The organism is Fibrella aquatilis, assembly GCF_017353255.1.
Taxonomy (GTDB): Bacteria; Bacteroidota; Bacteroidia; order Cytophagales; family Spirosomataceae; genus Fibrella; species Fibrella aquatilis.
Map to the genome: position 1 here is coordinate 1 of NZ_JAFMYU010000026.1, position 88,399 is coordinate 88,399.

Below are 88,399 nucleotides of genomic sequence, written 5' to 3' on the forward strand. Positions count from 1 at the left end.
GCGCGAAGCCACTACAACAGAGAGCGGCCCGGCGGCATACCAATCTGGTATGCCGCCGGGCCGCTCTCTGTTGTATCCTATTTCTACAAAATACCCTTCGCGAAGTTAAGTACGCCGCCCAGCTGATTGCGCACGGCGGGCTCGGCGGCGGCACCAGCGCCACCGCTTAGGCTACTTACCCCCGACAGCGCACCGCTGATGAGCGAACCGCCCGTGCTGGCGGCATCACCACCAAGGCTGGGCAGACCACCCTTCAGCAGGTTCAGGCCACCCGTGAGCGCCCCCGCCGAGCTAAGCAGGCTACCCCCGCCACCCAGCAGGTTGCTGATCTGGTTGGCACCGAGAGCCATTTTCACCAGCGAAACAGCTTTGCTGATCACCGCTCCTTTCACCAGGCCGCTTTGCACACCAGGAATCAGTTTACGCAAATTACCGGCCTGGTTCATGAGTTTCCCCTTGAAATCGCCTTTACTGGTGGCGGCCTGCGCTTCGGCGGCATCGGCACCAGCTTTCAGCGCACTGGCAGCGGCACTTTTGTCGCCCTTATCGCTGGCAGCCACGGCCTGATCAAGCGTGGTGGCGGCCGAATCGGCGGGGGTGGCCACAGTAGTCATGGCTATAGTGGTCGATATTGGGGCCGTGGCGCTGGCGGGCATGGTGGCAGTCGGTGCAGGCACCGGGGCGGTTGTAGCAGCTGGGGCCGGCATAGACGCTGGTTTAGGAGGCACAGTGGTGGGTGCTTTGGGCACCGAACCGGGCAATTGAGCATAAGCCGTACCTGTAAGGAGCAATGCCAGCACGGTTACGGGATGAATAAACTGATTGTAGGTCATAGACAAGATGGTTTGTGCAACGATATTGCCGAAAGGTTTTGGCAATACCTACCGCGTAGAGACAATTTAACCGCGTTTTAGTAACGCAACCTACATGAATATACCCACCTTACTTAGTGCACTTTTAGTTATCGGTACTACGGCTATGGCCCAATCCACTCCCCCCACCGACCGACTGTATGTTGGCACTTACTCCACCCGGGGCAGCGAGGGCATTTATGTGGTGGAGCTGAACCGACAAACGGGCGAACTGCGGCAGACGGGGTCAGCGAAAAATGACCTGAATCCGTCGTTTCTGGCCCTGCACCCCACCAAGCGGTTTTTGTATGCAGGCAACGAAGGCAGCAAGGGCCTTAACGCCGTGGCAGCCTACGCAATCAATGCCAAAACGGGCAACCTAACCCTACTGAACCAGCAACCCGCCCAAGGCGGCGGTCCGTGCTACATCAGCCTCGACAAAACGGGCAAGCTCGCCTTCACAGCGGCCTATGGGGGCGGGGCATTTAACGCCTTTGCCGTAGAAGCCGACGGCAAGATTGGCCCTTCGGTAAAAGCCGAGATGTACCACGGCAGCAACGCGGCCAATCCCCGTCAGGATGCCCCCCATGCCCATTCGGCTACGGTTTCGCCCGACGGCAAGACGGTCTACGTTTGCGATCTAGGCAATGACCGGGTATATCAGTACGCGATTGATGCCTCCTCGAAAACACCCGTAACGCCGCTTAATCCTGCTTTTGTGACGGTCAAAGCCGAGTCTGGCCCGCGCCACATGGCTATCAGCGCCAACGGCAAGTTTGCGTACCTGGTTGAAGAGCTTAGCTCGTCGGTGGCCACCTTTAGCCGCAACACCAAAACGGGCAATCTGACGCTGCTTCAGGACGGTGTGCAGACCCTGCCAGTTAGCTTTACGGGCAGGAGTAAAAACACCTCCGCCGACATTCACCTCGACCCGTCGGGCCGTTTTCTATACCAGTCGAACCGGGGGCTGGATGCGCTTTCGGTGCTGCAAGTGGAAGCCGACGGTAAGCTGACCTTGCTGGGCCACACACCCACGGGCGGCAAAACGCCCCGCAACTTCTGGATGGATCCCCGCGGCGAATTCATCATTGTGGCCAACCAAATGACCGACAACCTGGTTTCGTTCCGCCGCGATGCCAAAACGGGCCTGCTCACCCCCACCGGCCACGAACTTAAAATTCCTTCCCCTGTCTGTGTTATTTCAGGGCAGTAAACTCAACCCCCTCATGTTCAAATTACTCCCCCTTATTGCCCTTACCGGCCTGCTCATCAGCGCCGCACCTACTAAGAAAGTAACCCTGTTCAACGGCAAAGACCTGACGGGCTGGAAGATCTACGGCACCGAGAAATGGTACGTCGACGGTGGCGAGCTGGTGTGCGAAAGTGGCCCCGACAAACAGTACGGCTACCTGGCTACGGAGGCTCCTTACAAAAACTTCGACCTGTCGCTGCAATTCAAGCAGGAAGCCAACGGCAACAGCGGCGTGTTTTTCCGGTCGAGTATAGAAGGCACCAAAATCAGCGGCTGGCAGGTGGAAGTGGCCCCCAAAGACCATGACACGGGCGGCATCTACGAATCGTATGGCCGGGGCTGGCTGGAGCAGATTCCGCCCGAAAAAGAGACCATCCTGAAACCCGGCGAGTGGAACACGCTCCGCATCCGGGTAGAAGGCGACCACGTGCAGACGTTCCTCAACAAGCAGCCGATGGTGGATATGCACGACGCCAAAATCGGGGCCGCCAACGGCTCCATCGCCCTGCAAATCCACGACGGCGGCGGTATCAAAGTCCGCTGGCGCAAGCTGGTACTGAAGGAGTTATAGCCAAGAGCAGAGAGCCAAGAGGTAAGAGTCAAGAAGCAAGAAAGGGGCTGACGCGAGCATACTTGTGCGTCAGCCCCTTTCTTGCTTCTTGACTCTTACCTCTTGGCTCTCTGCTCTTGGCTATTTCAAATCAACATACGACATCGTGTGGACCTCGTCGGCTTTGGTGTTGACGAAGTGTTTTTCGGGCTTGTCGAAGTTGGAGATGTAAAGGCGCTTGCCTTTGAGGAGTACCTCAGCGGGTTGGTCGAGGCGACCGTCGTGGCCATCGGTGTCCCCATTTTGGGCCAGGGTGGCCACAGTGCCGTTAGTCAGGTTGACCGTCATGATCGCGTTTTCGCGTGAGTTGCAGAGATACATGGTGTTGGTGGTCCGGTCAATGATAAGGCCATCCACGCAGGGCACGGGCTTGCTCACGGTCAATTTCTCATTGCTAGCCAACGAGCCGTCGGGCTTCAGGGTCAACTTGTAGAGTGTGCCATCGCCGAACGAGCCGGTGTAGAAATTTCCTTTTTCGTCGTAATCCAACCCGTCGGCTCCATTGGTGACACCCGTTTCGTTGACGGTTGTTTTAAACGTAGCCAACACGTGCGGGTCCATGCTGTTGGGCTTCAGTTTGATCTCACCCTTATTGAGATCGGCCAGTTTGAAGTGAAATACGGCGCTACCCAGGTCGTCGCCGGGGCTGCTGTTCCACTTACTGTCGGTAACGTAGATCGTGTTGCCGCGCCACACCACCGCGTTCGACAAACCGAAGCCCGTAACGACCGGCGTGACAGCCCCCACTTTGCCATTTTTCATCTCGATCCGCATCAGCCGTGACTTGAAGTCCTTGCTGTTTTCGTACTGATTGTCTGCATAGTACAGATTGCCGTCGGGGCCAAAGGCCAGGTCCATGGGGCAGGCGTGTTTGGTGTCGGGGTGGGCGGGCAGGCTGCTCACAAACTGCGCCGAGTCGCCCACGATCTTGGCCAGTACACCCGGATAGGTGTTGTTGGCCAGATTGGGTATCGACAGATAGACGGTGCCATCGGGAGCCAGGACCAGGCCGTCGGGGGTGTTATACTTGGCGGGCAGCGTAGTCATCAGCACCGGCGACCCCACTGTGGGCACAGTGCTGTCTGTAGCCGAGGCGGCCGAATCGGCGGTTTGCGCGGTCCCGTTAGTGGCCGTATCGGTTTTTTGGGTTTGCTGGCAAGCCGCCAGTCCGCCGGCGAGCAGGCCGAGCGAGATCAGATAACGAATCATGTTGTACGTTGAGGTTTGTTTACCACCACCTAAACCGCGTCGTTGCCGCTTTGTTGAAAAGGCTTTTCGGCGGCTTTTTTGTGACATCAGGTCTGGTATGCTGGTCAATAATAAGGTGGCTGACCAGCAACCGGCTGATAACTAGTTAAACTACTTAGTCTTTTTGGCTGCATTTTTGCCCTACCATTACTGTTGGTAGTGGTTACCACGCTGTCATTGTTCATACCCTATACACGCTTATATGAGTACCCCCTTACAACGTTTTTTTGCGAGTCTGCTTTATTTAGTTGTCGTTGCCTGTAAGCCCATAGATCCACAACCAGATACTATTTTGAGTAGCGCCACCAAAGTTGGCTTTTATACAAATGCGGCCCTCAAAAGCCTTAAATCTTCTAACGACTCGCTGATCTACAGACCGGGTGATTACGAGATAACCGTATATCGACTGGTTTACAAAACAACCCTTGAAGACGGTATTCAGGTAACGGCATCGGGCATCGTATGTGTGCCTAAACAGCTCAGCGTCACGGCAAAGGCCTATCCTCTATTGAGCTTTCAGCACGGAACTGCATTTACCAGTGGCGACGCACTGGCCAACAGTAATCTGGCTGTTGCGGCTTTTTCGTACCCCCTCCTCTACGCCACCTACGGCTATATTGTGGCTTGCCCCGACTACATCGGCTACGGCGAAGCCCGGCGGCAATTACCACACCGGTATGAGCACCGCCAAACGCTGGCGCAAGCTACGGTAGACATGCTCCTAGCTACGCAGGAATTTATGGCGAATGAAGGCATTAAGTCTACACCACAGACATTCCTGACGGGCTATTCGGAAGGAGGCTATGCCAGCCTGGCAGCGCAGAAACTGATCGAAGAAAAGTATGCCGACAAGATTAACCTGGCCGGGTCGAGTTGCGGGGCGGGGCCTTATGCTATGTCGGCATTTTTTGACTACGTCACCCACAAGCCAACCGTGGGCGGGGTAGCTAACCAGATTTACGCCTGGCAAACGCTGTCGTACAACAGCATCTACAACGTCAACAAGCCGATCAGCTATTATTTCAAATCGCCCTACGCTGAGCAAATTGGCGTCTCGCTGGACAACGCCCGCAGGATTACCGTCAGCTTCGACAAAATCTGCACTGACGAGTTCCGCGCTGACGTGCAAAATAATTCCTCAGTCTTTGGTAAGGCGCTGGCCGACAATGACCTTCTAAGCTGGAGCACACAGACACCTACGCGCCTGATTCACAGCCAGCAAGACGAGATTATTCCGTACCTGACCACGCAGCAGGTCTACAACGCCCTCACCAAAAATGGCTCGAAAAAGCTGAACCTGGTCTCCTTCAAAACCGGCTACCACATCCCCATCGACGTTATCGCCCTCCGCCGGTCGCTGGAGTGGTTTCAAAGCCTGAGGGAGTGAAGGGATTTACGAATGACGATGTACGATGTACGATTTATTGCTGACGCGAGAGTATGCTGGCGTCAGCAATAAATCGTACATCGTACATCGTCATTCGTAAATCCTTTCATCCCGAAATAACCGTTCCCAGCAGGCGGGCGATTTCTACGTCCACCCGCTTGAAATGCATATAGTCGGCCATGAGGCGGTCCGATTCGTCGGCATCGGTGGTGATGCGGATTTGCTGGAGCAGGTCGTGCATTCGGGCTTCGGCCAAGAGCTTTTTCAGGCGCAGGATATTCCCATAGGCGGCTTCGGCCAATACGCCCGTGTCTTCTTCCGATGGTACGAAGATCTTGTGCTTTTCTTCCCAGTTTTCGCTGATTTCGTAGCGCTGCGTAGTGAGACTAATAGCCTCATACTGAAACGAATTGGCTTGTTCGGTAGGCAGGTCTACCCGCTGATGCATGAAATCGTCGGCCATCAGAACCCGGCCCTGACTAAACGAGTCGCGGAATAGGGTTAGCAGTTGGCCATATGGTTCGTGCTGAAAATCGATGTCGTTCAGTTCGCTCAGGATATAGTGGCACAGCGACACGCCCGGTTCCAGTTCGCGGGCACCATAGTTCATCAATAACCGAATACATTCTTCTTCCTGGTAAGCTAGCGGAGGTCGATTTTCGCTACCTGCTGGACGTTGGACGTTGGACGCTGGACGTTGGACTTCGCCTGGGGCAGGGTCAATGCCGGCTTCGTCAAGAAGGTCGTTGAAGAAGTCGTCGGGCGGACCGTCGGAAAAATCGGGGGGGCCAAAGCTGGAGGAGGCCGACGAGCCTGATTGGGGGGCCGGGCGGTTGCGGGCGTCACGCTCCTGCTGGCGGTCGTGTTCTTTTATCTGCTGATCGCGCTGTTTGCGGATGAGGCGGTTGCTTTCCGAAATCAGCGTTTGCTCATCTACCTTCAGTTGGCGGGCTGTGGTTTGGAAAAACACCTGCCGCTTAATGGGGTCGGGAATGCGCGAAATACTGCCCACGATCTCGCTGATGACCTCGGCGCGTTTGAACGGATTGTCGCCCGCGTCTTTGAGCAGGTTGTCGGTTTTAAACGTGATGAAGTCATGTGCGTTTTGCTTGATAAACGCTTTGAAGGCCTCGGCACCCACTTTTCGCACGAAACTGTCGGGGTCGTCGCCGTCGGGGAACATCACCACGCTCACGTTCAGGCCCTCTTCCAGCACCATGTCAAGTCCGCGCAGAGCCGCTTTCACGCCCGCCGCGTCGCCGTCATACAGGATCGTGACGTTGGGCGTAAACCGGCTGATGAGCCGAATCTGCTCTATCGTGAGCGACGTACCCGACGAGGCCACCACGTTTTTGATACCCGCCTGATGCAGCGAAATCACGTCGGTATACCCTTCCGTTAAATAACAGACGTCTTCCTGCCGAATGGTTTGCTTTGCCTGGAAGATGCCGTATAGCACCTGACTTTTGTGATAAACGTCCGTTTCCGGCGAGTTGAGGTACTTGGGTGCCTTGGGGTCGGCTTTCAGAATCCGCGCCCCGAAGGCAATCACCCGCCCCGACACGTTGTGGATCGGGAACATGACCCGCCCCCGAAACCGGTCGAAGGTTTTTCCCGACTCTTCGCGCACAATGGTTAGCCCGGCCTTGCTCAGCACGGTGGGGTTGTAGCCTTTTTTGGTGGCATCGGTGAGCAGGGCATCCCATTGGTCGGGGCTGTAGCCCAGTTCAAACGCGGCGAGGGTGGGGTCTGAAAAGCCCCGCTCGCGGAAATAGCTCAGGCCAATACCACGCCCTTCGTCGGTTTGGAGCAGGTTTTCCTGGAAAAACGTTTTAGCGTAGTTGAGGGCAATGTAAAGGCTCTCGCGCTCGGTTTGGCGGTTTTGCTCTTCGGGCGTGACCTCCTGTTCGGCAATTTCGATGTTGTACTTCTTGGCCAGGTACCGCAATGCCTCGCCATAGCCGAGGTTCTCGACGTCCATCACAAACCGCACGGGGTCGCCCGCCTTGCCGCAGCCAAAGCACTTATAAATCTGCCGGGCGGGGTTGACGTTGAAGGAGGGCGTTTTCTCGTTGTGAAACGGGCAACAGGCAATGTAATTGGACCCCCGCCGCTTCAACGACACAAAATCGCCCACCACCTCCAAAATATCGGCTGCCTGCCGAATCCGCTCTACAGTGTCCTCTGGAATACGCATAGACAAAGATAAAGAAGGAGTGGCAGTGGGCAGGTTATACCAACTCCCCCTTCAAATACAACTGCACCTGCCCGGAGATGTCGACACGGTGGCCGGTGGGGGTATCGTGGAGTTTGCAGCGTAGGTAACCGCCGCGTCTGGACAGCTGACGGGCGGTCAACTCTGTTTTGCTCAGCCGCTCGCCCCAGTAGGGTGCTAGGGTGGTGTGGGCCGAACCCGTTACGGGGTCTTCGTCGATGCCCGACTGCGGCCCGAAAAACCGCGATACAAAATCGACGTCGGTGCCGGGGGCGGTCACGATGACGCCCCGTGCCGGTACGTTGGCCAACTCCCGGAAATCGGGGGTAAGGGCCTCCACATCGGCCTGGGTGGCATAAACAACCATAAAATCGGTTTTGCCGCGGTGTACTTCCAGCGGTTTGGGGCCACCTAGCCCGGCCATCAGCGCGGGGGGTTGGACAGAGGCTTTCAGCAGCACGTCGGCGGGGAAATCGAGTGTCAGCCAGCCGGCCTCGCCCCGACATACCCGCAGTGGCCCACTCCTTGAGTCGAGGGTGATATGGTCGGCTGACGGCTTGTCTTCCAGGAAAAAGATCACGTAGCCCGTGGCCAGGGTAGCATGGCCGCAAAGGTCTACTTCTACCGTGGGCGTAAACCAGCGGATGTGGTAACCGGCCTCGGTGCGGCGGTAGAAGGCTGTTTCGGCCAGGTTATTTTCGGTGGCAATAGCCTGCATCTGCGCGTCGGGGAGCCAGGCGTCCAGGTGGGTGAGGGGCACCACGGCGGCGGGATTGCCCGCGTAAAGCTGGTCAGTAAAGGCGTCGAGCTGGTAGATTGTCAAGGGAGTAGAAGCAGTCATCGGAAGGAAACAGAAAGGGTTTGAACCGTAGGATTAAGTTGTTGCATGGCCGGGTTGTTCGACAAAAATTCGCTGTCGCCCATGACAGTGTCGTATAACTTATTCTCTGCCTCATAAAAAGCGGCATCGAACCCGAATATGAGCGAGAGATACGACTTTTTGTCGGCAGCCTGAAGTTTGCCGCCTTCCCAACCCGCCGTGGTGCCGCCGTAGTCCCAGCCGAACCCATAGAGCTTAAAGGGCTTGCCGTTGGCTTTTTCTACGTCGCGCAGGGTGGTGCCAATTTTTATAAAGTCAGGGGTGCTGTCGGTAGGGCTATCAGACGACCTGATTGTCCATTGTATTTCCTTACCCGCCGTGCCGGGCCGAAGTTGGTTATTGTCGTCGTAGGCAGGCCGGATAAACACAATTTCAGGGCGGGCGAAGGCCTGTTTATCTTTCCACAGAATCTGGATCTGGTCGGCTGTGTTCTTAAATACGGTGGTGCCAATTTCGAATTCGCCCTCGCCCATATAGACCGTGTCGCGCACCACCAGCTTCGCCCCATATAGGCTTTTCAGGCTGGCCTCGGTCGAGTTGGCGCGCACGGGTCCGGCCTGCTGACCGGGAATAATGACAAAGTTATCGGGCGATTCCTGAGGCTTGTCGACGGGGGCATCGGGCACGCTGGCGGGTATTTTGGGCTTTTGGGCCTCCTGAGGACTATTCTTCCGGGATTGACAAGCCCAAAGCACCACCGACAAGGTAAAAAGGGTAAAGGTTGGTTTCATTTTGAGAGAAGCAAGAGGTGAGAAACAAGACACGAGAGACAAGAAACGAGAATGGGAAGCTACTCAAACGTCTTGTTTCTTGTTTCTTTCTTCTCGCTTCTTGCCTCTCACCTCTTGCTTCTACCTGTCTACAAAACAGCCTCGCGGAAGGGTTTAATGTCGATTTTATCCCAGACGCCGCGCTGAATGTAGGGTTCATTGGCCTGCCAGTTGCGGAGTTGCTCGTCGGTCTCGAAATTGAAGAGCATCATTGAGCCAATCATCTGATTGTCAGTGTTTAGTAGTGCGCCAGCCAGAATAAGCTGACCACCGGCTTTCAGGCGGGCAGCCCCGGCAAGGTGGTCGGCACGGACGGCCATGCGGCGGCTAAGAGCGTCAGAATCGGTATGGTCGTAGGCATGAACGAGGTACTGCATAGGGCGTTAAGGCATGGGTTGGCTGGCAAGATACTATTTTGGCCGGATGAAGTATCGCGGGTAGCCGTAAATGGCGCTACTTGTGATAAAGCTGTATCACATAGCTTTGTAGCCTATGAAACACCTCTTCGTTAGTTTGTTGTTGCTGACCGCAGCGCCTGTCCTGAGTCAAACCACCACATCGCCCGCGCTCACCATCGAGACCATCATGCAGGACCCCAAAGGCTGGGTCGGCACGGCACCGTCGGGCGTGTTTTGGGGCGACGACTCAAAGACGATCTATTTCAACTGGAATCCGGCCAGTGCCAGTGCGGCTGCTTCGGGCGAAAAAGCGCTGGGTGATTCACTCTACAAAATCAGCCTGACGGGCAACCGTACGCCCGTGAAAGTATCCATTGCCGAACGGCGCCTGCTGCCCACCGGCGATCAGGGCAACCCCCTTTACAACCGCGCCCGGTCCCTTCGGCTTTACGAAAAATACGGCGATCTCTACCTGCTCGACCGGCCGACGGGGCGCATTCGGACCCTCACCAACACCGTTGAGCGCGAAAGCAACCCCATTTTTTCGGGCGACGAAACGGCCGTGCTCTACACCCGCGCCAGTAACCTCTACCGCCTCGACCTGACCACGGGCCTGGTTGATCAGCTTACCAACTTCGATCCCGCTGCCAAAAAGCCAGACCCCAAAGCGAATGACCAGGAATCGTGGCTGCGCAAAGACCAGCTGGCCCTGTTTGATGTGCTCCGGCTGCGGAAAGCCAAACGCGAACAGGCCGAACGTAGCACCAAATCGGAAGCCCCGCGCCGCCCCAAAACCATCTACACCGACGGGCGCACCGTAACCAACGCCAGCCTCAGCCCCGACGGCCGCGTGGTGACATACGCCCTGATGAAGGCCCCCACGGGTGCCAAAACCACCATTGTGCCCAACTACATGGCCGAATCGGGTTATACGGAAGATCTGCCCGCCCGCACCAAAGTAGGCGCACCGCTGGCCGCTATGGAACTGATGGTGTATGATATTGCCCGCGATACCGCCTTGACCGTGAGCCTGGCCAATCTGCCCGGCATCACCGACAAACCCGATTTTCTGATGCCCGCCGCCGTTACCAGCGCCTCGGCCACGGTGGCGGGGCAAGTGTCGGCAGCCACCAGCGAAAAGGTCGCCGGAGCTATTAACGCGAAAGACACCACGCAGCGGGTTTCGGTCAAAAAAGCCCCTGTGGCGGCCAACCGGGCTGTTTTTGTGAGTGCGCCGGTCTGGGCTGAAGGTGCCAGTGCCCATTACGCCGTGCTGGTGGTGCGGGCCGTCGACAACAAAGACCGCTGGATCATGCTGCTCGATACCGAAAAACCCACCGCGCTCAAACTCCTGGACCGGCAGCGCGACGAGGCCTGGGTGGGTGGTCCGGGTATTGGTGGGGGTGGGGGCGCAGGTACGCTCGGCTGGCTCGACGCGCAAACGATCTATTTCCAGTCGGAGGCCGACGGCTATTCGCATCTGTATACGATGAACGTGCTGACGGGTGAGAAGAAGCAGCTAACAAAGGGCAAATTTGAAGTGCAGCAGGTGGTGCTGTCGGTCAATAAGCAAACGTTTTACCTCACCACCAACGAAACCCACCCCGGCGAACAGCACCTCTACCGCATGGCCGTAACTGGAGGGGAGCGCACCAAAATCACGACAATGACCGGGGCTAACGAGGCCACCCTTTCGCCCGACGAAACCCAGATTGCCTTCCGCTATTCGGCCAGCAACAAGCCGTGGGAGCTGTTTTTAATTAAGAATGAAGAATTAAGAATGAAGAATCCGGCTGGTAAGAGAGGTCGGATACAAGCCTCACTTGCTGGCGGGGGAACGGGGCCTGTTCAGCTCACGATCAGTACGACGGAGGCGTTTCGGGCGTATAGGTGGCGGGAGCCGGAGGTGCTGACCATACCCGCCCGCGACGGCGAACTGATCTACGCCCGGCTCTATAAACCAGCGGCCGATGCGCCTGTGACGGGTGGGAACCGAGTAACGGGCAAGGCCGTCATTTTTGTGCATGGGGCGGGGTATTTGCAGAACGCGCACAAGTGGTGGAGCCAGTACTACCGCGAATATATGTTTCATAACCTACTGGTAGACAAGGGCTACACTGTGCTTGATATCGATTATCGGGCGTCGGCGGGGTACGGGCGCAACTGGCGCACGGGCATCTACCGGTACATGGGAGGCAAAGACCTCACCGACCACGTCGACGCCGCCGACTGGCTGGTGAAAACGCAGGGTGTGGATGCCAAACGGATAGGCATATACGGCGGGTCGTATGGCGGGTTTATCACGCTCATGGCCATGTTCACTACGCCCGACGTATTCAAGGTCGGTGCCGCCCTCCGCCCCGTAACGGATTGGGCCGCCTACAACCACGGCTATACCAGCAACATCCTCAACGAACCCTTCGCCGACACGCTTGCCTACCGCCGGTCGTCGCCGATTTACCACGCCGCCGGGTTGAAAAATCACCTGCTCATCTGCCACGGCATGGTCGACGTGAACGTTCATTTTCAGGATGCCGTGCGCCTCACGCAGCGCCTTATCGAACTGAAAAAAGAAAATTGGGAGCTAGCTCCTTACCCCGTCGAAGACCACGGTTTTATAGAACCCACCAGCTGGATGGACGAGTACAAACGCATCCTGAAGCTATTCGAAGAGCGATTATAACTCTGTATATTTACGAGCTATGCCAACCGTTTTGCTAATTAATGGGTATCGGTTTTTCTTCTACATGAACGAGCACGAGCCTATTCATATCCATGTTAGTAAAGCTGGTAATGAAGCCCGTTTCGACTTGCTACCAGTCATTGATATGACTCATTGCCGTGGCTTTAAGCGAAATGAAATTCGAGAAATCGTCAACATCATCATAGACCGTTATGAGCATTTCATCGATGCCTGGAAGCAAACCTTTGGTTAGTAATCGTCTTCAAGATCTGCTGGAAGCAGAGGAAAGCGAACCTGTTTCGATAATGAAAGATGAGTTTGACCAGCTCATTGACCGTGAGCAACTGCGCATTATCAAAGTGTTGTGGGTACGTGAGTTGGATCTGTTTCTATTTGTGCTGTCAAACCGGCGTATTATAACGCAGCCCCTGTCATTGTTTCCTACGCTGCAACTAGCTTCTGATGAGCAGTTAAGTGACTACATAATAACAGCAACTGGTGTTCATTGGCCTGGCCTGGACGCTGACCTGAGCCTTCGTGGGTTGCTTATGCAGGAAGTAGTAAAGCCTACTGCTATTATATTTTGAGTATGGTTTTGTGGAACCCACCAGTTGGATAAACAAGTACAAACGCGTTCTGAAGCTACTTGAGGATCGATTGTGATTGTGCAATATTGTGCATATTTCATATATTGTACGCAAATCTGTACAAATGACATAAAATCTGTACAAATGACATCAAGTCTGTGCAAATGCGCGCAAATCTGTGCAAATGGCACCAAATTTATGTCCGATAATATGCACTATATTGCACATTGGTAGATATATCTGCAAAAACACTTGGATAGCAAATTCTTGACTACTCTTGATCTTGGTACCGTAATAATTAGTCGGCGAAGAAGGGTCGGTATTCGTCAGGCTGACCTTGCTGTTTTGGCAGACGTCAGCCTCCGTACGCTGATTGCCATTGAGCGGGGAACGGCAAACCCGTCTTTTGAGACCTTGTCAAAAATCGCTGACGTATTGGGCATGGAACTAACCCTTGTCATGAAATCATGAGAAGCGCAACGGTTCTATTATATAATACCGCTGTTGGGCAACTCCGCGAAGAAGCAACTGGCTACTCATTTTGTTACAGTGCGCAGTTTCTGACAACGCCCGGTGTACGCCCAATCAGCCTCACACTCCCACTAGCTACGGCAGTTTATTTGTCACCCTATTTATTTCCGTTTTTTGTCGGTTTGCTACCCGAAGGCTATAACCGGTCGGTGCAATGTCGCTTGTTGAAGATTGACGAAAACGACGATTTTAGTCTCCTATTAGCCGTTGCCCATACCGATACTATCGGAGCGGTTCGGGTGGTGGCCAATGATCCACCTGAGTTATGAACCTAACGGTATGTCCTTCTCTATTGCTGCCCAACCTCCGCACCTACAGCCCGAAGGCGCGGAAGCTGCTTTTTGATGGCGTAAACGTAAGTCATACGCTCCCCTTGCTACGCAGGGAGATCCGACGAGGTATACTTCTGTCAACCGGGCAACGTGTGCCGCGACTGTCTATTTCGGGCGTTCAGGAGAAATATGGTTTGGTCCGTCAGGAAACCGTATTACGCTTGCCGACCGGCAACGAACAGACCCAATACATCCTGAAACCCGTTCCGATTGATTTAGATAATCCAACCGATGTGCCCGCCAATGAGCACCTGACCATGCAACTGGCGAGTCAGGTGTATGGTATAGTAACGGCAGCGAATGGCCTGATTTTCTTTGCTGATGGCGAAGTAGCCTTACTGGTCCGGCGATTCGACATCACTGCTGACGGCAGCAAACGGCGGCAGGAAGACTTTGCGTCATTATCGGGCCGGACGAGACAGTTGGCGGGGCCTGATTTTAAGTATGAGGGTAGTTATGAACAGATAGCGCGATTGATTCATCAATACCTGCCCGCTGCCCGCGTCGAGATTGAAAAACTCTTCCGGCTGGTGTTGTTCAACTACCTATTCTCTAACGGCGACGCACATCTAAAAAACTTTTCCATCCTCGAAACCACCGATGGTGATTTCCTGCTCAGTCCCGCCTACGACCTCATCAACACCAGCCTGCACGTACATGACTCAGACATGGCCCTGAAAGACGGCCTCTTTGCTGACGACTATACGATGCCGGGCAGCGAAGTTTATGGCTATCATATCTTCGATGATTTTCTGGATTTTGGCCTGCGCATTGGCATGATGGAAAAGCGCATCCGGCAGCAGATGGCTCCGTTTCAGCAGGATCAGCCACTTGTACGTGCCCTGATTGGGCGGTCATTTCTGAGCGAAGACGGTAAAACAACTTATTTAGCCAGCTATGAATCGCGATTGAAGCGGCTGAGTTATTCGTTTGACAAACGGCTTTAATAGCATTTAACGGTCTTATAATTCCATTTTGCCAACAATCTTGGCGGGCGTCAGTTTATAGCCTACAGTTGACTTATCCCGTCGGCTACACAACGACTATGAAAAAGACCCTTTTGATGCTGGCCGTAGTGACCGCTACCTTCACGGCTGCCCAGGCGCAGGACGTGAAAGAAAATGCCAAAGCAACGGGCCGTTCGGCGAAGAAAACGATGAACGCGGCCGGTGATAAAGTTGACCGCGAGGCCACTGAAGCCAAGCAGGACGTGAAACAGGAAACCCGCGAGGCAAAACAGGACGTAAAACGCGCCGCCCGCAAAACTAAGCGCACCGTGAAACGCACGGCCCGCAAGGTGACCAACTAATGTTGGGGCGAGCGAAATACGCATAGTGTAGAAAGGCCAGATGCTGCGGTATCTGGCCTTTTTTCGTGAAAAACCGAACACACGCCAACCAACCCGATGGCCTGTGCGTTGACCGGTAACGAGTTCGCCCGTTTATTTGTACCCATGACGCAACCACATACCATCCTGCTCTTCGGCATCACCCGCGACCTGGTGGGGCAAAATCGGGTGGCCGTGCAGCTGCCCGCCAATAGCCGCGTGGCCGATCTGATGACTACCCTCCATGAGCAATACCCCGCTTTGGCTGGCATTCAGTCTATCCTGGTGGCTGTCAACAGCGAATACGCCGACACCGATCAGCTACTCAACCCATCCGACGAAATCGCCCTCATTCCCCCCGTCAGCGGAGGGTAATTACAGTATGCAGCTTTATGATTTTTCTGACCCAAGACCCTATCGATTTCAACGCGGCTTACCAGCATATTCAGGCGGGGGAGGCCGGGGCTATCAATTTTTTCTTTGGCGTGGTACGCAACAACACCCAGGAAAAATCGGTCGAACTGCTTGACTATGAGGCGTATGGGCCAATGGCTGTACGCGAAATGCAGAAGATTGCCGACGAGGCCTGCCGCCGCTGGCCGGTGCTAAAGTACATCATCATTCACCGCACCGGCACGCTCTACATCGGCGACATGGCCGTGCTCATTGGTGTCTCGACTCCCCACCGGGGCGACTCGTTCGAGGCCACGCGCTACATCATCGACACGATTAAACAGACTGTGCCCATCTGGAAAAAAGAACGCTTCAACGACGGCGACGTTTGGGTGAATGCAACACCGTGATAGTGTGCAGTTAAGATCACTATACGGTGGACACTGAAGGATAGGGGTTGGGGTACGTACTGTTTTTGACAAACGACTTTATCAATATGGCTAAGAACGTACTTGGTGGCAATCTGGGGTGTTGCTGCACGCAGCCCATGACGGGCTTTTATCGCGACGGGTTTTGCCGTACTGACGAACAGGACCAGGGGCGGCACGTAGTCTGCGCTATCATGACCGAACCGTTTCTTCAGTTTACGCGGTCGCAGGGCAACGACCTCTCTACCCCCCGGCCCGAATACCAGTTTCCCGGCCTGAAACCCGGCGACCGCTGGTGCCTCTGTGCCCTCCGCTGGCAGGAAGCCCACGATGCCGGAGTAGCACCACCTGTACTGCTGGCCAGCACCCACGAACGGGCACTCCACTACATCGCCCTGGATGACCTCCGCAAGCTGGCGTTTGAAGAATAACCTTAATAGACCAGCATAAGCCGGTTTTGCGTTGTTTTCGGCACACTTGCCTTGCCGGGCTGTTGCCGGATGTAGTCGATCTGCCAATGATACACCGCAGCGGGGCAGGGTTGGTGCCGGTAGGTGCCATCCCAGCTGAACGGCAGGCTGTTGGTGCGAAAAATAAGCTCGCCCCAGCGATTGTAGACCCGAAGTGCTGTCATCGTGATGTCGCCGCACGCCACGGGCGCAAAAACATCATTCAGCCCGTCGGCGTTGGGCGAGAAGGCGTCGGGGGCGTAGATCGTGCACGAGCAGCCACTGTAATCTACGGTTACTGAATCGACTAAGGTGGCGCAGTCATTCGTAACCGCCGCCCGGAACACCCCCGATGTGCTTACGGTCCGCTGGTTATCTGTGAAGGCGTCGAGCCACCGGAACACGCCGGCCGCGTAGGTGGGCTGTATGGTGTAGGTTTCGGCACCGCAGAGTTGTTTATCAGGCCCCAGGCTTAGTTGGGGCGGCGCCACGTAGCGGACCTGTATGGTGTCCTTAACGGTGCAACTGCCCTGGCTAACCTGCACAGTATAACGGCCGCTTTGGCCTACCTCGTAATTTTTCTGCTGGCTACCGTCCTGCCACCGGCCAACGGTGGGCAGGCGTAAGGTCAGCGTGGCACCCGTACAGAGGGTGGTGTCGGGGCCAAGGCTGAAATCGAGTTGGTATTTCACCGTAATTGTATCGCGCAGCACCTTGCAGGGGGTCACCACCTCTACCCAGTAGGTGCCGGGTTTAGCCACCAGCAGGGTAGGGGCGGTGCTGCCCGTGTTCCATTTGTAGGTGGTGGCACCCGGCGTTTTGGCGTTTAGCAAGTAAGTACTTCTTCGGCCACAGAGGGTGGTGTCGCGGCCCAGGTCGAGTCGGACGGGCAAGAGCGATACATCGTCGATAAACAGGTAATAGTAGCCCAGCGTAACGGGCAATTCCACAAAGTTGCCGATGGTCAGGTAGCTTTCGCCGCCTTTGGCCGTGTAGCAGCCGCCTACCTTTTCCCAGCTGTAGCGCTTTGTAAGCCGTTGCGGGCTGTTGTCGATCACCTGCGGTTTTTCGCCCGTGAGGAGCAGGTCTTTTTGAGTGGCGGTAATGAGGGATTGCGGCGACAAATAGGCCCCAAACGAGCCAACCGGGTACCGATTGGGCGTTGGCGAGCTTACGTACATATCGAGTTGGTAGGTCTCGCCTGCGTCGAGAGGTTGTTTGAGGGGCGTGGCCAGGTATTCGGCCCAGCCGGCGTCCATAAACAGGCGGGCCAACCCCTGCCCGGAGTGGGGCGGCAGCTCAATCTGATCGGTTGGAAAACAGGTATGATAAAAGTCGGGTGTGGCCTTATTGGGGTTGTACCAGGGGCGGGCTTCCGACAGCAGGTTGTCCTGGCGGGGGCAATGGTCAAACAGCTCGAATCCGCCGTTGGGAATCAGCTCCTGACCATGTGCAGCCACGGGCAGCAGAAAGGCGAAAAACGTGATGCCACAAAGCGCGTAGTTGATCATGATTACTGACGGGTAAGTAAGCAGCTGACTAAGTCTATCTACCTATGCAGGCTGGTAGCCTCGAAACCAACCGTTGACAGGTTTATGGGGTCATCGTACGGTCGGAAGCTGTATCTTTACTTACCGTCGTAACTGAAAACATACATGTCTGCTTTGTCTGCTACCGCCCCACCACCGCTCTCTGTGTCTACTACCGACGTTCCCGCTGACCTGCTTCGTGCCATTGTTGAACATACAGCGTCGGCCAATTCGCTCTGGCAACCGGTGTTTGATGAGGCTGGTGAACTGGTCGATTTCAGGTATGTGTTTATCAACCCTGCCGCCGCCAATTACCTCAAGCGCGACAACGACAGCCTGGCGGGGCAACTGGTGAGCGAAATTGTTTCTCAGTTTAAGGAGTCAGGGCAGTTTGCCATCTTCGCCAACGTCTTCACCAGCCATACCCCCTTCCGGCGCGAGATGATGCACCCGGTGATGCATCGCTGGCTCGATATTTCGGCCTCGCGGGTGGGCAATCACCTGCTGATGTCGTTCTATGATATTCACGACATTCACCTGGCTGCCGAACGCACCAAGGCTCAAACCGAACTGCTGCAACTGGTGGTCGATCATGCACCGTCGGGTATGATGCTGCTCGAAGCAATTCGGGATGCTGAAGGTGAAATCAAGGATTTTAAGTACTTGATCACCAACGAATTAAACGCAAAGGTTACGGGTTTTACCGTCGAACAGATGACGGGGCGGCCCATTTCGTCGTTGTTTCCCGGCTATCAATCTCTCGACTTGTTTTCGGTGTTGGTGCAGGTGACCAACACTGGCGAGACCGTACAGAACACGTTTACATATGACCGTTACGGGGTAAAAGGCACTTTCGATGGCTACTACCTGAAACAGGGCGACGGTGTCTTGTTTACGTTTGTGAACGTGACGCGCCTGGCCGAGCAGCAAAAGCAACTCGAAACCATGAACCGCGACTTGGCCCGCAGCAATGAAAGCCTGCAACAGTTTGCCTATGTGGCCAGCCACGATTTGCAGGAGCCACTACGCAAGGTGCAGTCGTTCGGGAAAATGCTGGCCGATCAGTTTACCGAGCCGCTTGGCCCCGTGGGTACCGACCTCGTGAACCGGATGCAGTCGTCGGCCCAACGCATGTCGGCGCTAATTCATGACCTGCTCAACTACGCCCGCCTGTCGACCGATAAAGAGGCTTTGCGGACTGTGAAGCTGGATTTGGTTATGCAGGAGGCCCTGGCCGACCTCGACCTGCGCATTCAGGAAACCCGCCCCACTATTCAGATAGATCCCATGCCCGTGGTGACAGGGTCGGCTACGCAGTTGCGGCAGTTATTTCAGAACCTGCTCAGCAACGCCCTTAAGTTTCAGGCACCCAACAACCCGCCTATGGTGGCTGTGCGCTGCCAGCCCGCCAACCCCGATCACTTACCTGACGATCTGCCCCGCGACAAAGCATATTGGCAGATTGAGGTGCAGGACAATGGCATTGGCTTCAGCCAGCAATATGCTGACCGTATTTTCGAGGTCTTCCAGCGCCTGCATGGCAAAAACAAATACACTGGCACCGGTGTAGGCCTGGCCATTTGTCGACGCGTAACGGAAACCCACGGGGGTGGTATCTCGGTCATGAGCGAACCCGGCAAAGGCTCGACGTTTTCGGTCTACCTGCCGAAAGGGTGAACAAGTGACTGGTGAAAGAGCGAAAGAGTGGCTGTTTGGTAGCTACCCTCCCAACCAATTATGACGCTGACCTACCGACTGGCCACCGAAGCCGACTTACCCGCCATAATCCAACTCCTGGCCGACGATGCGCTGGGTACTACCCGCGAAGCCTTCCAACTACCCCTACCAGAGAGTTATCAACAGGCGTTCCGGGTTATCCACACCGATCCCCAACAGGAACTGACGGTAGTGGAACAGGAGGGCGAGATTGTGGGCACGTTTCAACTCACGTTCATTCAATACCTCACCTACCAGGGCGGCATCCGGGCGCAGATGGAGGCCGTGCGCGTGAAGGCAACCGCGCGGGGGCAGGGCCTGGGTACGGCCATTTTCCGGTATGCCATCAACCGGGCCAAAGAGCGCGGAGCACACCTGATACAACTCACCACCGACAAAAAACGCCCCGACGCCCTCCGCTTCTACGAGTCGCTGGGGTTTGTTGCCTCACACGAAGGCATGAAGCTGCATTTGACATAAAAAAACCGGAAGCAAGGCCCCCGGTCTTTTTTGCGACACCAATATGAATTGAACTATTTAAGACCTAAAGAGAAGGAGATTGAATAGCACGACGAAAGTACGGTGGCAGTGTTACCCCCGTGTTATGGTCAGATTACGGCTTGGTTACGATCTGCCGTTATATGCTCAGCGCACCGGCGCACCCTGCTCTTGGCGGGGCTTTTGGTAGGGCAGGGCCGCGTACTTTTTGTTAATGGCACTGAGCCTGATCTGTTGCGCCATGAGTACCTGCTTAGCGGGTACAAACGGGGCGAATGTGGCGTGTTCGATTACAGGGGGCTTGGCGGCTGTGCCCTCCGTGGTGCGTTGCAGTGCCTTAGCCAGTGTGTCGTAGGCGAAGTAATATTTGGCCTCAGTCATGCATTGTTTCTGCCCACCACCACACGCTTTATCATAAACGTAGTCGTGGATTTCGGCCAGTTTGTTATTGATGAAGTGGTATTGCATCACCTCCATCTTGGTGGTGCCGGTGATAATCTCTTCCCGGAGCTTCACCAGCAGGGTGGTGTCGCCATGTTCAAACCATTTTTGTAACGTGACGAGGTTGCCCGGCTTTGGTTCGTACACTTTCCGCTTCATCTTGATGTCGAGTCGCCGGTCAAACTGGCCAATAACCTGATCAATTGAATCGGAAAGTGGGCGTGGCGCGGCCACCTGCGGCTGTTCGGGCGTTTGGGGGGCTTTTTTGCCTGTGCAGGCGGCTAGCGTAGTGGCCATGCAGAGGCCGTAAAGGAAGTACTTCATAAGGGCAAAATTACGCTGGAATACAAAAAAGCCTGAACACAAGGCCCAGGCTTTGATGCTACTAGAATCAGGTTGTGTTACTGGTAAACCACCGACTGTGGGTCGAAATTAACCCAGGCTTCAGTCGTGTAGTTCTTCTCAGCCGAAACCGCTCCTACAAACGTGGGCGTTTTGTCGATGAAGGCAGCGCCTAACTTGGCATTGGTATACGCAGCACCCGTTAAGGCCGGTGAGCCCGTGGCCGGTACGGCGTTGGTTTTCAGGGCGAAAGCGTCTGTCAAACCAAAGGCATCGGTGTTTAGCAACCGGCGGTTGTTGTTGGTGCGGAAGTAAGTGATAGGGCCAACGGCTGCGCCAAACGCCGTTGAATCTGGCCCTAGGGCGTTGACCGGTGTAAGGCTACCAGCACCAGCACCGCTGATGTACAGAATATCGCGGTTAAAGTTGGCCACATTGTTAACCGTCCCCGTCAGGTTGCCACCGATGATGTTGTTGGCGAATACGGCTTTGCCCGAAGCAAAATTGGCCGCTGTACCGCTGTAGTCAATCAGGATACCGGCGGGCCAGCCCATCACAATAGAGTTGAACAGGCTCAGGGCCGAGCTACGACGGGTATGGACACCCGCTACATAGTTGGCACTTGGAGCAGAGGCACCTGGGTTGGCCGCATTAGCTTTCACCACATAGGCCCCAGCAACTGTTGCACTCAGCGTAGTGGAGGTTGGCCCGATTAAGGTCATGTTCGAGAACACAACCGACGTTTGGGGTAGCTTCAGCGTGGTAGAAGCACCATTGGCTTCGTTGTCTGACTCAAAACCTTTTGAACCCGATTGGTCAGCAATGGTTAAGTCGCGTACACCCATACCGAACTGTACGTTGCCTGAATAACCGTTATCGGTGTCGAAGTCGTCATCAATACCCCGATAAGCAATCAAGTAGTTCAGGTTTACGTTGCCACCAAACCACTCGAATGAGTCGTCGTTGGCGTATGACACCTGAATGTGGTCTATTTTAGTGCCTGAACCAACGGCGTACAGTGATAAACCGTTGACTTCGTTGTTTGGCGACAGGGCTACACCAGCCCACTCGATCCGTACATAGCTTAGCACACCTGAATTATCGGCTGGGTCAGGTGCCAGTGCAGAAACGGCCGTAGTAGGCCCACCTTCTACCTTAGGAAGATCAGCTGCGTTGGTCAAGCCAGTGGCCAGGTTATGCGGCGCTTTTCCGCAGATAACCACCCCACCCCAGTCGCCAAGGTTCCGAAGGCCAGGGGCCAAGTTCGAGGTGAAAATGATGGGCTGGGCGGCTGTACCCTGCGCGTTGATTTTAGCACCTGGCTCAATAATCAGCGTACCTTTTGAGAGTTTGTCGCCCTTAATAACTGTGCCTGGTTCAATAGTGAGCGTAGCCCCGCTACGTACGTAGACAAAGCCGTTTAACAAATAGATCTTGCTGGCCGTCCAATTGGTGTTGGCGGTAATTTCGCCCGTCACGTTCACGTTGTCTTTCGTCACTATGGTCGTCACGTTAAACTGCGTTGTAGACGTTACGTTGCCTTTAGCATTCGTAATTGTGATTGGAAAGTTGCCTGTGATACCCGCTGGTACCTTTACCGTCAGTGCGGTGGTAGAGCCGCCGATCACATCGGCAGCTGTTGTGCCAAAAGTCACTTTATTGTTTGCAGGCGTGGCATCGAAGGCAGTACCGTTGATGACCACGGCATCGCCTGCTTTACCGGCACCCGGCGAAATGCTGGTAATGGCCAACACAGGATCGGGAACAGGGTCGGGATCTTTTTTGCAGGATGCCATAAACAGGCTGCCCAGCATCAGGAGGCTCACCACAAACCGAGCGTGGCGAAAAGACGTTTGAATACGGATCATTTGGTGAAATGAATTGGTTAATTCTCCCGCAAAGTTGACTAAGTAGTGGCGAACAAGAGGGATGCAATCGGTTATGAAATTGTTAAACAAAAAGACTTTGTCACCAGTGATACTACATATAAAATGGGCCATTTTCCCTTTCTGTTGGCCCATGCATGGCCTATTGGCCGGTTTCAATATTACCGAATTGTGAAAGCTCGTGGGTAGCTTATAGCATAGGCTGACCCGACTACGGCTCACCAAAAAGCCGCTCCTGAATGGGGGCGGCTTTTTGGTGCTGTACGAGATCAGCAGTAAGCTCAAATCTGTCTAAAATAACCGGTAGCGCAGACCCAGCGTGAAATAGCTACCCCGGCGGTAGTTCATAAACTTAGGGTCGGTGGCGCGGTCGAACTTGAGGTCTTTTTTATTGGGGTCGTCCTGTAGGTAGAGCACCGCCTGATTGAGCAGATCCGATACACCTCCGTTGACTGACAGCCGTTCTGTAATGTCGCGGCTAATGGTGAGGTCGATGGTGTGGCGGGGCATTTCCACCACTTCTGAATAAGGCGGGTTGGTGCCACTGCCCACAAACACGATGCGCGGGCCAAACACGTTATATAAGGCCGACACCTGCCAGCCTTTAGTGTTGTAGTACAGTCCGGTGTTCACTACATAGGGTGACTGTCCCTGCAACTGCCTGTTGGGCGTCCACGACGCTTTGCCGTCTACGGCTACTTCACTCTTAATCAGCGAGCCGTTGAAGAGCAGGGTGGCGTTAGAGAAAAACCGTCCTCCCAGGAAGTTCAACTTCTTGCGTATGTCGAGTTCCACGCCAGCTGCGTAGGCACTGGGCGCATTGATAAACGTAAACGCCAGGTTAGTGGTGTTAGCAATGCTCGACTCGATAGGGTTCGCGAAATGCTTATAGAATACACCAAAATGGACGTTCTCGCCATCAGACGGATAGTATTCATACCGCAGGTCGAAGTTGTCAATGTCGGCTACCTCGAGCAAATTGCCTGGCGTACCATTGCCACTAGCCGGGTTGTATAAAGAGCCGTAGGTCAGCGCGTTCAAGTCAAAATCGTAATAGACAAACGGTGCCCATTCCCTAAATTCGGGCCGGTTCAGTGTGCGGCCGTAGGCTGCCCGGATCAGGGCTTTTTCGGTCAGATTATAGCTTAAGTTGGCTGACGGTAGTAGCTTATCGGTTGTAATAGACCGGTTGATGGGTTCGCCATTTAAACCAGCCACGATAGACTGCACGTTGTGCTCGAAACGGGCACCTAGTAAGAGTTTTACTTTGTCGGTGGTGTAGTTAGCAGAGAGGTAACCGGCAGCCAGTTTATTGGCCGCGTCGTACGAATAGTTGGGTTTCACGCCTGGTCGGAGCGAGATACTGGCACCATCTTCTTCAAAGCCAAACCCAGAGCCGCGCTCTACGTTGGCGGTGTTGAAAATATCGCTGATGGGCTTGGCCAGCAGCGTATTGTAGTTGGGGTTAAGGTTCGACAGCGAGTAGCCGAACAACCGCGCCACAAACTGCCGGTCTTTGTTTTCTATGTACGTACCCGCCGCCAGTTCAAACTTGTCACTGAACTTCTGTTTCAGGTTCAGGTTCAGGCTGTAGATGTTCTCGTTCAGGTCCTGGTACAGCCGCGACCCAGAGAACAGGTTCACGCCGCTGGTAAACAAAATAGCCTGTTTGCTGGTGGCGTTGTACTCCTGCCGCCGCAGGTCAGGCTCCTTTTTGTTTGAAATTGCGTAGCCCAGTACCCAGTCGATAGAGAGGCCACTTTTATAGTTGATGTTGTGATTACCTGCCAGCTGCCCATTATACACCAGGCGGCTTTGGTAGCCCATCGAATAGCTGTATTTGGTCAGGTTTACGCCCTCTTCGTCAAACTGGTCACGTAGCGTAACCTGGTTGCGCGAGAGTTGGTTGAGCATGTTGCGGAACTCTAGTTTCGAGCCGTTGCCCAGCGAGAAGACAAAGTTTTGCAACAAACCCAGACGCACATTATTGCCAAACTGCCGGTCGCGGTTGAACACGTTGTTCTGAAACACGTCAAGCCGGTCAATGTTGAACGACGTGTTTGTATTCGAATAGCTAATGGCTGATAGACTCCCCAACGACCGGTTGCCCAGTTTCAGGCCCGTGAGGTAGCTGAGGTTAAACCGCAAATCGGGCATGGCCGGGCTGGTAGTGAGCGGATAGGTGTTCGGGAATGCTTTGGCCTGTGCCGTGGGGATTACACCGTTGGCATCGGGCGTTACTGCGGGCAACTGTCGGTCGGCGGCACCGAAGCCAAGCCAATCTTTGCTATACTTTACATCCTGCGTAAAATCGCTAAATGTGGTACCGGCCCGGTAGCCACCCGTAAACGAGATGTTAAGTGACCGTTCGGTAGAACTGGGCTGGCGGGTGTATACTTTCACCATACCCCCTGCGAAATCGCCGGGTAGTTCGGGAGCCGGTGTTTTGAAGATCAGCACCCGGTCGAGCAGGTTCGAAGGAATGATATCAAATGAAAACGCCTTCCGGTCGGTCTCTGACGAAGGGGCCACGGCATCGTTCAGCCATACCGTATTGTAACGGTCATTCAGGCCCCGGATGTTGATGAACCGATTGTCGACGATGGTTACACCCGGAATTCGGCGGACTACTTCGGCAGCATCGCGGTCCTGCGACTTAATGATCTGTTCGGCCGATACGCCGCTGACTACCTGTTGCGCCTGTCGGATCTGCGAGATAACGGCCACTTCGGTGTTGCTGGTGCGCGAGGCCCGTACTACCACTTCAATCAGGTTTTGCTGGTCGGTGGCCAGGGTAGTGTTGAGCAGGGTAATTTTGTCAGGCTCGACGGTGATGTTGGCCACTTCGCCCGTTTTGTAGCCCACAGCCGAGATGACGATAGTGTAGGTGCCCGCCGGTACCCGGTTGATGACAAAGTTGCCCTCAATGTCGGTGGCAGCCCCCTGGGTAGTGCCCTTCATCAGGACAGTAGCACCAATCAGTGCTTCTTTGGTCAGCAGGTCTGTTATCTGCCCTTTCACAATACCCGGCGTCTGCGCCTGAGAAACTAGTGAAAATAAAAGACAGCTGACATTTAGAAAGAAGCAGCAGATGTATTTTTTCATAGTAAAAATAGTTGATTATCAACTAATTCTGGTGTCAATTACTGGTTAGGCAAGCAAAGTCGAGAGTATGACTTTTTTTAGATTACCGTAATTTGCTGCAAAGGTATTGGCTCTCTCTCAGATGTAGATTAAGCCAATGTTATGTATTGCACATGGGTAGTCTATAGCTAGTTTGGCAGAAGGCGTATCCACATTATTACAAATGAAAATGGTTGCCTTTGTCTTCTTTCTACGTCATAACTAACTGAAGCCAGCGAGGCTCATCCCGGGCCTGTTCAATACCCATTTATGTTGTTTATGAAACACCGTATACCTTGTCTACTAACCTTTTTTCTGCTGATCTTTTGTCAGTCGATCCAGGCACAAACCACCCTCACTACGCTTCCGTTGCCCGTTACCAGTGTCTGCGCGGGGGCATCGCTTAGTATTGCCTTCACTCAAAGCGGCACCCTAACTGCTGGCAACATCTACACAGCGCAACTCAGCAGCGGCGGTGACTACACTAACCTGAGCAGCCTTGCCGCGCCCACGCTGGATGCCGCCACGGGGCAATATACCCTGGTGGCCACCGTGCCCGCGTCGGCCACGGCGGGGGGGGGCTATCGGGTGCGGGTAGTGGCCAGTAGCCCCATTGTGGTGGGGTCGGTGAGTAGCACCACACTTACGGTGCGTGCCCAGCCCGGTGCGCCCACGCTGGCCCTGCAACTGGTATCGCCCAACACCTACCAGTATACCTTCTGCCAGAACGACAAGGCCGTGCTGTTGTCAGACCTGGTTAATGCCGCTCCTGACAATTACCGGGTGCAGTATGACGTAGGCACCGGGCTGGCCCCCACGGCTCAGAAGTCGTTTACGGCCCCCACCCTGAACCCCACGCAGCCTGGCAAAGCCGTTTACAATGTCCGGTATGTGGTGATGGACGATAAAAAAGGCTGTAATCCGCCCGAACAAATCAGTTCAGTAGCCTATGTAGTGGTGGAGGTAAAACCCCGCCCTGCGCTGCCGTCGGTGGCTACCACGGCGGTGACGTATTGCCAGAGCCAATCGCCTAACCCCCTGACGGCCAGCCTTACCACGCCTGGTGCTGAGTTGACCTGGTACGATGCCAACGGCACGGCCCTCAGCGGCATCAGCCCCCTGCCCGCTACCAACCAGCCCGGCACGTTTGTATACCAGGCCGTGCAATCGCTCGACCGCTGCGAGGGGCCACGGGCCTCGGTCACGGTGACGGTAGCACCCGCCGCCGCCACGCCTACCACGTCGGCCACCCGCATAGACCTGTGCCGGGGTGCTACGGCCACGTCGTTGACGGCCACGGGCGCCAACCTGATCTGGACCGACCCCAACGGCGTCACGTCTACCGCCGCCCCCACACCACCCACCGTCAACGTGTCGAAAACTGCCGACGGCGATGTGTACTATGTGGTGCAACCCAATGCCAACGGCTGTACTAGTCAGCGGCTGGCCATTCGGGTGGTGGTGCAGGCGGCTCCTACGCTGGCTCTTACGGGTAGTGCCACGGCCAATTTGGGGCAGGAGGTACCCCTCAAGCTCGCCTTCACGGGGGCAGGACCGTACCGTTTCAAGCTCTCGAACGGCCTCAGCAGCACCGCCCAGCGCGACACTACCATTTCGGTGTTGCCCGAAAAAACCACCACCTACCAGGTAACCGAGGTAAGCAACACCTGCGGTACGGGACTGCCCGTCAGTGCCGTCACGATCACCGTGCTGGTGCCTACCATTCGTACGCAGGGTCTCAGTAGCAACAGCCTGTGTGCGGGAGCTTCGTTGCTGACCACTTTCCAGACCACCGGCTCATTCAACGCGGGCAGTACGTTCCGCCTGCAAATGGCCCGCCCCGTGACGGATACGGCCAGTGCCAGCTATGTCGACCTAAGTAATCTGTTGGCGGGCAACGGCCAGATTTCGGGCACCATTCCGGCCACGGCTACGGCGGGGACCTACTGGGTGCGGGTGGTAGCCACCAACCCTAAAATACCCATCAACGGCAGTATCAGCCCCACGCTGCTAAATGTGCAGGGCACGGCTACGGCCTCGCTCTCGGCCACACCCGCCACCATTTTGGCGGGTGAGTCTGCCAAGCTCGTGGTGACCCTAGGCGGCACTGGCCCCTGGACGTTTGCCTACCGCGACAGCACCGACATACCAGGCACCGGACAGACGATCACGACTAGCACCAGTTCCTACACCCTTGCCGTAACGCCCGCAAAGACAGTGGTTTATAAAATTTCGTCGGTGGGTAATGCCTGCGGTACCAGCACGGCTTCTCCGGCGCGGGCGCTGATTACGGTAAACCCTCTTTTGGCTACCGAACCGCTGATGGCTGGGGTGTCGGTGTTTCCGGTGCCCGCCACGGCCAGCCTCACGGTACACATCGACCCGGCGCTGCTCACCCGGCCCGCCACGCTTGAACTGGTCAACCTGGCCGGGCTGGTCACGCATCGGCAACCCACTAGCCAGCCCACCACATTGCTACCCCTCGACGGACAGGCGACGGGTTTGCTGCTGCTGCGGGTACAGGCGGGCGGACAAACAATGACCTATCGGGTGCTGAAACAATAGACTAAGCTTTACTGCCAATGACTACTGACCAACCACATAGCTCGCTTCCACAGAAAAGTGATCCGAGTAGGGTATTTCGTTGTGGGTGAGGAAGTTGGTGGCGCGGAGGCGGTCGGCGGTGTAGAACTGATTATCGATGCGGATGAAACGCGGTGCCCGGTTGAGCGACAGGCCAAAACCACGGCCGGCGTCTTCAAAGGCGTTGTGCAGCCGGTTGCGTAGCCGCTGGTAGACTACGCTGTAGGGTGTGTCGTTAAAGTCGCCGGTAACAATGGCAGGGTAGGGAGTAGTAGCTAGCAAGTCTTCAATCACCTGCACTTCACCCCGCCGCGACACAAAACCCGTTTTTAGCGCCCCCAACACCGACCGCGTTTCGGCCTTTACGCCCGCCATCTGATCTTCTTCAAACACCCGCCGCACCCGAATGCCCATCGATTGCAAATGCACGTTGATGATCCGGATTGTGTCGGTGCCTACCACAATGTCGGCCCAGACCAGGCCGTTGAACGAGTTGAATTGCTGGTGGCCCTGCCGCACGATAGGGTAGCGTGAAAACGTGGCCACGCCAATGTACTTGGCCGTAACAGGCTGTAAGAGAGCGGTGTACGTATAGCCCGCCTTAGCCAGTCGCCCGGCCATGTCGAAGGCCGGGGCTTCGGTGCCGGTATAAAATTCCTGGAAGCACTTGATGGGAGCCGGGTGCCTGATTATCCAGTCGGTCAGCAGGCGCGAGTTGCGGGGTTCGCGTTTGAGCTTGTCCTTGTAGAGGTCTTCCAGCCCAAACACCGACACGTTGTAACTCAACAGCGAAAAGGTCGTTTGGCCGGGGGCGGCAGGGTCGGGGTGGTCGAAGGAGAACGTGCGGGGCCAGAGCCAATAGCCTGCCAACAGAGCCACCACACTAAGTAAGCTGCGCCAGGGCCTCGAAAACAGCCACATCAGGCCCAGCACAATGAGCGCTACCCAGGCCACCGGCAACGAGATCATAAGCATACTCGCCGACCAGTGTTCGAGCGGAAGCCGGGCCAGCAGGTAGTAGACCAGTAGCGTATAGAAAAACACGCCGATGTGCACCGACCAAGCCAGCGACCTGGCTATAAACCCAAAAAAGCGGCCAATACGAGTGATGATAGACATGTAGTGATTTACGATGTATGATTTACGAATTACGATTGTTGCTTACGCGTCAGCTTGCTGTGGCGTAAATAGACGCGTAAGCAACAATCGTAATTCGTAAATCGTACATCGTAAATCAAAACCTTGCCTGCAAAGCTACAACACGCCCCCCGCCCCGCCGCCGTCCGGAGGTTGCTTTTCGCGGAATAAGGTGCTATCTTTGCGGCACTTAGCAACATCAGAACTGGTATAGCAAAGGGAGGGCACCTCCCTTTTTTAGTTGGTAGTAAGCATGAACGACGTAACCCATATTGCCGCCCTACTGCAACCGTTTTTGAACGATGGCGAATTCTACATCGTTGATATTCAGGTGGCTGGTCGGCAGGGGGGGACGCTGAAAGTAACGGTACTGCTGGATTCAGATGCAGGCATCACCATTGAAGAGTGCGCCCGCATCGGTCGGCAGTTGGGCAACCAGATGGACGAACAAAACTTCTTTGGGGAAGCTCCCTTCAACCTCGAAGTGTCGTCGCCCGGTGTCGATTTTCCGCTCACGCAGGTCCGGCAGTTTGCCAAAAACGTGGGCCGGACCCTGAAGGTGCAGTTCAAGGACGGGCCAACGCTGGTTGGCAAGCTCGAATCTGTCGATGATAACAGCCTGGTGCTCGACGTGCCCCCGGCTAAGATTAGTAAAACAAAACGCAAAACGATGACGGAATTGCCACCTGAAGGACCACAATCTGTTCAGTTGGACCAGATTCAGAAAGCGACCGTAGAAATTATATTTTAAGCCTGTGTTGGTCAACCCTAAACCCGTTGGCCGCCCGTTGAACCCCCACTAACTAACGTGAAAACCCAGACTAAAACGCCCCAGCCGTCGAGCAGTAGCCTGCTCATCGAATCGTTTGCTGAGTTTGCCCGGTCGAAGAACATTGACCGGCCTACCATGATCGCCATTCTGGAAGAAGTATTCCGCACCATGATTCGTAAGAAATATGGTACCGACGAAAACTTCGACGTGATCATCAACGCCGAAAGCGGGGATCTGGAGATGTGGCGCACCCGTGAAATCGTAGACGACAACTCAGAAGACATCTGGGATTATGACAAAATACCCCTCGCCGAAGCCCGCCTCATCCAGGCTGACTTTGAAGTGGGCGAACAAGTGGCCGAAGAGGTCAAACTAGACGATTTTGGGCGTCGGGTGGTGCAAACGGCCCGCCAAACGCTCATTCAGCGTATTAAAGATTTAGAAAAAGAACTGCTGTATCAGAAATACATTGATCAGGTTGGCGACCTGGTTTCGGCGGAAGTATACCAACTTCTGAAGGCCGAAATCATTCTGGTAGATGGAGAAAATAATGAGCTGAGTTTGCCCCGCAACGAGCAGATTCCGAAAGACCGTTACCGCAAAGGCGATCCGGTAAAAGCGGTCATCCACCGCGTCGACATGAACAACGGGACACCTAAAATTGTCCTGTCGCGTACCTCACCCGTATTTCTGGAGCGGTTGTTCGAATCAGAAATTCCTGAAATCTACGACGGCCTTATCTCCATCCGCAAGGTGGTGCGAGAGCCGGGCGAACGCGCCAAAGTAGCCGTAGAATCATATGACGAGCGTATTGACCCGGTGGGGGCTTGCGTGGGCATGAAAGGATCACGGATTCACTCCATCGTGCGGGAATTGGGTAACGAGAATATCGACGTGATCAACTACACCGAAAACCTCGAACTGCTCATCAGCCGCGCCCTCAGCCCGGCCAAAGTCAGCTCGATGAACATCGACCGGGAGGCGGGCCGCGTGGCAGTTTTCCTCAAGCCCGACCAGGTGTCGCTGGCTATTGGTAAAGGTGGTCAGAACATTAAGCTGGCGGGCCGGTTAGTGAATCTGGAACTCGACGTGTACCGCGAAAACGAAGGCCCCGAAGATGACGAAGACGTGGACCTTGGTGAGTTCCGCGATGAAATCGACGAGTGGATCATCGACGAGTTCCGCCGCGTGGGTCTCGACACCGCCAAGAGCGTGTTGGCCTTGAGCCGCGAAGAACTCGTACGCCGCACCGACCTCGAAGATGACACCATCGGCGAGGTAGTAGGCATCCTGAGCCAGGAATTTGAATAACAGTCTTCTGTTTACCGTCTTCTGTCTTCTGTTGGCTGACGCGAGTATTGCTGACGCGTCAGCCAACAGAAGACAGAAGACGGTAAACAGAAGACAGAAAAGAGGAATTTATAATCCGTTAACTGTTGTTATCACTGTATAAACAACCATTAATTTTGTCGGGTCTAAACCGAACGTATGGCAGAAGATAAGTCAATGCGCCTGAGCCAAGTGGCAAAAATTCTCAACAAAGGGCTAACCTCTGTTGCGAGTACGCTTACTGCCAAAGGTTTCAAGGTGGAAATTAACCCTAACACCAAAATCAACCTGGAACAGTTGGAGGTGTTAGCGAAAGAGTTCAAATCAACCGATCTCCTGAACGGGGCACGCAAACCGGCCGAGGCTCCTTCGGCCGATTCGCACCGTGAGGCACCTGCCCGTCGGGAACAAGACGACCTGCCGCTGTACTCGCGGGATGACAGAGGTCGGGCCAGCACCCCTGCTGCCGAGCGCCCCGCTGAGGCGCCAAAACCTACCCCCACTATTGAGCGGGCACCAACAACTATTTTGTCTGGTCCCAAGGTGGTGGGCAAAATTGACTTAGACGCTCCCCGCCCGGCTGCTCCACAGCCGCAGGCAAAAGCGCCCGAACCACCTCGCCCCGTAGCGGTACCAACGCCAACTCCGGCTCCCGTGGCAGCGCAGCCCATTGCGACACAACCCGCTGCTCCTGTTGCTCAGCCCGAACCTAAAGCGGTGCAACCCGCTCCGGCACCCGCACCGCCTGTGGCACCGAAACCAGTTGCCCCGGCTCCGGCCCCGGTTGCTGAAACGCCCAGGACTGCGGCTGCACCAGCAACAGCTCCGACAGCCGCGACCCAGCCTGCTGCTCCCAAACCAGCCGCACCCGTTGTGCCTGAAGCAAAGGCGGCGCAACCTACACCTGCCCCCGCGGTGGCACCCGCTGCTGCCCCTGAAACACCAACAGAGCCAACTGGTCCTGTAGAAACGATTCGGGCAGAGGGTAGTGTGCAACTAAAAGGCCTGACCGTAAAGGGCACCATCGACCTGACGCAGTTTAACCGACCGCAGGGTGGTGGCGCAGCTGGTCGTGACAAAAAAGGTAAACGCAAGCGCCTGCCAAGCCCTAATGACCGCCGTGGCCCTGCACCACAGGGTGGTGCGCCGGGACAACAGCAGTCTGGCACCGGCCAACCCCAAGCAGGTGGGCAGAACAACGGGCCGCGTAACGACCGCAACCAACAGGGTCAGGGAGATCGTCGCCCACAGGGAGACCGTCCGCCTTATCAGGGTGGTGACCGGAATAACAACAACGCTGGCAACAATCAAAACCGGCCTGCAACGGCTGGCGGCGACAACCAGAACCGGCCTGCTACCACGGGTGGAACTGGCAACACCGGCAACAACCAAAACCGTACAGGTGGTGGCGCTGGCGGCAACAACCAAAACCGCAACAGCAATGGTCCACGGCCAGGTGGTGGCAACGACAAGAACCGCCGTACACCTGACCGCCGCGAGGCACCCACCACACGCGAGGTGCAGGACAGCATCCGGGCCACCAACGCCCGTATTGCCGGTGGTAATACGCGTACCAACCGTGGCGCCGACCGTCGTCGTGATCGCCGCGCTGACCGCGCCGAGCGCGAACGCGAACGGGTGGACCAGGAGAACGAAGAAGCCAAAATTCTGAAGGTAACCGAGTTCGTGTCGGCCAACGATCTGTCATCGCTGATGGACGTGTCGATCAACGAAGTTATTTCGGTTTGTCTCAGCGCCGGTATGTTCGTGTCGATCAACCAGCGGCTTGATGCAGAAGCAATTACGTTTATCGCTGACGAATTTGGTTATGACGTACAGTTCGTATCTGCGGAAGAGGAGGTAGAAGCCAGCCTGGTCGACTCACCCGATACCGAAGAACAACTGCAACTCCGTGCCCCCATCGTGACGATCATGGGTCACGTTGACCACGGTAAAACATCGCTCCTTGACTATATCCGGCGCACGAAAGTGGCCGCAGGTGAGGCCGGGGGTATCACTCAGCACATTGGTGCCTACAGTGTGAAAACGCAGGACGACCGGATGGTTACGTTCTTAGATACGCCCGGTCACGAAGCCTTTACGGCCATGCGTGCCCGTGGTGCCAAAGCGACTGACGTGGTTATCATCGTGATTGCCGCCGACGACAGCATCATGCCCCAAACGCGCGAGGCCATCAACCACGCACAGGTGGCGGGTGTACCTATCGTGTTCGCTTTCTCGAAGGTGGATAAGGCCGGTGCCGATGCGGAGAAGATCCGCAACGAACTGTCGCAGATGAACATGCTTGTGGAAGATTGGGGTGGTAAATACCAGTCGCAGGAGATCTCATCGAAGTCAGGTTTGGGTATCGACGATCTGCTGGAGAAGGTGTTGCTGGAAGCCGAAGTGCTGGAGCTAAAAGCCAATCCGGACCGCCGCGCTACGGGTACGGTAGTAGAAGCCACGCTCGACAAGGGCCGGGGTTACGTAACCACCGTACTGGTGCAAAATGGTACGCTGAAACAAGGCGACATCATGCTGGTGGGTGCGCACTATGGCCGTATTCGCGCCATGACCAACGACCGCGGCGAACGCATTAAAGAAGCTGGTCCGTCGATGCCGGTGCAGATTCTGGGCTTGCCTGGTGCGCCACAGGCGGGTGATAAGTTTAACGTAATGGAAACGGACCGCGAGGCCCGCGAAATTGCCAACAAGCGGGAGCAACTCCTGCGTGAGCAGACCCTGCGGACCCGCAAGCACATTACGCTGGAAGAGATTGGTCGGCGGAAAGCGATTGGGTCATTTAAAGAACTGAACGTGATCGTGAAAGGTGACGTAGACGGTTCGGTAGAAGCCCTGTCCGATTCGCTGCTGCAACTCTCGACGGCGGAAGTGCAAGTAAACATCATCCACAAAGCAGTAGGTCAGATCTCTGAATCGGACGTGCTGTTGGCTTCGACTGCCGACGCTATCATCATCGGTTTCCAGGTGCGGCCCTCGGCCAACGCCCGGCGACTGGCTGAGCAGGAGCAGATCGAGATCAGGATGTATTCGATCATCTACGATGCCATCAACGAGATCAAAGACGCGATGGAAGGCCTGTTGGCCCCCACGCAGGAAGAGGTCATCACCGGCAATATCGAGGTGCGCGAGGTGTTCAAGATCAGCAAGATTGGTACGGTGGCCGGTTGTTACGTCACCGACGGTACGGTGAAACGGAGCCACAAAATTCGGATCATCCGCGACTTCATTGTGATCCACACCGGCGAGATCAGTGCCCTGAAACGCTTCAAAGACGACGTCAGCGAGGTACGTACCGGCTACGAATGTGGTTTGAGCATCAAGAACTTCAACGACATTGAAGTAGGCGACGTGATCGAAGGGTTCGAAGTAAAAGAAGTAAAACGCACACTGGCCTAGTCACTATCGTTTTCGACATAAAAAAAGCCTGCCTCTTTTCAGAGGCAGGCTTTTTTGCATTTGGGAATAGCTGAAAAACTATTGTTATCAACTATTCCTTTGCTAACTCCTGCACGGCCAGCCACGCCATGAGGCCAGGGCCAATGGCCAGGGCCGACTCGTCGATGTCGAAGGTGGGGGTGTGGACACCGGCGGTGATACCCCGTGTTTCGTTGCGGGTGCCGAGGCGATAGAAGCATGAATCGACCACCTGCGAGTAGAACGCGAAATCTTCGCCCGCCATCCAGAGGTCGAGGTCAACCACGTTGTCGCGGCCCATATAGGCTTCGGTTTGGGTGCGTAGGCGGCGGGTGAGTTCGGGGTGGTTTTTCAGGAACGGGTAGCCTTTCACGCGGGTAAATTCGCAGCGGCCACCCATCGCTTCGGCCATGGTTTCGGCCATTTTCTGGGCCAGGACAATGCCTTTTTCGCGCCATTCTTCATTCATGCACCGGAACGTGCCTTCAATCGTGACCTCGTTGGGAATGACGTTGGTGACGCCATTGGCAATGAACCGCCCAAACGATAGCACCGATGGGCTGGCGGGCGGGCGGTTGCGGCTGATGATCTGTTGCAGGGCGACAATGATGTGCGAGGCAATCAGGACCGGGTCAACGAGGTTGTCGGGCATGGCGGCGTGGCCTCCTTTGCCCCGGATGGTCATGTAGATCTCGTCGGTGCTGGCCATGTACATGCCTTCGCGGAAACCGATTTTGCCCACCGGCACATTGGGCGCTACGTGCTGCCCGATCATACCCGCCGGACGAGGGTTTTCCAGCACGCCGTCTTTGATCATGAGCGACGCCCCACCCGGTGCTTTTTCTTCGGCAGGCTGAAAAACGAGCTTCACCGTTCCCGAAAACTGGTCGCGCAACTGGTTCAAAATTCGAGCCGTACCGAGTAAACTGGCCGTGTGTACGTCGTGTCCGCAGGCGTGCATCACCCCATCGACGGTCGATTTGTAGGGCACGTCGTTAGCTTCGGTAATGGGCAGGGCGTCCATGTCGGCGCGGAGGCCAACCACCCGCGACGAGGGCGTGAGGGTGCCTTCAATAAGCGCTACGACGCCCGTGTTAGCTATGCCCGTTTGCGGCGAGAGGCCCAGGGCGGTGAGCTGTTCGGCCACAAACCGGGCCGTGTTTTCTTCGTGAAAGGATAATTCAGGGTGTGCGTGCAGGTGGCGACGGGCGGCAACAGCATCGGCGGCATACTGGCGCGACAGGGATTGGATTTGCTCCAACATAACGGAAAAGAGACGGTAACGGCCCCAAAGATACCGCTTATTGCACCGGCGTGACCAGTTGCTGATGGTCGTGGATGACCTGTTGCAGTAGCTCACGCGAAGGCAGCGCCGTTTGTAGGTCGAGGATTTGGCGAAGCTGGTCGGCCGTTTTCACGATCAGCATGGTACTGTTAAGGGCCAGCACGTCGCGGATGGTGGCCATGTCGCGGTCGGTGAGTTGAGCTACTTCGGGCAGGAGTATGGGTTGGTCATCGTCCAGGTTGCTGTAATTCAGGTCGTTGAAGGTGAGTTTCTGGCGTACCACCACCACCGTAGTGCCCGCCGCCACGTCGCCCAGGCGCTGCCCCCGGTGGCTGATGGCCATGGTAATGAGGCCAATGGCGGGCAGGGCGCTTATTTCGAGCAGCCGCAACACCCACCGCAGCAGGTAGGCCCCCAGGGTGGGTTGTGAGCCGTCGAGCATAACCACCCTGATTTTCATGGCAATCTTGCCCACGCTTTGCCCGTTAAGCAGCCATTCGCACGCGAGGTCGTAGAAGGCAACGGGCATGGTAACCACGAAAATATAGTAGTAGTTGCTCAACGAAAAGCCTAACCGGCTGGGTAACAGGGCCGTCAGCAGAAACCATCCGAGAAAAATAACGTAGTCGATAAGCAGGGCCACCATGCGGTCGCCGATGCTGGCGGTTTCGTACTGAAGGCTAACGTTCTGGGCAGTCTGGATACTGACATTCATGGTGCAACTCGTTGGCGATAATAGCCTTAAAAATGAAAAAATAAGGTCATAAAACCGCGCTTGTAGCCTGTTTTATGTAATTTGGACCATAGGAACCGGGCCTGTCAACCACACCCCACTGGCCCGTTCCTGATCTTCTTTTTCTATGCGCGAAGTAACGTTTGTGAAACAGCACGAAGCCCGGTGGAAGCTCATTGAGGAGCAAAGCACCGAACCCCGCGACCGTGTAGACCCCGACGAGCTGGTGGAGCAGTTTATTGAACTAACCGACGACCTGTCGTACGCCCGCACGTTCTACCCCGGCTCGAACCTGACGCGCTACCTCAACGACCTCACCGCCACGCGCTACCGGGGCCTGATGCGCAACCGTCGCGAAGAACTAAGCCGGTTTGTGACGTTCTGGACCCACGAACTGCCCACGCTGTTTTACCAGTCGCACCGGTTGCTGCTGGTGTCGTCCCTGATCTTCCTGGCGGCCTGCATCACGGGCTGGGTGTCGGCCCGGCACGACCCCACGTTTGTGCGGCTGATCCTGGGCGACGGGTACGTGAACATGACCCTCGAAAACATCAAGAAAGGTAACCCCCTGGGCGTATACGGCTCCGGCGACAGTTCGGAGATGTTTTTGCATATCACGCTCAACAACATCCGGGTGTCGTTTATGGCGTTTGTGGCGGGCATTATGGCGTCGGTAGGTACCATTTTGCTCCTGTTTTCCAACGGCGTGATGCTGGGCGCTTTCCAGGAATTTTTCCACGAACAAGACTTATTGCTGACCTCGGTACTGAAGATCTGGATTCACGGCACACTCGAAATTTCGGCCATCATGATTGCGGGCTGTGCCGGGCTGACCATCGGCAACAGCATCCTGTTTCCGGGCACCTTTGGTCGGCTGGAGTCGTTCAAACGGGGGGCCAAACAGGGCATGAAAATCGTGATCGGGCTGGTGCCGGTGTTTGTGGTGGCGGGCTTCCTGGAAAGTTTCGTGACGCGCCAAACCCTGCCCCCGGCGGTCAGTATGCTCATTATTGGCGTATCGGCAGCGTTTATCGGCTGGTATTTTGTGTTTTATCCTATTCAGTTGAATAAAGCGAAATGACCCATGCCCAAACTATGATTGACTTACAGCGTGAGCGAACGTTCAGCGAAAAAATCAACGCTACGTTCCAATACATCACTGCCAACCTGGGCAGCCTGCTCCGGTGCCTGCTGTACATCAGCGGCCCACTGCTGCTGTTGGGGGCCATCAGTGTAGGCATGATCAGGGGCGGCGTTGGCGGCGGGTCGTGGGTAGGCGTGTCGATGGCGAGTGTACTGTCGTTTTTTGCATACTTCTTTGCTTTTATGGTGGTCCCGTTGGTGCTCAGTGCGCACATGAAAGTTTACGAGCGCGAAAACGGTGGTCTCGTTGAAACAAGCGCCGTGCTGGCCGAAGTGTGGGCGTCGGCGGGTACTACGTTGCTGGTGAACATTGTCCTGTTTATCATGATGGTGCTGGTAATGCTGCTGAGCACCATGCTGGTTGGCTTTGCGGTGGCGGCTTTCCGGCTTATAAATCCCTACGTAGCCTCGGTGCTGAGCCTGCTTTTTTTGCTACCCGTTTATGCCACGGCGGCTATTTTGTCGCTAACTACGCCCATCATTGTGTTTGAGCGGGGCGACGTAGGCCACACCATTGGCCGTTGTTTTAGTCTGGTGGGTGGCAAGGTGCTATCTACCATCGGGCTGGTGGCGGTGATGCTGGGTGTGGTGTACAATCTGCTCATGCTGCTGTTTATTCCCTACATCGCGGTAATGGTCATCCGGCCATTGGTGGGCTTTTTCGAGATACCAACGTTCGTGACTATTCTCTTTGCCTCATTCAGCGTGCTGGCGTTTTCCGTCATTGCGTCGATCATCATCATTGCCGTCAATTTTCAGTATTTCAGCCTGATCGAACGCCGTGAACACCCCGGCCTTATTGCCCGCATTGCCACCATCGGCATGAACACCCCCGTTACGCCCGATGCCGAAACGTACTAAGCTGCCGCCTTTTTTTCTGCTACCCGCCCCAACTCCAACCCGGTGGCTGGCCTGCCTGCTGACGGTGCTGTTGCTGCTGGCCGGGCCAACTTGGGCGCAACAGCCCGACTCGCTGGATGGCCGCCAACCCGACGATAAGAACGTAGTGGTGCCCCCCGATTCGACTGGCGACGATGAGGACTTTGATGAAGATGCCATCAACCCCAAAGACACCATCCACTACCCTGCCGCCGACGATAACGCCACGCTGACACCTCGCTCGTTCGACGCTAGTCAGCTTCACGATCTGCGCTTAAGCCGTGATTATCAGTATGGTACCGACCTGACCGACCCGTCGGAGAATGTGGTTGAGCGGTTTCTACGCTGGTTGTTTGACCACCTCCGCACCATTCTCTCGGTGCAGCGCTATGGCGCGGCGGGGCAGTACCTGGTGCTGCTGGTCATTGGCGGGCTGGCCGTCTGGCTGCTCTACAAAGCCGACATCCTGGCCGACGTGTTTACCTGGGCCAAACCGCGGGCCGTGGCTACGCCCTATGACGTGCTCGACGAAAATATTCACGTCATCGACTTCAGTCAGCGCATCAGCGATGCCGTGGCGCAGCGCAACTACCGCATGGCCGTGCGCCTGTTGTATCTGCAAACCCTGAAACGCCTCACCGACGCAGGCCGCATTGCCTGGCAGGCCGACAAAACCAACCGGCAGTATGTGTATGAACTGGCCACCAACGCACCCGCCAACAGCACCGCCCGCGCCGAATTCGAAGCCCTGACCACCCAGTTTGAGTACGTTTGGTACGGCGATTTCCCAGTCGATGATGTTCGGTACGAACGGATTCGAGAGCAGAGTCAGGCGTTCGACAGTAACTTTTCCCGCGCATGAAAAAGCCCAACAAGTACTTGCTGATCTTACTGGGCATGGTGGTGGTGTATACCCTGATGGAGTATTTCCGGCCAAAAACCATCAACTGGGATGCCACCTACCGCAACACCGACACGCAGCCGCTGGGGTCGAAAGCCATGTTTGAGCTATTGCCCGCCCTGGTGAAGCAGCCTGCGGTGACGAACGTACGGAAGCCGATATACAACCAACTCACCGAAGAAACCCTGCCCGCCAACAGCAACTACCTATTTGTGCAGGGTGATTTCGACATAGACGACCTTGACCAGACAAAATTGCTGGCCTGGGTGAAACGGGGTAATACGGCCTTTATTTCGGCCTATTCGTTTCCCGACACGCTGGAAAAGGTCCTGCATTTCCGAGCACCACTCAGCCCATTTAGCCTGGCCGACAGCACCCTGCGCACCAACTTCGTGAACCCGGCCCTGCGCACGCCCAACGGCTACAACGTCCGCCACGACGATGGCCGCAACTACCTACAGGTCACGCAGCCCAATAGTCCCATTAGGGTGCTGGCCCGTAACGCCCGGCAGCAGGCCATTTTTCTGCGCATCCCCTACGGCAAGGGCACGTTTTTCATTCATAACCTGCCCCTGGCGTTCACCAACTACTACGCCCTCGACAGTGCCACCACCACGCAGGCCACCGGGGCGCTGTCGTACCTGCCCGCCCGCCCTACCTACTGGGACGAGTACCAGAAGCAGGGCCGGTTTAGCGCCGAAGAGCAGTCGCTGTTGCGGTATGTGCTGAAACAACCGGCCCTAACGTGGGGCTATTACATCCTGGTCTGGAGCCTGTTGCTCTACGCCATCTTTGCCGGAAAGCGTACGCAGCGCATCATCCCCGTGGCCGAGCCGCTGAAAAACACCACCCTCGATTTTGTGCAGACGGTGGGGCGGGTGTACTTTCAGCAGGGAAACCACGACAACGTAGCGCGCAAGCAGATCCGGTATTTTCTGGCCCGCCTCCGCGAACGTTATGCTTTGGATACCAGTACCTTAGATAACGAATTGACGGATACGCTGACACGCAAAAGTGGCGTTGATGCCCAGGTGGTGGCGCAACTGGTGTTGATCCTGAATCAGGCCAACCGCGCCATCGGCCTCAACGAAGCCGACCTCATCACTATCAACGCCGCCATCGAAAAATTTCAGGCAGCAGCAGGCGGAGGAGCTACCGTCCGCCGCGCTTTAACAACCTACTATTGACCAAATTTCCACGCATGGAACAACCTTTTGAGACCCGCCTTGATTTACAGGCCCTGACCACTGCCGTAGATGCTATCCGTTCGGAGGTGGGGCGGGTGATTGTGGGGCAGCACCAAACGCTCGACTTGCTGCTCACGGCCCTTTTGGCCGACGGACACGTCCTTATTGAAGGTGTGCCGGGCGTAGCCAAAACGCTCACCGCCAAGCTGTTGGCTAAAACACTGGCCGTGCAGTTCAGCCGTATTCAGTTCACACCCGACATGATGCCCGCCGACGTGCTGGGGACGTCGGTGTTTAGCCAGAAGACGGGGGAGTTCGCTTACCGGCCCGGCCCTATTTTCGCCAACATCGTCCTCATTGACGAGATAAACCGCGCCCCGGCCAAGACGCAGGCGGCCCTGTTTGAGGTGATGGAAGAGCGGCAGGTCACCAACGACGGCATCACCTACCCGCTGCCGCCGCCGTTTATGGTGCTGGCCACACAAAACCCCATCGAGCAGGAGGGTACGTACCGCCTGCCCGAAGCCCAGCTAGACCGGTTTCTGTTTAAGGTGGTGGTGAATTACCCCGACGCCGACGAGGAAGTGGCCATTTTGCGCGGACATCACCAGCGCCGAAACCTGACCGACGCGCTGGGAGCCATCAACGCCGTGCTCGACGCCGCGCAACTGACCGAACTCCGCGAGAAGGTGAGTCAGGTGCACGTAGAAGAAAACCTGTTTACCTACATCGCCCAACTTGTGCGGGGTACGCGCGACAATAAATCGCTCTACCTGGGGGCTTCGCCCCGCGCAGCGGTGGCCCTGCTCAACAGCGCCAAAGCCCTCGCCACCCTCCGTGGACGTGATTTCGTGACGCCCGAAGACATTCAGGAACTGGCCGCGCCGGTATTGCGCCACCGTATTCAGCTCACCCCCGAACGCGAAATGGAAGGCATCACCCCCGACGGTGTCATTGCCCAACTGATTCAGAAAGTGGAGGTGCCAAGGTAATGTACAATGAATAATGTATAATGTACAATGATTAATCAGCCCGCTACGGTGGTACAATGTTGCTTACGCTGTCTGTGGCTCATTGTACATTGTACATTATACATTGTACATTCTTCTCATGGACAGTCGCTGGAGGGTGCCTGGGTGGGGGTGAGGATGGAACTCGACAGCGGGTTTGCCTGTCCGTTGCCGCTGTATCTGGATGTCCGCGCCGACAGTACGTATACGCTTAGCCTGATCGACAATGCGGCCCGCAACCCTCGCGCTACCTGGGCCATGAACGGGCAGGGGCTACGGCTCGACACGCTGCTGTTTGGCCCAAAACAAGTGCGCCTGACCGATACTGAACTGAGCCTGACGGGCAGCAGTCCCATGCTGTTTCGGCGCGTACCGGTGGTGCCCAATACGGACCTGACCGAAACCGCCGTGCAGGCGTGGCTCACTAACCGAATCTGGCAGAAAGGTATCGTCCGATACCATTTTCACGACGGCGGGCAGGCCTGCGTGGAAGCTGTGGGTAGCCGTGACCGGGCCATCCGCTGCTGGTCGGTGGTGAGGCGGGATGGGGCGATTTTCATTATCGTGAAAGGCAACCGAATCGACTGTTCACGGAACTACGACGCGCCCATGCTGGTGGAAAAAATGACTGCCAATACGTTGACCGTCAACGAGTTTTCTGATAAAGTAAGCAGGGTAAATCTAATGGCGCTGGGTACGTTGCCCGTCCATAAGTCGTGCGAACCGGTTGGTTTTCAGGTATGTAGTTCCTGCTTTTACGAAGTCAATGAGCGGGCCAATGAACTGGATAAGAAAGGCCCTGCCGGGCGTTTTTACGCTATCCGGCAACGGCTTCAAGCTGCCTATGTGCCAGGTGAAGAAGCAGGCCAAACCGGCGTGGTGCAGGTGCGTTGCGTGGTGAATTGCGAAGGAGAGGCGGGGCGTTTTTCGGTCAGAACCTACGGCCCCCACTACCAGCTACTGCCTCGCAACGGGCCAACGGCCAATCAGTTGTTGCGTATCCTGCAAACCCACTTCGCCACGGGCTGGCAACCCGGTAGGGTGCGCAACATAACCCGCCCGCTCGACTACGTGGCCATCATTAATATCCGCCTTGTTGAGGGGCGCATAACCGACGTTTTTCCATGATGCTCCGACTGCTTTGTTTGCTGCTGCTGCTTGCGAACCTGGCGCAGGCCCAAAACGAAAGTGCGCTGATGGAACAACTCACCCGTCGGCTTACTGAAACGGCCAAATACAGCCGCCCGTGGGGGTATGTGTACTACCACAACTGGCTCGACAGCACGATCCGGGCGGGGGGAAAAGACATTGGCGATCATACGTTTTACAAAGGTCTTTCGCTGCTGGAACAACGGGCCTACGACCAGGCAGTGCCACTGCTAGAAGAGGCCTGTCGGCAGCAACCCAAGCACCACGGCTACGTGGGCTGGGTGTACCTGGATATCCTCCGCGACTACCCCCGCGCGCTGACTCACTACGACGCCTACGATGCGCTAACTCCCGACGTGGACGACCGCGAAGGCGACCATGCCGTGAGCTACCTGCGGGCCGAAATCTACCGGTTTATGGGTCGCCCGGCCGAGGCTCTGCCGGGTTATGACAAAGCCATTGCACTCATTGAAGACAAGCACGGCCCCAGCTGGGTCAACTACCGCTACTACCTGGCGCGGGGACAGGCCCGGCTGGCGCTGGGTATGGTCGATGATGCCCTGGCTGACTTCAACAAAGCCATTCCCAACAACCCCAGCAGCGCCGCATCGAGCTACTGGAAAGGCCGGGCGTTGCAGGCCCAAAATCGCCCCGTCGAGGCTCGTATGGCCTATAACGATGCCCTGCTGTGGCTTCGAAACTCGACCGTGGAACAGGACCGCTATTATGAAGAACAGGACGCCGTTTATGAACAACAGGTAGACACGGCCCTGGCTAGTTTACCCAAATCACCCTGATACGCTGCCGTATGAAAGTTTTCCGTGCTCTGTTTGTCTCGTTGCGTCTGTGGCTGCTGCTGTTGGGGTTTGTGCTGGCATTTGTGGTAGCCTATGCGTTTCCGCTCCTGTTTCCGGTATTGCAGATCGCCTTTGTCGTATTGCTGTTGCTGTTGCTGATCGAAGGGTTTTTGTTGTTCCGGCAGAATACGGTGGGCAGTCAGCCGGTATTTTTTGCCCGCCGCGAACTGCCCGAACGGCTGTCGAACGGCGACGACAACCCCGTTACGCTCTACCTGGAAAGCCGCTATCCGTTTGCTACGCCGGTAGAGATCATCGACGAGATTCCGGTGCAGTTTCAGCGCCGCGACGTGCTGTTTACTGCCCAACTGACCCCCAATCAGGCCCGCGCCATCCGCTACGAACTGCGTCCCACGCGCCGGGGTGAATACAGCTTCGGGGCCATCAATGTGTTTGTGATGACTCCGCTACGGCTCCTGAAACGGCGTTTTCAGTTCGAAACGGGGCAAATGGTGCCGGTATATCCGTCGTTTCTGCAAATGCGGCAGTACGAGTTGCTGGCTGTGTCGAACCGGCTTACTGAATTGGGTATCAAGCGCATACGGCGTGTGGGCCACAGCATGGAATTTGAGCAGATCCGGCCCTATACCCAGGGCGACGACCTGCGGAGCATCAACTGGAAAGCCACCGCCCGCCGCGCCGACGTGGGGCAGGCGGGCCTGATCGTGAACGCCTACCAGGACGAACGGTCGCAGGGGGTGTATTGCCTCATAGACAAGGGGCGCGTGATGCAGTCGCCGTTTGGGGGGCTTACCCTGCTCGACTACGCCATCAACGCGTCGCTGGTGCTGAGCAACATTGCGCTTATGAAACAGGACCGCGCCGGGCTGATTACGTTTTCGGAAAGAATAGGGCAGGTGGTACCCGCCGAACGTCGGCCCGGCCACATGCAGAAGTTGCTGGAGGTGCTGTATCGGCAGAAAACGCGCTTCCTGGAAACCGATTTCGAGGCGCTTTACACAACCGTGCGTACGCAGGTGCGGCAACGGAGTTTGCTCTTGCTGTTCACCAATTTTGAAACCCTCAACGGCCTGCAACGTCAGTTGCCTTACCTCCGCCGCCTGGCCAAAGACCACCTGCTGCTGGTCATTTTCTTCGACAACACCGAACTCCGCAGCCTGCTCGACACCCCCGCCGCCAACACCGAGGGCGTCTACATGAAAACGATTGCCGAGAAATTCGCCTACGAAAAGCGTCAGATTGTCAAGGAGTTACAGCAATACGGCATCGCCAGTATCCTCACCGCCCCGCAAGACCTCACCGCCAATACAGTTAATAAGTATTTAGAGTTGAAAGCGCGCGGTATGATTTGAAGAGAGTGGTAAGTGATAAGTGGTGAGTTTGCCTTCGCCAGGGCATTGCTTTCGCGTGGCCCTTCGACAGGCTCAGGGTGACACGCCAGTAGAGCAATCTCAACAAGTTGATTCAAGGTCATTGTCACCCTGAGCCTGTCGAAGGGCTACGCGAAAGCAATACGCCTGCGGCAGCAAACTCACCACTCACCGTTCAGCACTCACCACTCCCTTCCCACTCATGCGCTAACTTGCGCCCTGAATTACGTCCGTTATGATTTGGTCTCGCATTGCCCGCTTTATCCTCTCCAATCGTTTGTTGCTGCTGCTGATCGTGCTGGTCGGTACGGTGTTTATGGGCTACCGGGCTTCGCGCGTGAAGTTCTCCTACGAATACGCCCAGATCCTACCCACCATCGACCCTGATTACATTCGGTATCAGGCGTTTAAGCAGCGCTTTGGCGAAGACGGCAACGTGATGGTAGTCGGTATCGAGACCGATTCGATGTACCGCCTGCCCTTCCTGACCGACTGGCAACAGCTCACCCGGCAGATCAAAGCCATCGACGGTATCCGCGACGTGGTGGCCAATACAGGCCTCTACACCATTGTGCTCAACGACAGCACCGACCAGTTTCAGTTCAAACCCATCAGCACACAACTACCTGTTAGTCAGGTCGAAGCAGACAGTTTGCAGCGCACCATCAGCCGGTTGCCGTTCTACCAGGGCCTCGTAACTGATTCGTCGGGGCGGGCGCACCTGATGGCTATTTCCTTCGACCAAAAAAAGCTGAACACCAAGGGGCGCATTGCTACCGTGCGGCAGATCGAAAAGCTGGCCCTGGCTTTCGGGGAGCGGCATAAACTCACGGCCCACATGTCGGGACTGCCGTTTATCCGCACCGAGTTTACGGCCAAAGTAAGCAACGAAATGTTCCTGTTTTTTGGGCTGGCATTCCTGGTTACGGCCCTCATTTTGCTGTTCTTTTTCCGGTCGTGGGTGGTGGTGGGCATCACCATGGTGGTCGTTACGGTGGGCGTGGTCTGGACGGTGGGCTACATGTCGCTGTTTGGGTATACGATCACCATTTTGTCGGGACTGATTCCGCCGCTGATCATCGTGATCGGGGTGCCCAACGCCATCTTTCTGCTCAACCGCTACCATAGCGAACTGGGCCGGGGGCTGTCGCAGCACGACGCCCTCACGGTGGCCATTACGAAGGTGGGTGAGACCACGTTTTTTGCCAACGTCACCACGTCCATCGGCTTCTTCGTGTTCTACTTCACCAGCAGCCCACTCCTGCTCGAATTCGGACTGGTAGCCTCGCTGGGGGTGATGAGCACATACTTGATTTCGCTCATACTCATCCCGCTGGCATTCAGCCGGTTAGCCGTACCGACGGAACAACAGCGCAGCCATTTGGATAAGCCATTGCTGACTCGTTTTCTGGTCTGGGTAGACCACCTCGTACACCACCGCCGCCCGGCCATTTATACCTTCGTGGGTACATTTGTGGTGCTGGGGCTGGTGGGTATGAGCCTGGTGAAAGCCGTTGGCTACGTAGTGGATGACCTGCCCAAAAACGACCCCATTTATACCGACCTGAAGTACTTCGAAAAGACCTACCACGGCGTGCTGCCACTGGAAGTAAGCATCGACGCGGGCCGGGCCGGGCGGGTGCTCACACCCCAGACGCTGACCAAAATCAAGCTGCTGCAACGCGAATTTGCCCGCCACCCGGAGTTTGCCCGGCCGCTGTCGGTGGTAGAGGCGGTGAAGTTTTTTTACCAGGCCTACCGGGGGGGCGACCCGCGCTACTACATCCTGCCGCCCGCGCTGGAGATGGCCAAGCTGCAACGCTACACAAGCCAAATGGGCACGGGCACCTCGCGGTCGGGCAGCGTAAGCCTGAAATCATACGTCGATTCGTCGCGGCGCTACACGCGGGTAAGTTTTCAGGTGGCCGACGTGGGCACCGCCCGCCTCCACACGCTCATTGATGAACTGCAACCCCGCGCCGATTCGATCTTCAATTACAACCGCGATACCGGTCAGTGGGTGGACGCTGCTGACCGGTATACCATCAACCTCACGGGCAACAGCGTGGTGTTTGAACGGGGTAACCAGTACCTGCTGCGCAACCTGGCCGAAAGCACCTTGCTGGCCATTTTCCTGGTCTCCATCGTGCTCGTGATCCTCCTCCGCGACGTGCGGCTGAGCCTGATTGCCATTTTGCCAAGCGTGGTGCCACTGATCGTGACGGCGGGGCTGATGGGTTATTTCGGCATTCATCTCAAGCCGTCTACCATCCTGATTTTCAGCATCGCCTTCGGCCTTTCCTCCGACGGTACGATCTATTTCATCACCAAATACCGCGACGAACTCACGCGGGGGCAGGCCACCGTAGCCGAGGCTATTTCGCGTACCATCCGCCAAACGGGCGTCAGTATGGTCTACACGGCCTTTATTCTCTTCGTGGGCTTCGCCATTTTCACCGCCTCTACTTTTCAGGGTACCGTGGCGCTGGGTATCCTGGTCTCCATCACCTTGCTCATGGGCATGACCGCCAACCTCGTCTTGCTCCCCGCTTTTTTATTGACGGTGTATGAACGGCGGCGGAAGAAAGAAGCAGTTGGTTAGTAGTCATTGGTCATTCAGTAGCTGGATACGACCAATGGCCAATGACCAATGACTACTTATTTCCGCTACGCTCCAATCTGAGCATGAGCATTTTACGTAAGTGGTAATTCTCACCCTTACCTACATTCCTACGTGCTCCGACCTACTCTACAGCGGCGTTGCCTCCTGATTCTGGTCGGGCTGTTTAGCAGCGTGGCGGGGTGGGCGCAGCCGGGGTCGTCGGTGTTGCAAACGGGGGTATGGGTAAAAATTGGCGTGACGGGTACGGGAATTATTCGGCTTGATCAGGCGCTGCTGACCAGGGTTAATGGGGCCTTCGCCACGGCCGACCCGCGCCTGTTTCGGCTTTATGGCAACGGCGGCGCGCCCCTGCCGCAACCCAACGCCACCCCCCGCCCGGTCGATCTGCTGGAAAACGCCATCCAAATCACGGGCGAAGCCGACGGCCGTTTCGATCCCTCCGACGCAGTCCTGTTTTTTGGCCAAAGCACCACCACTATTCTCGACAACGGCGCCGGCCAACCCCTCACGCATCAACTCAACCCCTACGCCGACACTACCTTCTATTTTCTAACCATCGGTACCTCTGCCGGGCTGCGGGTAGCCAACCGGGCAGTGGGTAGCACCATCGGCACCCCCATCTCTACCTACGACGACTACCTGTTTCACGAGGCTGAACGGGTGAAGCCGCTGCCGTCGGGGCGGTTCTGGCTGGGCGAAGCATTTCAGGGGGAACTGTCTCAGCGTCAGACTATTGATTTCGCTGCACCGGGCCGGGTACCCAATACGCCTGTGGTGGTGCGGTCGGCGGTGATGGCTTCCTCAACAGCGTCGACTACATATTTTTTGCAGCTTAATGGCGCCAACGTTGGCAGCCAAACGGTAGAGCCGGTAGCCGATGCCCTCACGCGTTACACTACGCGGGGGATGCTCAACACCAGCACGTTCACCACCACACCGACGGGTGCCGACCCGCAGCTTTCCGTCCTGCTCACGTCGAGCCGAAAGGGTGGGGCAGGGTCGTCGGGCTACCTCGATTTCGTGTCTGTTCAGTATCAGCGCGAACTTCGGCAGTATGAACAACCCACGGTGGTGCGGACTAGAGGAGGGCGATTTTTGGCGAAACAGGCCACGACCGCGCTGCGCATCTGGGACATAACCAACCCCCTGCGGCCTGTGCAGCAGGCCTACGCGCTGACGGGGTCAGCGGCCACCTGGTCGTCGGATAGTGCGGCGCGGCAGACGTACCTGCTTTTTACCGATGCCCAAACCGGCCTACCAGCATCGGTCAGGCCGCTGGCGAACCAGAACCTACGCGGCCAACCAACGCCTAACCTGCTGATTGTGACACCGTTGGCGTGGCGGGCCGAAGCCGAACGGCTGGCGCAATTTCGGCGAACCAACGATAGCCTGTCGGTGCTGGTGGTGACTACGCAACAGGTCTATAACGAGTTTGGCAGTGGTCAGCCCGACCCCACGGCTATCCGCGATATGTGCCGGTATTTTTATCGGAAAAACCCACCAACGGCCGTTGGGCAGGGCCTCAACTATTTGCTCCTGTTTGGCGATGCCACCTACGATTACCGCAACATCGAAGCGTATTTGTCGCCCGCCGAGCAGGCCAACACGGTGCCTGTCTATGAAAGCAGCGAGTCGCTGCACCCGCTGCTGAGCTTTTCGTCCGACGATTATTTTGGGTTTCTGAAAGATACCGACGGCGAGTGGGCCGAGAATTTCACCGGCGACCAACGGCTCGATATCGGCGTGGGTCGGTTGCCGGTTAAGTCGCCTGAAGAAGCTAAGGCACTGGTTGACAAGTTAATACGCTACGCCACGGACAAAACCACGCTCGGCAACTGGCGGTCGCAGCTGCTGCTCGTGGCCGACGATGGTGACGACAATATTCATCAGCGTGATGCCGACCAACTGGCCACTTACGTAGAAGCTCACGCCCCGGCCTATCACCCCGACCGCCTGTTTATCGACCAGTTTCCGCGCACCACCGACACCGTGGGGACGCAACTGGTGCCCAAATCACCGCGTGTGAACGCGCTGCTCCGGCAGGCCATGCAAGACGGGCGGCTCATCATCAACTACACTGGTCACGGGGGCATTCGGGAGTGGGCGCAGGAGCAGGTGCTGACCCTGAAAGACATCCTGACTACCCCCACCACGCGCCTGCCCCTGTTCGTGACGGCCACCTGCGAGTTTGGCCGCTACGACGACCCCACCAGCAATTCGGGAGCCGAAATTGCCCTCCTGAACTCTACGGGCGGGGGTATCGGGCTGCTGACCACCACCCGGCCCGTGTTTGCCGACAAAAACCTGCTGCTGAATCAGGCGTTTTACCGAACCGTGTTCCGCCCGAAAGCAGGCCGGATGCCCCGGCTCGGCGACGTGATCCGGGCCACCAAAGACAGTAGCCTGGCGGGGGTGCAAAACCGGAATTTCGCCCTCCTCGGCGACCCGTCTATGCGCCTGGCTTACCCCCGCGCCGACGTAGTGCTTACCCAACTGAACGGCCGCCCGCTGGCAACCCCCGCCACCGACACCCTGCGGGCACTTCAGCGCGTAACGCTCACGGGCGAAGTCCGCCAACCCGGTAGTGGGCAACCCCTGACCGATTTTTCGGGAACGGCGCAGATCATGCTCTACGACAAGCCCGCCAGCCTGACCACGCTGGGGGTTGAAGGCAATGCCAAAATGACGTTTCGGTCCTACACCAACCTGCTCTTTTCCGGGCAGGTGCGGGTGCTGAACGGACAATTTCAGGTGCAGTTGAGCCTGCCCAAAGACCTCGACCTCACCGTGGGGCCGGGCCGACTGTACGCCTATGCCCTCCGTAACGATGGCCTGCTTGATGCAGTTGGAGCCGCCGATTTGCCCATTGGTGGCGTGACCGCCCTACCTATTGCTGACGGGCAACCACCCTCCATCCGCCTGTCGCTGGCCGATACGCTGACCACCAAACCGCTGCCAACCGTGGCTGGCCCAGACGTTACGTTACTGATCGAACTAGCTGATAACGAGGGTGTTAATTTGTCACAGTCGGTGAAAAGTCACGCCATGAGCGGGCAACTCGACAGCCGCGAACCGGTACTACTGAGCCAATACTACACCGCCACCACCCCCGACGGGCGGCAGGGGCGCGTGCGATACGTGATCACTGGCCTGGACAATGGTACCCACACGATTCGCGTGACGGCCTATGATTTGAGCAACAACGCTGCCGATGCCACGCTGACCTTTGTCGTAACCGATAAACCACCGCTAACCCTGCAATCGCTGACGGCCTACCCCAACCCGTTTTCTGACAAAGCCACCATCAGCGCCACCCACAACCGCCCCGGTGAAAGCCTGGACTGGTCGTTGGTGGTGTTCGACGCGGCGGGTAAGCTTATCAGCGAAACCCAGGGGCCGTGCACCAACTGCCCAACGCCCTTTGTGCTTCCCGGCTGGGGACGCAGCAGCAGCGGCAGCACGCTCACCAATGGGCTGTACATCTACAAGTTACAGCTCCGTTCAGTGGGCGACGGGACCACGGCTACCGGTAGTGGGAAACTGATACTGGTTCGGTAGGTTATTTACCTCCTCGTTCACATTAAAATTGATGGCTGTGCGTATTGCCTAAAACAGCCTCAGTGCTGGTAGAAAGGGCATAAATGCCATTATTGGCAGAGGTCAATTTGTACTTAAGCAAATTTTAATGGCCGTTAGCGAATCTTTTTAAATCCAGCTGTCAGCAAAGAGCGTACGTACAAAATCTCAGATAAATTACTGAATTACAGCAAGTTAATTCGAGCGCCGTTTGTGGATACAGTCGACTGAACTGTATCTATACCTATAGGTAAAACTGAGTAAATACACTGGTAACGAACCCGTCTGATTTATACCGAGAAAGGGTCATTCCAGTTGATGAGGATAGTTTTTAACCAATACAAACCAATCTCCTTTTACGTATGAAAAAGAACGCTACTCTTGGGTGGGCGTTGCTATCGGCCTTGTTAGTGGGAACACTACTGGGCTGCACCGACCACCGAAACGCCTCACCATCGGTGCTGGCGCAAATCGCCCAGTCGTTCACGCTCCGATCCGCGGATGAGAACGGCGTGACCGTCTACACACGCGGCAGTACCAATAACATCAGGCCCGGCTACAGCAAATTTCTGCTCGACCTGAGTAAGCCACCTATGGCTACCTACCGCGAGTTCGACGCTAACACGTTTGTAGCCAGCAGCTGGCAGGTTATTGACGACAAGCGGCTGATCCTCAATGGACTTACGCCCCAGCCGTCGGGCACGAACGGGACCCTGGAATTTGCCATCGTCTCAATTTCGGCTACTGAACTGGTGCTTACAACGGCCACCGTCAGCCAGAAAACGGGTGGCCTCACCAACCGGTATACCCTGACCACACGGTAAACTGCTCTGTTCCGTTTTTCAACTCACTCTATTTCGTTTTACTCATGAACCGACTATACCCATTGCTACTGCGGGGACTGTTTGCGCTGTTCCTCCTGTTGCGCATCGTCAGCCTCAGTCTGGCGTCGAGCCACCGCGAGGCTCCCCTGATTTCTAACGACCCCCTGGCCGACAATACCGATGTGTATGCTTTCAAAAGCCCGGATGATCCGAACATGATCACCCTGATTGCGAATTACATACCGTTCGAACTGCCCGAAGGTGGCCCTAACTACTACAGTTTCGGCCCCAACATCCGCTACGAGATTCACATCAAGAACAGGACAACAACTACCGGCGACGACATTACGTACCGGTTCACGTTCTCGAATACCAACGAAGACCCGACTACGTTTTTCAACATCCGGCTGGGTAAGCAGAACCTGAAAACCACCTACGTCTGCGAGAAAAGCACCAACGGGGGTGTATCCTTCACCACCATCGTGGCCACGGGCGTGGTACCACCGGCCAACATCGGTCCCCGCTCTATTGAAGACCCCACGCTGGGGTTGAAGGCAGCCTCCTACGATGCCCTGGCACAAGCGGCCATCGCCACGGCCACTACCGGCGAAAAAGTCTTCTGCGGCCCCTCCGACGATCCCTTCTTTGTCGATCTGGCCGGTGCCTTCGACGTGGGTAACTTCCGCCCGGAGGGCAACGTGACCAACGCCCCCAAAGACGGCCTGGCGCGGTTTAACGTGCACTCTATTGCCCTGAAAATTCCGGTAAACCTGTTGCAGAAAGACGGCAAGACCGTGGCACAGGCGGCCAATATTCTCGACGGTGATTTTGTCATCGGCGTGTGGGCATCGGCTAGTCGGCGGCAGATCAAAACGCTGGATGCCAACGGTGCCGCGGCGTTTTCGGGCAACTGGGTACAGGTGTCGCGGCTGGGGATGCCCCTGGTCAACGAGGCCATTATTCCGGTGGGCATGAAAGACAAGTGGAACGCCACCATGCCCAACAACGATCTCCAGTTTGCCCAGTACTTCTCGAACCCTGAGCTGGCGCTTTACATGGACGACTCGCAGTTTGGTGGGGCGGTGCCCTCTATGAAAGCCCTGCGTATTCAGCAAAACTCGCTGGGTTCGTTTGATTTTCGGAATCAGAAAGCAGGCTTGTTTGGTCTGAAAAATTCGGCTGCGGTAGCCGGTACGGCCCTGGCCGAAGCGGCTTTTGGCGGGGTGTTACTCCCCAACGGAACCAGCCCCCGCGCCGTAGATATTCTGCCCATTTTCTACACGGGCGTGCCCAACCTGGCTCCGTACCAGCTGGCTACGGGCAAGAACAACAACCCGCTGGCTGCTGGTAAGCCGTTCATTAACAACTTCCTGCCCACGCTGGGTGATATGTTGCGCTTGAACATGGCCGTGCCCGCTACCCCCCGCAACGACCCCAAGTTTAGTTCCCTGGGGCTGGTGGGTGCCGCCGTGTTGGGCCTGACCGATCCCGCTTACAACGGCTCGACGACGCTTCAGATGATCCCGAACATGGATGGGTTTCCGAATGGTCGTCGCCTGGAAGATGACGTGACTACTATTGAGCTACAGGCAGTATCGGGTGTGGTGCTCGCGGCTATCGGCCTCTTCTACGACGATGCCACCACGGTGAAGCCGGTGTCGGCCAAGCTGGTTAATGTGCTGAGCTTCAACGCCGGGCCAACCAAAAACGACACCACCTTCCGGGCTGGATTCCCCTACGTGCAAATTCCGTGGAGGGGTACCAACTACACGCCGAAAGCCAGATTCTGATCCCTCACTGTTACAATTATGAACAAGATGAACCGTCTTTTATACCTGATGGCAGTGGTGGCAATGGGTTGCCTTCGCCCATCACTGACCCTGGCGTCGTCGCACCGCGAAGCGCCCCTGATTTCCAATGACCCCCTGGCCGACAACACCGACGTGTATGCCTTCAAAAGCCCGGTCAATGCGGAAAACATTGTGCTCATTGCCAACTACATCCCGTTTGAACACCCCGCTGGTGGCCCAAACTGGTACACGTTTGGCGAGAACATCCGCTACGAAATCCACGTAGATAACAACACCGCCACCAAAGGCGACGATATCATCTACCGGTTTACGTTTACGACCACCAACCAGGACCCAACCACGTTTTTCAACATCCGGCTGGGCAAGCAGAACCAGAAGACCACGTACATCTGCGAAAAGAGCACGAACGGCGGCGGCAGCTTTGCCACCATCATTGCCAACGGTGTAGTACCGGCCAACAACATCGGTCCCCGGTCTATCGAGAACAAGACGGTGGGTCTGGGTGCGGCTTCGTATGATGCGCTGGCCCAACAGGCCATTACTACGGCCAGCACCGGCGAGAAGATTTTCTGCGGCCCGTCTGATGATCCGTTCTTTGTGGACCTCGGCGGCGCGTTCGACGTGGGCGGTTTCCGGTCGGCAGCAACGGCGCGTGACGGACTGGCTAAGCTCAACTGCCATTCTATCGTGATCGAAGTGCCCGTGTCGATGTTACAGAAAGGCAACAAGACGGTGGCGCAGGCGGCTAACATTCTGGATGCCGACTACGTGATTGGCGTATGGGCGTCGGCAAGTCGCCCGGCCATTACCACGCTGAGCACCGACGGCACCGCCTCGATGGTGTCGGGCAACTGGATTCAGGTGTCGCGGCTGGGTATGCCGCTGGTGAATGAGGCCATCATTCCCATTGGCATGAAAGACAAGTGGAACGCCTCAGCTCCCTATGACGACGTGCAGTTTGCCCAGTATTTCAGCAACCCTGAGCTGGCCCTGTACATGGACGATTCACAGTTTGGCGGGGCCGTACCGGGGCTTTCTGCCCTGCGCATTCAGACCAAATCGCTTGGTTCGTTCGATTTTCGGAACACCAAGTCGGGTCTTTTTTCGCTCAAAGGCACCCCTGCCGTGGCGGGTACGGCCCTGGCCGAAGCGGCTTTTGGCGGGGTGTTACTCCCTAATGCCACCAGCCCCCGCGCCGTAGATATCCTGCCCATTTTCTACACAGGTGTACCCAACCTGGCTCCGTACCAGCTGGCTACAGGCAAAAATGGCAACCCGCTGGCGGTTGGTAAGCCGTTCATTAACAACTTCTTACCCACACTGGGCGATATGTTGCGCTTGAATATGGCCGTGCCCGCTACCCCCCGTAACGACCCCAAGTTCAGCTCGCTGGGTATTGTGCAGGCGGCCGTGTTGGGTCTGACCGATCCGCTTTACAACGGCTCGACGACGCTTCAGATGATCCCGAACATGGACGGTTTCCCCAATGGTCGCCGCCTGGAAGATGACGTGACCACCATTGAGCTACAGGCCGTGGGCGGCGTAGCCCTGGCAGCCATCGGGCTTTTTTATGACGATTATACGACAGCATCGCCCAGCCCGGTTACGCCCAAGCTGGTAAGCACCCTGACGTTCAACGGCGGCGTGACTAAAAACGACACCACGTTCAAGGCCAATTTCCCGTACCTGCAAAGCCCCTGGCGCGGTTTCAACGGCCCCGGCTACGAAGGCCCATCGGTGATTACGGCGGTAGAACCAACCATCCTGAAAACGCCCGAAGCCGTGATGGTGGCCGGTCCGAACCCGTTCCAATCGTCGGTGTCGCTGCGCTACAAACTGACCATCGACGGCAATGTGGTGATCAAATTGGTGGGTAGCAACGGCCGCCAAATTGACCTGCTCGACCAGGGGTATCAGACTGCTGGTAGCTATACCGTACACTGGAATGGCAGCCAACTGGCTCCCCAGCTGTGCCTGGCTACATTGTCGGTCAATGACAAGCCGTATACGACGGTGAAGCTGTTGAAACATTAGAAAAATAGGTTAGTGGTTTGCGCTAGTGTGCGGCTTACAGCGCGAAGCCGCACACTAACGCAAACCGCTAAAACTCCCTATTCCCCCCATGAAATACATCATCCTCACTCTACTCATAATCGCCTGTTTATCAAGCTGTAACCAGGCTAAAAAAGACAGCACAGCGCAGGTAACGCGCAGCTATGACATGCCCGCCCTGTATGAGCGGACGGGCGAGCTGGCGGGTGCCGCCGAATGGCCCCGCACGAAGGAGAAAGTGGCCGAGCTGACGAAAAAGATCAAAAAAGACCCATCCGATGTGAAGTCGCGGTTGCAGATGGTCACGATCTATTTGTCAGAGGCGCGCATCACTGGCGAACACCCGTACTACTACCCCGCCATTCTTCAAATGCTGGACGGGGTGCTGGCCATAGACCCCAAAAACTTCGAGGCCACTACCTTTAAGGCATCGGTGAAAATGTCGCAACACCAGTTTGCCGAGGCGCGTACGATAGCCATGGCCGCACAGCAAATAAACCCCGATAATGCCTACGTCTATGGCGTATTGGTAGATGCCAACGTGGAACTGGGTAATTACGAAGAGGCCGTGGCGATGTCGGACAAGATGCAGCAGTTGAAGCCGTCGCTGGAGTCGTATTCGCGGGCCTCATACCTCCGCGAGATCTACGGCGACTATCCCGGCGCTATCGAGGCAATGAAGCTGGCCGTACAGGCGGGATTGCCTGGTTCCGAGCCACAATGCTGGAGCAAACATACGTTGGGGCATCTCTACGAAACCACCGGCCAACTGGCCAAAGCCGATGAGCAATATACCGGCATTCTGAGCATGAGGCCCAGCTACGCGTTTGCGTTGCGGGGCAAGGCGCAGGTGTACAAAGAACAAAAGCAGTACGACAAGGCCTTGACCGAACTCGACAAAGCGGCTAAGATTATGCCCGAATTTTCGTTCCACGAAGAGATGGCCGGGATCTACGCTTTGCAGGGAGAGGCCGAAAAAGCCAAAGCTAAATACGCCGACGTGGTGACCATGCTGGGCGACGATGCCCGGTCGGGCCACGTGGTCGACCTGGAGTTATGCAAGCTCTACGCCCGCACTGGTCAGCTCGATTCGGCCATGGTGTATGGGCAGCGCGAGTATGCCAAACGGCCCAAAAATATCGACGTAAACCATGCCCTGGCCTGGGTATATTTCAAGCAAAACAACCCCAAAAAAGCCCACGAGCATATGCAGGTGGCCTTGCGCACAGGTAGCAAAGACCCAGAGTTGTTGCAACAGGCCGGTGCCATTGAACTAGCCCTGGGTAACGCTGGTCAGGGTAATAAGCTCATGGCGGAGGCCCGCAAAACGAACCCTAAATTTGTGTTGTAGGACGTTATCCCGCAGGTATTCAACAGCGCAGCGTCGGTAGTAGATTTTTATCTTAACGCGGTCTACCAACACCGTTATGAAGCCATTTTTCCTGTTCTTTTTGCTAATCACGACCAACGCATTTGCGCACCTGGGTAAGCTGGCGGGGGTGGTGTATGACCCGCTCACGAGGCTGCCACTGGCTGGTGTGACGGTGCAACTGACCGAGCCGGGCCGGGCTACCCAGACCAACGAACTGGGTCAGTATCAGTTCGATAAGCTCGTGCCGGGGTCGTATCACCTCACGCTGTCGCATGTGGGGTTTGCCGCGCAAACGGTGGTTGTTCTCGTGCAGGACGACCAGACCACGACGGTGAAAACGGGGCTTGTCAACGCACCGCTGGAACTAAGTGAAGTGGTGATCTCGTCGCCCCGTTCCCACGATCAGCAACTCATCAGCAGCCTCGACATCAAGGTGCGGCCCATTACCAATTCGCAGGAGATTTTGCGGCTCGTGCCGGGGCTGTTCATCGGTCAGCACGCGGGTGGGGGCAAGGCCGAACAGATCTTTCTGCGTGGGTTCGACCTCGACCATGGTACCGATATCCGGCTCACCGTCGATGGGATGCCCGTCAACATGGTGTCGCACGCACACGGGCAGGGCTACGCCGATCTGCACTTCGTAATTCCGGAACTGGTGGAGGGCGTCGACTTCAAGAAAGGGCCATACCAGGCTGACAAGGGCAATTTAACCACCGCTGGCTGGGTCGATTTTCGCACCCGCACGGCGCTCGACAAAAGCTTTGTGAAGCTCGAAACGGGGCAGTACGACACCTACCGGACCGTGGCGGGTATCGACCTGCTGGGCGCAAAAGGCCGGGCCACCAACCAGTCGGCTTACCTGGCTTCGGAATATTCCTACACCAATTCCTACTTCGACAACCCGCAGCGGTTCAGGCGGCTGAACATAGTGGGGAAGTACCACGGCCACCTGGGCGCCAATACCAACCTGACCCTGACCGGCTCTACGTTCTACAGCAAATGGAACCACTCCGGTCAGATTCCCGACCGGGCCGTTGAATCGGGACTGACCGATTTCTTTGGCTCCATAGACCCCACCGAAGGCGGCGAAACGAGCCGCACTAACGTCAACGCCCAACTGGTGACCGTTACGCCGCGTAACCATGTGATTAAGCATCAGTTGTACTACAGTAATTATAATTTTGAACTGTATTCCAACTTCACATTCTTCAAAGAAGACACCCTCAACGGCGACCAGATTCGGCAGAAAGAAGCACGCAATCTGTTTGGCTATACCAGCAGCTATTCCACCCAGACCAATGTGGGCCGCACCATTTGGACTACTACCATGGGCGTGCAATACCGGCAGGACATGACCAGGGGCACCGAACTGTCGCACACCAAAGACAGGGTGATCACGCTGGAACAGAAAAACTACGGGAACATCAACGAAATCAACGCCGCTGCCTATGTGGACGAACTGGTGCAGCTCACGGACCGCGTCACGGTCAACGCCGGACTGCGGGTCGATTATTTTCGGAGCCAGTACGAAGACCTGCTGGCCCTGCCCCTGACCAAACAGCACGCCGATGCGGCCATCGTGTCGCCCAAATTGAACCTCTACTACACGGCCAACCCCCGGTTGCAACTCTACCTCAACACGGGTAAGGGCTTCCACTCCAACGATGCGCGGGTGGTGGTGCCGCAGGGGGGCAGGCAAATCCTGCCAGCGGCCTATGGGTCCGATCTAGGTCTGATCGTCAAGCCGTTACCAAAGTTGCTCATCAACGCCGCCGCCTGGTATTTATGGTTGGCGCAGGAGTTTGTGTTTGTGGGCGACGAGAACGTGGTGGAGCCAAGCGGGCGGTCGCGGCGGTATGGCGTAGACGTGTCGGCGCGATACCAACTCACCCGCCACCTCTTCGCCGACCTCGATCTTAACACCGCCACGCCCCGCGCCATTGGCGAGGAAGCGGGCAAAAACTATCTCCCACTGGCCCCAACCTTTACCTCCACAGGCGGCCTTTCGCTCCGAACCGAAACCGGATTCAGTGGCTCATTGCGTTACCGCTACATCGCCGACCGGCCCGCCAACGAGGATAATAGCATTGTTGCAAAAGGCTATTGCGTGACTGATTTGCAGGCCAACTACACCCGCAAGGCTTACGCGCTGGGCCTGTCGGTGCAGAACCTGTTCAACGTGCGCTGGAAAGAAACGCAGTTCGCCACTGAGAGCCGGTTGCGGGGCGAGGCGGCCCCCGTGACGGAAATCTGCTTCACGCCCGGCACCCCCTTCTTCGCCCGCTTAAACCTGACGTACTTTTTTGGTCATTAGCTGCGCAGCTAATGACCAATGGCCTTCTCATTGCCAGCCGCCGCCTAGTGCGCGGTAGGTATCGACCTGGGCGTGGAACTGCTGCATCCGGGTGTCGATCAGCTCCATCCGGGCTTCCAGCACGTCGCGTTGCGTGAGTAGTACTTCCATGTAATCGGCTCTAGCAGAGGTAAATAACTTAAGCGATATACCCGTCGACTGGGTAAGCGCCTGCACCTGATTGTTCTTCTGAACATACTTCTGGCCCAGGTTATCCATGTTCGACAGCTGGTTAAGCACTTCGATATAGGCGTTCAGCACCGTTCGTTCGTAGGCATAAACGGCCTGAATCTGCCGGGAATTGGCGCTTTTGTAGGTGGCCGTAATGGCGTTTTTGTTAATGACCGGACCTGCTAACCCACCCAGCAACGACGCCGCCAGCGATTCGGGGGCAGACACCAGATAGAGCGGGTTGTAGGCTATGAAACCCAAAAACGCCGATACTGTGAGCGACGGATAAAAGTTAGCCTTGGCCACGGTCACGTCCAGTTTAGCGGCTTGTAGCGCTAACTCAGCCTGTTTAATATCGGGCCGGTTGGCCAATAATTGCGTTGGCAGACCCGGATTGATTTTAGCCGGAATCAACTCACTGAAACGCGCCGAATTTCGCTGAACATGTTGCGGATAACGGCCCACCAGAAAATTAATTCGGTTTTCGGTTTCTATAATCTGTTGCTGAATTTCGAATTGAAGACTTTGCGTTTTAAATACTTCGGCCTCAAACCGGCGCACGGCCAGTTCGGTCACCTTAGCGGCTTCTTTTTCCTGCTTCGTAATCGATAATGCATTATTAAGAATCACAATGTTATTCTTAATAATAGTCAATTGATTATCATAAGCCATTAATGAATAATAATTATTGGCAATATCAGCTACCAGATTCGTTACCTGGAAATTTTTTCCTTCTACCGAAGCCAGGTAAGTGTAAATGGCCGATTTTTTAGCGTTCCGCAGCTTGCGCCAGATGTCTATCTCCCAACTCACGGTGGGGCCAAACGACAGGTTCGGCAGAATGTCGGGCGTAGCCACGCCGGGGCGTATTTCGGTGGCGGCATCGGCGGCTCCCTGACTCGTGTAGCGTGACACTTTATCAATACCGGCGGCTCCGCCCAGCGTAACGAAGGGCTTGTAGGCACCACTCCGGGCCAGCACTTCGTTGTTGGCTACCTGAATGTCCTGCAACGTGATGTTCAGGTCCTGATTATTATACAGGGCCGTGTCGATCAGGGCCGTTAGGTTGGGGTCTGTAAAGTACTGCCGCCAGGTTAATTTGCCCGTATTAGTCGAATCCTGCACGGCATAAAAACTGGCTGGCACTGACTTATTCTCTGTTTTCTGCACCAGCCGGGGCACGGTGCAGGCGGCAAAGGACAGGGCTATGAGCGTGGACCCGGTCCAGCTACCCACTTGTTTACTGTTCATGAATGTCAACTTCTTCTGGTTGTGGAAACGTGTCTAACTGATGAGCCAGATTCTCGGTCAGGGAATCACTTTCTTCGTCCTGGATCATTTTTCGGCCGTCGGCTAGTGAGCCGAATATGACGTACAGACCGGGGATGATGATGACCCCGAAAAACGTACCGAACAGCATACCCCCCATGGCCGATGCGCCGATGGTTCGGTTGCCAATGGCCCCAGCCCCCGTGGCGCTAATCAATGGAATAAGACCGGCCACGAAGGCAAACGAGGTCATCAGGATAGGCCGGAAACGGACTTTGGCCCCTTCAATGGCGGCATCTATAATGGTGGCTCCCTGCTGCCGCTTCTGCACCGCAAACTCCACAATCAGTACGGCGTTTTTACCCAGCAGACCCACCAGCATGATCAGGCCGATTTGGGCGTAGATGTTGTTTTCCAGCCCCATAAGCTTCAGCAGCAGGAACGAACCAAATACCCCCACCGGCAACGAAAACACGACCGCCAACGGAATAATGAAGCTCTCGTACTGCGCGGCCAGCACCATATACACAAAGGCCAGCACGATCAGGAACACATACAGCGACTCGTTGCCCCGGATCGATTCGTCATACGAAAGCCCCTCGAAGGCAATGTCGTAGCCCTTGGGTAACGTCTTGGCCGACACCTCCCGAATGGCCTGAATAGCGTCGGCGGTGGTGTAGCCTTTGGCCGGAAGCCCCTGAATAGCTGCGGAGTTGTAGAGGTTGAACCGCGTAATTTCATTGGGTCCCTGCCCTTTTTTCAGGGTCATAAACGACGAGTAGGGTACCATTTCGCCGGCGTCGTTTTTCACAAACAGCTTCAGCAAATCAGAAGGCAACCGCCGGAAACTGGGGTCCGACTGCACATACACTTTAAAGAACTGGTTGTATTTGATAAAGCCCTGTTCGTAGGTACTGCCAATGAGGATGTTCAGGTTGTCCATCGCCTTGCCGATAGACACGCCTTTTTGCATGGCCAGGTTATTATCAATCTCCAGTTCGTACTGCGGGTAGTTGGCAGCAAAGAAGGTAAACAGGCCGGTAAGCTCTTTGCGCTTGCCCAGGTCGTCCATAAACTGCTTGTTGATCTTGTCGAACTCGCGGTAATCGGTGTCGGTGGTTTTGTCCAGCAGACGCATCGAAAAGCCCCCAGACGTACCGAAACCAGGAATGGCGGGTGGCTCGAAGAACTCGACGGTGGCACCCAGCCCCTTCGACTTCTCCTCCAGCTCTTCCATGATCTCCTTCACATTCTTGTCACGGTCTGACCAGGGTTTCAGGTTGATCAGGCACGTGCCGGCGTTGGAACCCCGGCCTTCGGTCATGATCTCGTAACCGGCTAAGGATGAGATAGATTCGATACCCGGAACGCCCTCGCAGATCTTCTGGAGCCGCCGCGACACCTCGTTGGTTTTTTCCAGCGTAGACCCTGGCGGTGTCTGGATAATGGCGTAAATCGTGCTCTGGTCTTCGTTCGGGATGAAGCCTGCGGGCAGGATTTTGTTCACCAGCACGATACCCGCGCAGAACGCCAGCAGAACGCCAAACGTGACTACGCGCCGGTTCACGATTAGCCGCAACAGGCCCACATACCAGCCTGTCATCTTGTCGAAACCCTGGTTGAACTTGTCGATGCCTCTGGCCAGGATGTTCTTTTTGCGAGCGTGACCGTGGTGATTTTTCAGCAGCATGGCGCACAGCACGGGCGTCAGCGTGAGGGCAATCAGGGCCGAAATCACGATGGAACTGGCCATGGTGATAGAAAACTGCCGGTAGAACGTACCCACCGGACCCGACATGAACGAGATGGGCAGGAACACCGACACCATCACCAGCGTAATGGCAATAATGGCCCCGCTGATTTCGCCAAGCACTTCCCGAACCGCGCCAAAGGGCGTCATGTACGGTTTTTCTTCCATCTTGGCGTGCACGGCCTCGACCACCACAATGGCATCGTCGACCACAATACCGATGGCGAGCACCAGGGCAAAGAGCGTGATGAGGTTGATGGACAGCCCAAACGCCTGGATCACGAAAAAGGCCCCGATCAGCGATACCGGCACGGCCAGAATCGGGATCAGTGTAGACCGCCAGTCGCCCAGGAAGATAAATACTACCAGGGCCACCAGGATGAAGGCGTCGCGCAGGGTGTCGATTACCTGCTCGATAGACGCGTCGAGAAACTGCGACACGTCGTAGCTGATTTTATAGTCTACCCCCGGTGGAAACGAGGCTTTCATCACCTCCAGCTTCTGCTTTACTTCCGCAATCACGTCGCTGGCGTTGCTGCCGTAGTTTTGCCGCAGCACAATAGCCGCCGAGGCGTGACCGTCGAGGTTAGAGTAGATGTCGAAAAATTCGCTGCCCAGTTCAACGCGGGCAATGTCGCGCAGGTGGATGCTTTCGCCCTGCGCATTGGCCCGGACAATGATGCTCTCGTACTCTTCCGGCTTGTTGTACCGGCCTTTGTAGGTGAGCACGTATTCCAGCGACTGCGCCGCAATACCCGAGCTTTGCCCAATCCGTCCGGGCCGACCAATGATGCTTTGCTCACCAATGGCCTTCATCACCTCTTCTGTCGAAATGCTGTAGGCCCGCATCCGTTCGGGGTTGAGCCAAACGCGCATGGCATACCGCCGACTACCCAATATCTGCGCCCGGGCAATACCCCGCGTCCGCTGGATTTCGGGGATCATTTTCACGGTGGCGTAGTTGAACAGGAATTTTTCGTCGATGCTTTTTTCTTTGGAATAGAGGTTGACGTACATCAGCATACTAGGCTGAATGGGCGTGATAATAACCCCCTCACGCTGAACCAGTTCGGGCAGCAGGGGCATCACCTGGTCAACCCGCGTTTTCACCCGGATTACGGCGTCGTTGGGGTCAGTGCCGGGTTCAAAAATGATCCGCAGGGTGGCCTCACCGGCAGAGGTGGCGTCGGTGGCGATATAGCGCATATCCTGCACCCCGTTGATGGCCTGTTCAAGCGTAATCAGCGTGGACTTCACCAGTACGTCGGCGCTTGATCCGGGATAAGCAATAAAGATGTTTACCGTGGTGGGGGCAATATCCGGGAATTGCGAAATAGGTAATTTCTTAATAGCCAGTATACCGATAAAGACAATCATGACCGATATCACAATCGCGAATACCGGCCTGCGTATGAATTTTGAGAACATAACGTTTTTGTTAATTAATGAACAATGTACAATGACTTGGAAAACACTAATCCGAAGCAAAAGCTCATTGTACCGCATCGGCGGACCGATTGTGCATTATACATTGTATATTATTTTTTACTCAGCATACAAACTCAGATGAGAAATAACCGCTTCAGGATTTTCAAACTTGGGATGTATTTTTTCATTTTCTTTTACCTGACGCAGGCCTTCCAGCAAAATTCTGTCGTCTTTATTCAGTCCACTTTTAATGGCGAAAATGTGTGGCAATTCGGCGGCAATCGTGATTTCCCGCGACCGGATTACGTTGTTTTTATCGACTACGTAGACGTACTTTTTTTCCAGCACTTCAAACGTCGCTTTCTGCGGAATAATGAGCGCATTTTTCAGTGGCACGGTCATGCGCACGTTACCCGTTTCGCCGTGGCGCAATAGCCCTTCGGGGTTGGGGAAGGTGGCCCGGAAAGCAATGTTGCCCGTCTCGTTGTTAAAATCGGCCTCAATTGTCTGCACCAGACCGGGATGCTTGAACAGCTCGTTGTTGGCCATCACCAGGCTCACGTGCGTCATGTTGTCTTTCTGGGTGTGGGTCTTGAAATTGAGGTATTCGGCTTCCGGCACGTTGAAATACACCCACATCTTGCTGTTGTCCGACAGCGTTGTTAGCAGGTCGCCCTCATTGACGAGGCTACCCAGCCGCACCTGAAAATGGTCCATGATGCCGCTGAACGGCGCACTGATCGAGGTAAACTTCAGGTGCGTCTGTGCCAGCGACACGTCGGCTTTGGCTTTATCGAACTTGGCTTTGGCCAGCGCCAGCTCATTCTTGGACACGATATTGCTGTCGGCCAGTTGCTTGGTGTTCTTGTATTCAATGCCCACGTAGTTGGCCTCTGCCTGCGATTTTTGCAGTTCGGCGTTGTAGATCAGGGGCATAATCTGAAACATGGGTTGTCCCTGCCGCACTGACTGACCTTCGTCTACGTAGATTTTCTGGAGGTAGCCTTTTTCCAGCGCCCGCATCTCGATATGCTGAATGGCGTGAATCTGACACACATAGTCTTTGGCTACGGTCGTATCTTTTTTCAGTGGGCTGGTTACCAGAAATTCGGTTACTTCTTCTTTGGCTGATTCTTTTTTCGCGCAGCTTGTGGCCCACAACACGGTGCACAGGCTGAGGAACAGGGGTATTCGTTTCATATCTCTTGTTGAATGTCTTGTCTAGCCAGGCGTGTGAATAGAGCAAGACAAAGCACCACCCGTGAGATTATAACGGTATGAGAGAGACATTAAAAACTAGTAAAAAAGTGATAGCCAACCCCTGCTGTTATGGCTAGAAAACGGGGTTGTGGTCGGAATAATACTATTTAATGTACTAATGGCACTATGGGTGAATAGTTATCAGCGCCGTGTCAATGCATGGGTGTATATGTGATTTGCCGAATGGGCGGCGGCAAAAGAAAGAGGTTAGGGTGAGTTGACAAATCATTACCTAGTGCCGGTTGATGAGTCCGTCGTTTAATCAAGAGCACAGGCGGTAAGAGACGCACTTTAAGCTTGTCTAACTGCTTATCCCGTAGGGATTTAATAGCGTAGCGTCGGTAGAAAATCGGCCCTGAATCGGTCCTGCGTGCCGTAGGTACGCGACCAACTAGCTGGTTGTAGCGTACCTACGGCACGCTGAGATAGGCAAACCCTACACTGTAGCTACCGACGCTGCGCTGTGATGTCCCGATGGGACAAACTGCCACACGATATGGAAAATAAGGCTACCTTTTTTTTCTGAAAGATCTTACCCAGATTGCCATTCCGACGGTAAGCTTAGCGTTAAGGTGCCTGTCGGCCTGTTAGCTTGTACCATTCATCAAACCCTTTTACCGAGTCATGATTATTTACGGTTCGCGCGCCACGCACGTCACGTCGGCGCAAATTCCTTTTGCCACTTGCCCTGCCTGTGGCGATAACCGCACGTTTTTGGCCAGCGTGTTTGCCCGCTATGCCCACGTTTTCTGGATACCGTTCTTTCCCATTGGAAAAGTGACCGTTGCCGAGTGCGAGCATTGCAAAAAAACACTGGCCAAAGACGAAATGCCCGAACGGCTCAAAACGGCTGCTTTGGCTATTCAGTCAGACAGTAACACCCCTAAATGGACGTTTGCCGGGCTGGGCCTCATGGGCCTTATCATTGTCTTCAGCAGTATCAGCGGTAGTCAGCACGAAAAGGAAAAGCCCGCCCTGATGGCCTCGCCCATGGTGGGCGACAAGTATGAGTACAAACTGGCGGGCGGCACCTATTCTATCCTGAAAGTAGCCCGCGTCACCCGCGACTCGGTCTATGTGTTTCCCAACCAATACGAGATTGCCAAGAGCTACAAGCTGTATAAGATTGACGAGGATAAAAATTACAGCCAGGAAGAGGATGGCTACAGCAAAGCCGAGCTGCTGGAAAAATTCAAATCCGGCGACATAACGGACGTCAAAAGACCTTAATTAGCGGACTGGTGGCCGATCTGCTAAGCAAATCGGCCACCAATACCGTTACGGCACGCTTTTAAACGCTGGGTCATCCACAAACGGCTGGCTGCGGATGCGCTTGCCGGTGGCTTTGAAGAGGGCGTTACCTACAGGGGAGATTAGGTTATAGCGGCTGGAAACGATAGCGTCAGTTGCCCTAAGCTATTTTGCGCTGAACATCGAGAACAAACTCTTCTGTCACATTGGCTAACCTGGCCGCTTGAGCCACTGTAAGTTCCATTGCTAGTGCTTCCTTAATGGTATCAGTTTTCACAGCTAGAATCCGTTGCTTCTCTGCATTGGCTGCTTCGGCATTTGTTGCGGTGACACGAGCAAAGTAGGCGCGTTCCTCAGGTGTCATCTTGCGGGTATCCAATTCATCGATGGCGCGGCGCAGCCATTCCTCGTCCCAAAAGGCGGGGTACTGTGTGGGGTCAGTGGTATGCAGCGTTTTCATAGTGTAGACCAGTTTGTCTAAGTCGGTTTGTATCTGCGCTACCGACTTATTGAATTTAGCTAACTCTACTGTGATGAACGACATCTGGCTATCAATGATTTCACCGGCCTCGCTTCGTAAGTTGGCCACTGTATGGAAATGAGTTGTGGCAAGAATATTCTTCTCCAGAAAAGCAATAGCGTAAATCTTTGGTAGGCCAGCGTAGTCAAACTCACCTCGTTCAACTAGTGTATTGAACTTGTGAAGTGCGTAAAAGCGGTCCGCCGCCGCGGTTCATTCGTTGAATGAAGTGTGGCGCATAGCCTATCTGCATTTCAACGATAAATTGGCTACCCTTCTCGTCGGTGCAGGAAAGGTCAAATATACCAGAACGGCTATCGATGGTCAGTGCTTCAAAGGCGTTCTTGTCGAACGTTACCTCTTTGATAGGCACGTCTGACTTAATAAGGGCTTGTAGGGCTGTACGTAGAAAGAGTGTATCAGTTTCTTTGCCAAATGTAGCCTTGAAGCCATAATCAGAAATAATCGGGATGTATATACCTGTGCCAGTTTCCATATAGCAAAACTAAGTCAAATTACTTAGTTGGCTGGCCTGTCAGTGGAGCCACTAATGGTACTCGTGTGCGCACAAAAAAACTGGACTATCTGGAATTTATTACAAGGCTTGACTTAGCAAGTATCTGCTGTAGCGTGAGTACCAATTGGCCGAAACGGGTATCATCAATATCAAAATAGATTTCTAATTCAGCGCATTCTAAATTTTGTGTACCTGCCTTATTCAACCAGATATGAATGCGAGTTCGCTCTATCACAACCTGTTCAACACCATCATAGCATCCTTGGATTTGGTCGTTTCGTTCACAATAAATTGGCTGATCTGACTTTTCGAAGTGAGAACTTTGAAGCATAAATTGCTCAGCCGGTTGCTGTTCGTTATCAACAAATCCCACTGTAAGAACCTCATTCTCTTCAACAGTAGATACTGTATTTGCTTGAAATTTTACGTTCATATGTCTGATAATCAGTAGATTGCTAGCAGGAAATGCGATTAATTCAAATGTGTGCCTTGACGTTTTTTGTCATCCATACAAATTAGAGGAGATGACAAAAAACGTCAAGGCACACACTCGAGCTAGCTAACGCTAAACGTTAAACTTCCCCTTTAAACGCTGGGTCTTCCACAAACGGCTGGCTGCGGATGCGCTTGCCGGTGGCTTTGAAGAGGGCGTTGCCCACGGCGGCACCGGTGGGGGGGAGGGCTGGTTCGCCGAGGCCCGTGGGGTCGATGCCGTTGTCGACGAAATGGACCAAATTTATTTGAGCACAGTTAGCGTTCCGCTGTAGCGGTGAGGTAAACTGGGTTGCACAATCACGTAGCTGTAGACGTTTGCGGCAACGACTTCGCCTCTGTACGTGCCATCCCAGGGCGAGTCATATCCAGTTGACTGAAAAACCAGTTCACCCCAGCGGTTATAGACATATACCTCGCAACCGGGCGAACGATTAATATTAATAATCTCCCATCGGTCGTTGAGGCCGTCATGGTTGGGCGAGAACGCGTTGGGTATAAATAATCGATCTGTCGGGCAGTCAATATTATAGCTAACCACCTGCATACTAGAGCGGGTGAGGCAGTTATGTTCCGAAAAAACATTGACGTAATAACTGCCCGTGTCACGAAGCATCAGAGACCATTTTGTACCCACAATTTTCCCGTTGTGCATCCACTGATAACGCCAGTCGGCATTTTCTGTAGTGGTTATGCGCATCGAATCTTTTGGACAAATCATACTTTGACCCAGCAACGGCAAAACGGGTAAAGGCCATTTGTCTACACTGACACTGTCTGATAGTAGACCACAGGTGCTGGTGCCAACTTTTCCCTTCAGCTTATATATCCCCGATTGACGGGCTGTAAGCTTAGGCCCAGTAGCGGTCAATTCGCCATTTCGGTACCATTCGTAGGCAATTGAATTGGCGACTGGGGCAGTAAGCAAAACGGAATCACCTGCACAGAAGCCTTTTGCCTGTGCCGTTATCGATAGTCTGGTGTTGGCAGGCATAATGGTTATGGCCACAGGTTTTGAGGCAGTGTCGCCCGCACATTGCGTAGCTAAGCTCTTCACAACAACATATTGCCCTGGCTTATCTACCACCAATTTGCTGGCTGTTGCCCCTTTGGCATTGTCGCCATCTTGTTGCCATTGAAACGCCCAGCTAGGATCATTGAGCGTCTCTAAGGTGATAGTTTGGCCAGGGCAAATGGTTAGTTGTTCTACCGGTTGCCCCAGGTAGGTGATCACGGCCGGACTTATTGCTTGTTTTGGACAGTCGATAACAGGCAGTTGAAACTCATGGCGAACCGAACCAATTTTTTGACCCTTGCGGTATTCATCTACCTGCACTACAAACACGAAAACGCCAAGCTGACTGGCCCGTACTGTGAGTTGCCCGGTTCGAGCATCAATACGAAGTGGAACCGGTCCCGGAATGATAGACGCTAATGAATAGCCAGGTGCCCAGTTGGCAAGCGGGTACGGCCCAGCCTCTGGTATTTCGTAGGGAAAAGCCAGCGTAGATATGCCTTCATAGGGTGTTACCAGGCTATAGCGAAGCTCATCACCATCGGCATCAGCGGCCGAGAAATCGAAAGTAAACGTCCGGTTCAGACAAACATAATCGCCATTGAGCGTTGAAAATTCAGGACTTGAATACGTGATGGGCCGGCCGTTTTGGAATAACGCCGGGAACTCTGAGTAGAGGAGAATATTGGCATTTCTGGGATCAGATAGGTTAGAGACGGCCCCGTTCCGACAGCAACGATCCCAGACCATATAATACCCTCCCGCATCGGCATAATCGGCTTCGCGGAGTTGAAGGTTAAGGACGAATCGGTACTCACGAGTCCGGAAGCGTAGTTTTTTAGCACATGCCTGATTGTCATAAATCAGATCGCGTATGGTGTTGGTGGTGAGTGTAGCCACATATACCTCCTTGTTGTCGCGCTTGCGGAATAGCTTGATATAGTTTGGGTTGGAACGTATATCATCTAAATCCTGCGCTGACATGTTCTCCAAATCGGCGTATAGGTTTAAATAGAGCTGGTAGTTAGCCGACCCAGTGACTGGACGCAGGCCAATGCATCCACCAAAAATGTGGCTGGCTCTGGCTGTCAACATTATTCCAGAATTGAGTATGCCGAGTAGAGTCACTATACGTACAAACTGTAGGGCACGGACCATAATACATTAAGTAGACAAGCTGAGCAATAAGACGGATAGCACCTATAAGGGTATCCGTTAGCAAAGAAAAGCAGCGCGTTATGGTAACAGCTCAAGGGACTACCACTAATTAGACTAGTGGTTGACCATTAATTTTGACTGAGGCGTTCTTCATAAAATCTATTAACACACTGATTATCAAACGTATATATGAAACCGTTCTCTCGTCTAATCACTGGTGTATCTAGAAAGAACACCGATTTGTTGACTTACAGTTTTAAGTATCTTTACTTTGACCAATTGTCTAATAAGAGCAGCAATAACCTGTTGCAGCAATCACGTAATCGGTAACAAATTTGATTGATTTTACTTAGCAGCCTAGCTATTACCAGAATAGGCGTTTATCTGCTGATTATTAGCCGCTTCCCCGTTCAAGTGTAGTATCAGGTCTTTACCAATCCCATGAATGAATTTTCACCTTAACGACCATTTGCCTATCGACTAACCAGCACGTTCATGATCCTCATTGCGCTACGTGACGCCTTTCAGCAATCGCTGATAGGGTATTACCTTGACAAACAAGGTTACCAGACTGCCGAACCGAGGCAGTTTAATTACGCTATCCAACCAACCACCGACCGGCTTACGGTAATCACCGACGACGTGATGCAATCCTGGCCGACTGCAGCACAGACCGATCTTATCTGGCTTGTTGACTGTAGCAGCGGGTTCTCGCCTGGTGCAGACCTTCCCAAAACCGTACGTGGTGTCTTGTGCAGCCAATCGGATGCCGATGAACTGCTGACCTGTATTCACCAGGTAGAACTGGGCAGGCAATACATATCGGGGCAATTATTACGAACCATTGGCCGACCGGAAAGCACCGACACCACCGCCGCTCAGCTAAGCAAGCTAAGCCGACGGGAACTCGAAGTTTTTGACCTGATCAGGCAGGGGTTGTCGATGAATAAAATAGCCGATAAGCTGTTTATCAGTATTCATACGGCCGAGAATCACCGGGCCAATATCCAGAAGAAACTGGCTTTATCGGGGCGGCTGAGTTTAGTGCGTTACGCTGCCGTAGCCGCTTCGGCCACAAAATAGGGGATCACCACTACCCAATATAGCGGCATGCCGTGATTGATTGACGGGCGGTTAGCCAGTCTATTTGTAAGCAGAGAGACCACAGGCCAATTGGCTGTGTAGCTGGTCGATCTGGTACTGATAGACTGGTTTACCGCCCTTCTTATGTTACGACTCTACACGCTCCTTTGGTTTTTGTTGGTGTTGTTTATGCATCAGCCTGCATGGGCGGGCAACGAAGGCGACGAGCCAACGAAACCCACACCCCGGAAAACGGCATTGCCAAAAGCCAGGCTGCCCGAAGGACCAGTGCTGTCTCCGGCAGGAATAGAACCCATTACGCCGATCCGTAAGGTTGTGCTCACAAAGCCCAAAACGCTGGGGCCAGACCCCATCCGGTTTACCATGCGTGCGTCTAAGAATACGGTAGCGGTTGGCGAGGAGTTCGAAATCACCATAGTGGCCGAACTGCTGCCTATTGGCTCAGCAAGTATGTTCTTTTTCGAGGAGCAGAAAGGCTTCAGTCTTAAGGTCTTAATGCCTGAGGGCTTTGTACAAACAGGGGGCGATTACACTGATTATATTAGTAACAAATTCACCCAAAGCAATAGTGGTGCTATAGTATATAATCTGAAAGGCTATTTATCGAGGTCTGTAGCCCAATCTACTTTCACACTGTTACGCGGCATTGAGAACAGTACAAGCACTGGCACATTTGAAAAGAAACAGGCTATCACAATTAATCTTAATGAGCTTGATGCGACCAACTTATCAGCAGCAAGGGTAGGCCAAGGGTCTAATGCAGTATGTTTGCTGCTAAAATCACCTCTATCTATGTTGATTAAGTCGGTCAATGGGTCATTGATCTCTTTTTCTGTTAGTATCAAGGACAAAAGTGCCACTTATGAATTTAGTACAGATAGCATAACATATAGCCAAAGCAACGCCTTCACCTCAATGCCTAAAAGTGGACGCTACTATATCAGAGCGGCTAATGATTATTCATGTGTACGAAGAGTGAATTACGATTTAAGAAACCTTGCGACACTTAAGAATGATAATGGCGCAGCTATAATAACAGACTGTAATATTGAAAATTATATAACGATATCTCCCTCAGACTATACGATAGCTTGCCCTGCGGTAGACTCTCGTGCCAGATTAGCACCAAGTTCTGTCATTCTTACAGTGACTAATTGTGCAAGTGATATAAAATGGTATAGGGGCATTACAAAACTATTGGGTGAAACCAGTACAACTCTCACGGTAACTTATCCAGGTAAATACTATGTAGAATGCAATTCGGCAGATTGTCCAAACAAAGCAGATGTGAGCGATTACGCTACAGTAAGCTCAGATAACGCCGCCCCTGATAAACCCACGCTCGACGATCCTACTCAGCCTGACTGTAGCAACAGTACGGGTAGTATTAGTGTGCAGTCGGCTAACAACGCCTACACCTACCAACTTTACAAGGACGGCAATGCCTATGGCAATGCTGTAGCAGGCAGCAGCGCCTCCTGGAGCAGTCTGGCTAAGGCTACTTACACGGTCAAGGCCAACAACAGTTGTGGTACCTCCACAGAGAGCGCAGGCAAGAATGTCAATGCTTCTCCTGTACCCGGTACTCCAGGTGTCATTTCAAATCAGGTAGTCTGTCAATACAGTGGCTCAAATAACGCCCAGACACTTAGCGCAACAGGCGATGCGAATAGCAGCCTCAACTGGTATACCGTGGCAACAAATGGCACAGCCGACGCGGCCAATGCCTCAATCTCTACAGCCAATGTTACATCCTCGGCCATTGAACGCTGGGTAAGCCAGACGGTGGGTGCCTGCGAAGGGCCAAGGGCTAAGATATCAGTCTCCGTTATTAGTAAGCCCGCTAAACCTAAGCTAACCCCTATTGGTCCTTCTTGCGGAGGCACATCAGGCAGCATTACAATTGACAATTTCGATTCTAGCCTTGAATACAAAATTGATGCAGGAAGCTTTGCTACACTGACCGGGAGTACCATCAACACTAGTTTAGGGGTACACACTGTAAAAGCTAGAAATAGCAGTTCTAATTGTGAGTCCGACCAAGAGTCTAGCGAAGTAAAGGCAGCAAGTGGCCCTGCTGCACCAGGTGTTACAGCGACACAGACCTTTTGCAAGAATAGCGGTGTCAACAAGGTCCAGACACTTAGCGCAACAGGCGATGCGAATAGCAGCCTCAACTGGTATACCGTGGCAACAAATGGCACAGCCGACGCGGCCAATGCCTCAATCTCTACAGCCAATGTTACATCCTCGGCCATTGAACGCTGGGTAAGCCAGACGGTGGGTGCCTGCGAAGGGCCAAGGGCTAAGATATCGGTCTCTGTTACTACTCCTGACTTACCTATCCCTCTAGGGGATACGCGTTGCGATGCAGGTGATGTGATACTGTCAGCTACAGGAGGACCAGGCGGCTATCGCTGGTACGCAGCTTCTACAGGTGGCAGTTCGCTATACCAAGGTACGCCTTACAAGCTCTACGTAACCGCCACAACAACCTATTATGTAGCCAGTGTAGATGGTAGCTGCGAGTCAGACCGGAAGCCTGCTGTAGTAACCATCAACGTGACTCCCTCTGCCCCAGGGGTTAGTAATGTGAGCTACTGCAAAGACCAGACAGCCTCAGCTTTGGGGGCTACGGGCACAGCCTTAAAGTGGTACGACAGCAATGGTACCTCGTTAAGCACTACCCCCACGCCCCCCACCAGCACAGTTGCCACACTCACCTACAAGGTCACTCAGACCGTCAGTGGCTGTGAAAGCCCCAAGGCCACTATCACGGTCACTATCAATGAGACCCCCTCACCTGTCCTGACAGCGTCACCGGCATCTATATGTCCTGGCGGGACAACCACCATAACGGCTACTGGTTGCGACAATGGAACAATCTACTGGAACGGCACTACAACCACTGGAAGTACATTCACAACGTCTCAGCTTTTTGCCAACGCAACTTATACTGCCAAGTGTGAGAAAAATAACTGCTTAAGCGGTGAGGCAACAGTTACGGTGACCGTAACTGTGACCGATTTTAAAATATCTGCCAATAATGCGACTAATATTACCGTCTGCAAAAACAGTAGCGTCGCGCTGACTGCGGCCTGTTGCGCCGGCACTGTCTTGTGGTATAATACAACTAGTAGTCAGCCAGTGTTTGTGGGTGCAGGCGATGTCATAACCAAATCGATAAACGTGACAGCTAGTCAGTACGCCAAGTACAAAGCCTCATGTCGGCGAAGTGCAGATAATGATAATAGTGCCGTCACGTCAAATAATGAAGTGATAGTCAACGTTGTCGACTATCCCACCGTTTCGCTGGGTGATGCCCGGCAAATAAATGCTGGAGAGCCACTGGTAATTACGCCAACCATCGTACCTGCCCCGGCTGCCAACGTGACTTATACGTATATGTGGACTCGTGCAGACGGTGTTAACGTTACTACGTCTACAATCGATTTTCCGATTGCTACAGTGGCGATGACAGGTACTTACACCGTGAGGGTAAAGAACAGCACTGGTTGCGAAACAACGGCCAGCGTGGTCATTACCGTTATTGACGCTTCCTGCACCTGTAAAGATTGTGACCTTGCCAGTGTGAAGGATACCGAAAATCCGGTGGTTCCCGCTACGAACCGGGGCACAACGGGCAAAAACTTTGTGCAGGAAAGCGTCTATATGGATGCTGGTGGGGGCAGTGTAGCCCAGACAATCACCTACTTCGACGGGCTGGGTCGGCCCCAGGAGAAGGTAAGCGTTGGTACCGGTGGCGGCACAGCAGCTGCCGACGTGTATGCCATCATGAAGTACGATGACTTTGGCCGGGAGCCTAAAAAATACCTGCCTTTTGCCGTTGGCGCAGCCAATGGAGCTTTCCGTACACCAGCAGAAGCTGACGTGACGGGCTACTATACCCCTATTGCCACCAAGACGGGTAATCCCTTCACCAGCCTTACCTACGAATCATCACCGCTGAACCGGGTCTTAACCCAGACTGCCCCTGGTGCTACGGCAGCCGTTAGCATGGCCTACCGCACCAACACAGCCGGGGAAGTGAAACAGCTAACCGTGGGGGCTACTGCCCTGACGGTAGGTACGTATTCGGCCAACCAACTCTACGTGACCGAAACTACCGACGAAGCCACCAACAAGACCATCGAGTATAAGGATAAGGAAGGCCGCGTGGTTTGCAAAGACGTATCGGGCCGCAAGACGCTCTATGGCTATGACGACTTTGGGCGGTTGCGGGTGGTGGTACCGCCGCTTGCCAGTGGAGCCATTGCTTCCCTGGCCGACCCCGCCGCTAACGACCTGCTGTTTGTCTACACCTACGATGCCCGCGGGCGCATGACAGGCAAAAAAGTACCCGGCGCGGGCCTGATGACCATGACCTACGACAATCGTGATCGGCTGGTGACCACCACCGATGCCAAAAACATCGTGATCACTACCGAGTATGACGACCTCGACCGGGTAACGGCTACCAAAGAGGGCGGCACCCTACTCACCCAAAACGTTTATGATAGATACGGGGGCGAAGCCAAAGGGTTTGATACAACTCACGCCTATGGCGTTACCAACCGGGCGGGTGTGCAGGGAATGCTCACCAGCACCAAAACGCTCGTGCTGGGTACAGGTACCTACCTGACCAGCACCACCTACTACGACGACCTGGGCCGGGTGATCCAGACCGTGGCCGACAACAGCGTGGGCAAACTAGACCGGGCTTCCTCAAAACTGGATTACATTGGCCGCGCCCTGGAAACCAAACTGACCACGGCCAACAGCACCACCACCCTGACCGTAGACAGCCGCACGGCCTATGAACGGGGGGGACGGGTGAAAGCCGTCTGCCAGAAGGTGAGCGACAACCAGCCCTCTGCCGTAGCAGGGGCCAGCGACGCCACCCGGTTTTATTGGGAACCCATTGCCCGCCATACTTACAACGGTATTGGCGAACTGATGCAGAAAACCCTGGGCTGCAACGTGCAAAAAGTAGACTATACCTACCAGATGCGGGGTTGGCTTACGGGCATCAACAACCCCACCAGCCTGGCGGCAGACAAGGATTTCTTTGGCATGAACCTGGCCTACGACGCCGTGGGCAATATTACCCAGTGGAACTACCGCAACGGCCAAACCCAGTACGGCGCAGGTAATACTACAACCATACTGCCTGGCCTGCCCTACGCTTATAGCTTTACCTATGACAGGCTAAATCGGCTTACATCGGGTGTACTGAACAACGGTAGTGGCGAAGCCTTCCGGCTAGGAGGGGCGGATAACGGCCTGATGAACTATGACGATAACGGCAACATCCAAAGCCTGAAACGCACCCTTCAGGGCACGGTGGTAGACAACCTGGCCTACACCTACAAGAACAGCGGGCAGTCGAACCAGTTGGAGCGCATTACGGATGACGGGGGTACTGCCGACTTTGCCAAAGCCTCGCAGTATAGCTATGATGCCAACGGCAACCTGACGGGCGACGTTGCCAAAAACATCACGGGTATTGACTACAACTACCTCAACCTGCCGGGCCAGATTACGCGCAGCACGGGGGGCAACATTACCTACACCTACGCCGCCAGTGGGCAGAAGCTGAAAGCGGCTTTCCCGGCGGTGGGCACCACCCCGGCCCGTAGGTACGACTACGTGGGCGGCATGGTGTATGAAAATGACCGCCTGGAGTTCATCCCCACCGCCGAAGGGCGGGTGCTGCCACCGGGCCGGGCTGAAACGACCACAAAAGTACTTGGACAGCCCGACGTAACGGCGACCAACAAATTTTACCGCTACGAGTACCAGTTGAAAGATCATTTGGGTAATTTGCGGGTGGCCTGCCGGTGCGGCGAAAAAACCACCGAAGCCACCCCAGCGGAAGCCTTTGCTCCGCAGGTGGTACAAGAGCAACATTATGATCCTTGGGGTTTGAATTTATCAACGTTGAGTAGTCTACTACCACTAAACAACACAGCTAAGCCTGTTGTGCGCTTCAATTATAATGGCATTGAGGAGCAAGGTGATTTAGGAACCTACATGGCGATATACAGAAGTTTTGATCCTTCTATCAGTCGTTGGTGGTCTGTTGATCCTAAGCCATCTCAATCACACACTACGTATGGGTCTGCAAATGGCAATCCGATCATAAATGCAGATCCATTAGGAGACACTATCATTGTCAACAAAGTTGGTACTGTAATCAGTAACAACAAAAAAGATAATCTAGTATTTGCTCAAGGCAACAAAGGAAAGCTAATGTACTTGGGTGAACTTGGTAAAAAAATTAACATAGGTTATATATACAGAAACTTGTTGAAACAGAACATGAAGATTGCAGAAGGGATTTACAGTCCTTTCACTTTCAAAAACCTTGTTCAAGCTAAGGGCGACTGGGATTTAAAAGTAAACAACAAGACAATATACGGTCTTGGCAACGATGGCAAGACTCAGTTCTTGTTTGAAGGCAAATCGATGGAGGCTCAAGATATTGGAAATCACCATTTTGGAGCGGTAGCAAATGCGTATGGATTTGGTGAAGTGTTTGCGCTTAAGCAGGCTGGTATAGCTCAAATGTCAAGTGGAACATCAAAAGCGGAATGGCAAATATACGGTCCTCAACAGATAGTAGGGTCTACTCCCGCTGGTCCAGTTTATGCCAAGCCCATGTTAGCTCCGTATGGTGATGATCCTCGTGATCAATCATACATTAAAGAAGGCTATCAATATTACAACACGCATCAAAACGAATAAAATGAAAAATTTCAAGAAAATGCTGTTGATCGCAGTGCTGATACTACTGGCAATTGCCGTATATATAGCCGCTGACTTTGAATTGTTCGATAATGCACCTTTAGAATTAACTCGTTTTAAACGAGTTAATTCTAAAAACGATGTAGCAGTATGTTATATACCATCCAATGCAACACAACAAGAATATATTCAAGTACGAAAAATTATTTCTAATAATTCTTTCGTAATTATTAAAAGTTTCGAAAGGTATCAATCAATTGGTCAACATAAATGGTCAGGTGACACTCTACAGATTGTTCTTCTTGATACTGCCTCATATAAGCCACGAAAAGATACAGCATCACTTGTCATAGATAATTAATTACATTGTATATTTTGAATAAGTTATACTTGAATTAAGATGTCTTCACAGATATTTTATTTTTGTTCATTTTTGATAAAATTTTTAATTTATAATTTACACCATAAAAAGACATAAGTTGTACTATTCATAATTACTACACATTATAAATGCTTATTAGTTGCAATAATCATTGTATAATGATTAACAAAGTACTGTACTAGCATCATCAGCGAATAATAGTAGTTAAATAGCGGCTAACCACTAGTTAAAATGGGGGATTGCCCTGATTGATTTAGCAGCCGTAACAGCGTCTATTTGTATCAGTCGCGGCTCAGAAACCCCCACTGGGTATGGGCCGCTTCAATAGGCCCTGTTATCTGCTGCGTGATGAACCACTTCTACCGCTCTTCCTGGCTACCTCGTTTCGGCGTCTCTGCGCTGCTACTGACCCTGCTTAGCCAACTGCCCGTCTGCCTGGCCCAAACGCCCGCCAGTCAGTTGGCTCCCAAAGTGCTGCCGCCCTCGCCCGAGGCCGCCAGCATCGGCAAGTATGGCGACGTACCCGTGGGCTACTACACGGGCATCCCCACCATTTCGCTGCCCATCTACCAGATCAAGGTGCGCGATGCGGCCCTGCCCATCAGCTTAGACTACCACGCGTCGGGCATCCGGGTCAACGAAGAAGCCACCATGACCGGCCTCGGCTGGACCCTCAGCGCGGGCGGGGCCATCACCCGCACCGTCAACGGCGAAGATGATTTCAAAAGCAACGGCGGGCAGGTCTATTTCAACCCATCGGTACCTGCTTTCCCGGTAGTGCCTATCAACGGCCCGTCAGATGAGGCGCAGTTGCTGACCAAAACAAACTGGTTTCAGGAGGGCTGTACATTAGAGTATTATTCACCCGCCACCAACACTGTCGTCCCCGTAGATCTGTCGTCGGTAATGAACACGGGCGTGGCCGTACCTATTGACTACCAGCCCGATACGTATTCATTCAACTTCCTGGGGTATTCGGGCAAGTTTGTGCTCAACCGCAACTACGAGGCCATTCTGGTTAACCAGCAGAAGATAAAGATCGTCTACAACCCCACGGCTGCCACCTGGACAGTTACCACCATAGACGGGGCCACGTACTCATTTGACCAAGCCGAAGAAAACACCGACGGTTACTACAGCGCAGGCATACCCATAAAAACAGCCTGGTACCTAACCAATATCCGTTCGCCCAAGGGTGAAAGCATCACGCTGACTTATGTTAAAGACAGTCAGCTTATGGCGTCTGAGTTTTCTATATCTGAGGTAAAAACAGCCGCCACCTATAACATTAGTGGATTTCCAACCACTCCCTGTCCCGCTGGCCCTAATACGGGTGCTGTGTATGACCAACGGCGCAGCTACAAAATTCTGACCTTGACTGAGATCAATTACAAAACGGGCAAGGTTCAGTTCGTTACAGACCAGGTTCGTGAAGACGTTACCTGGGGGCGGCGGCTCACGGCTGTCAAGATCTACCGCCGCCTAACAGGGGGAGGTACTGAGGCAGTCCCGTTTAAAACGGTGGCCTTCAACTATGGGTACTTTGTTGGCAGCGGCACCACACCCAACCCCCCAATACCAACGGGAGGCATGAACCCCAGCTTACTCAGCAAGCGGCTAAAACTGCTGAGTATGAGCGAACAAGCTCCCAATGAAACAGCCAAGGTGACAGCTCTGGATTACTATGAGGGCAACGCCAACAATAATTACGCAGACATTCCAACAAAAATCTCGTTCGCCCGCGACTACCACGGCTACTACAACGGTCGTACACAAAACGCCTCCTTGATACCTAATTTTTCCGTTCTGTATCTGTACCCGACCCCCTATTTTTATCCATCGGGCGGATCTGACAGGGAGGCAAATAGTGATGTATCGCTTGTGCAAAAGATGACCCTTAAGCGCATCCTTTATCCAACGGGTGGTGCAACGGAATTTCAATATGAAACGCATGACTATGACCCTGAAAATTCTAATCAGCGGGACTATTCTATTCAACGTAATACCTCAGACTTGGTACCAATTACGGTACAAGTTCCTGCATCCAACGCCTCACAATCGGGTTCGATAAATTTAACTCAGGGTTTTGGCACGGGCGTGTATGGTAAAACAGTAATCGTAGACATAAACTTAGGCATTCGATTTACCGATCAGTATAGGGCAGAAAATGGACGCAAAGGCTTAGTTGCCAGTAACGGAGATATTGCTTTGATATTTAGTTACCCAGGAGGGGCTGACTTTCAAACTATTGATTTGGTAGATTACATGTATCGCTCCAACTCGCAAAGTAATGTGCAGGTAATCCAATACAAGGTATGTCAAGCGTTTGTCAATCAGATTATTAACTGGCGAATCTATATAAAGCCAAGCGTTCAGAATTTAGATAATATAACTGGTACGTTTAAATGGACTGATAAGGGAACAACAAGTGCAACTGTACCTCTTCTGTATGCGGGTGGGTTGCGTATCAAGAAAATCATTGAGAATGACGGCGTTAGTAATTCTAAAATACGCTCATTCAATTATCATTACCAGGAAAATAAAAATGGTACTGGCTTAAAAGAGTATTCATATGGTCGGCGGATGGCTAAGCCGCTGCATATGGTTTATGATTACAGCTACAACACCACAGAAACAATAGTGGGCAGGGTGACAGAATCTTGTGCTAATCTGCTCTTCAACTCCAACAGTTACACCCCCTTAACAGCCGGGCCTGTTGTTGCGTATGATCAGGTAACGGTGCTCTACGGAGAAAATGGGGAGAATGGCAAGAGCGTTTTTAAGTACGAAAATAAATCAGACGCTATTCTTGAGTACTCATACCGGCGGGCAGCAGGCGTACCAACCTTATCGTCGAACCGAAATGGGTTGCTTATGTCGCAAACGGACTACCAGAAAATATCATCAACAGATTATCAAGTAGTTAAAGAGGTTAATAATTCATATCTGTCAGTGAATCGGCAGATCTACTTAGGTAGCAGAAGAGAGTTGCTGCCATCTACTTACGCCCTCACTTACGCTAACAATTGCGGCATTTCGCAAACGGTATACCCGGCTGTCGATGCAGAGTGGGTTCAGCTAAAAACAACCGAAGAGAAGGTATGTGGTAGTTCAGATGCGGGCTGCACAGCAACTACTACAACGTATGAGTATAACGCACTCAATTACCTGACAGCCAAAGTAACAAAGTCAACAAGCCGGGATAACGTCTTTGCAACTACTACTTACACGTATCCTTTAGATTATCAGCGCACTGCTGATGCATCTATTGCCAGTTTACAGGACAACTTCGTGCTCAACAGTGTCATTGAAGAAAAGCAGCTGTATGCTGGTAATGTGGTTGGGGGCAAGATCACGTATTACGACGCCATCGGCCAGCCTAAAGACATTCGTTTACTCGAAACGGCTTCGCCACTACCAGATTGGACCTTCAACGGTACCACTATTATACCAGCAGGCAAACCATATGTTAGCCGTATAACTATGACATATGACGCCGCTAATAACCTCATCACATCCACCCCATCAGATGGTGTACCCACCAGCTATGTGTGGGGTTACCAAAGCACACTGCCCGTGGCTGAGATTCGTAATGCCTCCTATGGGCAGGTAACAGGTACGGGGGCTGATTTAGCCTCCGTCAACACGACGTATCCTACTGGTGATGTTGTGCGGGCAGCTATCCAGACTGTACGATCTGGCTTATCAGGTGCGTTGGTTTCAACAGTGACCTATGATCCTGCATTTGGCGCTAAGTCAACGTCTAATCCGGCAAACATTGTCACTTATCAGGAATATGATGGCCACGGTCGGCTGAGTCTCATCCGAGATAATAATCAGCAAAAGGTGAAGGAATACGCCTACTCCTACCAAGGTGCAGGCATTGTAATCAATCAAGCTCCCACCACATCGGCCGCATTGGTCAACCAATATGCTCCACTTAGCCAGCCGTTCACATATGTTCTGCCAGCCAACCTCTTTGTAGACCCAGAAGGGCAGGCTTTAACGTATTCGATAAGTGGCCTGCCAGTTGGTTTTTCATACGCTAACGGGACTGTTTCTGGCAGTTCAGCTACTGCTGGCACCTCATTCGTCACACTCACGGCTACTGATCCAGGCGGATTATCTACGAGCGTTAGTTTCTTCTTAACAGTCAGCTACTGCAATGGAGCAGACCTCCGAATCGTGACGGGCACCTACTCACCACCAACAGCGGTAAATATAAACGCCATAAACATTATGGAAACCGATACAGTGCAGCCTGTGGTGGTAAACCCAAGTGCCTCGCTCACGCTTAAAGCCGTAACCACCATCAAACTCAAACCCGGCTTCGTAGTCAAACCGGGTGCCTCCTTCCGCGCTTACAATGGTCCTTGCAATTAATTCACTGTATAAAAGTCAGCCACATGAAAACGAAATACTACATAAGTTTATACGCCTTGTTCACTGCTAGCTTAATGGTGCATTCGCCAACAACGCAGGCGCAATCGGTGAACGGTCTCGGCACAATCATCGACAATGGCTGGCCAGGTAATAGATGGCTATTGCATAATCCAGATGATGGGCGTGGAACATTGTTTATTGCACCTGGGCCTAATAGTGCATGGAATTTTGGTAGCCAAACTCAATTTCGGCCCGGTGGTGATGTGACGTTTTCAGGCAAAGTTTTGGTGGGCACTAACGGAAATGTATCTGCTAATTCTCAACTGGAAGTACTCGGCGACCTTCGTGTGTCGGCAGGTCGGTTTAGCAGCATCATTTCAGGAAACTCGGACGGTGCTTATCCCACTAATCCAATAAATACCGGCGGCGGAGCTGCTCAATTATCAATAGGCGGTAACTGGGTTGGCGGTCAAATCGACTTATCATTTATCAATAGCAACATCGCCCCACTTAGCAGTGGCGGCAAGGGGTTTTCATTCTGGCAGATGACTGGTGCCAATACAAAACAATCTCTCATGTACGTCCGTGGTGATGGGAATGTAGGTATTGGTAACACCGCACCAGGCTCTAAACTGCATGTGAGCAACGGTGGCGTTACTATAGGCAGTAACGTACCTAACCCTCCTTTCACTGATGGATCTCTTAGCATAGGTGATGTTTCAGTGGATTCAAACCCAACACAACAGAATTGGACACAGACTATGCTGTTGCTCAATGGCCTTGATTATTCAACTATTGGATTTCATGATTCAGGCAGTAGAGTAGACTTTATTCGTACTGGCAAAAGGACCATACAACTTGGCTATGACGGTGGCTGGGGTGCAGCCAATATTGGATTGCCAAATGGTATTTGGGATAAAGATGGTAGAGTAGGTATCGGCACCAGCGAGCCAACTCAACCGCTTCACGTAGCTAACGGAGATGCATTAATAGCAGGTGTGGGAAATTTTAGTGGTGTTGGTACTCAAGCTAGAGTCTTTTTGGGTCATCCAGCTAACTGGGTAGGTTCCGTATTTGGTGCTCGAACACAATTGACAGGCTGGAATGGTGTATCCATCGGAACAAGCCCTAACGGCCAGTATACCGAGCGTTTAGTAGTCGACGCGAACGGTAACGTTGGCATTGGTAATACAGCGCCCGGTACGGTGCTGGATGTGAATGGCAATTTCCGGACTACAGCAGGCATCTTCAGCAGTATATATTCTGGAAACACTGATGGTGCCTATCCAGCAAATGCGATAAATACACCGGGGGGAGCTGGTCAGTTGTCTATTGGGGCAAACTATATTGGAGGCAGGCTAGACCTATCACTCATAAACAGCAATATAGCGACTGGTGATAAGGGCTTTTCGTTTTGGCAGATGACCGGCGCACAGTCTAAGTTAGCTCTGATGTACATCCGGGGGGATGGTAATGTAGGCATCGGTACAACAAACCCAGGGGGTTATAAACTCGCGGTAGAAGGGATAGTTGGGGCGCGGGAAGTAGAAGTAAAAACTGGTGCTTGGGCTGACTTTGTCTTCGCCAACAATTACGAGCTGCCCTCGCTACAATCTGTTGAGGCGCACATAGTCGCCAATAAACACCTACCCGGCATTCCATCCGAGATGGAAGTGAAACGAGATGGCTATGCGTTGGGTGCGATGGATGCTAAGCTGCTTCAGAAGATCGAAGAACTGACCCTTTACGTGATTGAACAACAAAAGCGCATTGAAAAACTAGAACAGCAGTTGGTGAAGCAAAAACGGTAAATAATATTTATACGAGGTGTAATCCAGCCCACATTTTACTTGTTGAGGGGATACCTGCCTGCTAAAAAAAAGCTGCAATAGCTTCTGCTGTTGCAGCTTTTTTGTGGGTCGAAAGGGTAGTCTACGAAACGCTTTTAAACGCCGGATCTTCCACGAAAGGCTGGCTGCGGATGCGCTTGCCGGTGGCTTTGAAGAGGGCGTTACCTACGGCGGCACCGGTGGGGGGGAGGGCCGGTTCGCCCAGGCCCGTGGGGTCAATGCCGTTGTCGACGAAATGGACTTCCACCTCCGGGATTTCGTTGAGCCGAATCAGGCGGTAGTTGTTATAGTTGCTCTGGTCGGGCACGCCGTCTTTAAACGTCATATTGCCGTACATGGCGTGGCCGATGCCATCTACGGTGCAGCCCGTTACCTGCTGCCGCGAGCCGCTTTGGTTGATCACAATGCCACAGTCGGCAATGGCGTAGACCTTTTGCAAGACGGGTTTGCCCTTTTTAATGGCCACTTCGCCCACCTGCGCCACGTAGGACCGGTGTGAGAAATAGACGCTGAAGCCCTGGGTTACGGGTTTACCGTCGGCCCCTTTGCGCGTGCCCCAGCCCGATTTTTCCACGGCCAAATTGATCACCGCCTTCATCCGGTCGATGTCGTACTTGACGGCCCCTACGGGCTTGGCTTTGGCCTTATCAAGCAGGTCGAGGCGGAACTGCACGGGGTCTTTACCCGCCGCCAGGGCCACTTCGTCCAGAAACGACTGTTCGGCGAAAGCCAGGAAGTTGGTGATCGGTGCCCGCCACGGTCCCGTCGTGATCGCCGATTTGTGGTCGGCGCTGTCAATCAAGAGGTTATCCACGGCCCCGGCGGGGAAATTGTCTTCGCGGGTGGCGTTGCCGGCGTTGATGCTGGCCCCGCGCAGTTTGTAGCCGATCAGGTTGCCCTGCGCATCGAGCGCCGCCTCGAACCGGTAACGCACGGCTGGACGGTAGCTGCCGCCGGTCATATCGTCTTCGCGGGTCCAGATCAGCTTCACGGGGGCGTTTACCCGCTTTGAAATCTGCACGGCCTCCACCACATAATCGGCTTTGAGCCGCCGCCCGAAGCCGCCGCCCATGCGCGTTAGCTGCACGGTCACCTTGTCTGGGGCAATGCCCAGCAGTTTGGCGGTTTCGTTGCGGGCCAGTTCGGGGGTTTGGGTAGGGCCAATCAGTTCCGCGCTGTCGGGACGCACATGGGCGAAGAAGTTCATCGGCTCCATGGGGCTGTGCGGCAAAAACGGGCACTGGTATTCGGCCGCTACTACCTTGGCCGCGCCTTTGAACGCCGCGTCTACGTCGCCATCTTTTCGGCGCACGGTGGCGTTGGGGGCGCCGAGTAGTTCGGTGAAAATCCGGTTATGGTCGGTGGTGCTTTCGGTGGCGTCGGTTTTGGTCCACTCGATCTTCAACGCGTCCTTCGCTTTCCGCACCTGCCAGGTCGATTTGCCCACCACGGCCACATTGTTGTCAAACGTCAGCACGTCGGTGATGCCGGGCATGGCTTTGATGGCCGCGTCGTTGACCGACTTCAGCGTATAGCCAAAAGCGGGCCGCTGGATCATGGCAAACAACATGCCGTCGCGGTACACATCCAGCCCGAAAAGGGGCTTCCCGGTGATGATACCGGCATTATCGACGTTTTTGACCGACTGCCCAATCAGCTTGAAATCTTTGCGATCTTTCAGTTTCACGTCTTTCGGCACGGGCACCTGTGCGGCTTCAGTAGCCAGGTCGCCATAGCTCAGTTTGCGGTTGGTGGCCGTGTGCAACACAAAACCAGTGGCGGTGGTGCATTCTGAAACGGGCACGTTCCAGCGTTTGGCGGCGGCTTCCATGAGCATCAGCCGGGCGGTGGCACCAGCCTGCCGCAGGCGCGTCCAGGAGTGGGGGATCGACCCACTACCGCCCGCCACCTGCCGCTCAAATTTTTTGGTGTCGAGCGGGGCCTGTTCCACCACTACGCTGGTCCAGTCGGCGTCGAGTTCTTCGGCCACCACCATCGGGAAAGCGGTCTTGATGCCCTGCCCCACTTCGGGGTTCGGCGAGAGGATAGTGATGATGCCCTGCGGGTTGATGGACAGGTAGCTGTTGAACCCAACCCCCGGCGCGGGGGGCAGGGCACCCGCCGCTTCCAGCACCGTACCGTCGGCGGCCACTTCGGTAGCCCCGACGGCGTCTGACCAGCCAAAGCCCAACAACAGGCCTCCACCGGCCGCAGAGGCCAGTTTCAGGAAATTCCGGCGACTGGCGTGTGTGATCGCTTTCATGACTTTTTGGGGTTAGCTGAACCGGTTTTGGCAGGCGCAGGCATGTTGGCGGCCACTTTTACGGCCTCCCGAATGCGGTGATACGTGCCACAGCGGCAAATATTTCCGCTCATGGCGTCGTCGATCTGGGCCGTGGTTGGCTTGGGCGTACGCTTCAGAAAGGCCGCGGCGGTCATAATCTGCCCGGCCTGGCAGTATCCACACTGCGGCACGTCGATGTCGTTCCAGGCCTGCTGAACGGGGTGCAGTTTGTCCGGATCGGTACCGCCACCGGCCGTGGCGGCCAGTCCTTCGATGGTCGTGACTTTACCCTTGCCAATGGCCGACACCGGCAGCACGCATGAGCGCGTAGCCTCGCCGTTGAGGTGAACCGTGCAGGCTCCGCACTGGGCAATGCCGCAGCCGTATTTGGTGCCCAGCAGGCCTAGGTTATCGCGCAGTACCCACAGCAGCGGGGTATCGGGATCAACGTCGGCGCGATAAGTCCGGCCATTGATTTGCAGGTTGAAGAGAGCCATTTTTCAGTGATCAGTTTTTAATGTACAATCGGTCCGCCGACGCGGTACAATGAATAATGTACAATGGCGCTTGCTTTAGAGTAGTAGGACGCGAAAGCAT

63 protein-coding genes and 2 pseudogenes are annotated in these 88,399 nt (G+C 54.4%); 41 read left to right on the top strand and 24 right to left on the bottom strand.

Annotation, left to right across the window (positions count from 1 at the left end; translation table 11 throughout):
- Positions 1-83: 83 nt before the first annotated feature.
- Entirely contained in the window at positions 84-833 is a 750-nt protein-coding gene (locus J2I48_RS23770) for a hypothetical protein (protein WP_207338013.1), read from the bottom strand.
- A 145-nt stretch (positions 834-978) separates the two neighbouring features.
- On the opposite strand from J2I48_RS23770, the gene J2I48_RS23775 reads away from it, so the two are divergent.
- Positions 979-2,064 (top strand): lactonase family protein, encoded by a 1,086-nt coding sequence (locus J2I48_RS23775; protein WP_229376731.1) that lies wholly within the window; start codon positions 979-981, stop codon positions 2,062-2,064.
- Positions 2,065-2,077: 13 nt separating this feature from the next.
- Entirely contained in the window at positions 2,078-2,674 is a 597-nt protein-coding gene (locus J2I48_RS23780) for a 3-keto-disaccharide hydrolase (RefSeq protein ID WP_207338015.1), read from the top strand.
- Positions 2,675-2,794: 120 nt separating this feature from the next.
- On the opposite strand, the gene J2I48_RS23785 is transcribed toward J2I48_RS23780, so the two are convergent.
- Positions 2,795-3,922, bottom strand: a complete 1,128-nt coding sequence (locus J2I48_RS23785) for an SMP-30/gluconolactonase/LRE family protein (RefSeq protein WP_207338016.1) — start codon at positions 3,920-3,922, stop codon at positions 2,795-2,797.
- Between the two features lie 331 nt (positions 3,923-4,253).
- Between J2I48_RS23785 and J2I48_RS23790 the strand changes: the two genes are divergently transcribed.
- On the top strand, positions 4,254-5,348 hold the full coding sequence (locus tag J2I48_RS23790) for a lipase family protein (protein ID WP_229376733.1): 1,095 nt from the start codon (positions 4,254-4,256) through the stop codon (positions 5,346-5,348).
- Between the two features lie 106 nt (positions 5,349-5,454).
- Here the strand turns inward: J2I48_RS23790 and dnaG are convergent, their stop codons facing one another.
- From dnaG to J2I48_RS23810, 4 genes are all read right to left on the bottom strand, one after another.
- Positions 5,455-7,545, bottom strand: a complete 2,091-nt coding sequence (gene dnaG / locus J2I48_RS23795) for a DNA primase (protein WP_207338018.1) — start codon at positions 7,543-7,545, stop codon at positions 5,455-5,457.
- A 34-nt stretch (positions 7,546-7,579) separates the two neighbouring features.
- Positions 7,580-8,404 (bottom strand): PhzF family protein, encoded by an 825-nt coding sequence (locus J2I48_RS23800; RefSeq protein WP_229376736.1) that lies wholly within the window; start codon positions 8,402-8,404, stop codon positions 7,580-7,582.
- A complete protein-coding gene (locus J2I48_RS23805) occupies positions 8,401-9,174 on the bottom strand; it encodes a hypothetical protein (protein ID WP_207338019.1) in 774 nt (257 codons plus the stop codon). Before J2I48_RS23805 ends, J2I48_RS23800 begins: the two co-directional genes overlap by 4 nt.
- 128 nt (positions 9,175-9,302) lie before the next feature.
- The gene (locus J2I48_RS23810) at positions 9,303-9,590 is read right to left on the bottom strand and encodes a YciI family protein (protein WP_207338020.1); all 288 of its coding nucleotides are present in this window, start codon (positions 9,588-9,590) and stop codon (positions 9,303-9,305) included.
- A gap of 115 nt (positions 9,591-9,705) precedes the next feature.
- On the opposite strand from J2I48_RS23810, the gene J2I48_RS23815 reads away from it, so the two are divergent.
- From J2I48_RS23815 to J2I48_RS23860, 10 genes are all read left to right on the top strand, one after another.
- Positions 9,706-12,294, top strand: a complete 2,589-nt coding sequence (locus J2I48_RS23815; protein WP_207338021.1) for a S9 family peptidase — start codon at positions 9,706-9,708, stop codon at positions 12,292-12,294.
- A 64-nt stretch (positions 12,295-12,358) separates the two neighbouring features.
- Entirely contained in the window at positions 12,359-12,547 is a 189-nt protein-coding gene (locus J2I48_RS23820) for a DUF4160 domain-containing protein (protein WP_229376738.1), read from the top strand.
- Positions 12,507-12,881: a DUF2442 domain-containing protein gene (locus J2I48_RS23825; RefSeq protein ID WP_229376740.1), complete on the top strand. Its 375-nt coding sequence runs from the start codon at positions 12,507-12,509 to the stop codon at positions 12,879-12,881. The genes J2I48_RS23820 and J2I48_RS23825 overlap by 41 nt, the downstream gene beginning before the upstream one ends.
- Before the next feature lie 267 nt (positions 12,882-13,148).
- Positions 13,149-13,352 (top strand): helix-turn-helix transcriptional regulator, encoded by a 204-nt coding sequence (locus tag J2I48_RS23830; protein WP_207338072.1) that lies wholly within the window; start codon positions 13,149-13,151, stop codon positions 13,350-13,352.
- Positions 13,349-13,681 (top strand): HipA N-terminal domain-containing protein, encoded by a 333-nt coding sequence (locus J2I48_RS23835; RefSeq protein ID WP_207338023.1) that lies wholly within the window; start codon positions 13,349-13,351, stop codon positions 13,679-13,681. The genes J2I48_RS23830 and J2I48_RS23835 overlap by 4 nt, the downstream gene beginning before the upstream one ends.
- Complete coding sequence (locus J2I48_RS23840; protein ID WP_207338024.1) at positions 13,678-14,691, top strand: type II toxin-antitoxin system HipA family toxin; 1,014 nt, start codon at positions 13,678-13,680, stop codon at positions 14,689-14,691. The genes J2I48_RS23835 and J2I48_RS23840 overlap by 4 nt, the downstream gene beginning before the upstream one ends.
- 98 nt (positions 14,692-14,789) lie before the next feature.
- Complete coding sequence (locus J2I48_RS23845) at positions 14,790-15,053, top strand: hypothetical protein (RefSeq protein WP_207338025.1); 264 nt, start codon at positions 14,790-14,792, stop codon at positions 15,051-15,053.
- Positions 15,054-15,197: 144 nt separating this feature from the next.
- Positions 15,198-15,446: a molybdopterin converting factor subunit 1 gene (moaD, locus tag J2I48_RS23850; protein WP_207338026.1), complete on the top strand. Its 249-nt coding sequence runs from the start codon at positions 15,198-15,200 to the stop codon at positions 15,444-15,446.
- 17 nt (positions 15,447-15,463) lie between these two features.
- A complete protein-coding gene (locus J2I48_RS23855; RefSeq protein ID WP_207338027.1) occupies positions 15,464-15,874 on the top strand; it encodes a molybdenum cofactor biosynthesis protein MoaE in 411 nt (136 codons plus the stop codon).
- 86 nt (positions 15,875-15,960) lie between these two features.
- Positions 15,961-16,323: a DUF2237 family protein gene (locus J2I48_RS23860; protein ID WP_207338028.1), complete on the top strand. Its 363-nt coding sequence runs from the start codon at positions 15,961-15,963 to the stop codon at positions 16,321-16,323.
- A 2-nt stretch (positions 16,324-16,325) separates the two neighbouring features.
- Here J2I48_RS23860 and J2I48_RS23865 read toward each other — a convergent pair whose 3' ends face one another.
- Positions 16,326-17,852 carry a T9SS type B sorting domain-containing protein gene (locus J2I48_RS23865; protein WP_207338029.1) on the bottom strand — a complete coding sequence of 509 codons (1,527 nt, stop codon included), beginning with the start codon at positions 17,850-17,852 and terminating at the stop codon, positions 16,326-16,328.
- A gap of 144 nt (positions 17,853-17,996) precedes the next feature.
- Between J2I48_RS23865 and J2I48_RS23870 the strand changes: the two genes are divergently transcribed.
- Positions 17,997-19,547: a sensor histidine kinase gene (locus tag J2I48_RS23870; protein ID WP_207338030.1), complete on the top strand. Its 1,551-nt coding sequence runs from the start codon at positions 17,997-17,999 to the stop codon at positions 19,545-19,547.
- A 60-nt stretch (positions 19,548-19,607) separates the two neighbouring features.
- On the top strand, positions 19,608-20,066 hold the full coding sequence (locus tag J2I48_RS23875) for a GNAT family N-acetyltransferase (protein WP_207338031.1): 459 nt from the start codon (positions 19,608-19,610) through the stop codon (positions 20,064-20,066).
- 165 nt (positions 20,067-20,231) lie between these two features.
- Here J2I48_RS23875 and J2I48_RS23880 read toward each other — a convergent pair whose 3' ends face one another.
- From J2I48_RS23880 to J2I48_RS23890, 3 genes are all read right to left on the bottom strand, one after another.
- The gene (locus J2I48_RS23880; protein ID WP_207338032.1) at positions 20,232-20,849 is read right to left on the bottom strand and encodes a hypothetical protein; all 618 of its coding nucleotides are present in this window, start codon (positions 20,847-20,849) and stop codon (positions 20,232-20,234) included.
- A 77-nt stretch (positions 20,850-20,926) separates the two neighbouring features.
- Positions 20,927-22,735 (bottom strand): beta-helix domain-containing protein, encoded by a 1,809-nt coding sequence (locus tag J2I48_RS23885; RefSeq protein ID WP_207338033.1) that lies wholly within the window; start codon positions 22,733-22,735, stop codon positions 20,927-20,929.
- A 309-nt stretch (positions 22,736-23,044) separates the two neighbouring features.
- Positions 23,045-25,858 carry a TonB-dependent receptor gene (locus tag J2I48_RS23890; protein WP_207338034.1) on the bottom strand — a complete coding sequence of 938 codons (2,814 nt, stop codon included), beginning with the start codon at positions 25,856-25,858 and terminating at the stop codon, positions 23,045-23,047.
- Between the two features lie 297 nt (positions 25,859-26,155).
- Between J2I48_RS23890 and J2I48_RS23895 the strand changes: the two genes are divergently transcribed.
- Positions 26,156-28,441, top strand: a complete 2,286-nt coding sequence (locus J2I48_RS23895) for a T9SS type A sorting domain-containing protein (protein ID WP_207338035.1) — start codon at positions 26,156-26,158, stop codon at positions 28,439-28,441.
- A 21-nt stretch (positions 28,442-28,462) separates the two neighbouring features.
- On the opposite strand, the gene J2I48_RS23900 is transcribed toward J2I48_RS23895, so the two are convergent.
- Positions 28,463-29,578, bottom strand: a complete 1,116-nt coding sequence (locus J2I48_RS23900) for an endonuclease/exonuclease/phosphatase family protein (RefSeq protein WP_207338036.1) — start codon at positions 29,576-29,578, stop codon at positions 28,463-28,465.
- Positions 29,579-29,849: 271 nt separating this feature from the next.
- Here J2I48_RS23900 and rimP point away from each other — a divergent pair, with 271 nt between their 5' ends.
- The 3 genes from rimP to infB all read left to right on the top strand — a co-directional run bounded on the left by rimP (position 29,850) and on the right by infB (position 35,117).
- Positions 29,850-30,347, top strand: a complete 498-nt coding sequence (rimP, locus tag J2I48_RS23905) for a ribosome maturation factor RimP (protein WP_207338037.1) — start codon at positions 29,850-29,852, stop codon at positions 30,345-30,347.
- A 57-nt stretch (positions 30,348-30,404) separates the two neighbouring features.
- Positions 30,405-31,679: a transcription termination factor NusA gene (gene nusA, locus J2I48_RS23910; protein ID WP_207338038.1), complete on the top strand. Its 1,275-nt coding sequence runs from the start codon at positions 30,405-30,407 to the stop codon at positions 31,677-31,679.
- A gap of 177 nt (positions 31,680-31,856) precedes the next feature.
- Entirely contained in the window at positions 31,857-35,117 is a 3,261-nt protein-coding gene (gene infB / locus J2I48_RS23915; protein WP_207338039.1) for a translation initiation factor IF-2, read from the top strand.
- A gap of 91 nt (positions 35,118-35,208) precedes the next feature.
- On the opposite strand, the gene J2I48_RS23920 is transcribed toward infB, so the two are convergent.
- On the bottom strand, positions 35,209-36,399 hold the full coding sequence (locus tag J2I48_RS23920; RefSeq protein WP_207338040.1) for a M20 metallopeptidase family protein: 1,191 nt from the start codon (positions 36,397-36,399) through the stop codon (positions 35,209-35,211).
- 37 nt (positions 36,400-36,436) lie between these two features.
- On the bottom strand, positions 36,437-37,135 hold the full coding sequence (locus J2I48_RS23925; protein WP_207338041.1) for an RDD family protein: 699 nt from the start codon (positions 37,133-37,135) through the stop codon (positions 36,437-36,439).
- Between the two features lie 145 nt (positions 37,136-37,280).
- On the opposite strand from J2I48_RS23925, the gene J2I48_RS23930 reads away from it, so the two are divergent.
- The 15 genes from J2I48_RS23930 (at position 37,281) to J2I48_RS24000 (ending at position 60,182) form a co-directional block, all read left to right on the top strand.
- Positions 37,281-38,234 (top strand): stage II sporulation protein M, encoded by a 954-nt coding sequence (locus J2I48_RS23930; RefSeq protein ID WP_207338042.1) that lies wholly within the window; start codon positions 37,281-37,283, stop codon positions 38,232-38,234.
- Positions 38,235-38,248: 14 nt separating this feature from the next.
- Complete coding sequence (locus J2I48_RS23935) at positions 38,249-39,157, top strand: hypothetical protein (protein ID WP_207338043.1); 909 nt, start codon at positions 38,249-38,251, stop codon at positions 39,155-39,157.
- Positions 39,141-40,037, top strand: coding sequence for a DUF4129 domain-containing protein (locus J2I48_RS23940; RefSeq protein WP_207338044.1), 897 nt, complete (start codon positions 39,141-39,143; stop codon positions 40,035-40,037). The genes J2I48_RS23935 and J2I48_RS23940 overlap by 17 nt, the downstream gene beginning before the upstream one ends.
- Complete coding sequence (locus tag J2I48_RS23945; protein WP_207338045.1) at positions 40,034-41,263, top strand: DUF4350 domain-containing protein; 1,230 nt, start codon at positions 40,034-40,036, stop codon at positions 41,261-41,263. Before J2I48_RS23940 ends, J2I48_RS23945 begins: the two co-directional genes overlap by 4 nt.
- Positions 41,264-41,277: 14 nt before the next feature.
- Positions 41,278-42,255 (top strand): AAA family ATPase, encoded by a 978-nt coding sequence (locus J2I48_RS23950; RefSeq protein WP_207338046.1) that lies wholly within the window; start codon positions 41,278-41,280, stop codon positions 42,253-42,255.
- Between the two features lie 156 nt (positions 42,256-42,411).
- Complete coding sequence (locus J2I48_RS23955; RefSeq protein ID WP_207338047.1) at positions 42,412-43,401, top strand: hypothetical protein; 990 nt, start codon at positions 42,412-42,414, stop codon at positions 43,399-43,401.
- Positions 43,398-44,219, top strand: a complete 822-nt coding sequence (locus J2I48_RS23960) for a tetratricopeptide repeat protein (protein ID WP_207338048.1) — start codon at positions 43,398-43,400, stop codon at positions 44,217-44,219. The genes J2I48_RS23955 and J2I48_RS23960 overlap by 4 nt, the downstream gene beginning before the upstream one ends.
- 11 nt (positions 44,220-44,230) lie before the next feature.
- Positions 44,231-45,592, top strand: a complete 1,362-nt coding sequence (locus tag J2I48_RS23965) for a DUF58 domain-containing protein (protein WP_207338049.1) — start codon at positions 44,231-44,233, stop codon at positions 45,590-45,592.
- Between the two features lie 253 nt (positions 45,593-45,845).
- Positions 45,846-48,212: an efflux RND transporter permease subunit gene (locus J2I48_RS23970; protein WP_207338050.1), complete on the top strand. Its 2,367-nt coding sequence runs from the start codon at positions 45,846-45,848 to the stop codon at positions 48,210-48,212.
- Positions 48,213-48,344: 132 nt separating this feature from the next.
- On the top strand, positions 48,345-51,791 hold the full coding sequence (gene porU, locus J2I48_RS23975) for a type IX secretion system sortase PorU (protein ID WP_207338051.1): 3,447 nt from the start codon (positions 48,345-48,347) through the stop codon (positions 51,789-51,791).
- Positions 51,792-52,171: 380 nt separating this feature from the next.
- Positions 52,172-52,633 carry a hypothetical protein gene (locus J2I48_RS23980; RefSeq protein ID WP_207338052.1) on the top strand — a complete coding sequence of 154 codons (462 nt, stop codon included), beginning with the start codon at positions 52,172-52,174 and terminating at the stop codon, positions 52,631-52,633.
- Positions 52,634-52,677: 44 nt separating this feature from the next.
- Positions 52,678-54,423 carry a DUF4331 domain-containing protein gene (locus tag J2I48_RS23985; RefSeq protein WP_207338053.1) on the top strand — a complete coding sequence of 582 codons (1,746 nt, stop codon included), beginning with the start codon at positions 52,678-52,680 and terminating at the stop codon, positions 54,421-54,423.
- A gap of 27 nt (positions 54,424-54,450) precedes the next feature.
- Entirely contained in the window at positions 54,451-56,478 is a 2,028-nt protein-coding gene (locus J2I48_RS23990; protein WP_207338054.1) for a DUF4331 domain-containing protein, read from the top strand.
- Positions 56,479-56,566: 88 nt separating this feature from the next.
- Positions 56,567-57,847 carry a tetratricopeptide repeat protein gene (locus tag J2I48_RS23995; RefSeq protein ID WP_229376742.1) on the top strand — a complete coding sequence of 427 codons (1,281 nt, stop codon included), beginning with the start codon at positions 56,567-56,569 and terminating at the stop codon, positions 57,845-57,847.
- Between the two features lie 76 nt (positions 57,848-57,923).
- The gene (locus J2I48_RS24000; protein WP_207338055.1) at positions 57,924-60,182 is read left to right on the top strand and encodes a TonB-dependent receptor; all 2,259 of its coding nucleotides are present in this window, start codon (positions 57,924-57,926) and stop codon (positions 60,180-60,182) included.
- 27 nt (positions 60,183-60,209) lie between these two features.
- Here J2I48_RS24000 and J2I48_RS24005 read toward each other — a convergent pair whose 3' ends face one another.
- The 3 genes from J2I48_RS24005 to J2I48_RS24015 all read right to left on the bottom strand — a co-directional run bounded on the left by J2I48_RS24005 (position 60,210) and on the right by J2I48_RS24015 (position 66,039).
- Positions 60,210-61,643, bottom strand: coding sequence for a TolC family protein (locus J2I48_RS24005; RefSeq protein WP_207338056.1), 1,434 nt, complete (start codon positions 61,641-61,643; stop codon positions 60,210-60,212).
- Positions 61,633-64,839, bottom strand: a complete 3,207-nt coding sequence (locus J2I48_RS24010; protein ID WP_207338057.1) for an efflux RND transporter permease subunit — start codon at positions 64,837-64,839, stop codon at positions 61,633-61,635. The genes J2I48_RS24005 and J2I48_RS24010 overlap by 11 nt, the downstream gene beginning before the upstream one ends.
- Before the next feature lie 117 nt (positions 64,840-64,956).
- Positions 64,957-66,039 carry an efflux RND transporter periplasmic adaptor subunit gene (locus J2I48_RS24015; protein ID WP_207338058.1) on the bottom strand — a complete coding sequence of 361 codons (1,083 nt, stop codon included), beginning with the start codon at positions 66,037-66,039 and terminating at the stop codon, positions 64,957-64,959.
- A gap of 684 nt (positions 66,040-66,723) precedes the next feature.
- Between J2I48_RS24015 and J2I48_RS24020 the strand changes: the two genes are divergently transcribed.
- A complete protein-coding gene (locus J2I48_RS24020; RefSeq protein WP_207338059.1) occupies positions 66,724-67,329 on the top strand; it encodes a hypothetical protein in 606 nt (201 codons plus the stop codon).
- 181 nt (positions 67,330-67,510) lie between these two features.
- On the opposite strand, the pseudogene J2I48_RS28580 reads toward J2I48_RS24020, so the two are convergent.
- The 5 genes and pseudogenes from J2I48_RS28580 to J2I48_RS24040 all read right to left on the bottom strand — a co-directional run.
- Positions 67,511-68,005, bottom strand: a pseudogene (locus J2I48_RS28580) (PD-(D/E)XK nuclease family transposase); the annotation flags it as partial.
- A gap of 25 nt (positions 68,006-68,030) precedes the next feature.
- The gene (locus J2I48_RS28585) at positions 68,031-68,366 is read right to left on the bottom strand and encodes a PD-(D/E)XK nuclease family transposase (RefSeq protein ID WP_310587304.1); all 336 of its coding nucleotides are present in this window, start codon (positions 68,364-68,366) and stop codon (positions 68,031-68,033) included.
- 85 nt (positions 68,367-68,451) lie between these two features.
- On the bottom strand, positions 68,452-68,820 hold the full coding sequence (locus J2I48_RS24030) for an Imm10 family immunity protein (RefSeq protein WP_207338060.1): 369 nt from the start codon (positions 68,818-68,820) through the stop codon (positions 68,452-68,454).
- A 139-nt stretch (positions 68,821-68,959) separates the two neighbouring features.
- Positions 68,960-69,121: a hypothetical protein gene (locus tag J2I48_RS24035; protein WP_207338073.1), complete on the bottom strand. Its 162-nt coding sequence runs from the start codon at positions 69,119-69,121 to the stop codon at positions 68,960-68,962.
- A 2-nt stretch (positions 69,122-69,123) separates the two neighbouring features.
- Positions 69,124-71,052, bottom strand: a complete 1,929-nt coding sequence (locus J2I48_RS24040; RefSeq protein WP_207338061.1) for a T9SS type B sorting domain-containing protein — start codon at positions 71,050-71,052, stop codon at positions 69,124-69,126.
- Between the two features lie 495 nt (positions 71,053-71,547).
- On the opposite strand from J2I48_RS24040, the gene J2I48_RS24045 reads away from it, so the two are divergent.
- Positions 71,548-72,135 carry a response regulator transcription factor gene (locus J2I48_RS24045; RefSeq protein WP_207338062.1) on the top strand — a complete coding sequence of 196 codons (588 nt, stop codon included), beginning with the start codon at positions 71,548-71,550 and terminating at the stop codon, positions 72,133-72,135.
- A 194-nt stretch (positions 72,136-72,329) separates the two neighbouring features.
- On the opposite strand, the gene J2I48_RS24050 is transcribed toward J2I48_RS24045, so the two are convergent.
- A complete protein-coding gene (locus tag J2I48_RS24050; protein ID WP_207338063.1) occupies positions 72,330-72,479 on the bottom strand; it encodes a hypothetical protein in 150 nt (49 codons plus the stop codon).
- Positions 72,480-73,071: 592 nt separating this feature from the next.
- On the opposite strand from J2I48_RS24050, the pseudogene J2I48_RS28695 reads away from it, so the two are divergent.
- The 5 genes and pseudogenes from J2I48_RS28695 to J2I48_RS24070 all read left to right on the top strand — a co-directional run.
- Positions 73,072-74,706, top strand: a pseudogene (locus J2I48_RS28695) (Ig-like domain-containing protein); the annotation flags it as partial.
- 726 nt (positions 74,707-75,432) lie between these two features.
- Positions 75,433-78,903: a DUF6443 domain-containing protein gene (locus J2I48_RS24055; RefSeq protein ID WP_207338064.1), complete on the top strand. Its 3,471-nt coding sequence runs from the start codon at positions 75,433-75,435 to the stop codon at positions 78,901-78,903.
- 1 nt (position 78,904) lies between these two features.
- Positions 78,905-79,264, top strand: a complete 360-nt coding sequence (locus J2I48_RS24060; RefSeq protein ID WP_207338065.1) for a hypothetical protein — start codon at positions 78,905-78,907, stop codon at positions 79,262-79,264.
- A 600-nt stretch (positions 79,265-79,864) separates the two neighbouring features.
- Entirely contained in the window at positions 79,865-83,668 is a 3,804-nt protein-coding gene (locus J2I48_RS28590) for a putative Ig domain-containing protein (RefSeq protein WP_207338066.1), read from the top strand.
- Between the two features lie 23 nt (positions 83,669-83,691).
- Positions 83,692-85,479: a hypothetical protein gene (locus J2I48_RS24070; protein ID WP_207338067.1), complete on the top strand. Its 1,788-nt coding sequence runs from the start codon at positions 83,692-83,694 to the stop codon at positions 85,477-85,479.
- A 121-nt stretch (positions 85,480-85,600) separates the two neighbouring features.
- Here J2I48_RS24070 and J2I48_RS24075 read toward each other — a convergent pair whose 3' ends face one another.
- Positions 85,601-87,781 (bottom strand): xanthine dehydrogenase family protein molybdopterin-binding subunit, encoded by a 2,181-nt coding sequence (locus J2I48_RS24075; protein ID WP_207338068.1) that lies wholly within the window; start codon positions 87,779-87,781, stop codon positions 85,601-85,603.
- Positions 87,778-88,299, bottom strand: coding sequence for a (2Fe-2S)-binding protein (locus J2I48_RS24080; protein WP_207338069.1), 522 nt, complete (start codon positions 88,297-88,299; stop codon positions 87,778-87,780). The genes J2I48_RS24075 and J2I48_RS24080 overlap by 4 nt, the downstream gene beginning before the upstream one ends.
- Between the last annotated feature and the right edge of the window lie 100 nt (positions 88,300-88,399).

Excerpts from the sequence above, each read along its gene's own strand:
- J2I48_RS23775 (WP_229376731.1), top strand. The coding sequence starts at position 979 with ATGGCCCAATCCACTCCCCCCACCGACCGACTGTATGTTGGCACTTAC.
- J2I48_RS23855 (WP_207338027.1), top strand. The coding sequence starts at position 15,464 with ATGATTTTTCTGACCCAAGACCCTATCGATTTCAACGCGGCTTACCAG.
- J2I48_RS23885 (WP_207338033.1), bottom strand. The coding sequence starts at position 22,735 with ATGATCCGTATTCAAACGTCTTTTCGCCACGCTCGGTTTGTGGTGAGC.
- J2I48_RS23880 (WP_207338032.1), bottom strand. The coding sequence starts at position 20,849 with ATGAAGTACTTCCTTTACGGCCTCTGCATGGCCACTACGCTAGCCGCC.
- J2I48_RS23860 (WP_207338028.1), top strand. The coding sequence starts at position 15,961 with ATGGCTAAGAACGTACTTGGTGGCAATCTGGGGTGTTGCTGCACGCAG.
- J2I48_RS23900 (WP_207338036.1), bottom strand. The coding sequence starts at position 29,578 with ATGTCTATCATCACTCGTATTGGCCGCTTTTTTGGGTTTATAGCCAGG.
- J2I48_RS24070 (WP_207338067.1), top strand. The coding sequence starts at position 83,692 with ATGAAAACGAAATACTACATAAGTTTATACGCCTTGTTCACTGCTAGC.
- J2I48_RS23770 (WP_207338013.1), bottom strand. The coding sequence starts at position 833 with ATGACCTACAATCAGTTTATTCATCCCGTAACCGTGCTGGCATTGCTC.
- J2I48_RS28585 (WP_310587304.1), bottom strand. The coding sequence starts at position 68,366 with ATGGAAACTGGCACAGGTATATACATCCCGATTATTTCTGATTATGGC.
- J2I48_RS23875 (WP_207338031.1), top strand. The coding sequence starts at position 19,608 with ATGACGCTGACCTACCGACTGGCCACCGAAGCCGACTTACCCGCCATA.
- J2I48_RS24005 (WP_207338056.1), bottom strand. The coding sequence starts at position 61,643 with ATGAACAGTAAACAAGTGGGTAGCTGGACCGGGTCCACGCTCATAGCC.
- J2I48_RS24060 (WP_207338065.1), top strand. The coding sequence starts at position 78,905 with ATGAAAAATTTCAAGAAAATGCTGTTGATCGCAGTGCTGATACTACTG.
- J2I48_RS23945 (WP_207338045.1), top strand. The coding sequence starts at position 40,034 with ATGAAAAAGCCCAACAAGTACTTGCTGATCTTACTGGGCATGGTGGTG.
- J2I48_RS23785 (WP_207338016.1), bottom strand. The coding sequence starts at position 3,922 with ATGATTCGTTATCTGATCTCGCTCGGCCTGCTCGCCGGCGGACTGGCG.
- J2I48_RS23780 (WP_207338015.1), top strand. The coding sequence starts at position 2,078 with ATGTTCAAATTACTCCCCCTTATTGCCCTTACCGGCCTGCTCATCAGC.
- J2I48_RS23820 (WP_229376738.1), top strand. The coding sequence starts at position 12,359 with ATGAACGAGCACGAGCCTATTCATATCCATGTTAGTAAAGCTGGTAAT.
- J2I48_RS23890 (WP_207338034.1), bottom strand. The coding sequence starts at position 25,858 with ATGAAAAAATACATCTGCTGCTTCTTTCTAAATGTCAGCTGTCTTTTA.
- J2I48_RS23990 (WP_207338054.1), top strand. The coding sequence starts at position 54,451 with ATGAACCGTCTTTTATACCTGATGGCAGTGGTGGCAATGGGTTGCCTT.
- J2I48_RS23840 (WP_207338024.1), top strand. The coding sequence starts at position 13,678 with ATGAACCTAACGGTATGTCCTTCTCTATTGCTGCCCAACCTCCGCACC.
- J2I48_RS24075 (WP_207338068.1), bottom strand. The coding sequence starts at position 87,781 with ATGAAAGCGATCACACACGCCAGTCGCCGGAATTTCCTGAAACTGGCC.
- J2I48_RS23895 (WP_207338035.1), top strand. The coding sequence starts at position 26,156 with ATGAAACACCGTATACCTTGTCTACTAACCTTTTTTCTGCTGATCTTT.
- J2I48_RS24000 (WP_207338055.1), top strand. The coding sequence starts at position 57,924 with ATGAAGCCATTTTTCCTGTTCTTTTTGCTAATCACGACCAACGCATTT.
- J2I48_RS23955 (WP_207338047.1), top strand. The coding sequence starts at position 42,412 with ATGGAACTCGACAGCGGGTTTGCCTGTCCGTTGCCGCTGTATCTGGAT.
- J2I48_RS23970 (WP_207338050.1), top strand. The coding sequence starts at position 45,846 with ATGATTTGGTCTCGCATTGCCCGCTTTATCCTCTCCAATCGTTTGTTG.
- J2I48_RS23825 (WP_229376740.1), top strand. The coding sequence starts at position 12,507 with ATGAGCATTTCATCGATGCCTGGAAGCAAACCTTTGGTTAGTAATCGT.
- J2I48_RS24020 (WP_207338059.1), top strand. The coding sequence starts at position 66,724 with ATGATTATTTACGGTTCGCGCGCCACGCACGTCACGTCGGCGCAAATT.
- infB (WP_207338039.1), top strand. The coding sequence starts at position 31,857 with ATGGCAGAAGATAAGTCAATGCGCCTGAGCCAAGTGGCAAAAATTCTC.
- J2I48_RS23835 (WP_207338023.1), top strand. The coding sequence starts at position 13,349 with ATGAGAAGCGCAACGGTTCTATTATATAATACCGCTGTTGGGCAACTC.
- J2I48_RS23960 (WP_207338048.1), top strand. The coding sequence starts at position 43,398 with ATGATGCTCCGACTGCTTTGTTTGCTGCTGCTGCTTGCGAACCTGGCG.
- J2I48_RS23845 (WP_207338025.1), top strand. The coding sequence starts at position 14,790 with ATGAAAAAGACCCTTTTGATGCTGGCCGTAGTGACCGCTACCTTCACG.
- J2I48_RS23980 (WP_207338052.1), top strand. The coding sequence starts at position 52,172 with ATGAAAAAGAACGCTACTCTTGGGTGGGCGTTGCTATCGGCCTTGTTA.
- J2I48_RS24015 (WP_207338058.1), bottom strand. The coding sequence starts at position 66,039 with ATGAAACGAATACCCCTGTTCCTCAGCCTGTGCACCGTGTTGTGGGCC.
- J2I48_RS24010 (WP_207338057.1), bottom strand. The coding sequence starts at position 64,839 with ATGTTCTCAAAATTCATACGCAGGCCGGTATTCGCGATTGTGATATCG.
- J2I48_RS23805 (WP_207338019.1), bottom strand. The coding sequence starts at position 9,174 with ATGAAACCAACCTTTACCCTTTTTACCTTGTCGGTGGTGCTTTGGGCT.
- J2I48_RS24045 (WP_207338062.1), top strand. The coding sequence starts at position 71,548 with ATGATCCTCATTGCGCTACGTGACGCCTTTCAGCAATCGCTGATAGGG.
- J2I48_RS23950 (WP_207338046.1), top strand. The coding sequence starts at position 41,278 with ATGGAACAACCTTTTGAGACCCGCCTTGATTTACAGGCCCTGACCACT.
- moaD (WP_207338026.1), top strand. The coding sequence starts at position 15,198 with ATGACGCAACCACATACCATCCTGCTCTTCGGCATCACCCGCGACCTG.
- J2I48_RS23930 (WP_207338042.1), top strand. The coding sequence starts at position 37,281 with ATGCGCGAAGTAACGTTTGTGAAACAGCACGAAGCCCGGTGGAAGCTC.
- rimP (WP_207338037.1), top strand. The coding sequence starts at position 29,850 with ATGAACGACGTAACCCATATTGCCGCCCTACTGCAACCGTTTTTGAAC.
- J2I48_RS23920 (WP_207338040.1), bottom strand. The coding sequence starts at position 36,399 with ATGTTGGAGCAAATCCAATCCCTGTCGCGCCAGTATGCCGCCGATGCT.
- J2I48_RS23815 (WP_207338021.1), top strand. The coding sequence starts at position 9,706 with ATGAAACACCTCTTCGTTAGTTTGTTGTTGCTGACCGCAGCGCCTGTC.
- J2I48_RS23800 (WP_229376736.1), bottom strand. The coding sequence starts at position 8,404 with ATGACTGCTTCTACTCCCTTGACAATCTACCAGCTCGACGCCTTTACT.
- J2I48_RS23940 (WP_207338044.1), top strand. The coding sequence starts at position 39,141 with ATGCCGAAACGTACTAAGCTGCCGCCTTTTTTTCTGCTACCCGCCCCA.
- J2I48_RS24080 (WP_207338069.1), bottom strand. The coding sequence starts at position 88,299 with ATGGCTCTCTTCAACCTGCAAATCAATGGCCGGACTTATCGCGCCGAC.
- J2I48_RS23985 (WP_207338053.1), top strand. The coding sequence starts at position 52,678 with ATGAACCGACTATACCCATTGCTACTGCGGGGACTGTTTGCGCTGTTC.
- J2I48_RS23935 (WP_207338043.1), top strand. The coding sequence starts at position 38,249 with ATGATTGACTTACAGCGTGAGCGAACGTTCAGCGAAAAAATCAACGCT.
- J2I48_RS23995 (WP_229376742.1), top strand. The coding sequence starts at position 56,567 with ATGAAATACATCATCCTCACTCTACTCATAATCGCCTGTTTATCAAGC.
- dnaG (WP_207338018.1), bottom strand. The coding sequence starts at position 7,545 with ATGCGTATTCCAGAGGACACTGTAGAGCGGATTCGGCAGGCAGCCGAT.
- J2I48_RS23810 (WP_207338020.1), bottom strand. The coding sequence starts at position 9,590 with ATGCAGTACCTCGTTCATGCCTACGACCATACCGATTCTGACGCTCTT.
- J2I48_RS24040 (WP_207338061.1), bottom strand. The coding sequence starts at position 71,052 with ATGGTCCGTGCCCTACAGTTTGTACGTATAGTGACTCTACTCGGCATA.
- J2I48_RS23925 (WP_207338041.1), bottom strand. The coding sequence starts at position 37,135 with ATGAATGTCAGTATCCAGACTGCCCAGAACGTTAGCCTTCAGTACGAA.
- J2I48_RS24030 (WP_207338060.1), bottom strand. The coding sequence starts at position 68,820 with ATGAACGTAAAATTTCAAGCAAATACAGTATCTACTGTTGAAGAGAAT.
- J2I48_RS23865 (WP_207338029.1), bottom strand. The coding sequence starts at position 17,852 with ATGATCAACTACGCGCTTTGTGGCATCACGTTTTTCGCCTTTCTGCTG.
- J2I48_RS23870 (WP_207338030.1), top strand. The coding sequence starts at position 17,997 with ATGTCTGCTTTGTCTGCTACCGCCCCACCACCGCTCTCTGTGTCTACT.
- J2I48_RS23965 (WP_207338049.1), top strand. The coding sequence starts at position 44,231 with ATGAAAGTTTTCCGTGCTCTGTTTGTCTCGTTGCGTCTGTGGCTGCTG.